This window comes from Actinomyces sp. Marseille-P3109 (genome assembly GCF_900323545.1).
In the GTDB taxonomy this organism is placed as follows: domain Bacteria; phylum Actinomycetota; class Actinomycetes; order Actinomycetales; family Actinomycetaceae; genus Actinomyces.
The window spans coordinates 922747-1038089 of record NZ_OOHN01000008.1 but is presented as its reverse complement, the minus strand read 5'-3'; the positions used below and the strand labels follow the sequence as shown (position 1 = coordinate 1038089).

The 115343-nt window shown below is 68.2% G+C and carries 89 protein-coding genes, 5 tRNA genes, 3 pseudogenes and 1 riboswitch (2 of these 98 only partly in view); of the genes and pseudogenes, 44 read left to right on the top strand and 53 right to left on the bottom strand.

From position 1 onward, the window contains the following. The 12 genes from BQ8008_RS04795 to BQ8008_RS04740 all read left to right on the top strand — a co-directional run. On the top strand, positions 1 to 530 hold the 3' portion of the coding sequence (locus tag BQ8008_RS04795) for an HAD family hydrolase (RefSeq protein ID WP_234415232.1). It extends 118 nt beyond the left edge of the window; only the last 530 of its 648 coding nucleotides appear in the window; its start codon lies beyond the left edge, outside the window; it ends in the stop codon at positions 528 to 530. 39 nt (positions 531 to 569) lie between these two features. Then, positions 570 to 1544 carry a methionyl-tRNA formyltransferase gene (fmt, locus tag BQ8008_RS04790; protein WP_108834675.1) on the top strand — a complete coding sequence of 325 codons (975 nt, stop codon included), beginning with the start codon at positions 570 to 572 and terminating at the stop codon, positions 1542 to 1544. Between the two features lie 206 nt (positions 1545 to 1750). Beyond that, positions 1751 to 3142 (top strand): RsmB/NOP family class I SAM-dependent RNA methyltransferase, encoded by a 1392-nt coding sequence (locus BQ8008_RS04785; protein ID WP_108833028.1) that lies wholly within the window; start codon positions 1751 to 1753, stop codon positions 3140 to 3142. A 40-nt stretch (positions 3143 to 3182) separates the two neighbouring features. Then, on the top strand, positions 3183 to 3851 hold the full coding sequence (rpe, locus tag BQ8008_RS04780; protein ID WP_199908020.1) for a ribulose-phosphate 3-epimerase: 669 nt from the start codon (positions 3183 to 3185) through the stop codon (positions 3849 to 3851). Between the two features lie 388 nt (positions 3852 to 4239). Then, positions 4240 to 6084 carry an ATP-binding protein gene (locus BQ8008_RS04775; protein WP_108833027.1) on the top strand — a complete coding sequence of 615 codons (1845 nt, stop codon included), beginning with the start codon at positions 4240 to 4242 and terminating at the stop codon, positions 6082 to 6084. A gap of 66 nt (positions 6085 to 6150) precedes the next feature. Next, a complete protein-coding gene (locus BQ8008_RS04770; RefSeq protein WP_108834671.1) occupies positions 6151 to 7719 on the top strand; it encodes an acyl-CoA carboxylase subunit beta in 1569 nt (522 codons plus the stop codon). 115 nt (positions 7720 to 7834) lie between these two features. Further along, positions 7835 to 17287 (top strand): type I polyketide synthase, encoded by a 9453-nt coding sequence (locus BQ8008_RS04765; RefSeq protein ID WP_108833026.1) that lies wholly within the window; start codon positions 7835 to 7837, stop codon positions 17285 to 17287. A 134-nt stretch (positions 17288 to 17421) separates the two neighbouring features. After that, the gene (gene acpS / locus BQ8008_RS04760; protein WP_108833025.1) at positions 17422 to 17955 is read left to right on the top strand and encodes a holo-ACP synthase AcpS; all 534 of its coding nucleotides are present in this window, start codon (positions 17422 to 17424) and stop codon (positions 17953 to 17955) included. 72 nt (positions 17956 to 18027) lie between these two features. Beyond that, the gene (gene putP, locus BQ8008_RS04755) at positions 18028 to 19521 is read left to right on the top strand and encodes a sodium/proline symporter PutP (RefSeq protein WP_108833024.1); all 1494 of its coding nucleotides are present in this window, start codon (positions 18028 to 18030) and stop codon (positions 19519 to 19521) included. A 27-nt stretch (positions 19522 to 19548) separates the two neighbouring features. Beyond that, positions 19549 to 20709, top strand: a complete 1161-nt coding sequence (locus tag BQ8008_RS04750) for a glycerate kinase (RefSeq protein WP_108833023.1) — start codon at positions 19549 to 19551, stop codon at positions 20707 to 20709. A 71-nt stretch (positions 20710 to 20780) separates the two neighbouring features. Next, a riboswitch (FMN riboswitch) is annotated at positions 20781 to 20931 on the top strand. 134 nt (positions 20932 to 21065) lie between these two features. Then, the gene (locus tag BQ8008_RS04745; RefSeq protein WP_108833022.1) at positions 21066 to 22028 is read left to right on the top strand and encodes an ABC transporter permease; all 963 of its coding nucleotides are present in this window, start codon (positions 21066 to 21068) and stop codon (positions 22026 to 22028) included. Positions 22029 to 22076: 48 nt separating this feature from the next. Then, the gene (locus tag BQ8008_RS04740; RefSeq protein ID WP_108833021.1) at positions 22077 to 23135 is read left to right on the top strand and encodes an ABC transporter substrate-binding protein; all 1059 of its coding nucleotides are present in this window, start codon (positions 22077 to 22079) and stop codon (positions 23133 to 23135) included. Between the two features lie 41 nt (positions 23136 to 23176). Here BQ8008_RS04740 and hisG read toward each other — a convergent pair whose 3' ends face one another. From hisG to BQ8008_RS04705, 7 genes are all read right to left on the bottom strand, one after another. Beyond that, positions 23177 to 24022: an ATP phosphoribosyltransferase gene (gene hisG / locus BQ8008_RS04735; RefSeq protein ID WP_108833020.1), complete on the bottom strand. Its 846-nt coding sequence runs from the start codon at positions 24020 to 24022 to the stop codon at positions 23177 to 23179. A gap of 57 nt (positions 24023 to 24079) precedes the next feature. Further along, positions 24080 to 24343 (bottom strand): phosphoribosyl-ATP diphosphatase, encoded by a 264-nt coding sequence (locus tag BQ8008_RS04730; protein ID WP_108833019.1) that lies wholly within the window; start codon positions 24341 to 24343, stop codon positions 24080 to 24082. A gap of 182 nt (positions 24344 to 24525) precedes the next feature. Further along, the gene (locus tag BQ8008_RS04725) at positions 24526 to 26208 is read right to left on the bottom strand and encodes a hypothetical protein (RefSeq protein ID WP_108833018.1); all 1683 of its coding nucleotides are present in this window, start codon (positions 26206 to 26208) and stop codon (positions 24526 to 24528) included. Then, positions 26205 to 26996: an ABC transporter ATP-binding protein gene (locus tag BQ8008_RS04720; protein ID WP_108833017.1), complete on the bottom strand. Its 792-nt coding sequence runs from the start codon at positions 26994 to 26996 to the stop codon at positions 26205 to 26207. The genes BQ8008_RS04725 and BQ8008_RS04720 overlap by 4 nt, the downstream gene beginning before the upstream one ends. Before the next feature lie 98 nt (positions 26997 to 27094). Continuing rightward, a complete protein-coding gene (locus BQ8008_RS04715) occupies positions 27095 to 27841 on the bottom strand; it encodes a response regulator (protein WP_108833016.1) in 747 nt (248 codons plus the stop codon). Beyond that, entirely contained in the window at positions 27838 to 29271 is a 1434-nt protein-coding gene (locus BQ8008_RS04710) for a sensor histidine kinase (RefSeq protein ID WP_108833015.1), read from the bottom strand. The genes BQ8008_RS04715 and BQ8008_RS04710 overlap by 4 nt, the downstream gene beginning before the upstream one ends. Then, positions 29264 to 30436 (bottom strand): DUF3866 family protein, encoded by a 1173-nt coding sequence (locus BQ8008_RS04705; RefSeq protein WP_108833014.1) that lies wholly within the window; start codon positions 30434 to 30436, stop codon positions 29264 to 29266. The genes BQ8008_RS04710 and BQ8008_RS04705 overlap by 8 nt, the downstream gene beginning before the upstream one ends. Positions 30437 to 30504: 68 nt before the next feature. Between BQ8008_RS04705 and BQ8008_RS04700 the strand changes: the two genes are divergently transcribed. The 7 genes from BQ8008_RS04700 to BQ8008_RS04670 all read left to right on the top strand — a co-directional run bounded on the left by BQ8008_RS04700 (position 30505) and on the right by BQ8008_RS04670 (position 38854). After that, positions 30505 to 31542 (top strand): helix-turn-helix transcriptional regulator, encoded by a 1038-nt coding sequence (locus BQ8008_RS04700; RefSeq protein WP_234415231.1) that lies wholly within the window; start codon positions 30505 to 30507, stop codon positions 31540 to 31542. A 2-nt stretch (positions 31543 to 31544) separates the two neighbouring features. Then, positions 31545 to 32576 carry a helix-turn-helix transcriptional regulator gene (locus BQ8008_RS04695; RefSeq protein ID WP_108833012.1) on the top strand — a complete coding sequence of 344 codons (1032 nt, stop codon included), beginning with the start codon at positions 31545 to 31547 and terminating at the stop codon, positions 32574 to 32576. 113 nt (positions 32577 to 32689) lie between these two features. Continuing rightward, positions 32690 to 32953: a Sec-independent protein translocase subunit TatA gene (gene tatA, locus BQ8008_RS04690; protein ID WP_108833011.1), complete on the top strand. Its 264-nt coding sequence runs from the start codon at positions 32690 to 32692 to the stop codon at positions 32951 to 32953. A gap of 45 nt (positions 32954 to 32998) precedes the next feature. Beyond that, entirely contained in the window at positions 32999 to 33820 is an 822-nt protein-coding gene (gene tatC, locus BQ8008_RS04685) for a twin-arginine translocase subunit TatC (RefSeq protein WP_108833010.1), read from the top strand. Between the two features lie 57 nt (positions 33821 to 33877). Further along, positions 33878 to 34849 carry a diacylglycerol/lipid kinase family protein gene (locus BQ8008_RS04680; protein ID WP_108833009.1) on the top strand — a complete coding sequence of 324 codons (972 nt, stop codon included), beginning with the start codon at positions 33878 to 33880 and terminating at the stop codon, positions 34847 to 34849. 21 nt (positions 34850 to 34870) lie between these two features. After that, entirely contained in the window at positions 34871 to 37825 is a 2955-nt protein-coding gene (locus tag BQ8008_RS04675) for a DEAD/DEAH box helicase (RefSeq protein ID WP_108833008.1), read from the top strand. A gap of 108 nt (positions 37826 to 37933) precedes the next feature. Continuing rightward, a complete protein-coding gene (locus tag BQ8008_RS04670) occupies positions 37934 to 38854 on the top strand; it encodes a DUF808 domain-containing protein (RefSeq protein ID WP_108833007.1) in 921 nt (306 codons plus the stop codon). A gap of 3 nt (positions 38855 to 38857) precedes the next feature. On the opposite strand, the gene BQ8008_RS04665 is transcribed toward BQ8008_RS04670, so the two are convergent. Both BQ8008_RS04665 and BQ8008_RS04660 read right to left on the bottom strand, forming a co-directional pair. Continuing rightward, positions 38858 to 39544 (bottom strand): response regulator transcription factor, encoded by a 687-nt coding sequence (locus BQ8008_RS04665; protein WP_108833006.1) that lies wholly within the window; start codon positions 39542 to 39544, stop codon positions 38858 to 38860. After that, the gene (locus BQ8008_RS04660) at positions 39541 to 40329 is read right to left on the bottom strand and encodes a sensor histidine kinase (protein WP_234415230.1); all 789 of its coding nucleotides are present in this window, start codon (positions 40327 to 40329) and stop codon (positions 39541 to 39543) included. The genes BQ8008_RS04665 and BQ8008_RS04660 overlap by 4 nt, the downstream gene beginning before the upstream one ends. A gap of 136 nt (positions 40330 to 40465) precedes the next feature. On the opposite strand from BQ8008_RS04660, the gene BQ8008_RS04655 reads away from it, so the two are divergent. The 4 genes from BQ8008_RS04655 to BQ8008_RS04640 all read left to right on the top strand — a co-directional run bounded on the left by BQ8008_RS04655 (position 40466) and on the right by BQ8008_RS04640 (position 45307). Then, the gene (locus BQ8008_RS04655; protein WP_108833004.1) at positions 40466 to 41197 is read left to right on the top strand and encodes an ABC transporter ATP-binding protein; all 732 of its coding nucleotides are present in this window, start codon (positions 40466 to 40468) and stop codon (positions 41195 to 41197) included. Next, positions 41194 to 42684 (top strand): FtsX-like permease family protein, encoded by a 1491-nt coding sequence (locus BQ8008_RS04650; RefSeq protein WP_108833003.1) that lies wholly within the window; start codon positions 41194 to 41196, stop codon positions 42682 to 42684. Before BQ8008_RS04655 ends, BQ8008_RS04650 begins: the two co-directional genes overlap by 4 nt. 137 nt (positions 42685 to 42821) lie before the next feature. Continuing rightward, the gene (lnt, locus tag BQ8008_RS04645) at positions 42822 to 44405 is read left to right on the top strand and encodes an apolipoprotein N-acyltransferase (RefSeq protein ID WP_108833002.1); all 1584 of its coding nucleotides are present in this window, start codon (positions 42822 to 42824) and stop codon (positions 44403 to 44405) included. A gap of 65 nt (positions 44406 to 44470) precedes the next feature. Further along, positions 44471 to 45307: a polyprenol monophosphomannose synthase gene (locus tag BQ8008_RS04640; RefSeq protein WP_108833001.1), complete on the top strand. Its 837-nt coding sequence runs from the start codon at positions 44471 to 44473 to the stop codon at positions 45305 to 45307. 97 nt (positions 45308 to 45404) lie between these two features. Here BQ8008_RS04640 and BQ8008_RS04635 read toward each other — a convergent pair whose 3' ends face one another. Further along, entirely contained in the window at positions 45405 to 45764 is a 360-nt protein-coding gene (locus BQ8008_RS04635) for an RNA polymerase-binding protein RbpA (RefSeq protein WP_108833000.1), read from the bottom strand. 277 nt (positions 45765 to 46041) lie between these two features. Between BQ8008_RS04635 and BQ8008_RS04630 the strand changes: the two genes are divergently transcribed. Continuing rightward, positions 46042 to 47163 (top strand): 6-phosphofructokinase, encoded by a 1122-nt coding sequence (locus BQ8008_RS04630; protein WP_108832999.1) that lies wholly within the window; start codon positions 46042 to 46044, stop codon positions 47161 to 47163. Between the two features lie 44 nt (positions 47164 to 47207). Here BQ8008_RS04630 and BQ8008_RS04625 read toward each other — a convergent pair whose 3' ends face one another. Both BQ8008_RS04625 and BQ8008_RS04620 read right to left on the bottom strand, forming a co-directional pair. Beyond that, positions 47208 to 48494, bottom strand: coding sequence for a GNAT family N-acetyltransferase (locus BQ8008_RS04625; RefSeq protein WP_108832998.1), 1287 nt, complete (start codon positions 48492 to 48494; stop codon positions 47208 to 47210). After that, complete coding sequence (locus tag BQ8008_RS04620) at positions 48481 to 50880, bottom strand: ATP-binding cassette domain-containing protein (RefSeq protein ID WP_108832997.1); 2400 nt, start codon at positions 50878 to 50880, stop codon at positions 48481 to 48483. Before BQ8008_RS04620 ends, BQ8008_RS04625 begins: the two co-directional genes overlap by 14 nt. 252 nt (positions 50881 to 51132) lie before the next feature. Between BQ8008_RS04620 and BQ8008_RS04615 the strand changes: the two genes are divergently transcribed. From BQ8008_RS04615 to BQ8008_RS04600, 4 genes are all read left to right on the top strand, one after another. Further along, positions 51133 to 52245: an ABC transporter permease gene (locus BQ8008_RS04615; protein WP_108832996.1), complete on the top strand. Its 1113-nt coding sequence runs from the start codon at positions 51133 to 51135 to the stop codon at positions 52243 to 52245. Continuing rightward, positions 52242 to 53000 (top strand): ABC transporter ATP-binding protein, encoded by a 759-nt coding sequence (locus tag BQ8008_RS04610; protein ID WP_234415229.1) that lies wholly within the window; start codon positions 52242 to 52244, stop codon positions 52998 to 53000. Before BQ8008_RS04615 ends, BQ8008_RS04610 begins: the two co-directional genes overlap by 4 nt. Positions 53001 to 53045: 45 nt before the next feature. Continuing rightward, positions 53046 to 53669 carry an SGNH/GDSL hydrolase family protein gene (locus BQ8008_RS04605; protein ID WP_108832995.1) on the top strand — a complete coding sequence of 208 codons (624 nt, stop codon included), beginning with the start codon at positions 53046 to 53048 and terminating at the stop codon, positions 53667 to 53669. 110 nt (positions 53670 to 53779) lie between these two features. Further along, positions 53780 to 54808, top strand: coding sequence for a LacI family DNA-binding transcriptional regulator (locus BQ8008_RS04600; protein ID WP_108832994.1), 1029 nt, complete (start codon positions 53780 to 53782; stop codon positions 54806 to 54808). Positions 54809 to 54896: 88 nt separating this feature from the next. On the opposite strand, the gene BQ8008_RS04595 is transcribed toward BQ8008_RS04600, so the two are convergent. From BQ8008_RS04595 to BQ8008_RS04580, 4 genes are all read right to left on the bottom strand, one after another. Then, on the bottom strand, positions 54897 to 56978 hold the full coding sequence (locus BQ8008_RS04595; RefSeq protein WP_199908019.1) for a PTS beta-glucoside transporter subunit IIBCA: 2082 nt from the start codon (positions 56976 to 56978) through the stop codon (positions 54897 to 54899). Between the two features lie 220 nt (positions 56979 to 57198). Then, a complete protein-coding gene (locus BQ8008_RS04590; protein WP_108832992.1) occupies positions 57199 to 58743 on the bottom strand; it encodes a glycoside hydrolase family 32 protein in 1545 nt (514 codons plus the stop codon). A gap of 109 nt (positions 58744 to 58852) precedes the next feature. Further along, positions 58853 to 59098, bottom strand: coding sequence for a hypothetical protein (locus BQ8008_RS04585; RefSeq protein ID WP_108832991.1), 246 nt, complete (start codon positions 59096 to 59098; stop codon positions 58853 to 58855). Continuing rightward, positions 59095 to 60333: an inorganic phosphate transporter gene (locus tag BQ8008_RS04580; protein ID WP_108832990.1), complete on the bottom strand. Its 1239-nt coding sequence runs from the start codon at positions 60331 to 60333 to the stop codon at positions 59095 to 59097. The genes BQ8008_RS04585 and BQ8008_RS04580 overlap by 4 nt, the downstream gene beginning before the upstream one ends. 306 nt (positions 60334 to 60639) lie before the next feature. On the opposite strand from BQ8008_RS04580, the gene BQ8008_RS04575 reads away from it, so the two are divergent. Beyond that, positions 60640 to 62241: an Hsp70 family protein gene (locus BQ8008_RS04575; RefSeq protein WP_108832989.1), complete on the top strand. Its 1602-nt coding sequence runs from the start codon at positions 60640 to 60642 to the stop codon at positions 62239 to 62241. A gap of 45 nt (positions 62242 to 62286) precedes the next feature. On the opposite strand, the gene BQ8008_RS04570 is transcribed toward BQ8008_RS04575, so the two are convergent. The 7 genes from BQ8008_RS04570 to gndA form a co-directional block, all read right to left on the bottom strand. After that, positions 62287 to 63246, bottom strand: coding sequence for an aldo/keto reductase (locus BQ8008_RS04570; protein ID WP_108832988.1), 960 nt, complete (start codon positions 63244 to 63246; stop codon positions 62287 to 62289). Between the two features lie 147 nt (positions 63247 to 63393). Continuing rightward, positions 63394 to 63921, bottom strand: coding sequence for a MerR family transcriptional regulator (locus BQ8008_RS04565; protein WP_108832987.1), 528 nt, complete (start codon positions 63919 to 63921; stop codon positions 63394 to 63396). A gap of 317 nt (positions 63922 to 64238) precedes the next feature. Further along, positions 64239 to 64712, bottom strand: a complete 474-nt coding sequence (locus tag BQ8008_RS04560; protein ID WP_108832986.1) for a hypothetical protein — start codon at positions 64710 to 64712, stop codon at positions 64239 to 64241. Positions 64713 to 64843: 131 nt separating this feature from the next. Then, a complete protein-coding gene (ftsR, locus tag BQ8008_RS04555) occupies positions 64844 to 65608 on the bottom strand; it encodes a transcriptional regulator FtsR (protein WP_199907934.1) in 765 nt (254 codons plus the stop codon). Next, on the bottom strand, positions 65605 to 66057 hold the full coding sequence (locus tag BQ8008_RS04550) for an FHA domain-containing protein (protein ID WP_108832984.1): 453 nt from the start codon (positions 66055 to 66057) through the stop codon (positions 65605 to 65607). Before BQ8008_RS04550 ends, ftsR begins: the two co-directional genes overlap by 4 nt. A 266-nt stretch (positions 66058 to 66323) precedes the next feature. Beyond that, on the bottom strand, positions 66324 to 69029 hold the full coding sequence (gene pepN / locus BQ8008_RS04545) for an aminopeptidase N (RefSeq protein ID WP_108832983.1): 2706 nt from the start codon (positions 69027 to 69029) through the stop codon (positions 66324 to 66326). 47 nt (positions 69030 to 69076) lie between these two features. Then, complete coding sequence (gene gndA / locus BQ8008_RS04540) at positions 69077 to 70552, bottom strand: NADP-dependent phosphogluconate dehydrogenase (protein ID WP_108832982.1); 1476 nt, start codon at positions 70550 to 70552, stop codon at positions 69077 to 69079. A 392-nt stretch (positions 70553 to 70944) separates the two neighbouring features. On the opposite strand from gndA, the gene zwf reads away from it, so the two are divergent. From zwf to BQ8008_RS04500, 8 genes are all read left to right on the top strand, one after another. Next, positions 70945 to 72528 (top strand): glucose-6-phosphate dehydrogenase, encoded by a 1584-nt coding sequence (zwf, locus tag BQ8008_RS04535; protein WP_108834667.1) that lies wholly within the window; start codon positions 70945 to 70947, stop codon positions 72526 to 72528. Then, entirely contained in the window at positions 72525 to 73493 is a 969-nt protein-coding gene (locus BQ8008_RS04530; RefSeq protein WP_108832981.1) for a glucose-6-phosphate dehydrogenase assembly protein OpcA, read from the top strand. Before zwf ends, BQ8008_RS04530 begins: the two co-directional genes overlap by 4 nt. Next, positions 73486 to 74280: a 6-phosphogluconolactonase gene (gene pgl, locus BQ8008_RS04525; RefSeq protein ID WP_108832980.1), complete on the top strand. Its 795-nt coding sequence runs from the start codon at positions 73486 to 73488 to the stop codon at positions 74278 to 74280. The genes BQ8008_RS04530 and pgl overlap by 8 nt, the downstream gene beginning before the upstream one ends. 81 nt (positions 74281 to 74361) lie before the next feature. Further along, entirely contained in the window at positions 74362 to 75414 is a 1053-nt protein-coding gene (locus BQ8008_RS04520) for an HNH endonuclease family protein (protein WP_108832979.1), read from the top strand. Between the two features lie 24 nt (positions 75415 to 75438). Then, a complete protein-coding gene (locus BQ8008_RS04515) occupies positions 75439 to 75876 on the top strand; it encodes an RNA-binding S4 domain-containing protein (RefSeq protein ID WP_108832978.1) in 438 nt (145 codons plus the stop codon). A gap of 95 nt (positions 75877 to 75971) precedes the next feature. Next, positions 75972 to 76048 (top strand) — tRNA-Pro (locus BQ8008_RS04510). 474 nt (positions 76049 to 76522) lie between these two features. Continuing rightward, the gene (locus tag BQ8008_RS04505; RefSeq protein ID WP_108832977.1) at positions 76523 to 77461 is read left to right on the top strand and encodes a CAP domain-containing protein; all 939 of its coding nucleotides are present in this window, start codon (positions 76523 to 76525) and stop codon (positions 77459 to 77461) included. A gap of 130 nt (positions 77462 to 77591) precedes the next feature. After that, complete coding sequence (locus BQ8008_RS04500) at positions 77592 to 78461, top strand: HAD-IIB family hydrolase (protein WP_108832976.1); 870 nt, start codon at positions 77592 to 77594, stop codon at positions 78459 to 78461. Positions 78462 to 78530: 69 nt separating this feature from the next. Here the strand turns inward: BQ8008_RS04500 and BQ8008_RS04495 are convergent, their stop codons facing one another. The 5 genes and pseudogenes from BQ8008_RS04495 to BQ8008_RS13970 form a co-directional block, all read right to left on the bottom strand. Then, positions 78531 to 78827, bottom strand: coding sequence for a rhodanese-like domain-containing protein (locus BQ8008_RS04495; RefSeq protein WP_108834665.1), 297 nt, complete (start codon positions 78825 to 78827; stop codon positions 78531 to 78533). 69 nt (positions 78828 to 78896) lie between these two features. Continuing rightward, positions 78897 to 79391 (bottom strand): annotated as a pseudogene (locus BQ8008_RS04490) (GNAT family N-acetyltransferase); the annotation flags it as partial. A gap of 31 nt (positions 79392 to 79422) precedes the next feature. Beyond that, positions 79423 to 81078, bottom strand: coding sequence for a glucose-6-phosphate isomerase (gene pgi, locus BQ8008_RS04485; protein WP_108832975.1), 1656 nt, complete (start codon positions 81076 to 81078; stop codon positions 79423 to 79425). Between the two features lie 118 nt (positions 81079 to 81196). Then, positions 81197 to 81535 carry a helix-turn-helix domain-containing protein gene (locus BQ8008_RS13630; RefSeq protein ID WP_234415228.1) on the bottom strand — a complete coding sequence of 113 codons (339 nt, stop codon included), beginning with the start codon at positions 81533 to 81535 and terminating at the stop codon, positions 81197 to 81199. A 183-nt stretch (positions 81536 to 81718) separates the two neighbouring features. After that, a pseudogene (locus BQ8008_RS13970) lies at positions 81719 to 81940 on the bottom strand (DUF6597 domain-containing transcriptional factor); the annotation flags it as partial. 143 nt (positions 81941 to 82083) lie between these two features. Here BQ8008_RS13970 and BQ8008_RS04475 point away from each other — a divergent pair. Continuing rightward, positions 82084 to 82596, top strand: coding sequence for a VOC family protein (locus tag BQ8008_RS04475; RefSeq protein WP_108832973.1), 513 nt, complete (start codon positions 82084 to 82086; stop codon positions 82594 to 82596). A 13-nt stretch (positions 82597 to 82609) separates the two neighbouring features. On the opposite strand, the gene der is transcribed toward BQ8008_RS04475, so the two are convergent. The 14 genes from der to rapZ all read right to left on the bottom strand — a co-directional run bounded on the left by der (position 82610) and on the right by rapZ (position 97588). Beyond that, entirely contained in the window at positions 82610 to 84769 is a 2160-nt protein-coding gene (gene der / locus BQ8008_RS04470; RefSeq protein ID WP_108832972.1) for a bifunctional cytidylate kinase/GTPase Der, read from the bottom strand. A gap of 129 nt (positions 84770 to 84898) precedes the next feature. Continuing rightward, positions 84899 to 86032 (bottom strand): prephenate dehydrogenase, encoded by a 1134-nt coding sequence (locus tag BQ8008_RS04465; RefSeq protein WP_442778216.1) that lies wholly within the window; start codon positions 86030 to 86032, stop codon positions 84899 to 84901. A 23-nt stretch (positions 86033 to 86055) separates the two neighbouring features. After that, positions 86056 to 87030, bottom strand: a complete 975-nt coding sequence (locus BQ8008_RS04460) for a pseudouridine synthase (protein ID WP_108832970.1) — start codon at positions 87028 to 87030, stop codon at positions 86056 to 86058. Further along, entirely contained in the window at positions 87027 to 87626 is a 600-nt protein-coding gene (gene scpB, locus BQ8008_RS04455; RefSeq protein WP_108832969.1) for an SMC-Scp complex subunit ScpB, read from the bottom strand. The genes BQ8008_RS04460 and scpB overlap by 4 nt, the downstream gene beginning before the upstream one ends. Next, entirely contained in the window at positions 87623 to 88471 is an 849-nt protein-coding gene (locus BQ8008_RS04450; RefSeq protein WP_108832968.1) for a segregation and condensation protein A, read from the bottom strand. Before BQ8008_RS04450 ends, scpB begins: the two co-directional genes overlap by 4 nt. Further along, positions 88461 to 89333: a ParA family protein gene (locus tag BQ8008_RS04445; protein WP_108832967.1), complete on the bottom strand. Its 873-nt coding sequence runs from the start codon at positions 89331 to 89333 to the stop codon at positions 88461 to 88463. The genes BQ8008_RS04450 and BQ8008_RS04445 overlap by 11 nt, the downstream gene beginning before the upstream one ends. Before the next feature lie 117 nt (positions 89334 to 89450). Then, on the bottom strand, positions 89451 to 90374 hold the full coding sequence (gene xerD, locus BQ8008_RS04440; RefSeq protein ID WP_108832966.1) for a site-specific tyrosine recombinase XerD: 924 nt from the start codon (positions 90372 to 90374) through the stop codon (positions 89451 to 89453). A 91-nt stretch (positions 90375 to 90465) separates the two neighbouring features. Further along, complete coding sequence (secG, locus tag BQ8008_RS04435; RefSeq protein WP_003784896.1) at positions 90466 to 90708, bottom strand: preprotein translocase subunit SecG; 243 nt, start codon at positions 90706 to 90708, stop codon at positions 90466 to 90468. Between the two features lie 230 nt (positions 90709 to 90938). Beyond that, positions 90939 to 91718 (bottom strand): triose-phosphate isomerase, encoded by a 780-nt coding sequence (gene tpiA, locus BQ8008_RS04430; RefSeq protein WP_108832965.1) that lies wholly within the window; start codon positions 91716 to 91718, stop codon positions 90939 to 90941. A gap of 15 nt (positions 91719 to 91733) precedes the next feature. Then, entirely contained in the window at positions 91734 to 92927 is a 1194-nt protein-coding gene (locus BQ8008_RS04425; protein WP_108832964.1) for a phosphoglycerate kinase, read from the bottom strand. 111 nt (positions 92928 to 93038) lie between these two features. Further along, a complete protein-coding gene (gap, locus tag BQ8008_RS04420) occupies positions 93039 to 94046 on the bottom strand; it encodes a type I glyceraldehyde-3-phosphate dehydrogenase (RefSeq protein ID WP_075376867.1) in 1008 nt (335 codons plus the stop codon). 248 nt (positions 94047 to 94294) lie between these two features. After that, on the bottom strand, positions 94295 to 95275 hold the full coding sequence (gene whiA / locus BQ8008_RS04415; RefSeq protein WP_108832963.1) for a DNA-binding protein WhiA: 981 nt from the start codon (positions 95273 to 95275) through the stop codon (positions 94295 to 94297). A gap of 333 nt (positions 95276 to 95608) precedes the next feature. Beyond that, positions 95609 to 96610 carry a gluconeogenesis factor YvcK family protein gene (locus BQ8008_RS04410; RefSeq protein ID WP_108832962.1) on the bottom strand — a complete coding sequence of 334 codons (1002 nt, stop codon included), beginning with the start codon at positions 96608 to 96610 and terminating at the stop codon, positions 95609 to 95611. 3 nt (positions 96611 to 96613) lie between these two features. Further along, complete coding sequence (gene rapZ / locus BQ8008_RS04405) at positions 96614 to 97588, bottom strand: RNase adapter RapZ (protein ID WP_108832961.1); 975 nt, start codon at positions 97586 to 97588, stop codon at positions 96614 to 96616. Positions 97589 to 97709: 121 nt separating this feature from the next. Between rapZ and purT the strand changes: the two genes are divergently transcribed. After that, on the top strand, positions 97710 to 98999 hold the full coding sequence (gene purT / locus BQ8008_RS04400) for a formate-dependent phosphoribosylglycinamide formyltransferase (RefSeq protein WP_108832960.1): 1290 nt from the start codon (positions 97710 to 97712) through the stop codon (positions 98997 to 98999). Between the two features lie 31 nt (positions 99000 to 99030). Here the strand turns inward: purT and BQ8008_RS04395 are convergent, their stop codons facing one another. The 6 genes and pseudogenes from BQ8008_RS04395 to uvrC form a co-directional block, all read right to left on the bottom strand. Next, entirely contained in the window at positions 99031 to 100482 is a 1452-nt protein-coding gene (locus BQ8008_RS04395) for a glycoside hydrolase family 1 protein (RefSeq protein ID WP_108832959.1), read from the bottom strand. A gap of 69 nt (positions 100483 to 100551) precedes the next feature. After that, a complete protein-coding gene (locus tag BQ8008_RS04390) occupies positions 100552 to 102402 on the bottom strand; it encodes a beta-glucoside-specific PTS transporter subunit IIABC (protein ID WP_108832958.1) in 1851 nt (616 codons plus the stop codon). 183 nt (positions 102403 to 102585) lie between these two features. Continuing rightward, positions 102586 to 102900 (bottom strand): PRD domain-containing protein, encoded by a 315-nt coding sequence (locus BQ8008_RS13625; protein WP_234415227.1) that lies wholly within the window; start codon positions 102898 to 102900, stop codon positions 102586 to 102588. 146 nt (positions 102901 to 103046) lie between these two features. Continuing rightward, positions 103047 to 103427: pseudogene (locus BQ8008_RS13620) on the bottom strand (CAT RNA binding domain-containing protein); the annotation flags it as partial. Positions 103428 to 103571: 144 nt separating this feature from the next. Beyond that, positions 103572 to 103784: a TOBE domain-containing protein gene (locus tag BQ8008_RS04380; RefSeq protein ID WP_108832957.1), complete on the bottom strand. Its 213-nt coding sequence runs from the start codon at positions 103782 to 103784 to the stop codon at positions 103572 to 103574. Positions 103785 to 103838: 54 nt separating this feature from the next. Continuing rightward, positions 103839 to 105995, bottom strand: coding sequence for an excinuclease ABC subunit UvrC (gene uvrC / locus BQ8008_RS04375; protein WP_108832956.1), 2157 nt, complete (start codon positions 105993 to 105995; stop codon positions 103839 to 103841). Between the two features lie 108 nt (positions 105996 to 106103). On the opposite strand from uvrC, the gene BQ8008_RS04370 reads away from it, so the two are divergent. Continuing rightward, positions 106104 to 106970, top strand: a complete 867-nt coding sequence (locus tag BQ8008_RS04370) for an HAD family hydrolase (RefSeq protein ID WP_108832955.1) — start codon at positions 106104 to 106106, stop codon at positions 106968 to 106970. A gap of 295 nt (positions 106971 to 107265) precedes the next feature. Here the strand turns inward: BQ8008_RS04370 and BQ8008_RS04365 are convergent. The 3 genes from BQ8008_RS04365 to BQ8008_RS04355 form a co-directional block, all read right to left on the bottom strand. After that, positions 107266 to 107340 (bottom strand) — tRNA-Val (locus BQ8008_RS04365). A gap of 1 nt (position 107341) precedes the next feature. Beyond that, a tRNA-Cys gene (locus tag BQ8008_RS04360) sits at positions 107342 to 107412 on the bottom strand. A gap of 37 nt (positions 107413 to 107449) precedes the next feature. After that, a tRNA-Gly gene (locus BQ8008_RS04355) sits at positions 107450 to 107522 on the bottom strand. Positions 107523 to 107672: 150 nt separating this feature from the next. On the opposite strand from BQ8008_RS04355, the gene BQ8008_RS04350 reads away from it, so the two are divergent. The 3 genes from BQ8008_RS04350 (at position 107673) to sigJ (ending at position 109899) form a co-directional block, all read left to right on the top strand. Continuing rightward, positions 107673 to 107745, top strand: a tRNA-Val gene (locus BQ8008_RS04350). A 166-nt stretch (positions 107746 to 107911) separates the two neighbouring features. Beyond that, positions 107912 to 109006, top strand: coding sequence for an NAD(P)/FAD-dependent oxidoreductase (locus BQ8008_RS04345; RefSeq protein WP_234415226.1), 1095 nt, complete (start codon positions 107912 to 107914; stop codon positions 109004 to 109006). Next, positions 109003 to 109899, top strand: a complete 897-nt coding sequence (gene sigJ, locus BQ8008_RS04340; protein ID WP_108832953.1) for an RNA polymerase sigma factor SigJ — start codon at positions 109003 to 109005, stop codon at positions 109897 to 109899. The genes BQ8008_RS04345 and sigJ overlap by 4 nt, the downstream gene beginning before the upstream one ends. Before the next feature lie 17 nt (positions 109900 to 109916). Here sigJ and BQ8008_RS04335 read toward each other — a convergent pair whose 3' ends face one another. Further along, positions 109917 to 111293: a UTP--glucose-1-phosphate uridylyltransferase gene (locus tag BQ8008_RS04335; RefSeq protein WP_108832952.1), complete on the bottom strand. Its 1377-nt coding sequence runs from the start codon at positions 111291 to 111293 to the stop codon at positions 109917 to 109919. Between the two features lie 212 nt (positions 111294 to 111505). Between BQ8008_RS04335 and BQ8008_RS04330 the strand changes: the two genes are divergently transcribed. Continuing rightward, on the top strand, positions 111506 to 114241 hold the full coding sequence (locus BQ8008_RS04330) for a DUF2339 domain-containing protein (RefSeq protein WP_108832951.1): 2736 nt from the start codon (positions 111506 to 111508) through the stop codon (positions 114239 to 114241). 36 nt (positions 114242 to 114277) lie between these two features. Here BQ8008_RS04330 and uvrA read toward each other — a convergent pair whose 3' ends face one another. Further along, positions 114278 to 115343 carry the end of an excinuclease ABC subunit UvrA gene (gene uvrA / locus BQ8008_RS04325; RefSeq protein WP_108834663.1) on the bottom strand. Its footprint extends 1781 nt past the window's final position, so the window shows 1066 of its 2847 coding nt (coding positions 1782-2847); its start codon lies beyond the right edge, outside the window; it ends in the stop codon at positions 114278 to 114280.

The following is a 115343-nucleotide window of genomic DNA, read 5'->3' as shown; positions in this document are numbered from 1 at the left end:
AGTTCGCGACCGACGGCGGGTTCCTCGCCTGGAACGAGCGGCTGGATCTGGGGCAGCCCTTCGAGCAGGTGCTCAGCGACTACGCTCGCACTCATCCCGACCGCCCCGACTGGACAGAAATCCTCTCCCTGTATCGCGAGCGCTTCCCCTCCTCACTGACCGGCCCCGTTCCCGGGATGGCGGCCCTGCTCAACGACCTGCTCGAGGCAGGAGTGCCGCTGTACGGCCTGACCAACTTCGATGCCGAGCCCTTCGAGCAGGCCCGACTCCTGGTGCCTCAGCTCGAGCGCTTCACCGGCATCGTGGTCTCCGGGCGCGAGCACCTGGCCAAGCCCGATGCCGCCATCTTCGAGCTGCTCCTTCAGCGCTACGGACTGCAGGCCCGCAGCACCCTGTTCGTTGACGACTCGGCCCCCAACATCCGAGCCGCGGGCGACCTCGGCCTGCGCACCCACCACTTCACCGGGGCGGGACGCCTGCGGGCCGAGCTCGTCGAGCTGGGTCTTCTTCCTGCGCCGCGCCAACGATGAACCCCGGCTTGTGCAACGCAGGGCCGTAGCATGGGGCTCATGCGTGTGCTGTTCGCCGGAACCCCCGAGGTAGCCCTCCCCACCCTGGAGGCCCTGATCGCCAGTGAGCACGACGTCGTCGGAGTGCTCACCCGCGCTGACGCCCGCAGGGGCCGCGGTCGCACACTGCACCCCTCACCGGTGGCCGCCGTGGCCCGCGAGGCCGGGCTCGACGTGCGAACCCCCTCCACCCTCAAGGGTGAGGCGGCCGACGAGGTGCGCACCTGGGTGCGTGAGCTCAAGGCGGACGTCGCCGTCGTGGTCGCCTACGGGCGCCTGGTTCCGGCCGACATGCTGGACGTGCCCGAGCACGGGTGGCTGAACCTCCACTTCTCCCTGCTGCCGGCATGGCGCGGAGCGGCCCCCGTCCAACGCGCGATCATCGCCGGAGAGGAGGTCACCGGGGCCTGCGTGTTCCGCCTCGAGGAGGGGCTCGACACCGGCCCCGTCTACGGCCGCATCACCGAGGCGATCGGTGCGAGCGACACCAGCGGCGACCTCCTGGAGCGCCTGGCGCGTGCTGGCGCCCCCCTGGTCCTCGACGTCCTGCGGCAGGTAGAGGAGGGAGCCGTCCAGCCCGAGCCGCAGGACGGGGCGCTGGCCACCTTGGCTCCGATGCTCTCCACCGCGGACGGGCGGGTCCGCTGGGAGGACCCGGCTCTGACGGTCGATCGTCGGATCCGGGGCGTGACTCCGGCCCCGGGGGCTCACACCAGCTACCTCGGCGCCAGGTTCCGCCTGGGACCGGTCACCCCCGTCCCCGAGGTGACGGATCTCCTGCCCGGTCAGGTGCGCGCCTCCAAGCGCGAGGTCCTCGTGGGGACCGGGGGCTGCGCGGTCCGCCTGGGGCGGGTGGCACCCGCAGGACGCAGCTGGATGCCCGCCGACGCCTGGGCCCGTGGAGCCCGCCCGGAAGTGGGCACCGTCCTGGGAGCTCCGGCCCCTGAGACCGGCGACAATGAGAGGCTGAGCTGATGGGCGAGCGATCGGCACGCCGGGGTGCACCAGGCGGTCACAGTGAGCGCCGCAGCGGCGGAGTCGGACGACGACACGGCGGCCGTAGCGTTCAAGGCGACCGAAAGAGCGGGCATGACCGAGGACGACGCACCCGCAAGCCGGACGGCGCACGGGCGAGTGCGCGCCCGCGTTCGCCTCAACGGCGGTCGGATCCGGCGCGCCGGGTGGCGCTGGAGGTACTCACCCGGGTGCGCCGGGACGACGCCTTCGCCAACCTCCTCCTGCCCGAGCTGCTGGACTCCGCCGACATGGACCGGCGTGACGCCGGATTCGCCACCGCCCTGACCTACGGAACTCTGCGCTTGCAGGGACGCTACGACGCCATGATCGCCACCTGCACGGACCGACCCCTGGAGCAGATCGATCCGGCCGTGCTCGATGTCCTGCGTCTGGGGGCCCACCAGCTCATGGGGATGCGCGTGGCCCAGCACGCCGCCGTGAGCACCACCGTGGACCTGGCGGCCGACTCCTGCGGGCGCGGCTCCGCCACCTTCGTCAACGCGATCATGCGCCGGCTCAGCGGTCAGGACCTGGAGGCGTGGCTGGTCCTTCTGGGCCGGGACGCCCCCGATGAGACGGTCGCCCTGGCCCGTACCCAGTCCCACCCCGAGTGGATCGTCAAGGCGCTGCGCCAGGCCCTGGTCAAGCACGGTCGCAGCGCCGAGGAGCTGGAGGCGCTCCTGGTCGCCGACAACGCCGACCCCGAGGTGACCCTGTGCGCCCGACCCGGTCTCATCTCCCCTGAGGCCCTGGCAAAGGCTGCCCGCAAGGCCGACCGGGTCCACGACGTCGAGCCCCGCCTGGGGCGAATCAGTCCTCTCGCCGTTGTCATGGACGGGGGAGACCCCGGCAGGATCGAGGCGATCCGAGACTCCCGTGCCGGGGTCGAGGACGAGGGCAGCCAACTGGTGGCGCTCATCGCCGCTGAGGCCCCGCTCGAGGGCCGCGACGAGCGCTGGCTCGACCTGTGCGCCGGTCCCGGGGGCAAGGCTGCGCTGCTGGCCGCGCGGGCCGCCCAGAAGGGCGCTCACCTGCTCGCCAACGAGGTGAGCCCTCACCGGGCCGATCTGGTGCGCTCCGCCCTGCGCGCAGTTCCACGCGACGTGGCCCGGGTGCGCTGCGGGGACGGACGAGGCATCGGGCGCGATGAAGCGGCAGCCTACGACCGGGTGCTGGTCGACGCGCCCTGCACGGGTCTCGGTTCGCTGCGTCGTCGGCCGGAGGCCCGGTGGCGCCGGAGGCCGCAGGACGTCACCGTCCTGGCCGAGCTTCAGCGCGAGTTGTTGGCCAGTGCGCTGCGCGCCGTGCGGCGCGGCGGAGTGGTGACCTACGTAACCTGCTCACCGCACGCCCTGGAGACGAGCCTCGTGGTGCGAGACGTCACCCGTCTCCTGCGGAGTGAGGGCCTGAACACGGAGATCCTGCACGCCGGGGACCTCGCCACCAGGCTGGCGCCCCAGCCGCCGGCCGGCGCCGAGCGCGAGATGCTCCAGCTCTGGCCCCACCTCGACGGAACCGATGCGATGTTCTGCGCCCTGCTGCGACGCACCAGCTAACACACGACGACACCATGAGCACATCATGAGGAGCATCCCGATGACGGCCATCCATCCCTCGATCCTCAACTGCGACATCGCCCACCTGGCCGACGAGCTCGACCGGGTCACAGGTACTGACGGTGCGGACGGGATCCACGTCGACGTCATGGACAACTACTTCGTGCCCAACCTGTCCTGGGGGCTGCCGGTGGTCGAGGCGGTGCTGGCCCACACCACGCTGCCCGTGGACGCCCATCTCATGATCCGCGACGCCGACCGCTGGGCCCCGGCCTACGCAGAGGCCGGCTGCCAGATCGTCACCCCCCACGCCGAGGCCACCACCGCCCCGGTGCGCCTGGCGCGCGAGCTTCACCGGCTCGGCGCCGGCGCAGGAATCGCGTTGAGGCCCGCCACCCCCCTGGGAGCCGTTGCCGGCGTCCTGGGGGAGTTCGACCTCCTCCTGCTCATGACCGTGGAACCGGGCTTCGGCGGCCAGTCCTTCATCGAGTCGATGCTGGCCAAGATCCGCCGTGCCCGCGAGCTGGTCGGGGCCGGGGGGCTCGACCTGCGTGTGCAGGTGGATGGTGGCATCACCGCTCAGACGATTGAGCGCGCAGCGGAGGCGGGAGCCGACGTCTTCGTCGCCGGCTCGGCGGTCTACCGGGCCGACGACGCCCTGGCCGCCGTCCGTGAGCTGCGCAAGGCGGCATCCTCCCACCGGCACTGAGATCTCGCTGATCGTCGATGCTCGACGACGATTGGCGCTCCGACCCACTTCTGAGAAAGGAGATGCTCATGAGGTAGATGTGACTAGCGGTGCAGCGAGATGTCGCACTCAGTAGGCCTTGTGGGAAACCTCAAAGACCTTCAAGTGGCGAAAGGTGCCTTTGCGAGGCACCCGTTATGCCGCAGCATTGCTGGGGTCTCGGTTGTTGCACCAACGCAACTCCCGGTCTTTGTGAGGTTTCCACAAATGGAATGTGGTGCTCTGACCACGTAACGTCGTCGTCTAGCGGATCTGTCGACCTGCGCTTGTAGGGAAGGCACGGATCCGCCACCCCGGCCCAAGGTAGGGCCCCGCCGCAAACCCCATCGTCCAGGCAAGGAGACTCTTGGTGACCCTCTCCCGCATCCTCATCGCCAACCGCGGTGAGATCGCACTGCGTATCGTGCGAACCGCCCGCGACCTCGGGGCGATGTCGATCCTCCCGTACACGCCTGAGGACCTGATGAGCCCGGCGGCCGAGCTCGCCGACGAGGCCTACGCGCTGCCCGAGGGCTCGTCCTACACCGACGCAGCCGCAGTCCTCGAGCTGGCCCGTGCCACCGGCGCCGACGCCGTCCACCCCGGTTACGGGTTCCTGTCCGAGAACGCCGATTTCGCCCGCTCGATCATCGAAGCCGGCATCACCTGGGTTGGTCCCTCGCCCGAGGCCATGGACTCCCTCGGCGACAAGATGAGCGCCCGCGCCACCGCTGAGCGGGCCAAGGTCGCCCCGGTACCCGGCATCACCGACTCGGTCACCGATGCCGATACCGTTATCAGCTTCGCCGCCACCCACGGCTACCCAGTCGCCCTCAAACGCACCGACGGCGGAGGCGGACGCGGTATCACCGTCCTGCACAATGACGACGAGGTCAGGTCCACCCCCGCCTTCGAGTCCGCGGCACTGGGCGGTGGCACCCTCATCCTGGAGCGCTTCGTCACCGCTGCGCGCCATATCGAGACCCAGTGCGCCCGCGACTCCCACGGTGGTTTCGCCGTTGTCTCCACCCGCGACTGCTCCCTGCAGCGACGCAACCAGAAGCTCCTTGAGGAGGCTCCGGCCCCCTTCCTGCCCGAGGGCGTCCACGACCGTCTCGTCGAGGCATCCCGCCGCCTCCTGGAGACGGTCGACTACGTCGGGGTGGCCACGTGCGAGTTCCTCCTGACCCCCGAGGGCGACCTGTGGTTCCTGGAGGTCAACCCCCGCCTTCAGGTGGAGCACTGCGTCTCCGAGGAGGTCACCGGCACCGACCTGGTCGAGGTCCAGCTGCGCATTGCCGAGGGCGGCCACCTCAGTGAGTTCAACGAGCCCCGCGGCCACAGCCTGGAGCTGCGCATCACCTGCGAGGACCCCTCCCGCAGCCTGGCTCCCTCCACCGGTGCCATCACGCGCCTGCGCTGGCCGGCCGGCCCCGGCATCCGCATCGAGTCCGGTGTCACCGAGGGCGACGTCGTCACCCCCATGTTCGACCCGATGCTCGCCAAGATCGTCGTCACCGGTTCCAACCGGGAGCAGGCCATCGCCCGCGCCCGGCGAGCCCTGCGCGAGACGGTCGTCGAAGGCGTCACCGTGTGCACGGCCCTGCACGCGGAGGTCCTGGAGCGCTCCGCCTTCACCACCCCGGACGAGGCCGGCCGCCTGACAGTGACCACACGGTGGATCGAGAACGAGGTGCTGCCTGACCTGGCCGAGGCCGCGTCGTCGCAGTCGGACGGCTCTCAAGCCGCCTGTGAGGCGGTCGCCAACCCGCGTACCCGTTCCAGCTACATCATCGAGCTCAACGGCCGGCGGATGCAGCTGACCCTGCCCGACGGGATCCTCGCCCCCACCAACCCGGCGCGCAGCTTCAGCCAGCGCAGCAACCGGGCCCAGCCGCTGCGTGGCCGCTCCGGTGGCGCCGCACGCTCACCCCGCGGCACCACCTCCGGTGACAACGAGGCCACCTTCTCCGAGCCCGGCGTCATCGCCGCCCCCATGCAGGCCATCGTCACCCGTATCTGCGTCGAGCCCGGCCAGCAGGTCTTCCAGGGCGATCTGCTCGTGGTCCTGGAGTCCATGAAGATGGAGAACTACGTCCACGCCCTGAGCGACGGGACCATCTCGGAGATCCCCGTCAGTGCCGGTCGCACCGTCTCCGCCGGTGATGTCCTGGTGCGCATGAGCACCCCCGAGAACGACTCTGAGGAGGCCTGAACCGTGAGCACCGACTCCAGCACTGGTGCCAGCACCGCAGCCGGAGCGCCGTCACAGGGCGCCACGATGGCGGACTCGCCCTCGACCTCGGCCTTCCGCCAGCGCATCGCCCGCGTCGACCGTGAGGCCGAGGAGCGCGCCGCCTCCCGGCAGCACGCCAAGGGCAAGCGCACCGCCCGGGAGCGCATCAACGACCTGCTCGACGACTCCACCTTCCTGGAGATCGGCCGCTACACCGGCTCCGGAGCGGGGGAGAAGGCCCGCCCCTCCGGCGTCGTGACCGGCTTCGGACAGATCGACGGCCGTCAGGTGGCCGTCTACTCCCAGGACTTCTCCGTCTCCGGAGGCGCCCTGGGCACCATCGAGGGGGACAAGATCGTCCGACTCCTGGACGATGCCCTGCGCCTGCGCATCCCCGTCATCGGGCTCATCGACTCCGGCGGCGCCAAGATCCAGGAGGGCGTGGGTGCCCTGCGTCAGTACGGGCGCATCTTCAACCGCACCTGCGCCGCCTCCGGCCTGGTCCCGCAGATCAGCGTCATCCTGGGTCCCTGCGCCGGCGGCGCCGTCTACAGCCCGGCGCTGACCGACTTCGTCATCGCCACCCGCCAGGCCTCCCACATGTTCGTCACCGGTCCCGACGTCGTGCGCGCCACAACCGGTGAGCAGATCAGCGCCGAGGACCTGGGCGGCGCACAGATCCACGGCTCGGTCTCCGGCGTCGTCCACTACGTGGCCGACGATGAGGAGGACGCCCTGGGGCAGGTGCGCAACTTCCTGGCCTATCTGCCCTCCTCTGCCGAGCTCGATGCTCCCATGTACGCCTACGACGACACCGACGCCCAGGCCGATGCCGAGGCCGCCCGCAGCGTCGGCGAGATCGTCCCGGCCTCCACCCGCCAGGCCTACGACGTCGTCGAGGTGGTCTCGGCGGTCGTCGACCACGGTGAGCTCGTCCAGGTTCAGGAGGAGTTCGCCGCCAACGTCGTGGTCGGCTTTGCCTGCTTCGAGGGCCACCCCGTGGGGATCGTCGCCAACCAGCCGCTGGTGGACGCCGGCACCCTGGATGTCGACGCCTCCGAGAAGCTCGCCCGCTTCGTGCGCTTCTGCGATGCCTTCGGGCTGCCGGTGGTCACCTTCGTCGACGTTCCCGGCTACCGGCCCGGCGCCGAGCAGGAGCACGCCGGCATCATCCGCCGCGGAGCAAAGGTCATCAACGCCTACGCCACCGCCACCGTGCCCCTGGTGACAATTGTCCTGCGCAAGGCCTACGGTGGCGCCTACATCGTCATGGGATCCAAGGCCATCGGCGCCGACCTCAACTTCTGCTGGCCGGGAGCCGAGATCGCCGTCCTGGGCGCCGCCGGCGCCGTCGGCATCATCCACCGCCGCGACCTGGCCAAGGTTCACGACGAGCAGGGCAAGGAGGCCGCCGCCGCCGAGCACGAGCGGCTCGTCGCCGAGTACACCGACGCCGTCATCAACCCGGACAAGGCCGTGGCCATCGGGGAGATCGACGCCGTCATCGCCCCCGAGGACACCCGCAGCGTCATCGTCGACTCACTGGCCGCGCTGCGCGCCAAGAACGACGCCCGCCCCGACTCGCCCAAGAAGCATGACAACATCCCCCTCTGAATCCCACTCCGACCCCGGCTTGCGGCCTGACGCCCCAGCCTCATCCGACCTCAGTTCTGGTACCCGTTCTGAGCTCTCCGACCACGCCGTCGCAACACCGAAGGACACCACTATCGTGCACACGACCTCGCAAGCCCCCAGCCCCGCGACCACGATCGCTGAGCGCCTGAGCGGAGGCGAGCCCTACATCATCACCTTCGGTGGCCAGGCCACCCCCTGGCGCCAGACGCTCGCCGACCTCGTCTCCTTGGACCAGGCGCTGGCCGACGACGTCGTGGCCGTGGACCGGGCCGTGTCCGAGCGCCTGGCTCCCGTGGCCACCGATCTGCTCACCGTGACCCCGCGCGGGTCAAGGCTCCTCGACGATGCGGCCGCGCCGGTCGTGCCCCAGCACCGCACCACCGCCGACGGTGCCGACGTCTCCGTGCCCGGCATTCTCATGGCCCAGCACGCCGCCCTGGCCTCGCTTCCGGCAGCCGGCATCAACACCGTCACCCACGCCCCGGTGGGCGCCATCGGCCACTCCCAGGGCGTCCTGGGAGTCAGCCTCCTCGAGGCCGTGCGGGCCTCGGACCGCGAGAGGATCATCGAGGTCCACGCCATCGCCCGCCTCATCGGCGCCGCGGCCACCCGCACCACCCGCCGCCTCGACCTGGGTACGGTGGGGGAGTCCACCCCCATGCTCTCGGTGCGCGGCGTGACCCGCAGCGTGCTCGACGCCGTCCTGGCCCGGGTCCCCGGCTCCGAGAGGATCTCCGTGGGGGTCACCAACGGGCTCCAGGCTCATATCCTCTCCGGGCGACCCGCCGACCTCGAGCGCGTCGTCACCGCCCTGGAGGCGGCCGCCGCCCGCAGCGCCAAGGCCCGCAAGAACCGCCGCCGCGGCGGCGCCGTCCTGGCCCCGGTCACCGAGTTCCTCACCACCTCGGTTCCCTTCCACACCCCGCTGCTGGCCAACGCCGTCGACGACGTCGCCGCCTGGGCGGCCGACTGCGGCCTGGATGGAAAGCTCGCCCGCGACCTGGCCACCGCCGTGCTCATCGACCCGGTCGACTGGCCCGGTCTGGTCACCGGCGCCCTGGGCATCGGCTCGGCCGAACCAGTGCGCACCGTCCTGGACCTGGGTCCGGGCAACGTGCTGGTCCGTCTCACCGAGGGCGTCGTGGCCGGCACCGGCACCACGGTCGTGCCCGCGGGGACTGCCAAGGCCATCGACGACCTCGACCGCGCCGGCGTCGCCCCGCAGCCCAGCGTCGACCGCTCCCGCTTCGCCCCGCGCATCACCCGCCTGCCCGACGGCCGCCTCACCCTGGACACGGCCTTCACCCGCCTGACCGGCCGCAGCGCCGTCCTCCTGGCCGGGATGACCCCCACCACCGTGGACCCCGCCATCGTGGCGGCGGCCGCCAACGCCGGCTACTGGGCCGAGCTCGCCGGTGGTGGGCAGACCACCCCCGCCGTCCTGGCCGAGAACCTCGAGGGCCTGGAGGAGGCGCTCGAGCCGGGCCGCACCGCGGCCTTCAACGCCATGTTCATGGACCGCTACCTGTGGAACCTGCACCTGGGTACCCAGCGTCTGCTGTCCAAGGCCCGCGCCGGCGGCGCCCCCATCGACGGCATCACCATCTCCGCAGGCATCCCTGAGCTCGACGAGGCCACCGCCCTGCTCGAGCGCCTCCACGCCGAGGGCTTCCCCTACATCGCCTTCAAGCCCGGCACCGTGGACCAGATCCGCCAGGTGCTGGCCATCGCGCGCGCCGTGCCCGACAGCCCCGTCATCATCCAGATCGAGGACGGACACGCCGGTGGCCACCACTCGTGGGAGGACCTGGACACCATGCTCCTGGCCACCTACGACGCCATCCGCGCCGTCACCAACGTCGTGCTCGTCGTCGGAGGCGGAATCGGTACGCCCACCCGTGCAGCCGACTACCTCACCGGCCGCTGGGCAGAGGCCTACGGCACGGCCGCCGCCCCCGTCGACGGCGTCATGATCGGCACCGCCGCCATGACCTGTCTGGAGGCCAAGACCAACGACGACGTCAAGCAGCTCCTCGTCGACACCCCCGGAATCCCCGAGGACTCCGGGGTCGAGGGCGGCTGGGTCGCCTCCGGGGAGTCCATCGGCGGTATGACCTCCGGCCTGTCCCACCTGCGTGCCGATCTCTACGAGATCGACAACTCCTCGGCCCGCGCCTCGCGCCTCATCCAGGAGCTCGCCGGTGACGAGGCCGCCATGGCCGCTCGCCGTCAGGAGATGATCGACGCCCTGGCCAGAACCGCCAAGCCCTACTTCGGCGACGTCGAGGAGATGACCTACCTCGAGTGGGCCACCCGTTATGCCGAGCTGTGCGTCGCCCCGCACGAGGGTCGCCCCGCCACCCGCGCCGACTGGGCCGACGAGGGCTGGTACGACCGCTTCATCGACCTGCTGCACCGCGTCGAGGCCCGCCTGAGCCGGGCGGACCACGGCGAGATCCCCACACTCTTCGCCGACTACGACGCCGTTATCGACTCCGACTCCGCCCTGGCCGCCCTGGCCGAGCGCTACCCGTCGGCTGCCTCCACCCTCGTGGAGCCCGTCGACGCCGCCTGGTTCGTCGACCTGTGCCGCAAGCACCCCAAGCCCGTGCCCTTCGTGCCCGTGGTCGACGCCGACATCCTGCGCTGGTGGGGCACCGACTCCCTGTGGCAGTCCCAGGACCCGCGCTACACCGCCGACCAGGTGCGCATCATCCCCGGTCCCGTGGCCGTCGCCGGCATCACCACCATCAACGAACCCGTCGGTGAGCTGCTGGGCCGCTTCGAGACCGCCGCCGTCGAGGCCCTCCACGACGCCGGCACCGGCGAGCAGGAGGCAGCCGGCCGCCTGGGCGCCGCCCCCGCCGTGGCCGACGGGGCGCTGGCCGCCCCTGTGGCCGACGCCAAGGAGCTCGTCCAGGTCGCCCCCCACGTCCTGTGGAACGGTCACCTGACCGTCAACCCGGCCATCGTCCTGGGTGACGACGCCTACAACGTCGTCGCCCGCCCGGACGTCGCCGAGGACGCCTACGACCTCGACATCCGCCTCGACACCCACTGGGATGGTACCCCCGGCGGCGACGACATCCACGCGGTGCGCCGTCTTGTGGTGCCGCTGCGGCTGGCCCGCGCCTGGGACGGTGCCGCCCCGCTGGTCGACCCCGAGCGCATCAGTGAGACGATGAACGACCTGCTGCGCGCCACCGCCGGTGTGGGAGCTGTGTCCATCACCGGTGACGACGTCGACCACCTGCCCGAGGTCCGCCCCGCGCAGGCCGGAGCCACGGACGCCCTGGGGCGTCCCGCCACCCAGCCGTTCGGCACCATCCACGGCTCCTTCACGCTGGCGAGCACCCTGGGTCACGACCACGCCTCGGTGACGGCCGACGCGCTGCCGGTGGACCTCTCGGCCGCCCCGTTCGTCCCCGACGCCCTCCTCGGCCCCTGCTGGCCGGTGGTCTACGCCGCCCTGGGCAGCGTCGTCGAGGACGGCATGCCGCTCATCGAGGGGCTGCTCGGTGCGGTCCACCTGGACCACACCATCGACCTGCACCTCACCCTCCACCAGCTCCAGGCGGCTGCGGCCACCACCAGCCCCACGATCAACGTCACCGGCTGGGTCGCTGCCCTGGAGGAGTCCAGTGCCGGCCGCGTCGTTGACGTGCGCCTGGAGCTGACCGACGCCGGCGACGGCACCCTCGTGGCACTGATGCGCGAGCGCTTCGCCATCCGCGGCCGTGCCTCGGGCAACGCCGTGCCCAGCGCACCCGAGCTCGCCGGTGGCACCGGACGCGAGACCGCCCCCGCCGCCCGCCGCATCCTGCGCCGTACCACCGTCACCGCGCCGGCGGACATGACGGCCTTCGCTCGGGTCACCGGCGACTTCAACCCGATCCACACCTCCTACAACGCCGCCCACGTGGCCGGCATGGACGCTCCGCTCGTCCACGGCATGTGGCTGTCGGCCACCGCGCAGCAGGTGGCGGCCTCCACCGCCGCCGACGGCTCCCGCCACGTCCTGGCCGGCTGGACCTACGTCATGACCGGACCGGTGGAGCTGGGCGACGACGTCGAGATCACCGTGGAGCGCACCGGCCTGGTGGTCGGCGGCGGCTACGTTCTGGAGGTCGTGTGCCGCATCAACGGCGAGGTCGTCTCCCGCGGCACCGCCGTGACGACGCCCGAACCAACCGCTTACGTCTACCCCGGCCAGGGCATCCAGACCCCCGGCATGGGCCTGGATGAGATGAGCTCCTCCAAGGCCGCCCGCGCGGTCTGGGAGCGGGCCGACGCCCACACCCGCGCCGAGCTGGGCTTCTCCGTCATCAACCTGGTGCGTGACAACCCCACCGAGATGACCGCCCGCGGCATCACCTACCGCCACCCCGAGGGCCTGCTCAACCTCACCCAGTTCACCCAGGTGGCCCTGGCCACCGTGGCCATGGCAACCACCGCGCGCCTGGCCGAGGCCGGTGCCCTGGTGGATAACGCCGCCTTCGCCGGCCACTCCCTGGGCGAGTACACGGCCCTGAGCGCCTACGGGCGCGTCATGCCCGTGGAGACGACGATCTCGATCGTCTTCCAGCGCGGCTCCACCATGCACTCACTGGTGCCCCGCGACGCCGACGGCGCCTCGAACTACCGCATGGGCGCCCTGCGCCCCAACCAGGCAGGGCTCAAGGCCGACGAGGTCGAGGCCTACGTGCAGTCGATCTCCCAGGAGACCGGCGAGTTCCTCCAGATCGTCAACCACAACCTGGCCGGGGTCCAGTACGCCGTGGCCGGCACGATCAAGGGCCTGGACGCCCTGGCCGCGGACGCCCGAGCCAAGGCCAAGGCCCGTGGGGGCAAGAACCCCTTCATGTTCGTGCCCGGCATCGATGTGCCCTTCCACTCCGAGGTGCTGCGCCCCGGTGTCCCGGAGTTCCGCGGCCGCCTGCTCGAGCTCGTCCCCGACGACCTGGACATCGAGCGCCTCGTGGGCCACTACGTGCCCAACCTCGTGGCCCGTCCGTTCGCGCTGACCCAGGACTTCGCTCGCTCGATCCTCGAGGTCGTGCCCTCCGAGCCCGTCAAGGAGATCCTGGCCGACTGGGACTCCTGGGCGAAGCGCCCCACCGAGCTGGCCCGCGTCCTGCTCGTCGAGCTCCTGGCCTGGCAGTTCGCCTCCCCGGTGCGCTGGATCGAGACCCAGGAGGTCCTGCTGGCCTCCCCGAACGAGGGCGGCCTGGGGATCGAGCGCATCATCGAGGTGGGCCTGGCAGGCTCGCCCACCCTGGCGAACCTGGCCACCAACACCCTGCGCCTGCCCCAGCACGCCGGGCGCCACGTCACCGTGCACAACGCGCGCCGCGACGAGGCCCGGGTCCTGGCCACCGACACCGACCCCGCCGTGGAGCTCACCGAGCCGGAGTTCGACGTCCCGGCCACGCAGGAGCCCGCCGCCGAGGCCGGCGCCCCTGCAGAGGCGGCTGCCGCCACGCCGTCCCCGGCCCCCGCGGCCGAGGCCGCACCCGCTCCTGCGGCTCCGGCCGCCGGCGGGCCGGTCGATGACCTGGCCTTCGGGGCGACCGACGCTCTGACGGTGCTGCTGGCCCACGCCTCGCGCATCCGCCCCGAGCAGATCGGCGCCACCGACACCACCGAGACGCTCACCAACGGGGTCTCCTCGCGCCGTAACCAGCTCCTCATGGACCTGGGAACCGAGCTCGAGCTCGCCTCCATCGACGGCGCCGCCGACGCCGACATGACCGCCCTGGCGGCCACGGTCGCCAAGGGCGCCCCCGGTTACAAGGCCTTCGGCCCCGTCCTCACCGAGGCCATCCGCGTGGGTCTGGGCCGTCTCCTGGGCCCCTCGGGCGTGCGCGCCTCACGGATCGCCGACCGCGTCACCGGCACCTGGGGCCTGGGACAGGGCTGGGTCTCCCATGTGACCGCCGCCCTGTTCCTGGGTACCCGTGAGGGCTCCTCGATGCGCGGCGAGGATCTGGCCTCCCTGGGGTCCTCGGCCCCGCTGACCAGTGCCGGCGCCGTCGACACGCTCATCGACGCCGCAGTTCAGGCCGTCGCCGCCGACCACGGCGTGGCCGTCTCCAAGCCGAGCGCCGGTGGCGCCGGCGGAGCGGTCGTCGACTCCGCCGCTCTGGACGCCTTCGCCCAGAGCGTCACCGGCGATGAGGGCGTTCTGGCCACCACGGCCCGCACCCTCCTGGACGCCCTGGGCCTGGCCGAGAAGGCCACTGTCCCAGCTGACGCCGACGACGAGGCCGCCCGAACCCGCGCCGCCCTGGCGGCCCTGGACGCCGAGCTCGGCGCCGGATGGGTCAAGTCCGTCACCCCGGCCTTCACCGCCGAGCGCGCCGTCCTCATCGACGACCGCTGGGCCACGGCCCGCGAGGACGTCGCCCGCCTCGGTTCCGGCGAGACCAACCTGGACGCCTCCCGCCACCTCCTGGCGCCCGAGCGCTTCGTGGGCCTGGGACAGGCGGTGGCCGACCACGCCACCTGGTGGGCGAAGCAGGTGAAGGGCTCCGAGCTGGCCGACGCCGCCGAGCGCGCCGCACTCCTGACCGGGATCGCGCAGGCAGCCCCGGAGGCGCCACGGGCCGGTGACCCCACGGTCCGCTGGTCCGAGGACGTCGCCGTCGTCACCGGTGTGGCCCCCGGGTCCATCGCCGCTGCCGTCGTCGGCGAGCTCTTGGCAGGAGGGGCCACCGTGGTGGCCACCAGCTCGCGCCTGACCCACGAGCGCCTGGAGTTCGCCACCACCCTCTACCGCGAGCACGCCGCGGCCGGCGCCAAGCTGTGGATGGTTCCCGCGAACCTGTCCTCCTACCGCGATGTCGACGCCCTGGCAGAGTGGATCGGCAATGACCAGGTGGTCACCTCCGGCGGCTCCACCAAGGTCGTCAAGGAGGCCCTGGTTCCCACCCTCCTGTTCCCCTTCGCCGCACCGCGCGTCTCCGGCACGCTGGCCGACGCCGGCCCCGCCGCGGAGTCCCAGACCCGTCTGCTGCTGTGGTCGGTGGAGCGCACCATCGCGGCCCTGAGCGCGATCGGCACCGACACCCACGTCGACCACCGCCTCCACGTGGTGCTGCCAGGTTCCCCGAACCGAGGCACCTTCGGCGGTGACGGCGCCTACGGCGAGGTCAAGTCCGCCCTGGACGCGATCGCCAACCGCTGGTCCTCCGAACGGGTCTGGGCCCAGCGCGTCACCCTGGCCCACCCGCGCATCGGCTGGGTCAGGGGGACCGGCCTCATGGGTGGCAACGACCCGCTCGTTGCCGCCGTCGAGGCCGCCGGGGTCCGCACCTGGGCCACCGAGGAGATCGCCTCCGAGCTGATCGACCTGTGCACCACCGAGGTGCGTACCCGCGCCGCTGAGGCTCCCGTGGACGCCGACCTCACCGGCGGGCTGGGTGACGACATCGACCTGGTGGCCCTGCGTGAGAGCGCCGCCGCCCAGGCGGCCGCACCCACCCAGGAGAGCGAGGCTCCGGCCGTCATCAAGGCCCTGCCCACCCCGGTGGTCCCGACCCAGCCCACCGCCCCCCAGTGGGGCGAGGTGAGCGCCGACCTCGATGACCTGGTCGTCATCATCTCCACCGGCGAGGTCTCCACCTGGGGCTCGGGCCGCACGCGCCGCGAGGCCGAGCTGGGCATGAGCGGCGGGGAGGACGTCGACCTGACCGCCGCCGGCGTCCTCGAGCTCGCCTGGGGCATGGGTTTGCTCACCTGGCAGGACAGCCCCAAGGCCGGCTGGTACGACACCGACGGCGAGCTGGTCGAGGAGTCCGACATCCTGGACCGTTACCGCGACGAGGTCGTGGCCCGCTGCGGTATCCGCGAGTTCGTTGACGACGGTGTCATCGCGCCGATCGCCGATGAGGAGGTCACCGTCTACCTCGACCGCGACATCACCCTGTCGGTTCCCGACGAGGCCACGGCCCGTACCATCGAGGTCTCCGACCCCGAGCACACGCTCGTGGTGCCCGACGCCGAGACCGGAGAGTGGACCGTCACCCGCCTGGCCGGCTCGCTGGCCCGGGTGCCGCGCCGTGCTGCCCTGTCGCGCACGGTCGGTGGCCAGTTCCCGCGCGACTTCGACCCGGAGCGCTGGGGCATCCCCGCCTCGATGACACAGGGCATGGACCCGATCGCCTCGTGGAACCTGGTCACCGCCGTCGACGCCTTCCTGTCGGCCGGCTTCACCCCGGCCGAGCTGCTCAAGGCCGTCCACCCCTCCGACGTGGCCTCCACGCAGGGAACCGGGTTCGGCGGTATGGAGTCGATGCGCAAGATGTTCGTCGGCCGGTTCCTGGGTGAGGAGCGTCCCAGCGACATCCTCCAGGAGGCCCTGCCCAACGTCGTGGCCGCCCACGTCATGCAGTCCTACATCGGCGGCTACGGCGCCATGGTCCAGCCGGTGAGCGCCTGCGCCACCGCGGCCGTCTCCATCGAGGAGGGCTGGGACAAGATCGCCCTGGGCAAGGCCGACGTCGTCGTTGCCGGCGCCATCGATGACATCTCGATCGAGTCCGTCGTCGGCTTCGGCAACATGAACGCCACCGCGGAGGCCGCGGCCATGCGGGCCAAGGGCATCTCCGACCGGCACTTCTCACGCGCTAACGACCGCCGTCGCGGCGGCTTCGTGGAGGCCGAGGGCGGCGGCACGGTGATCCTGGCCCGCGGATCGGTGGCGGCCCAGCTGGGCCTGCCGGTCGCCGGCGTGGTCGGTTTCGTCTCCTCCTACGCCGACGGCGCCCACACCTCGATCCCGGCTCCCGGCCTGGGGGCTCTGGCCGCAGGCCGCGGCGGGCGCAGTTCGCGCCTGGCCAAGGCCCTGGCCGCCCTGGGCGTGGAGGCCGACGACATCGCGCTGGTCTCCAAGCACGACACCTCCACCGGGGCCAACGACCCCAACGAGTCCGAGCTGCACACGCGCCTGGCTCGTGCCCTGGGACGCTCCGAGGGCAACTCACTGGTGGCGGTCTCACAGAAGACCATCACCGGTCACGCCAAGGGCGGTGCCGCGGTCTTCCAGGTCGCGGGCCTCACCGAGATCCTCGCCTCCGGCGTGGCTCCCGGTAACGCCTCCCTGGACGTCGTCGACGTCCCGCTGGCCAAGGACTCCTTCTGGGTGTGGCCACGTCGCCCCATCCGCCTGGCCGGTCGCGGCGGCGAGGACGGGCGCGTCCCCGGCGCCGGTCCGGTGCGTGCGGGACTGCTGACCTCGTTGGGCTTCGGGCACGTCTCGGGTCTCATCGCGATCGTGCACCCCGGCGCCTTCGAGGCCGCGCTGCGTCAGGCCGCGGGCCAGGAGGCGGTCGACGCCTGGCTGGCCTCCGCCAACGCCCGCCTGGCCGCAGGCACCCGGCGCCGTCGCGCCGGCATGATCGGTCGGGCTCCGCTGTTCGAGCCGGTTCAGGGCCGTCGCCTGGGCGAGGAGTCCAAGCAGCGCGACCCGCACGAGGTCGAGGCCGCCATGCTGCTCGACCCCGACGCGCGCCTGGGCGCCGACGGCGTCTACCACGCCGGCGAGTGAGTTCATCACGATAGCGGACAGGGCCGGTTCTACAGACGGTATCCAGCGTCTGTAGAACCGGCCCTGTTGTGCTCACGTGGAATTGTCAAAGGATGTGCGTCAATGATTCGTAAGTTTTACTTCATGAGGGTTCCATGACGACTGAGCCGCAGTTTCCGGACATGCCGAAGACTTCCGCCGGGGCAACCGTTCTGGCGGTGGGCACGGACCTGGTGCATATTCCGGACTTCGAGACCCAGCTCGATCAGCCCGGCACCGTCTTCGCGCAGCAGGCCTTTACTGCGCGTGAGCTCCGTGATACCCATCGTCGAGCACAAGAAAAGGGATCGCGTCCGGCACAGCACCTGGCGGCGAGGTGGGCGGCCAAGGAGGCCTTCATCAAGGCCTGGAGCCAGGCGCACGCACAGTACGCCGAAGGTCGCGGGCACAGTGCTTCTCCGGTTATCCTTGCCGAGGACGTCGACTGGCGTGAGATTGAGCTTGTCACCGATCGATGGGGACGGCCGTCCCTGCGTCTGAACGGCGCTATTGCCCACGGCGTTGAAAACAGTCTTGGACAGGAGGTATTGACCCCTGAGTGCTGGCCGGTTTCTCTGAGCCATGACGGCGACTATGCGGTCGCGATCGTGCTGCATGCGCAGTGGGACCGAGCCCATGCAAGAAAATAGCGGAGACCCTGGTTCTGTCGCGCGCAGCCGGCCGCGATATGTCTCGCCGCTGAATGATGTGAGGACACATGAATGACTGACGCTACCTATCAGGCGATCGCAATGATCGTCTACTTCGTGGCCATGCTCGCCATCGGAGGCTGGGCCTATCTGCGAACGGACAACTTCGACGACTACATGCTCGCCGACCGAGACCTCAATCCCTGGGTGGCGGCCCTGTCCGCCGGAGCCTCGGACATGTCGGGGTGGCTGCTCATGGGACTACCAGGTGCCCTGTACGCCAGCGGCCTGGTCGGGGGATGGATCGCCGTCGGCCTGACGATCGGGGCCCTGGCGAACTGGCTGCTCGTCGCCCCCCGCCTGCGCGCCTACACCGAGGTCGCCAACAACTCCATCACTGTCCCCAGCTTCCTGGACAACCGCCTGCACGACACCCGCCGGCTGCTGCGCTGGTCCAGCGGTCTCATCATCCTGGTCTACTTCACCTTCTACGTCTCCTCCGGCATGGTCGCCGGCGGACGGTTCTTCGAGTCCTCCTTCGGGATGGACTACCACCTGGGCATGGTCATCGTCGCCGCCATCACGGTGGTCTACACGCTCATCGGCGGGTTCCTGGCCGTGTCCTACACCGACTTCATCCAAGGACTCATGATGGTGGCCGCCCTGATCATGGTGCCCATCGCCGGGGTCATGCACGTCGGCGGACCGTCCAACCTGGTCAAGGCCGTCTCCGAGGTCGACCCCCACTACTGGGCCCTCTGGGGCCCGACGACGACGATCATCGGAGTCATCTCGGCTCTGGCCTGGGGCCTGGGCTACTTCGGCCAGCCGCACATCATCGTCCGCTTCATGGCCATCCGCAGGCCCAAGGAGGCTGTGGCCGGCTGTGTCATCGGGATCGGCTGGATGCTCTTCGCCGTCCTCGGCGCGGCCGGCACCGCAGTCGCCGGCGTGGCCGTCTACCAGCACGACAAGAGCAAGCTGGCGGACCCGGAGACCGTCTTCATCACGCTGGGAAAGCTGCTCTTCCACCCGCTGGTCGCCGGATTCATGCTGGCCGCCATCCTCGCCGCGATCATGTCGACGATCTCCTCCCAGCTGCTCGTCACCTCCTCGGCACTCATCGAGGACCTGTACGGCTCTATCGCCCGTACCCGGACCAACGAGATCAGCGGTAACCGGATGGTGCTCTACTCGCGCATGGCGGTCTTCGCGATCGCCCTGGTTGCGGCCGTCATGGCCTGGAACCCCAGCAAGACGATCCTCGACCTCGTGGCCTTCGCCTGGGCCGGTTTCGGGGCCTCCTTCGGGCCGACCGTCCTGCTGTCCCTGTACTGGAGGCGTCTGAGCGCCATGGGTGCCTTCGCCGGCATGATCACCGGTGCCGTCATCGTCATGGTCTGGGGGAACGTCTCCGGAGGGCCGGGTGACATCTTCGAGCTCTATGAGATCGTGCCGGGTTTCCTGGGCAACCTGGCCGTGGCCTGGGCCGTGTCTCGCACGAGCCGGCCCTCGGAGGAGATCTCCCAGGAGTTCGAGGCCGCCGTCACCGCCTCCCGTTCATAGCCGGGCGAGGCGGACCGTGCCGTGCCCATGAGGATCGTCGTCGCCCCCGACTCCTTCAAGGAGTCCATGACGGCTGTCCGAGCGGCCCGGGCCATGACGGCCGGAGCGCGAGACGCACTGCCGTCGTGCGTGGTGGACCAGGTCCCGGTCTCTGACGGCGGGGAGGGCTTCGCCGAGGCCGTCACCACGGCCTGGGGCTGCTCGTGGCAGGAGGTGACCACCGTCGACGCCCTGGGCCGCCCCCGGATGGCGGGTTTCGGGCTCGACGGCGATCGCGCCGTCATCGACCTGGCCTCCAGCGTGGGACTGGAGCACATCGCGCCGGGGGAGCGGGACGTCATGAGCTCCTCGACCACCGGGCTGGGCCGCGTCATCACCGCCTCGGTCGACGCCGGGGCCCGCTCACTGCTCATCGGACTGGGCGGATCGGCCTCCAACGACATGGGCCTGGGGATGCTTGTGGCGCTAGGAGCCAGGTGCCTTGACGAGCAGGGACACAAGGCGGAACCAATCCCCGCAGAGTTCTCTCGCATCCAGCGGATCGAGGTTGAGCCGGCTCGACGGCGGCTTGAGGGCGTGAGCATCACGGTGGCCGGTGACGTGACGAATCCGCTCACGGGTCCCCACGGTGCGGCTGCCGTCTTCGGCCCGCAAAAGGGACTGACCGGGCCGGCCATTGCACAGGTCGACGGTGAGATGACGCGCCTGGCCTGCGTCCTGGGCCTGAGCCAGTGGGTTTCCCATCCAGGCACCGGTGCGGCCGGCGGTGCAGCCTTCGCCCTGGCCGCCGTACTCGGGGCGGAGATCACCGCCGGCATCGACCAACTGACTCGGGTTGTAGGGCTGCGTGAACGACTGGAGTCAGCCGACCTGCTGATGACGGGCGAGGGGGCGCTGGACAGGCAGTCCTTGGACGGCAAGGCGGTCAGTGGAGTGCTCCACCTGGCCCGGGAGTGCGGTGTACCCTCCATGGTCTTCGCCGGACGGGTCAGGACCGATGCCCGGGCTCGACGTCGTCTGGCCGACCTGGGAGCCCAGGACATCATCCAGATCTCCGATTCTTCGGAGCCGTTGGAGACGTCTTTGCAGCGGGGCCCGGATCGTCTGCGCCGGGCGGTTGCGGACGCTGTGCGTCACTTTTCCGCCGGTGATGCCCACTCGAACCACGCTTCGAACGACATCCTGTGAGCGCGCACATAACCATTGAGAAGTGAAGGGTATCGCCGTAGGACCATCCGCGTTGTATGCTGACTGCCAGCAACGTGCTCCGGGGTCGGTGAAAGTCCGAACCGGCGGTAACAGTCCGCGACCCGCTCGTGCCCTGACTGCCTCACGCAGTCAGGAATTCAGCGGTTGAGCCGGTGGAACTCCGGCACCGACGGTGAAAGTCCGGATGGGAGGATGCACGTGGTGCCCAGCGGGGGAGACCCCGTACCGCAGAATGGCGGCCTCGGCTCCACGACCTCACAGGGTCGGTCGAGTGCCGGACTGCGCGGGCACCCAGCACGTGTGTGCGCCGATCGACGACGCACGGGCGGACCCCGGTGCAGTCCGGGGCACTCGTTCCCGGAAGGACCCGGGAGGAGACCGCCGTGTACAGCCCCAGCCCCGCCGGCAAGGTCACGCACGCCCAGTCGCTCCGTGCCGTCGCATCCAGCGATTCGTCTGAGCCCCCACCCTCTTCGTTGGCTTCCTCGTCCAGGCCGCCGGCCCAACGCCGACGTCGCATCCGCGCCGCCGAGCAGCACGGGCCCTGGCCGGCCATCGGTTTGGGCGCCGCTCTACTGATCATCTGGCAGGTTGCCACCACCTCCGGCTCCGTCCCCGAGATCTTCCTGCCCAGTCCTCTCGCCGTCGTCGAGCGCCTGTGGCTGAACCTGACCCAGGTGGGGCTGGGGTGGAAGGCCTGGGTAACGCTGCGCGAGGCTCTGCTCGGATGTCTTCTGGCCGCCGTCTTCGCCCTGCCCCTGGCCTGGGGGCTGTACCGCTGGCGGCTGTTCTCACGCGCCGTCCTGCCCTACGTCGCCGCGAGCCAGGCGGTTCCCGGCGTCGCCGTGGCTCCCCTGCTAGTCCTGTGGATCGGCTACGGAACCCTGCCGGTCGTGGTCCTGTGCGCCTTCATGGTCTTCTTCCCCATCACGATCACGGTGCTGCTGGGACTGCGCAGTCTGGACGCCGATGTCATGGACGCAGCCCGGCTCGACGGCGCCCACGGTCTGAGCATGCTCATCCACATGGAGCTTCCCATGGCCCTGCCCGCGATCTACACCGGGCTGCGCACCGGCTTCACGCTGTCAGTCACCGGCGCGGTCGTCGGCGAGCTCATCATGGGCGGCGAAGGCCTGGGGACAGTGCTCTCCACGCAGCAGAGCCGGGGTGATACCACCGGCGTGTTCGCCACGATCACCCTCCTGTGCGTCCTGGCCACCTCCATCCACTGGGAACTCCACGAGCTCGAGCGACGCAGCCGCACCGTGGACGCCCTACGCGGCAGGAACATTACCTGAGCACCTCGCAGTCCCAGCTCCTCACCTTCTGAAGAATTAGGAAACATCATGGCCCTCACCACCATTACTCGCACCGGCTTCTCCCACCCGGCTCTCTCGCGCCGCCACCTGCTGGCCGGCAGTCTGGCGCTGACCGGGACCGGCATGCTCGCCGCCTGCTCCTCGGGAACCGCCAGCCGCGCAGCCTCCGCCTCGGCCTCCGGAGGCGGCGGTGCACTGACCATCGGCCTGACCTACACACCGAACATCCAGTTCGCCCCCTTCTACATGGCCACGAAGGACGGTAAGTACGCCACGGGTGTGGAGCTACGCCACCACGGCGCGCAGGAGGGACTCTTCGACGCCCTTCAAAGCGGACAGGAGCAGCTGGTCGTCGCAGGTGCCGACGAGGCGGTAGTGGCCGTCTCCAACGGGAGCGACCTCGTCGTCGTCGGTGGCTACTACCAGTCCTACCCGGCCTGCCTCATCGTGCCCGAGGACTCCTCAATCAACACTCCGGCGGACCTGAAGGGCAAGACCGTCGGCACACCGGGACGCAAGGGGGAGACCTGGTACGCCCTCCAGCTGGCCATGGACACGGCCTCCCTGACCGAGTCCGACCTGACGATCCAGGACATCGGCTACACCCAGCAGGCGGCACTGGTCGGCGGCAAGGTCGACGCCGTCGTCGGCTTCTCCAACAACGACGCGATCCAGGTCGGTCAGTCCGGAACGGCCGTGCGCACTATTCAGGTCGCCGATCAGGTCCCTCTCATCGGAGTCTCACTGGTGACGAGCCACTCCGTGCTGGAGTCCCGTCGCCAGGATCTTCAGTCAGCGGTCAAGGCCTCGATCGAGGGGATGACGGCATTCGTCAAGGATCCCGACGCTGCGGTCGATGCGTCCAAGGAGCACGTGCAGGACCTGGTGGACGCCACTCAGGCAGCCCGCGCACGAGAGGTCGCCGTGGCCACCGGCAAGCTGGTCAGCGGTGACGGCTCTCATCCCATCGGCTCGGTGCGAGTCGATGACTTCACCCCGATGATCGAGTTCCTCTCCTCCCACAAGCTCCTGGGGGACACGAAGACGCCCCAGGCGGCCGATGTGTGCGTACCTCTGGGGCAGTAGCCATCAGAGGAGCAGCTCGAGGCGGCCGTCGGAATAGCCGGCTACAGTCGGCAGGCCAGCAGTGAGGACACGAGGATGGCGCGCGCCCCGACCTCGTAGAGCTCGTCCATGACCCGGTTCATGTCCACCCTCGGAACCATGGCGCGCACCGCCACCCAGTCGGGGTTCTGCAGCGGAGAGACGGTGGGGGACTCGATACCCGGAGTGAGGGCCGCCGCCAGGTGCAACTTGTTCATGGGGATGTCGTAGTCCACGAGCACGTAGGCGCGGGCGCGCAGCACCCCCTCCAGGCGACGCACGAGGGTGGCCAGTCCGGGCTCACCACGATACTGCTCGGTGGTGATGAGCACCGCCTCGCTGATGAGAATCGGGGCGCCGAAGGTCTCCAGACCTGCTGCTCGCAGCGTCGTGCCGGTCTCGACGACGTCGGCGATGAGGTCGGCCACGCCCAGCTGGACGGAGGACTCCACGGCGCCGTCGAGGTGAACGGTCTGGGCATCCACACCTTGGGAGGCCAGGTAGCTGCGCACCAGGACGTCGTAGGAGGTGGCCACGCGCCGCCCGGCGACATCGGCCAGGGAAGTCATCGTGCCCTTGGGAGCGGCGAAGCGGAAGGTGGAGCGGGCGAAGCCCAGGGGCAGGTGCTCGACGGCGTCGACCCCGGAGTCCAGCAGCAGGTCACGTCCGGTGATGCCTGCGTGCACGGTGCCCTGGCCGACGTACACGGCGATGTCGCGCGGACGCAGGAAGAACAGCTCGACGTCGTTGGCCTCGTCGACGAGCACGAGCTCGCGCCCCGTGCGGCGGGTGCGGTAGCCCGCCTCGGAGAGCATGGTGATGGCGGGCTCGGACAGCGAGCCCTTGTTGGGGACGGCGATACGCAGCACGGCGGTTCCTGATCTGTGGTGAGGAGGTCGAGTAGGAGGTGTGAGGGGATTCGAGGCTTACAGGTAGCGGTAGACGTCCTGGAGGCTGTAGCCCTTGGCGACCACCATGACCTGGACGTGGTAGAGCAGCTGGCTGATCTCCTCGCAGGCGGCCTCATCGGACTCGTGCTCGCAGGCCATCCAGGCCTCGGCGGCCTCCTCGACGAGCTTCTTGCCGATGAAGTGGACCCCGCGATCCAGCTCCTCCACCGTCCCGGAGCCCTCGGGTCGGGTGGCCGCCTTGTGCTGCAGCTCGGTGAAAAGGTCCTCGAAGGTCTTCATATCCCTAGGCTATCGGAAAGCGGACGGGCTACCGAGCGACCGTTGACCTACGTGGGACCCGAGCAGGTCCTCGGCGCTCACCGCCGTCGCCTCGGGCGGGATGGCTTCCCTCTTCAAGAGATACCCCGCCCGATGCGTCGGTACGGCTCTGTGGTCACTGGGATCGGTTGTCCCAGACCGGCTCAGTCCCGGATGGCGGCGCGCCTGGATCCAAGGACCGCGGCCCCTATCGCCACCGATCCGATGAGCAGACTGAGGACGACGATCGTCATCCAGCGCTCGGGGAACTGGTGGGCCACGGCGATCCAGCTCCAGGGGGCCAGCCGCCACAGCCAGGTGACCGCCAGGACGTCATTGCCGCCGATGAGCAGCCCCATGATCACCAGGATGACGTTGAGGACGATCGCCACGACGATCCGGGTGCTCAGAGCCACCGCCAGACTGACGGCCGCGATCATGAAGGCCACCGCGGGCATCACCATGAGCCCGTAGACGGGACCGGCCAGGCCCGGCAGGCTCGGATCGTTGCGGGTCAGAGTGTCACCGAGGACGGTCACGATCCAGGAGACGACCAGGACCGGGATGAGGAAGAAGCCACTCAGGACCGCAGCTGAGGCCAGGATGCCCCCGCCCCCTCGGCGGGTGATGAGCGTACGCCAGGCGGGCTGGAGGCGTCCCCACACCGTGATGCCGACGAGGGCCGCGGCAACCGGCGCTCCCATGAGCTCGAGGAAGCTCTGCCCGTACCCGGGTGGATACACGGTGTGGAGGACACCCAGGAAGGCGAGCAGCAGGGTCGCCAGGACCGCCCACACGATCCAGGGCAGGACGCCGGCCATCGCCAGGACGGCACTGCGCGGCCCGGGAGTACGGGCCATGCGGGTGGTGGGCGTAGCACGGAACTGCGCGGTACTCCGGGGCGGCGACGTCGGAGCCTGCGCCGAGGCCTGTACCGAGATGGTCTTCGGCTGAGCGTCGGTGGCCTGTCCACCGGGAAGCAAGCGTCTGAGCCCGACGACGAACCACGCCGAGGACTCAGCACCCCCAGATGTGCCGCCAAGAACGGACAGGCCGATGCCGGCCAACGTCAGGGCGGCCGTCAGCAGGAACCCGGGCAGGAGCGGGTAGCCCCACACCGGCGAGTCCGCCTCGAGCAGCACGCTGCTGCCGTGAACACCCAGCAGGGGCAACGGGACCCTGGCCGTCCAGGTCCACGGGAACATCCACCAGTCGCTCCGCTCGGCCTGGACCACGCCCACCACGGACCAGACGAAGCCGAGGACAGGGGCGATCCCGACGGCGATGACTCGCAGCACGCGGAAGGCTGCCATGCCCCAGGCGCAGGCCCCGGTGACGACGATCCACATGTAGGTGGCGAACAGCAGGTACCTGTCCCAGGGGCCCCAGCCGCTGCCAACGATCAGAGCGTGCCCCACCACCGGGGCGACCAGTGCCACCTGGCAGGCCAGCGCTGACAGGCTCAGCACTACGAGGCGGGCAGCCGCCACCCGGCGCGGCTCGACGGCGCGCCAGGCCGTCCCGCCCTGACGCCACCGCCGCTCACGCCACTGGGCCATCGCCCCGGTCAGCAGCCCCAGAGGTACCGCGAAGGCCCCGGCATACATATGCATCCACGCCAGAGCATTGCCGTTCCACTGCAGCTCTGTGACCACGCCCGAGGAGATCGAGGCGTTCGCCAGGATGATGGTGTGAACGGTGAAGATGAGCGTCGCCCCGATGACGCCCCAGGTGAAGGTGCGCCGACTGCGGGTGAGCTCGGCACGCACCAGGTCCCACAGGCTCACTCCCACTTCTGCCTTCCCCTGCACCTTCACCCGGGGCTGCGGCTGCACAACGGTGCTCATGCGCACACCTCCGTCCCGGTGCGGCGTCCGCCTCCGGTGACCGCCGCCAGGAACGCCTTCTCCATGGCCCGTTCGTCGTCGGCGTCGGCGAAGTCGGCCAGCGGCCCCTCGTAGACGAGGCGCCCGGTGGACAGGACCCCGATGTCGTCGCTCATGCGGGCGATCTCGCCGAGCTGATGACTGGAGACGATGACGGTGCGGCCCTCGTCGGCCAGGTTCCGCACGAGGTCGCGCAGCTCGATAATGCCCTGAGGATCCAGGCCATTCTGGGGCTCATCGAGGATGAGGACCTCCGGGTCGGTCAGAAGCGCCATGGCCAGCGACAGACGCACCTTCATGCCCGTGGAGAAGGAGCCGGCACGCTTCCGGCCGACTCCGGTCAGCCCTACACGCTCCAGGAGCGGGGTGATGGCCTGCGGGGAGGTGCCGGTCAGGCGGCAGTGGACGAGCAGGTTGCGCCGTGCTGACAACTGGGGGAAGAGGGCGGGGCCGTTAATGGAGGCGCCCACCCGGGCCAGGCTGTGACGGGAAAACGGAACGCCCTGGATCTCCACGCGGCCGGCGTCGGGTCTCAGCAGACCCAGGGCGATGTTGAAGGCGGTGGACTTGCCGGCGCCGTTGAGGCCGAGCAGCCCGTAGACACGGCCCGGGTAGGCCAACAGGTCCAGATCGGAGAGCACATGCTGGCGGCCGAAGGACTTCGAGACCCCCGTCAGTCTCAGCCCGGGGGTGATACCGGCGCCGTGGGTGGGGGAGGGGAGAGGTGATGCTGTTGCGGTGGCTGTCATGGCCCCATGCTCGTGCGCACCGGTACCTCGGCGGATCCCCACCAGGGATACGGCCGGTGGCCGTCACCGACGCCGTGTCTCCTCCCTGGGGAGGAGAACTACCGCGGCTGGACGAGTCCCGTGGTCAGGGCGTAGATGACGAGTTCGATCCGGTTGTGGCAGCCGGTCTTGCCCAGGATGGACTTGACGTGGGACTTGACCGTCGACTCGGCGACGTAGAGCCGCTCGCCGATCCGGGCGTTGCTCATACCCTGGCACACGAGGGCCAGGACGGCGTTCTCCCGTCCGGTTAAGGGCGCGTAGGGTCCCGACGGTGCCCCGACGACGGGCACGGCGCCATCAGTCGGTCTCGACGGCGAGGTTGGCGACTGCGGGGCACCAGATCCGGTACCTGCATCAAGGTGCGCCAGAACGGTGCCGGTGACGGCCGGGTCCAGCCAGGACCCGCCGCGGGCGACGATGCGGATCGCCTCCAGCAGCGTCATCGGCTCGGCGTCCTTGAGGAGGAAACCGTGAGCGCCGGCGCCCAGAGCCGCCAGGACGAGGTCGTCATCATCGAAGGTGGTCAGAACCAGGATCCGCAAGGCGGTGGTGGCCGGCGTGGTGCGCAGCTCACGAATGGCACTGACCCCGTCCAGGACCGGCATCCGCAGATCCATGAGCACCAGGTCGATTCCGCCTTGAGGATCACGAGCCCGGGCGGTGAGGCTATCGACTCCCTGGCGCCCGTTGACCGCTTCCAGCACAACCTCCATATCGGGTTGCGCGTCCACGAGAGCGCTGAAGGCGCTGACCAGCAGCGGCTGGTCGTCGACGACGGCGACCCTGATCGCACCGGGGGTCATCTGCAGTCTCCTGATCCTGTCTCGCCGGTCATCTCACCTGAGTGCCGGCCCGGGACCGTGGCGCTCGCGGGCAGCTCGAGCGGTGCCACCGGGAAGTCGACGTCGAGGGTGAAGAAGCTTCGGCCCTCGTCATCACGTTGGACGCCATGGGTCATGGTTCCGCCTACGAGCCTGAGACGCTCCTCCAGACCGATGAGTCCGCTGCCGCCGAAGGGCGAGTGCTCGAGGGCCTCGGACACCGGGTTGGCGACGCGAAGGTGGCAGGAGGCCGGGGCAGTGGCGGACGTGGCAGAGGAACTGTGGGAGATCATCAGGCCCACCTCGACCTGGCCGGAGCCGTGCCTGACGGCGTTGGTGAGGGCCTCCCCGACAAGCCGGACGAGGGTGAGGCGTTGTATCGCAGACCATCCCTCGTTGCAGCGCTCCAGCACTTCTGGCCCGGGCAGCACGGCGTTGATCCTGGCGCCCGATCCGCGGGTGGTCTCAATGAGGACCGGGATGGTGCGCAGGTCCGCCACAGGGGTGATCTCACCGGCGTCGGAGCGCAGGACTGAGACGAGCTGGCGCACGGAGATCAGGGAGGCGTCGGCCGTGTCGCGCACGGTGGTCAGGGTGCTGCGCAGCCGTTCCTCGCCGCCCAGGGCCAGGCCGGTGGCGGCCTGCACCTTGATCGTGGTGAGGCTGTGGCCCACGAGGTCGTGGAGCTCTCGGGCCAGGCTGAGGCGCTCGGCCGCAACCGCCTGGGCCGCGGCAATGCCGACGTCGCGGGCCTGGTTCTCGGCGACTCGGCGCCGGTAGGAGGCCAGCAGGTAGGTCAGGACAACGGCACCGACGAAGACCATGCTGGTGAGTGTTCTGACCAGAAGGATGGTCCCGTCCCAGCCGGAGCTCGTCGTCGGGTCGGCGCCGGATCCGTGAGCTCTGGAGTAGCTGGCGAGGGTGACCGGGTTGACCAGGGCACCCGCCAGTGCCAGCAGGAGCGCCGCGGTGCCCCAGCGCCGATCGGGCTCCCAGCGGGTGACGGTGTAGAGGCTGGTGATAGCCGTGGCGATGATCGGGTTGAGGCCGAGGTTGACCGGGGAGAGGGCCACGAGGATCGCGTAGGCCGCCAGCATGGTGTAGGTCGCAATGAAGGAGGCGCGCAGGAGGCGCAACCGGCCGAACTGCGTCAGCGCCAGCGCCAGACACAGGGCGAAGTCCGCGACGTAGACGGCGTAGGCGCCGAAGCGGAGGATGAAGGTGACCGATTCGAGGCCGAAGATGAGGAAGACGGCGCCCAGGGCCAGGTCCACGACTGGGACGGCGTATCGCGACCAGCGGCTTCCTCGCGTCGGTACGGTCCGGTGCCGTGCGCGCCAGTCGTAGGCCGCAGACAGGTTCGTCGCCAGTGGCAACACCGCTTCATCAACCGGTGCAGCTACGTCAGCCATTCACCGCCTCCGCATCCAGGATCCGGCGGACATGGCGACCGGCCGCCGCCGCGGCGATGAAGGCGGCCGTGTCCTCATCCAAGCCCCGCCGCATGGTGGACATCCTCACTCCGGTCTCCGCCTCGGCTGCGCGCAGCTGCTCCAGGAGCCCGTTGGAGGGAACCTCGACCAGCCGGTGCTGCGCGGCACCCGGCCGGGGCGCGCACAGGGCCTCGGCCTCCTGACGCACCTGCGCCCCCAACGGGCCCTCCAGGTCGGGGACGACGACGTCGGCCCCCGCCAGCGCGACCCGCCCGTAAGCCGTCATCGAGTGGTGGGAGACGCCCCGGTGGCGGGGACGGGCATCGGCCTGGGAGACGCGCAGGCAGGCCACCGGGCGCCCGCCCAGCGCGGCGATGGCGTTGACCGCGTCCCCGCAGGCCACTCCCGAGAACCCCCAGGGCGTCTCGGTGCCCAGGTTCCCGGGCCCCTGGATGACGATGGCGGCGTCGGCGTGCAGAACGTGCCGGGCCGCCAGGAGCGCGTTGTGGATGCTGACCGCCTCGATGTCACCGCCCCAGGCCTGTCCGGCCGTCACGGTCCCGGACAACCACCCGGCCTCACGCAGGGCGGCGACAACGCGTGAGTAGGCCAGGGGCAGGGCTCCGCCATCAGTCATGATGTAGACGATGCGCGGCTGCTCCTGATCGTCGGGGGAGCGCAGCCCGGCGAGCACGGCCGGCAGGCTCGAGTGCAGGTCGGCCACCACCACCGGCATCCCCCCCAGGTCGAGGCTGCCGATCGGCTGGGACAGCAGGCCGTGATGGTCGGTGCCCTGCTCGTCGACGCCGGTGACCATGACCTGGTCGGGCATGTAACGGGCCTTGACGAGGTGGCCCTCGCGCGGCGGGTCGGCGGGCAGAACGTCCAGGCGGGCACTGACCATGGCGTGCCCGCCCGTGCCAAGGGCCCGGTCGAGGGCTGAGACCTCCAGCCTCACCCGCTCCCCAGCGGCGGGAACCCCGGTGAGGGCCTCATAGGCGACCGCACGGACCCGCTGGCCGGGAGGCAGGCTGTGCGCGCCGCTTGGCGCCCCGATGATCTCCACGTCCAGCTCTGCGCACGAGCGCCCCTCGGGGCCCCATGCCGCCCTGGTCCCGCTCACTACGCCGTCGCGCCACATCATGGCGGCAGACTATCGGGGCACGCGCGCCACAAGCCGCATGCCGCCCGATTCTCCTAGGCTGGGGGACCGTGAGCCAGCAGACCCGCAGTACCGAGGAGCGCCTGGTGAGCCTCCTGCTCACCCTGCGCAACACCACCACCGGTCTGAGCGCAGAGGAGCTCATCGACAGCGTGCCGGGATACTCCTCAAGAAGTCCTGCCACTAACCCGGACTCGGCGCGCCGCAAGTTCGAGCGGGACAAGGACACGCTGCGCGAGCTCGGCATCGATGTGACCACCACCGGACGCCCCGAGGAGCCCCGCTACCGCATCGATGAGGGGGACTACGCCCTGCCCGCGCTGCACCTGAGCGCGGAGCAGGCCGCCTGCCTGAGCCTGGCCGCCTCCGCCTGGCGCGACGGCGACCTGCCCGCCACCGCCAGGAGGGCCCTGACCAAGCTGCGCGCCGTCAGCGAGGGACCGGTGGGAAGCAGCTCCGCAAGCCTGCCGGCTCTCACGGCGGACCTGTCCGGCGAGGAGATCCCCGAGGCGCTCGTCGCCGCGGTCGACGAGCGCCGCCTGGTCACCTTCGACTACGTCTCCGCCCGCTCGGGCAGCACCCGGGCCCGTACCGTCGAGCCCCACCACTTGCGCCTGAACGAGGGCGCCTGGTACCTCGACGCCGTCGAGCCCACCGGCACCCGCGACACGGACAGCACCACGGATCCAGAGGAACCGGAAGGAACCGCCACCAGGACGCTGACCTTCCGCCTGGCCCGCATTGCGGGGCCGGTGACCGTCCATGGGCACCCCGGGGCCTTCACCCGAATGCCCGCCAGCACCCCGCCCCGCCGGCGGGCACATCTCGCCGTGCTTCCGGGACGCGCCCTGGGGCTGCGTCTGGCCGGAGCCCACCTCGATCCGGTTCAGGCCTCGCAAGCAGACCTGCCCGCACACCTGGAGGGACACGACCTCATCGCCGTCGAGTACGAGGATCCCTTCTCCTTCGCCGGCACGGTGGCCGCCCTCGGGGACGCCGCAGTGGTCCTCACCCCGCCTTCCCTGCGCGAGGATGTCCTGGCCCACCTGCGAGGTGCTGCCGCGCTCACGGCACCGGAAGGGGAATGACGATGCCGCGCGTCTCCACATCCGACCAGCTCACACGGCTGCTCGCCCTGCCCGCCTGGGTCGCGGATAACCCCGGAGTGTCCATCCAGGAGGCCGCCAGGCACTTCGGCGTCACACCGGCCGTCATTGAGCGGGACGTCAACACGCTATGGGTCTCCGGCCTTCCCGGAGGCCTGCACGGGGACCTCGTGGACTTCGACGCCGCCGACTTCGATGCCGGGCGCCTGCGCCTGTCCGAGCCACTGGGACTGGACCGCCCGGTCGGCCTCACTCGGCAGGAGGCGATCTCTCTGCTCATGGCCCTCAAGGTCCTGGCCGATCTCCTCGCTGACGACGAGGCCTCCGCACCCGTGATCGCCTCCACCCGGCAGGCGGTCACCGACCTGCTCACCGCAGGCGCTTCCACCGACGACGCTGACACGCAGGCCGATTCGGAGGCCGGCCCTTCAACCGGCCTGGTCTCCGAGCATGCCGATCGTTCCGGCCATACGGCCCAGGTCCTGGCCTCCGTACGCTCCGCACTGCGGGACAGGCGCCGACTTCACCTGGCCTACGTCTCCGCCACCGACACTCCCTCCGAGCGAGACGTTGACCCCATCACCCTGAAAAGTGACGGATCACATATGACTCTCGTGGCCTGGTGCCTCAGCGCCAAGGCCGAGCGCAGTTTCCGGCTGGACCGGATCACGTCGATCGAGGTGCTCGACGTTCCTGCCGTCCGTCATCGCGCCTCACGCAGAAAGAACCAACCTCACATCGATCACTCCGTGGGGGACAAGCCCCGCGCCACACTGAGGCTGCGTCCGACAGGCCGCTGGCTCGTGGAGCAGATTCCCTGTGTCTCCCAGGAAGAGACTGCGGACGGCAGTCTCAGGATCGTTGTGGAGGGACGTGACCGGGCCTGGCTCATCGGGCTGATCCTCTCGGCCGGTCGGCACCTCATCACCGTCGAGCCCGCGGATCTCGCCCAGGACGCCGCAGCAACCGCCAAACAGGCCCTGACCTCATATGACATCAGTGCAGGAGGAGGCTGAGGGCGGATCCGTCCGCCTTAGGGAGAACCCGCAGGGCCCTCGTTCAGAGGCGCCCGCCAGGGAGGCTACACTCAGCCCGTATCGATTGCCCCCTATCCACAAGGAGCAGCGCCGTGAAGTTCACACCGACACACATTGTCGTTCTGCTTGTCCTCGTCCTGCTGATCTTCGGTTCCAGCAAGCTTCCTGACATCGCCCGCAGCGTGGGCCAGTCCATGAAGGTCTTCAAGAAGGAGGTCAAGGAGCTGCGCGACGAGGACGACGACAAGAAGCCCGCCGCCCAGATCCAGCAGCAGCCCCAGGAGGGCACTTACTACACCGAGCCCACCCAGTCCGGTCAGACCGCTCAGAACACCGAGGGCTCTTCCCAGAAGTGACGTCGTCCGGCGAGAGCCGGTGACCTGGAGACGAAGGAGGCCGTGGTGCCCAAGCTCCCTCGGATCAAGCGATCGAGGCGCAAGGACAACCCCGAGGCACGCATGTCCATCGGGGACCACCTGCGTGAGCTGCGCAACCGGCTCTTCATCTCGGCCCTGGGCGTCCTGGTCATGTCGGTTGTGGGCTATGTGCTCTACGATCAGGCCTTCTCCCTCATCACCCGACCGATCGATACCGCCAATGCCCGCGGCGCCAACCTCATCCTGAACTTCGACACGGTCCTGGCCTCTTTCGACATGAGGCTCAAGGTCTCCATCTGGCTCGGCGTCCTGTTCTCCGCGCCGCTGTGGATGTACGAGTTCTGGGCCTTCGTGGGGCCGGGCATGACCCGCAAGGAGAAGGTCTACACCTGGGTCTACGGCGTTGTGGGACTGCTGCTCTTCTCCGCCGGCGCCGCCTTGGGCATGTGGATCATGCCGCATGCAGTCGCCATTCTCACCAGCTTCATCCCCAGTGGACCCACCGGGGGCTTCATTAACGCGGGTGTCTACCTGGCCTTCGTCATGAGGCTGGTTCTCGTCTTCGGAATCGCCTTCCTCCTGCCCGAGCTCCTCGTCGCACTCAACATGCTGGGACTCATGAAGGGCGCCACGATGCTCAAGGGCTGGCGCTGGGCCGTTGTTGCCATCTTCACCTTCATGGCCTTCGCCAACCCGCTGCCGGACCCCTGGTCCATGATCTTCATGGCCCTTCCAGTGACCGGTCTGTACTTCCTGGCCTGCTTCATCTCGGTCCGGCATGACAAGCGGGTGGAGAAGAAGCGCGCCGAGCTCGACGCCGAGCTGGAGGCCGCCCTGGCCGAGTAGCGCCCGGCACCATCGGGCTCCATCGTTCTTCCCACTGCTTTCTTATCATTCTTCCTCATGCGCATCGCCCTGCTGTCCAATCCCTCCTCCGGACGCGGCCGTCATGCGGCCGCCGACGACGTCGCCCGCCAAGTCCTGAGCGAGGCCGGCCACGAGGTTCTCCACGTGCGCGGCAGTTCGTACGAGCAGGCGCGCCGTGCCGGCGGGGCCCTCCTGGGAGACGGACCGCACCGGAACGTTGAGGCGCTGGTCGTCGTCGGCGGAGACGGCATGGTGCACCTAGGAGTGGACATCGTCGCCACGACGGGCGTGCCGCTGGGCATCGTGGCCACCGGCACCGGTAACGACATCGCCAGGCACTTCGGCCTGCCCAGCAGGGATCCGGCCGCCTCCGCCCGCCTCATCGACCAGACGCTGTCCGGTGACGGCACGATCGCGGCAACCGACGCGATCTACGCCTCCCGCCCGGACGGAACCCTGCTCGCCCCGCAGCGTCGCTGGTCCCTGGCGGTGGTGAGTGCCGGACTGGACGCCGCTGTCAACGCCCGCGCCAACACCCTGACCTGGCCGGCCCACGAGGGACGCTATCTGCGCGCCCTCACGGCCGAGCTCACCGCGCTGGCGCCCTACGGCTACCGGGTCACCACCGACAACGGATCCTGGGAAGGGCCCGCGCTTCTGCTGGCGGTGGCCAACACCCGCTACATCGGCGGAGGCATGGACCTGGCGCCCGAGGCCGACTCCGCCGACGGCCTGCTGGAGGTCCTGCGCCTGGATCCCGTGAGCCGAGCCCACCTGGTTGCCCTGTTCCGTCGGCTCTCACAGGGCACGCACCTGACCGATCCGGCCGTCCACGTCGAGCGCAGTCGCAGCGTCATCATCGAGGCGCTGGACGAGCGCACCGGCCGTGACCGGGGTCTTCGCCCACCTCCGCACCCCTTCGCCGACGGCGAGCCGCTGGCAGAGCTGCCCTTGCGTCTTGAGGCCGTCCCCGACGCCGTGCGGCTGCTCCTGCCGGCTCAGGGTTGATCCGGCCCGTAGGGTGTCCCCATGAGCTCACCAGCCGAGCGCTATGCCGCATCTCGTCGTCGACAGGCCGCCGCCAGCAGTGAGCTCGCCCGCTTCGCCCGGGGCTACGACTTCCCGCTCGACCCCTTCCAGGAGGAGGCCTGCACCGCCGTCGAGAGAGGCGAGGGAGTCCTCGTCGCGGCTCCGACGGGCGCAGGCAAGACGGTGGTGGGGGAGTTCGCCGTCCACCTGGGCCTGGTCCGGGGCCTCAAGACCTTCTACACCACGCCGATCAAAGCACTGAGCAATCAGAAGTACCTGGACCTCGTGGCCCGCCACGGCGAGGAGAAGGTGGGGCTGCTCACCGGTGACATCTCGGTCAACCCCCATGCGGAGGTCGTGGTCATGACCACCGAGGTGCTGCGCAACATGCTCTACTCGGGCTCACGTGACCTGAATCGGCTGGGATTCGTGGTCATGGACGAGGTTCACTACCTCGCCGACCGCTTCCGCGGCCCGGTGTGGGAGGAGGTCATCATCCACCTGCCGGCCGAGGTCCAGGTGATCTCCCTGTCCGCCACGGTGTCCAACGCCGAGGAGTTCGGCGACTGGCTCGGCCAGGTGCGGGGCAGGACCGCCGTCGTCGTCTCCGAGGAGCGCCCCGTCCCGCTGACTCAGCACATGATGGTCGGACGCCGGCTCCTGCCCCTGTACTCCCGTCCTGTGGATGTCGCCGAGCCCGCTGAGTCCGATACGGCGCAGTCGGAGCAGCCACAGCGCTCAGATCAGTCTGTGCAGCCTCCGCTCAACCCCGAGCTGCTCAAGGCCGTCAAGCAGGCCCGCCGTGCGGCGGCGTCCGGGGGTGCCTCCAAGAACAGCTACCGCAGCCGCGGTGGCGGCTCCGCTCGGGACCAGCAGCCCTGGAAGCGCTCCGCGGGCGGGGGACGCGCTCCCCGCCGCGGCGAGGGCGGTGCCCGCACGGCGCGGCTGAAGCCTCCCTCGCGGCTGCAGGTCGTCAAGGCCCTGGGGGAGGCGAGACTGCTGCCCGCCATCGTCTTCGTCTTCTCCCGGGCAGGGTGCGAGCAGGCCGTCCACCAGGTGGTGAGCGCTGGGGTGGACCTGACCACCGAGGCGGAGGCGGCCCGCATCCGAAAGGTGATCGAGCGGCGCACCGCCGACATCCCGGCCGGCGACCTTGGGGTTCTGGGCTTCCACTTCTGGGTCCACGCCCTGGAGCGCGGTGTCGCAGCCCACCACGCGGGACTGCTGCCGGTGTTCAAGGAGACGGTCGAGGAGCTCTTCAGCGCGGGCCTGGTCAAGGTCGTCTACGCCACCGAGACCCTGGCGCTGGGCATCAACATGCCCGCGCGCACGGTGGTCCTGGAGTCGCTGCGCAAGTGGAACGGGTCGGCCCACGTCACCCTCAGCCCGGGGGAGTACACCCAGCTCACCGGTCGGGCAGGGCGCCGCGGTATCGACGTCGAAGGGCACGCCGTCGTCCTGGCCGCCGACGACGTCGAGCCCGCCACGGTGTCCTCGCTGGCCTCCCGGCGCACCTACCCTCTGGTCTCCGCCTTCCGTCCGACATACAACATGGCCGTGAACCTGCTCGAGCGCATGCCGCGGGCGCGGGCGCGTGAGGTGCTTGAGGAGTCCTTCGCCCAGTTCCAGGCCGACCGCGGCGTTGTGGAGCTGGCTGCCCAGGCGCGCCGCAAGCGACGCAGTCTGGAGGGCCTGGAGAAGGACATGACCTGCCGCCTGGGCGACTTCCGCGAGTACGCGGCCCTGCGCCAGACCATCGCCGACGCCGAGGCGGACCTGTCACGGGACAAGACCGCCGCACGCCGCAGTGAGACGGGGCGGACGATGAGCGCGTTGGGGCGCGGCGACGTGATCGTCTTCCGCAAGGGTAGGCGCCGCCGCCACGGCATCGTCCTGGAGGTCGGTGCGGACCGAACCGGGACACCCACCATCACGGTACTTGGGGAGGACTCGCGGGTCGTCGCCCTGACCCCGGACACGGCACCGGACGGCGTCATGCGCGTGGGCGCGCTGCGGGTGGCCGACTCCGTGGACCCTCACCGGCCCCGAGACCGGGACCGGCTCGTCCAGCGCCTGGTGGACGCCCTGCGCTCCGGGGACCTTGAGGACGGTACGAGGCGCACGCGTACCCGCTCCAGCCGTGCGCAGGCCCGCCGTGACAGCGCTATCGAGAACCTTGAGCGGCTGCGCCACGAGATGCGCTCCCACCCCTGTCACGGGTGCCCCGACCGGGAGGAGCACGCCCGGGTGGGTCGCAGGTGGTCGCGGGCCAAGGCCGAGGCCGAGCGCCTCCAGCGGCGCATCGAGACCCGTACCGGCACTATCGCCCGCCTCTTCGACGCCGTGTGCGAGGTGCTGCTCGAACTGGGCTATCTACGGCCGGTGGACCGGGGGCACCCGGAGCGCGAGCTGCGGGTCACCGGTGCCGGCAAGGTGCTGGCCCGGATCTACGCCGAGCGGGACCTGCTCATCGCCGAGTGCCTGCGCACGAGCATCTTTGAGAGCCTCAGTGCCAGCGAACTGGCCGGCGCGCTGAGCGCCTGCGTCTACGAGCCACGCCTGAGTGCGCAGTCGATCGGGCTGCCAGTGGCGCCCGGGTCCCGCCTCGGCCAGTGCCTGCGCGCACAGCTGGGGGTCTCGCACCGGATCCATGACCTGGAGTCCCTGGCCCGTATCGAGGCCTCCTCGGGGGCGGAGCCGGCTCTGGCCGGAGCCGTTCAGGCCTGGTGCGACGGCGCGCAGCTCGCGGACATCCTCGACGCCACTGAGCTGACGGCCGGGGACTTCGTGCGCTGGTGCAAGCAGCTGCTCGACGTCGTCGGTCAGATCGCCAGCCTCTCACCGCCGCCGGATGCCACCCCCGAGCAGGCCAGGGCGGTGACCAACCTGTCGATGCGGGCCGCAGAGGCCTCCCTGGATCTCAACCGGGGAGTGGTGAGCTGGTCGGCGGTGTGAGGCGTGCGCCCTCCATGCGTCCTCCGCTCATCTTCCAGCCGCCTCTGACAGGCCGCGACTAGTAGTCTCGTTCCGGCCGACACCTCGAACGACAGGACCCATGCCCCTATGTCTGGCTTCTTCGCCCTTCTCGATGACATCGCCACGCTCGCCAAGCTGACGCTGTCCACTGTTGACGACACGGCCTCGGCGGCCGTCAAGACCTCCGCGAAGGTGTCGGCGGCCGCCGTCGACGATGTCGCCACCACGCCCCAGTACGTCACCGGTATCACCCCGGACCGCGAGCTGCCGATCATCAAGCGGATCACGTTGGGCTCGCTTCGCAACAAGCTCCTCATCATCCTGCCGATCGGTCTGCTGCTGACGGCGGTAGCGCCTGCGCTCCTGCCGGTCGCGCTCGTCATCGGTGGCGCCTACCTGTGCTTCGAGGGCGGTGAGAAGGTCCTCGAGCGCTTCGGCTGCGGCTCGCACGCGCAGGAGGACACCGGACCGGTCGACGAGGACCAGATCGTCCGTCAGGCCACGACCACCGACTTCATCCTGTCCACCGAGATCATGCTGCTGGCCCTGGCCGAGGTGGAGGGGCAGTCCTCCATGCGGCGCATCATCGTCCTCGTCCTCATCGCCCTGCTCATCACCTTCGCCGTCTACGGCCTGGTCGCCGCCCTCATCAAGCTCGACGACGCCGGAGTGCACCTGGCCGGAAAGGGCCGCACGAGTGCTGTCCGGGCTCTCGGCCGTGCGATCGTGAAGTCAGCACCGGCGCTCTTCCGCAGCATCGGGTTCGTCGGCACCGTGGCGATGCTGTGGGTCGGTGGCCATATCCTGGCAGTGAACCTCGCCAAGTTCGGCCTCCACCCGTTGCACCATGCCATCGAGTGGGCCGAGGAGCTCATCCACAACCCGGTCCTGTCCTGGATCACCGGGACTGCCATGTCCTGCCTCATCGGGGCGGTCATCGGCACGGTGCTGGCCCTGGCCTGGCAGCCTGTGCACCACGCCCTGGCGCGCCGTCGAGCCACCCATTGAGGGCTACCGGCTGAGCCCATCACCGAGGAAGGCGAGGATGGCGCGCACCCGCCGGTTCTCCTCGGAGGGGTCCAGCCCCAGCTTGAGGAAGATCGCCGAGACGTGCTTGGCGACCGCTGCCCCCGACACAACCATCTGCGCCGAGATCTGACTGTTCGACAGCCCCCGAGCCATGAGCTCGAGGACCTCGAGCTCGCGCGGCGTCAGATCCGCCAGCCCTGAGCGAGAGCTGCGCACCACGGCCCGGGCCACCTCCGGGTCGGTCACCATGCCTCCGGCCAGGACCACTCGCAGGGAGCCCAGGAAGTCCGCGACCTCCGAGACCCTGTCCTTGAGCAGGTACCCCGTCCCACCGGCGTCTGCCGGGGCCTCGGAGGCGAGGAGCCGCTGGGCGTAGGTCGCCGACACGTACTGGCTGAGCACCATGATGGCCACGGCTGGGTGACGGCGCCGAATGTCCAGCGCGGCCTCCAGTCCGTCGTTCCTCATGGTCGGCGGCATGCGGACGTCCGTGATGACGGCATCGGGCAGGTGCCCCTGGCTGTCCAGGTGGTCGATGCGCTGGACGAGTGCCGGCGCGCTGCTCTCCCGGGCGACGACGTCGTAGCCCTGGCGCTCCAGCAGGCCCGCCAACCCCTCGCGCAGCAGGGCCGAGTCATCGGCGAGCACCAGTGAGGGGGCCATGGTCATCGCTCCTGCCCATCCGAGATGCCAGTGCTGCTCGCACTGTCCATGCCGTCTGAGCCGATGCCGCTCTCCCCGCGGGCCAGGAGCAGCGGCAGGTGCGCCGCGACCTGGGTCGGCCCACCTGGGGGACTGGACAGCATGAGCCCTCCGCCGAAGGCCGCGAGCCGCTCTCTCATCCCCGCCAGACCGTGACCCGGCCGGAGGTAGGCCCCGCCGGGCCCGGTGTCAACGACACAGACTCTCAGCTTGTCGTCCACGGTCAGCAGGATGGTGACCGCAGCACCGGGAGCGTGCTTGAGCGCGTTGGTCATCGCCTCCAGGGCGAAGAAGTAGGCCGCGGCGAGGACGCCCTCGGGCACCGTCGGCAGGGGGTGCGGACAGACGATCCTCACGGTCCGGCCGGTCTTGTCAACTCGATCCACCGCTTCTGTCAGGGCTGCTTCCAGACCGAGGTCGGTGAGCACCTGGGGGTGGATACCGCGCACCGTGGTGCGCAGCGACTCGAGCCCGCCGGCGATGGCCGCCTTGGCCTCGCCCAGAAGAGCGGCGAGTGCGGGATCCGCGGTGACAGCGGGGGAGAGCTGGGCCTCGCCAAGCTTCATGAGTCCGACGACGAGGCGCTGCTGAGCGCCGTCGTGCAGATCTCGCTCGATACGGCGGCGCTCAACCTCGTAGGCCGCGACGATCTCCCGACGGGAGGCCGTCAACTCGGCGATCCTCCGGGCGGCAACGGCCTCATGTGTGGATCTGGCCTTGCCGAGCCGTCGCGGAGAGAACCTGAGCTGCACGATCCCAAGGTACCGTGTCCCGTTCGCCAGAGGCGTCAGGCTGGGCACCAACTACCCGAGAGGTATACCCAGCACTACCTCATCAGCAGTGCGAGCACTATCGCGATCGCGTCGAGAAAACGATGAAATAAGAGCCATGAGCACACCACTGATCACCACCAGCGACATTGTCAAGCGCTTCGGTACGGTGACGGCTCTGGCCGGCCTGACTATCAACGTCTCCGCAGGTGAGAGCGTCGCGATCATGGGGCCCTCGGGCTCGGGCAAGTCGACCCTGCTGCACTGCCTGTCCGGAGTCCTCGTCCCGGACCAGGGGAGCGTAGGCTTCGGGGGCACCGAGATCTCCCGTCTCACTGATGCGCAGCGATCCCATCTGCGACTGCGCGAGCTGGGATTCGTCTTTCAGGACAGCCAGCTCATCCCCGAGCTGCCGGCTCGGGAGAACGTGGCCCTTCCGCTCATGCTTACCGGAACACCGACGCGTTCGGCACTGCGCGCCGCCGATGAGGTGCTCGCACGGCTCGGCCTGGCGGATCTCAGGGGGCGGCACCCTGCGCAGATGTCCGGCGGTCAGGCCCAGCGGGTTGCGATCGCCCGGGCGCTGGTGGGTAGTCCCCGTGCCATCTTCGCCGACGAGCCCTCCGGAGCACTGGACCAGGCAACCGGTCACGAGATGATGCAGCTGCTGACAGCGGCCGCCTCCATGGCCGGCGCGACGCTGGTCGTGGTGACTCACGACGTCAATGTTGCTCGCTGGTGCTCACGCCTTATCGAGATCCGTGACGGACTGGTCCACTCGGACCGCCGCCTGAACGCCAGCACAGCCCGTGGTTCCATGCAAGCCGCAGAGCCGGAGGTCGCCCGATGAGCACGTCGATGACCGCCTCGGTTCCCAGCTCTGCCGCTGTGCCTGCGACAGGCTCATCCCGCGTTGCGGTCTCCCGACCCGGTCCCGCGGTTCTCGCCCGCCTCACCGCGCGTCTGACCCGCGCACGTCTCACCTCCCACGAGGGGGAGACGCTGCTGTACCTGGCCAGCGTTTTGGCATACACCGTGGCCACCTGTGCAGCCCTGACCGTCGCCGGGGGTACCTGGATGCTCTACAGCCGTGGAACGCACCCGGAACGGGTTCCGGTATGGGAGGCCGCGGCCAAGAACGCGGGCTACGGCTTCGACTTCATGGCTTCGCAGTACCTCAGCATGTCCGTTCTGGCCTGCGCCATGCTGGTGCCAGCCATGGTGGGGCTGGCCTCCAGCGCCGCGGTCCTGGGGGCGCGCAGCCGTGAGAGGCGCCTGGCTGTTCTGCGCCTGATGGGCCTGTCCGGGGCCGACGTCACCCGAATGTCCCTGCTGGACGCCCTTGTCCAGTCGGTGGTAGGTGCAGTCATTGGCACCGCAGCCTACCTGGTCACCCTTCCCGCCTGGAGCAGCCTCACCGTCATGGGAACCCGGATCACTGCCAGTGAGATGGTGTTGCCGCTACGGTTCCTGGCCGCCGTCCTGGTGGGAGTCCTCGCGGTCGGCCAGGTCTCGGCATGGCGGGGGCTGCGCCAGGTGCGGATCTCCCCTCTGGGCGTCTCACGACGAACCAACGGACCGCGCGCCGGCGTCTGGCGCGTCATCGTGTTCCTCGTGACGCTGTTCGGTGCCCCACAGATCATCAGGTCGGTACCGCAGCAGTATCGTTTCATCATCGTGTGCGTCATGATCGTGGCACTCATTGCCGTCTTCGACCTGGCCGGGTCATGGTTCACGCAGCTGCTCTCCCGAGGGCTCGCCCGGCTACGCGGCCCGGTCATGCGTTGGACCGCTCGCCGGATCCAGGCAGCCCCCACCGTGACGTGGCACCGGGTCTCCGCCATGGGGCTGCTGGCCTTCATCGGTGGTTTCATGTCACTCATGCCACTGGGGCTGAGCGCCATGACGACGACGGAAGCCGATTCGGCCGAGTCCTTCGTTTACAGCATCCTGTGGGACGTTGACAAGGGGGCCGTCATCACCCTGGCCTTCGGGTTCGCCCTGACGGCCACCTCCATCCTCATCACCCAGGCCTCAGGAACCATCGAGCGCGCGGAGCAGTCCCGCAGCCTGCACCGCATGGGCGCCCCTGCAGGCTACGGCCTGCGCGTCATGTGGATGGAGGCCTACACACCGCTCCTCCTCGCCGTTCTGGGCGGTGCGGGTCTGGGCATCGTCATGGGCTCGCTCCTGATGGGGACTTCTCCGATGTCCGGTGCGTCTCCGCTGGTAGTCGGTGTCATCACCGTCGGTTTGGTGATCACGGGCCTCGCCCTGGGCGCCTGCCACCCGCTGTACCACCGGCTCCTGGGAACACAGGAGCGCCATAACGACTGACACTGCGTGAGTCCGGTTCCACACCACCGCTCACTGCTGCCTACCAGGCGAGACAACGTCGCATTGCCCGTATGCTTCATCGCGTGACAGTGCCCTCCTGGTCCACCCGTTGGTTTCGCCGATCAGTCCCCGCAGCCATGGCGCTGCTGGCGGGTCTGTCCACCTACACCGCTTTTCCTCCGATGAACCTATGGTGGTCGGCCCTCATCGGGGTCGGGGCGTTCATGCTGCTCATCCGCGGCCGTGGTTTCTGGGCGGGCGTCGGTCTGGGGCTGCTCTACGGCTTCGGCCTGTTCACTCCCCTGCTGCACTTCACGATGGTGGGCATGGGCAACCCGATCGGCTGGATCGCGCTGACGGTCTTCGAGTCGCTCTACCTGGCCGGTCTCGGCGGGGCCTGGGCCCTGGTGAGCCGCCTCCCACAGCTTGAGGGCGCCTCCGGCGGCCGGAACCTGCTGCGCCGGGTGCCCGCCGGCGCCCGGAGTGTTCTCGCCTTCGCGCTGTTGTGGTCGGGGGCCGAGGAGCTGCGATCCGTCTGGCCGCTGGGCGGTTTCCCTTTCGGGCGCTTGGCCTTCGCCATGGCCGACGCCCCGATCCTGCCGGCTGCGGCCTATGTCGGCAGTGCCGGGGTGGGGCTGCTGGTGGCGCTGGCCGCAGCATGCGCGGCCCACGCGGCTCGGTCCATCCATGAACGCCGCGCCGTCCCCGTAGTCGTCTCCGTGGTACTCGCCGCGGCTCTGCTTGTGGCACCGCGGCTGCTGCCGCTGGACGCGCGTGCCCAGAACGGCACTGTTCGCGTCGGAGCCGTCCAGGGCAACGTGGCCACCGACTTCGAGGACGCCTTCAACCGCGCCCTGGAGGTGACCGGTAACCACGCCGAGGCCACGAAAAAGCTGGCCGGCGACGTCGGCTCCGGAAACCTCGACATGGTCATCTGGCCGGAGAACTCCGCGGACCTGGATCCGCGCGACTACCCGGCCTCGGCGGCCATCGTCGATGAGGCCGCCCAGGCCGTCCAGGCGCCGGTGCTCGTGGGCGCCGTGCCCTTCGTCGACGACATCCGCTACAACGACGTCCTCGTGTGGAATCCCGGAGACGTCTCCGGGGAGACGACTCATGCCTACTACCGCAAGCACCTGCCCGTACCCTTCGCCGAATACATTCCCGCCCGTTCCCTCGTGCGACGCCTGACCACCCAGGTCGACCGTGTCGGCGTCGACATGCTGCCCGGCACCGGCCCCAGCACGCTGACGGTTCCCGCCGTTACTCAGGGCCGAGAGGTCACCTTCGCGATGGGGATCTGCTTCGAGGTCGCCTACGACGATGCCCTGCGCACCGGCGTCAAGCAGGGCGGGCAGGCCATCGTCATCCCGACGAACAACGCCTCCTTCCTCGACTCCGGCGAGGCCGCCCAGCAGCTGGCTCAGGGCCGTGTCCAGGCGGTGGTCCACGGTCGCAGCGTCATCCAGGCCTCCACCGTCGGCTACACGGCGATCATCAATCCCCATGGCGAGGTCGAGCAGGTGACCCGGCCCTACACGCAGGCGAGCCTCGTGGCTGACGTCCCGCTGCGCAGCTCCCAGACCGTCGCCGACCGGCTCGGCTTCGCCCCCGGCATCGTCATCCTCGTCGGAGCAGGTCTGCTGCTCAGCGCCGGTATCCTGGAACAGGTGCGCCTGCGCAGGAAGACGACGGCTCGGGTTCACCGGCGTCGACGCTGATCTCAGATACCCTCAGGGCGTCTCAGGTGGCCTCTGCGCCCCACACCCCAACCATGGAGAGAGAAGTGAAGGCACTCGTCGTCATCCCGACCTACAACGAGATCGAGTCCCTGCCCACGGCACTGGACCGGGTCCGCGAGCACACTCCCGAGGCGGACATTCTCGTCGTCGACGACGGTTCCCCCGACGGCACCGGTGACTACGCCGACACGCGCGCCGATGAGGACTCCCAGATCCACGTCCTGCACCGTTCGGAGAAGAACGGGTTGGGGCCGGCCTACCTCGCCGGATTCTCCTGGGCACTGGCGGCCGGCTACGAGCTCATCGTCGAGATGGATGCCGACGGCTCCCACCGGGCCGAGGACCTTGCCCTGCTCATCCAGCGCGCTGAGATGGCTGACGAGCCCGACCTCGTCATCGGGTCGCGATGGGTCTCCGGCGGCGCCACCGAGGGCTGGGACGCCAAGCGCGTGGCCCTGTCCAAGGCCGGCAACCTCTACATCAACGCCATGCTGGGACTGCGGGTCAAGGACGCGACCGCCGGTTTCCGGGTCTTCCGTGCCTCCATCCTGCGCCGTATGGACCTGAGCAAGGTCGAGGCCCTCGGCTACGGGTTCCAGGTCAACATGACCAAGCTCGTCGATGAGGTCGGGGGCCGTATCGTGGAGATGCCCATCACCTTCCTGGAACGGGAGGCCGGGCAGTCCAAGCTCTCCGGGGGGATCTTCACCGAGGAGCTGTCCCTGGTGACCCGCTGGGGCGTCGCCAAGCGCTCCGGCCAGCTGCTCGACGCCGCCAAGATCGCCGGAAGCCGCCTGCGTGCCGCTCGCGACAGGCGCCGCCGGACCGCGACCGGCTACCAGCGACGCCCGTCAGCGTCATCGCGCCAGAAACGCTCCTGACCTACATCACCTGGCGTCGTCCTCCAAGAAAGACATCGAAAGGGCCACCCACGAAGGGTGGCCCTTTCGATCTGGTCCACACGGGTCTTCAGGACGGTCAGCCGCTGACTCGCTCGCGGTAGACCTCGCCGCTGCGCAGCGCCTCAAGGCGCTCGTTGAGGAGAACCTCGAGCTCCTCGACCTTGCGGCGCTCCAGGAGCATGTCCCAGTGGGTGCGGGGGGTCTTCTTGGGCTCGTCGGGCTCGGGCTCTTCCTCACCGCGCCTGGCGGCGGGCTGCCCGCACTCGGGGCACTCCCACGTGGGGGGCACCTCGGCCTCAGTCGACATCGGGATCCTGGTCACGTGCGCCATCGGGCACTCGTAGCTGACGATCATCCGCTCAGCGAACTCGACGCCGTCCTCCGACTCCATCGACTTCGCGCCGATGGTCATGCCCCGCAGTGCGCGGTCTGCCATGCTTGTGGCCTCCTCGTGGCTCGTCTCTCGCCGGTGCCCCGTCCCTGGCGGCGCATGCGTCCCGCGCAGCTCAGGGCACCGATGCGTCAACACCGGAGGAGGGCGAATTGTTCCCACCGATCTCGACGCGATCCGGGTGACGATGATACCGGTTGTTAAAACAGGCGATGACGCTGGGCGGAGTCGATGGGGAATCGGCGGCGTCCTCGTGGTTCTCACCGCGGGCACCAGCGGGTACGGCGTGTAGGTCACGAGGAACCGCGGCATACTTGGCCCCATGGCTCAGCGCATCGGCATTCTCACAGCGGGCGGCGACGCCCCGGGACTCAACGCGGCGATTCGGGGATTCGGGAAGGCTGCGATCCAGCAGCACGGATGGGAGCTCATCGGCTTTCGTGACGGCATGCGAGGTCTGGCCGAGAACCGTTTCATCGAGCTGGACGCCGCCGCCCTGTCCGGAATCCTCACCACCGGCGGCACCATGCTGGGAACCAGCCGGGACAAGGTGCATCGCATGATGGTGGACGGCGAGCCGCGCGACATGGTGCCCACCATCGTGGAGAACTGCGAGAAGGACGGGATCGACACACTCGTGTGCCTCGGCGGGGGTGGGACCGCCAAGAACGCCAAGCGCCTCATGGACGCCGGCCTCAACGTCATCCACCTGCCCAAGACCATCGACAACGACATCGTCCACACCGATTCCTCCTTCGGCTTCGCCACGGCCCTGGAGATCGCCACGGAGGCCGTGGACCGGCTGCACTCGACGGCGCACTCCCACCACCGCATCATCCTCACCGAGATCATGGGGCACCGAGCCGGGTGGCTGGCCCTGGGAGCGGGGATCGCAGGCGGGGCTGATGTCATCCTGCTGCCCGAGATCCCGTACTCGGTGGACGCGATCGCGGACAAGATCGAGCGACGCCGATCCCACGGATCATCCTTCTCGGTGGTGGCCGTGGCCGAGGGTGCGCTATCGGTGACGGATCACGCAGAGCTGGAGCACGCCCGAGCCCTGGTCAAGGACGCTTCCAGCCCCGAGCGCAAGGCGATGGCCAAGCGGGGCGTCAAGCGCCTGGAGGCCTCCCACCGCGCCAACACCTTTACCCTGGCCGAGCAGCTGGAGAGCCTCACCGGCCTGGAGGCTCGCGTCCCCATCCTGGGGTACGTCCAGCGGGGCGGCTCGCCCTGCGGGGCCGACCGCCTGCTGGGCACGCGCCTGGGGGTGGCCGGCGCCAATGCGATCGCCGAGGGCAAGTACGGTGTCATGGTGGCCGACCGCGGCCACGGCACCGCACTGGTTCCCCTCAAGGATGTGGCCGGACATACCAAGTTCGTGCCGGCCGACCACGAGTGGATCCAGGCCGCACGCGCCGTGGGGACGGCACTGGGGGACTGAGAGCCCGGCCTGAGCAACGGGGCGGCTCGGTGGCCCCTCGTGCCTCAGCGGGGGAGGAGCGTCCCCGGGATCCAGGCGACCTCTCCCGGTTCCACACCGGCCGGGGCGTCGCCGGAGACGATGACGTCGGCGCGCTCCCAGGGTCGGTCCTTGGCGAAGAAGAGGCGCTCGCCTGCCATCCACCAGTGCCAGAAGCGCACTGACTCCTCGGCGTCGCCGTTGACGCCCTCCTCGATGTCGCGGATGATGCCGCGGCGCTCGGCCACGTCGTCTCCGGTCTGGACCCACACGTGCGCGTCGATGAGGCTGCTGACTGCGCCCAGGCCGGCTCCGGTTCCCTCGACGAGGACCAGGGGAGAGCCGGCTGGGATCCGGATGGAGCCCTCGCGCCCGTGCTCCCGCCACTTGTCCGGGACGAGATCGAGGCTGCCGGCCTGACGCAACTGGGTCAGGGTGTCGACGTACAGCTGGTCCCAGTCGTAGAGCGGCTCGTTCCAGATGAGGTCGTCAAGGTGGAAGGCTTGCGCACCGGGGACGGCCGTGGCCAGTGCTGTGGTGAGCGTGGTCTTGCCGGATCCACCACGCCCGTCGACGGCGATGATCGCCGGCCGTCCCTCCGGGGCTCCGACAAGGCTCAGCAGATGCGTGACGAGGTCGGCGATTGCGCTGACCTGCCACTGAGTGACCGCAGGCTCCTCCGGCTGAAGCTGGATGGGCTCGGTAGCGCCCACCTGCCGGAAGCGGCTGTTGCAGACGGGTTGCTGGTTGCTATGCATCGTGGGTCCTTTCAGGGACCGGCTCATGAGGGTCAGGTCGAGGAGCCGTCCGAGCTTCTCGCCGGCCTGCGGGATGGTCCCGACAGTGTTGAAACCATAGCGCTCATGCAGGTGAATCGAGGCCGTGTTGCCCGCCTCGATGAGAGCGATCATGGTGCGGTCCCCGGCCTCCCGCGAGGCCTCGATCAGTGCGGCCAGAAGCCTGGAACCGAGGCCATGCCCCTGAGCAGCTGGGCTCAGGTAGATCGAGTTCTCGACCGTGCGGGCGTAGCCCTCATAGGAGTGCCAGGGGCCGGCGACCGCGAAGCCGACGACGTCCTGCGGCTTGCCACTGACATGGGCAACGAGAGCCGTTCCGCGCTGGACCATGGGGGCAAGCCATGCCTCGGCCCCAGCAGAGTCCTGCTCGATGTTGGTCCAGATGGCCAGGGACTCCCGCACGGCGACATTGCGGATCTTGCGGATGGCCGAGGAGTCCGCCATGATCGCCGGGCGGATCCGGTAGGTCTGTACCGCTTCGGCGTGTCCATAGCCCTTTGTCTCACTCGGGGGCATCGTCATTCCCCTCGTCGACGTACTGGGCGAGGTATCGGCCCGTCAGAGTCGTTCGGTCCGCCACCATCTGCGCCGGCGTTCCGGCGAACACGATGCGACCGCCGTCATGGCCGGCTCCGGGGCCGAGGTCGATGATCCAGTCGGCGTTCGCCATGACGGCCTGATGGTGCTCGATGACGACGGCGCTGCGTCCAGAGTCCACGATCCTGTCCAGTAGCGCGAGCATGGCCTCGATATCAGCCGGGTGGAGTCCGACGGTCGGTTCATCGAGGACGATGACACGGCCTTCTTGCCCCAGGTGGACGGCGAGCTTGAGCCGCTGGCGCTCACCACCGGACAGGGTGGTCAGCGCCTGGCCGAGGCGGAGGTAGCCGAGCCCGACGTCCTCCATCCGTGCCAGGATTCTGGATGCTGCCGGCAGACGCGTCTCGCCCTGGGAGAAGAACTCCAGTGCCTCCTTGGCACTCATGTCCAGGACGTCGGCAATACTGCACCCGCCAAGACGGTAGGCGAGTACCTCGTCGTTGAACCGGCGCCCCTGACAGGCCTCGCAGCGGGACTGCACGGTCTCCATGAAGCCCAGCTGCGTCTCAATGGCTCCGGAGCCACCGCACACGGGGCAGGCGCCTTCTGAGTTGGCCGAGAAGTACGCCGGTTTGGCGCCCTTGTCTTTATTGGCTTTGGCGAAGGCCTTGCGAACGGGGTCAAGAACTCCGGTGTACGTCGCCGGATTCGAGCGCCGAGACCCCTTGATCGGGTTCTGGTCGATCGTCACCACGTCATCCGTGGGGGAGAGGTGGCCGTGGATGAGGCTCGATTTACCGGAACCGGCAACTCCTGTGATGACGGTGAGAACTCCGGTGGGAATATCGACGTCGACACCGCGAAGATTGTTCGTACTGGCGTTGCGAATCTCGATTTTTCCGGTGGGGGAGCGGTGAGTGCTCTTGATTCGAGGCCGGTCGGCCATATGGCGTCCGGTGAGAGTATCGGAGTCGCGCAGCTCCGCAACGGTTCCCTCGAAGCAGACCCGACCGCCCCGGCTGCCGGCTCCCGGCCCCAGATCCACCACGTGATCGGCGATCTGGATCGTCTCAGGTTTGTGCTCGATGACGAGCACCGTATTTCCCTTGTCCCGCAAGGACAGCAGTAGCTCGTTCGTGAGGTGGAGATCGTGCGGGTGCAGTCCGATGCTGGGCTCGTCGAAGACGTAGGTGACGTCGGTGAGGGCCGAGCCCAGGTGGCGCACGAGCTTGGTGCGCTGAGCCTCACCACCCGAGAGCGTCGAGGCCGAGCGGTCCAGTGAGAGGTACCCCAGTCCGATGGACACGAATGCGTCCAGCATTTCCTTCAGATTTTCAAGCAGGGGAGCAGCGTCGGTGAGAACACTCTGGAGATGAGTGATCCACTGCGCAAGATCAGAGATCTGCATGGCGCAGGCATCGGCAATGGACTTCCCGTCGATGAGGCAGGCGCGGGCCGGTTCGGCCAGCCGGGTCCCATCGCACTGCGGACAGGTCCCGAAGACAACAGCCCGTTCCACGAAGGCGCGAATATGGGGTTGCAGCGCCTCCGGCTCCTTGGAGAGCATCGACTTGCGGATTCTGGAGACGAGCCCCTCGTAGGTGATGTTGATGCCACCAACCTTGATCCTGGTCGGTTCCTTATAGAGCAGGTCATCGCGCTGCTTGGCCGTGAAGGTGGAGACCGGCTTGTCCGCCGGGAAGAAACCGGACTCGGTGAAGCTGCGCGCCTGCCAACCGCCCGCCGCGTAGCCGGGAGCGGTGATCGCGCCGTCTCGCAGGGATAGCGTCTCGTCGAGCACCTGCGTCAGGTCGATGTCGGAGACCCTGCCCATGCCTTCGCAGCGCGGGCACATCCCGCCCTGGACGGTGAACGTCTTGTGCTCAACGACCTTGCGGCCGTTGCGCTGCGTAGTGACCGCGCCGCCACCGGTGACCGATGGGACGTTGAAGGCGAAGGCCTGGGATGAGCCGATGTGCGGCCTGCCCATGGTGGAGAAAAGAACCCTCAGCAAGGCTCCGACGTCGCTGACGGTTCCCAGCGTGGAGCGCGGATTGGATCCCATGCGCTCCTGGTCCACGACGATCGCCGGTGTCAGTCCCTCCAAGCGGTCGACATCGGGACGCGCGCTGGCCTCCATGAATCCCTGGACGAAGGCCGGGTAGGTCTCGTTGATGAGACGGCGCGACTCGGCAGCGATCGTGGCGAAGACCAGTGAGCTCTTGCCGGAGCCCGACACTCCGGTGAACACCGTGAGCCTGCGCTTGGGGATCACGACGTCGACGCCTTGCAGGTTGTTCGCACGAGCTCCGGCGACCCGGATGACGTCATGGCTGTCAGCAGCAGTCTCTCCACCAGTCACAGGAACGATTGTGCCGGATGCCTCACATGATGGCGACGCCACTCAATCCCACCTATCGCCGATAATGCACATTATGTCATTCTCGCGGAGACGACATGCGCCCCGGGATCCCACACCTCCCCCTTCCCCATCTTCCTTCAGGCACGCCCACCGCGGGAACACGGCACGACCAGGCGCGCCACGCGTGCGCCGTGTACCCTTCCCAGAGCGCGCCGGCCGGCCCGCCTGCCGACTATTTCCTCAGGGAGCCCCATGTTCCTCGCGCTGCGCGAGATCCGCCACGAGCCCGTTCGTTTCGGACTCATCACGTCCATCATCGTACTAGTAGCGTACCTCACATTTTTCTTGGCGTCGCTGGCCGTCGGCCTGGCTCATCTCTACCGTGCCGGAATCGACGGCTGGAACTCGGCGAGCATCGCCATCACCGACGCCTCCAACGAGAACCTCTCCGCCTCACGGCTGAGTGACGAGCAGCTGAGCACCGCCAAGGACCTGGCCAAAGAGAACGGAACCACGGCATCGACCCTCATGAGCACCGCAGCTGTCGCACAGGCGCAGGGTGTCAAGGATGAGGACGGTGAGGCGTTGCGGGACGACGTCTTCGCCTTCGGCATCGATCTGGACGGAGGGCTCAGCCCGGCCGTGGCCAGCGGACGAGCGATCTCGGATCCCGGTAGGGAGGTCCTCGTGGACGACTCCCTGAAGGCTAAAGGGCTCGAAGTCGGGGACACGATCCGACTCCTGGGATCCGATCATGACTGGACGATCGTCGGCTTCACCCACGACACGACCTTCCAGTCGGCCCCGGTGGTCACTCTGGACGGACAGGCCCTGAGTCAGTACGGCCCCACCAGCCTGTCCCCCGCGGTCTCCGCCGTCGTGTTCAAGGCCGACCTCACCGGTGACGGCGCGGCCATGGAGTCGGCTCAGAAGGCGGGCCTGACGGTCCTCACCAGTGAGCAGCTTATCCAGACACTGCCCGGCTACTCGGCACAGGTCCTGACCTTCAGCCTCATGATCGGCTCATTGATCGTCATCGCCTCCACGGTGCTGGGCATCTTCGTCTACGTGCTCACCCTGCAGAAGAGGCCGGTGCTGGGGATCCTCAAGGCACGTGGCGTGCCCACGGGCTACCTCATTCGGTCCGGCTGCGCCCAGACGCTCATACTGTCGGTCGCCGGTATCGGCATCGGGCTGCTTCTGACGGTAGTGACCTCATTGGTCCTGCCCAGTGCTGTGCCCTTCAGGCTCTCCGGCCTCCTTGATCTTCTCATCGCTGCCGCCTTCGTCCTCGTATCGGTCATCGGCGGTCTCATCTCCGTGCGGGTCGTCTCCCGCATCGACCCCGTGGAGGCCATCTCATGACCACGTCGGAAACAGTCGCGACCACGGTCATGACCCTGGACTCAGTGACCCGGGACTACCGTCAGGGCGATGAGACCGTTCATGCGCTGCGCAGCACCGATCTCCAGCTGCGCGCCGGTGAGCTGGTCGGGATCCTGGGCCCGTCCGGTTCAGGAAAGTCCACGCTCCTGACCATCATGGGCGGCCTGCGCACCCCCTCCAGCGGCACCGTCACCATCTCGGGTGAGCCGTTCTCCGCCCTGCCGGAGAAGCGCCGGGCCGGGATCAGGCTCCGACGCATCGGTTTCGTTCTCCAGGCCTCCGGACTGGTTCCCTTTCTGAGGCTCAACGACCAGTTCGGCCTGCATGACCGAGTCACCCGCACGAAGAGCGACACTGACAGGCGGGACCATCTCCTGGACTCGCTCGGTATCTCTCAGCGAGCACACGCCTATCCCTCTGAGCTCTCCGGCGGTGAGCGCCAGCGCGCCGCCATCGCCGTTGCCCTGTACCACGACCCGGACATCATTCTCGCTGACGAGCCGACCGCCGCCCTGGACACCCGGCGTGCCCAGGACGTCGCCCATCTGCTGGCCGATCAGACCCACGAGCTGGGTAAGGCCACGGTCATGGTCACCCATGATGAACGCCTCCTTCCCGTCTGCGACCGGGTCCTGGTCATGCACGACGGCGTCCTGACTGAAAGGACGAAGCCGGTGGATGAGGCGGATGAGAAAGAGCCGGCTCGGGTGACCGGACCGGGCGAGTCGGCCTGAGTCTGCGCTGGCTCCTTCCGGCCTGGAGAACTACAGTCGTGAGGCGTGTCCACGATCCCGAACTCCGACCACTTCCCCACCGCCGTCTTCCTCGGCGACTCCGTGACCACCGGCTGGCAGGCGCTGAGCCACCCGCGTAACCGCTGGACCTCGCTGGTGTGCGAGCATCAGCGGTGGCGGGAGGTGAACCTGGCGGCGGACGGGCTTGGGTTCTTCGCTCGACGCGGTGGCCATCTGCCCGGTGGTCAGCGTTCGCCGTCGTGCCGGGACAGCACCTGGTTGGAGGCGGTCCTGCGCTGCGAGCCCGACGTCGTCACGATCAGCCTGGGTCTGAACGACGCCGCCTTCCTGCCCTCCCAGCGTGAGCTGGTCGAGCAGGCCATCGACCACGACCTCACCTTCATCTCCACCCGGCTGCGGGGCGTACCGGTCATCATTGCCCCGTACTTCCCCTCCCTGGAGATCGGGCCCCGCTTCCAGGCCATCCGCCGGCTCGTCCACGAGGAGGCCACTTCTTTGGGGCTGACCTCGACCGACGCCCTGACCGCGACGATCAGCGGCGACAAGGACCTGCTGGCCATCGACGGCATCCATCCCGACGACGCCGGCCACGCCCAGATGGCCCGCGCCATGATCTCCTTCTACGCTGAGATCCTGCCGAGCGCGTAACTCTTGACTCCACGTTTACGCAGGTCAGTTGGGTATTGACCCCCTCGAGGCATATGCTTGATGGCAGATCGCACCGACCGTGAACGACCAAGGAGCTCGAGGACCCACTAGTGGAGTCACACCGCGAACCCACACTGGCAGATGTTGCCCAGACTGCAGGCGTCTCGCTGACTACAGTCTCCCGCGTGCTCAACAACCGCGGCTACCTCTCCCAGGAGACACGGGAGCGGGTGGCCGAGGCGATCGCGCAGCTCAACTACCGCCCCAATCAGATCGCCCGGGCCCTGCACGGCAAGTCGACGCAGTCGATCGGGCTCATCGTCCCCACCGTTGCACTGCCCTTCTTCGGTGAGCTCACGGAGCATGTCGAGGACTTCCTGGCCGACCATGGGTACAGGACCTTCGTCTGCAACTCCATGGGCAAGGCCGAGCGAGAGCGCGAGTACCTCGATCTCCTGGTCTCCCACCGGGTGGACGGGATCATCTCCAGCGCCCACAACGACGGCCTGGCCGACTACAGCTCCATTCACCTGCCCATGGTCAGTGTCGACCGGGACCTCTCCACCACCGTTCCCAACGTCTGCTGCGACAACGAGGCCGGTGGACGTATCGCCGCCGAGCACTTGCTCAAGCGAGGGGCGCGTCGTCCCGCACTGCTGACGTCCCGCACCGGAACCCACAACCTGCGGGAGAAGGGATATCGTCAGGTGCTCCAGCAGGCCGATATCGAGCCGGTCGTCCTCACTGTCGAGTTCAACACGCCCGACGCCGAGCGCCCCGGTCTCATCCGTGAGCGTCTCGATCTTGTCTCCGGGGATATCGACGCGGTCTTCGCCACCGATGACCTCACCGCGGCGCAGGTGATCGAGTGGGCCTCCGAACGGGGTCTGAGGGTTCCCGATGACTTCAAGGTGGTCGGTTTTGACGGCACCGTCGCGATGCGCCGGGCTCTGCCGGCGCTGACCACCATCCAGCAGCCCATCGCCGAGCTGGCCCGCGCAGCCGTCGAACTGCTCATCGACCAGATCGGGGACGCCGCCTCAACCTCCCCGGACGATGACCACTCCGACCGCCCCAGCCAGGGCCCACGCGTTCCCTCCCCCATGGATGTCAGGCTTGTGCCCGGTCGCACCGCATAAAGAGCCGTCAGAAGGACCGTGAGGCCCCGACCTTTCACAAGGTCGGGGCCTCACGACACGTACCTGTCACAGAAGGCTGCTCGGCCTCTCAGGCCTTGGCCTCCACGACGTCCGTCTCAGTCCCCACCTTGGTGTCCGACTTGTCATCCTCAGGCTCGTCGGTCTTGCGGACCACATCGAACAGGGTGTCGCCCCGGTGAATCGTTCCAGAGCCCTGCTCCTGGATTCCCTCGTAGCTCTGGGCGTTGGAGACGACGATCGGAGTGACGGTCTGGTAGCCGGCGGCACCGACCGCGGCCCAGTCGACGTCCACGAGTGGCATGCCGCGCAGGACCTTGTCTCCGGCCTTGACCTTGGGACTGAAGTGCTTGCCCTCGAGCTGGACGGTGTCCATCCCGACGTGGATGAGCACCTCGACGCCGCTGGCGGCGCGCAGCCCGTAGGCGTGGCCGGTCGGGAAGGCCACGAGGACCTCGCCGTCAACCGGGGAGACGACCGGGCCCTCGGCGGGCGCGATGGCCATACCCGGGCCGAGCATCCCGGAGGCGAAGGTCTGGTCCTCCACCTCGGACAGCGGGATCGCGCGTCCCTGGATAGGGGCGGTCACGGTGAAGTCCTCGGTGGCCTCGTCGGGCAGCTCGACGGTCTCGGCGTGCTCGGCCATGGCCTCGGCCTCCAGGGCGGCCTCGTCGGCCTCGTCGGCCTCGTCACCGGCCAACGAGGCCTTGCCGCGGGTGGTTCCGTAGGCGAAGGCGGCGGCGAAGGCGGCGATGAAGACGATCACCTCGAGAATGAGGTACTTGACGATGTCGTCGGGGACGATCGACACGAAGCCGACGAAGCCGGCGGCGCCCAGAGCCTGGTTGTGGATGTCGAGCAGAGCGACCCCGGCGCCCCCGAGGGAGGCCACACCCATACCGATGAAGAAGGGCCAGCGCAGACGCAGGTTGACACCGAAGATGGCGGGCTCGGTGATGCCGACGATCGCGGAGACACCACCGGCACCGGCCAGACCCTTCATCTTGGAGTCCTTGGTCAGGAAGAAGACCGCCAGGGTCACCGCGCCCTGAGCGATGTTGGCCATGGAGGCGATCGGGAAGATGAAGGACCCGGGGCCACCGCCGCTCATCTGGGCGATGAGGGGCAGCTCCACCGCCGGGAAGGACTGGTGCAGACCGGTGACGACGATCGGCGAGTAGACCAGACCGAAGAGGAACCCGCCCACGGGGCCGGCGGTCGTGTAGAGCCAGCTCAGGCCGTTGGTGATGCCGTCGGAGAGCTCGCGCGCCAACGGACCGACGACGACGAAGGTGAGGAATCCGGTCACCAGGAGGGTGATGAGCGGGGTCAGCAGGAAGTCGGCCGTCCCGGACAGGCGTTTGTGGAGCCACTTCTCGATGTAGGCCAGCAGCCAGGAGACGCACAGGACGGGGATGACCATGGCCTGATAGCCGATCTTATCCACGGTCAGGCCGAAGAGGTGCCACACCTCGATGGATCCGGCCTCTCGAGCCGTCTCGATCTCGTAGGCGCTGGTCAGCTGGGTGGAGACCATGGCGGCCCCCATGGCTGCACCGAGATAGACGTTGCCGCCGAAGCGCTTGACGGCGGAGAAGCCGACAAGCACCGGGAGGAAGGCGAAGGCGGCCGAGGAGACGAGGTTGATGACGTCGTCGTAGTCCGCGAGCCACGAGAACCTGTCGACAAGGCCGTACGCACCAGTGGGGTTGTCCGGGGCAACGAATGAGGACGAGGTGAAGAAGTCCGCTGTGAGAACGTTGTGGATCGCCATCATGAGACCGCCGGCGACCAGAGCCGGCAGCAGAGGCACGAAGATGTCGGCGATCGCCTTGATGAAGCGGGAAAGAGGGTTGCCGCTCTTGGCGGCCTGCTCCTTGGCCTCGTCCTTGGAGACCTCCTTGACCCCTCCGGTGTGGATCATCTCGGAGAAGACGAGGTCAACGTCTCCCGGTCCGACGATGATCTGGAACATGCCGCCCGCGATGAAGGTGCCCTTGAGGTCAGGGTCCTTGTCGAGAGCCTTCTGATCGACCTTGTCCATGTCGTTGAGGACAAGGCGTAAACGCGTCGCACAGTGCGCGGCTGCATTGATGTTGTCGGCGCCACCGACGTACGTCAGGACGTCCTTCGCCACGCGGGCGTGGTCCATTGCCACCCGGGGTTCCTTTCTCGTGACGTGACCGCAACAGCTGGGAGGGCTGGGAAACCCACTGGTCGGGAACGTCGCTGACTCCCGGCGGCCACATCTGTGTCAATCGATGGTCACAGTACAGTGCGTCACAACCCCCTGCAACCGGAAAGAGCAGTCCCGGTCAATATCGTGCGCCAGGAACGACTTACCTCGATTTTTCTGTGCCGCTCCGGGAGTCTCACAGGCCCTCGGGGGTCGGTGTGAAAGTCCTGGCACTGCCGGAGGCCAGCACGAGCGAGCCGTCCACCATGAGCCGCGCCCCCGAGCTGCCGGAATCGACAAAGCTGCGCAGCGTGAAGACCACAGAGCCTTCACCGACGAAGACCTCGGTCAGTGAGCGGTCGTGAAGAACCTCCAGCACCGGGGCGCACCCCTCGGGCAGCGTCACCGTGCGTGCGTCGCCGTGCCGGGTGTAGCGCGAGGCGGAGCGATCCACCCGGAGCACTCCCCCGTCCAGCGTGATGTCCACGTGGGACTTGTCCGAGCCGATCCGAAGCCCCCACGCTCCGGAGGTGCGGCCCGGATCCGCCTCCAGACGCAGCTGCCAGCTACGGTGCCCTCGCAGCTCAGCAACATCGTGCAGGCCGTCCCCCGGCACCGGGCCCACCAGAGCCGGCTGCCCGGCGTCATGGGGCAGGTCGGTCGCGGGACGCTGGATGAGACGGCCGTCCTTCAGGCTCAGCCCACGAGGAGCACTGAGGGCATGGACCCACTGGCCGGTCTCGATGGAGGGCTGGTCGTCCTCGGACGCATTACCCGCCCAGGCGGTCAGCAGCACCGGCCCCGGCTCGGAGGGCCGACGCGCGAAGGTCTGCGGGGCGTAGAACTCGAAGCCGCGATCGACCTCGTGGAAGGTGCCGTCAGTGTCACGCAGCTCGGTGCCCACAAGGTGCCCCACCGTGTAGACGCAGGGGAAGATGTTCTCGAAGCCCTCCCGCTCCGGGGTGATGCCCTGGGGGCACCAGATGAGAACGTCCCAGTCCTCGCCGGTGGCCTCGTCGCGCACCCGCACCAGGCCGGGGCACTCCCACATGTAGCCGAACGAGTCGAAGGCGCCGCCCGCATCGGGGAAGCTCAGTTCTCCCTCCAGCTCCCAGGAGACCAGGTCGCGGGAGCGGTACAGGACCGCGGCACCGGTCTCGTTGGCGCGCTGGACGCCGAGGAGCATCCGGTACTCCCCCGATCGGTCGGGGTTCCGGAAGACCTGCGGGTCGCGGTAGTGCGCCGTGTAGCCCTTGGCATGGGCGGCAATGAGGGGGTTTCCGGGCCACTTGATGAAGTCGGTCAGGCCGTTGCTGGTGACCAGGCACTGGCTGGCGGTGCGCTCGTCGGTCACCGGGTCCTTGAGGTTGCCGGTGTAGAAGAGCTGGTAGGGGGCCTGGGCAGGAGCGCAGTCCAGCTCGTGGCCCTCCAGGACAATCGCGTTACCGGAGTAGGCGCCGGACAGATCGTAGGAGGAGTCCGGAACGATGGCCGGCTCGTGGTGGCGCCAGTGCAGCAGGTCCGTTGAGGAGGAGTGCCCCCAGTAGACCAACTTGCGGTCGGGATGGAACGGGCTGAACTGGTAGAAGGCGTGGTAGGTGCCGCCATCGACCAGGAGCCCGTTGGGGTCGTTGAGTCGTCCCACCGGCGGGACGACGTGGAAACGCGGGTAGTCGGGGTCATCGGCCGCACCGGAAGTAGCAATCGCATCCAGGGCCAGGCCCTTGAGGTCCTCAGTCACGGTCGGATGTTAGCAGGACCACTCCCATGTGCTGGGCCGAGGCGCAGCCCATGATCGTTGCATCATCAGCGCAAGACCAATGGATGGACAGAAAGCGATGAGTAGGTGGTCAGTGGAAGTACGGGATGATGAGCCACAGGCCGAACAGCGCGATCATGGCGGCGATGATGATGAAGATGCCGGCCAGGACCTGAGCCAGGCGCACGCCCTCGACCTGACCGATCTCGTGCTTGGCATGCACGGTGGCCAGCATGCGCGCAGCCAGCGAGCAGATGGTGAGGATGAAGGCGGTGCCCAGCACCGTCACCGCGGTCACCAGCCCCAAAGAGCCCCAGTCGATCGTCATGCCAGTCATGCCATGGATCCCGTCGTCATCCTCCGGACACTGTCCTGCTCCGCCGGGCCGTTGACGATCTCTGAACGCACCTCTTCAAGCGAGCGCGGTTCACGCCCCAGCTCGGGGTCCCGCTTGGCGACGACGACCTCGGAGGCGTCGTTGACGTTGGAGAAGTCCACGCGGTTGTGACCGGCCTGCCGAATGATCGCGAGCGTTCCCAGAACGAGCAGGCAGACGACGGCGAGAGTGCCGGGAACTCCTCCCTTGACCGCGACGTAGGACGTGGCCGCGCCCACCAGACCTGAGCACGGGAGTGTCACCAGCCAGGCGACTCCCATCTTGCCGGCTGTTCCCCAGGACACCTTGGTGCCCCGGCCGATGCCCGAGCCCAGGATGGAGCCGGTACAGATATGGGTGGTAGACAGGGCGAAGCCCAGGTGCGAGGAGGCCAGGATCGCCACCGTCGAGGCGGTCTCGGAGGCGAAGCCCTGCGGGGCCTCGACGTGCACCAGCCCACGTCCCATGGTGCGCATGATGCGCCAGCCGCCGGAGTAGGTTCCCAGGCCGATGGCAATCCCCGCCGCGGCGATAACCCACCAGTGAGGTCCGGTTCCAGCCTCCTGGTAGCCACCGGCCACGAGCGCGAGGGTGATGACCCCCATGGTCTTCTGGCCGTCGGAGGTCCCGTGGGACAGGGCCACCAGGGAGGCTGTCACTCGCTGGCTGTTGCGGAAGAGCCTCTGCGAGTACGGGTTGTTGGGCTGAGCGATGCGGTAGGCGAGCGCTGTGGCCAGCGCCGCCGCCAGCCCAGCCACCCCCGGAGCGATAACCGCTGGAAGGATGATCTTGGAGATCACCGTCCCCCAGTGGACGCCCTGCACTCCGGCCGCCACGACGACGGCACCGATGAGCCCTCCGAACAGGGCGTGCGACGACGACGACGGCAGTCCGAAGAGCCAGGTGGCCAGGTTCCACAGGATGGCGCCGGCCAAACCCGCGAAGATCATGGCCGGCGCCTTTTGGATCACTGCGTCGTCGAACATCCCGTGAGAGATGGTCTTGGAGACCTCCGTCGACAGGCAGGCGCCGATCACGTTGAGCACGGCGGCGACCAGAACCGCTCGCCTGGGCGTGAAGGCTCCTGTCGCCACCGACGTCGCCATGGCGTTGGACGAGTCGTGGAAACCGTTGGTGAAGTCGAAGACGAGAGCCGTCACGACGACAACGATCACGAGGAAGAGAATGGTGCTCATACCGTTCCCGATGGGAGATTGAGTGACCCTCTCTGCCGCCCTGGTGGACGGACGCGGAGGTCCGGGCTGCGTGAGCGCACCCCACCAGTATTGTTACCCGCTCATCGCCCCGCTGCCTAACCGATGACCTGCGCTCTCCCCAGTGGCACTGAGCACCTTCCGCACACGCGATACTCGCGAGCCGGCAACACGGCCTTTCGTCCCAACCTGGGGGCAGTGCCCCTGAGCCGATTGTCACGTCGCACAAGGACTCTCAACGCGGCGGCATTCCCCGGAAAGAAGAGCTCGTCACGATAAGGTCACCGCATGGCAGCGGACACCACGAACAGCCTGGACAGCATCCACAGCGGGACCCTTCCCGGAACGAGCGCCGACACCGAGTCGATAACGGACATCGACCTGGGGATCGACCTGGGAACGACCCGTACCGTCGTCGCACGTGCCGATCGAGGCAACTACCCGGTTCTCAGCTTCGCCGACGAGCACGGCGACGAGCACGACTTCATCCCATCGCTGACGGCGCTCCGCGACGGTGAGCTCGTCCACGGCTTCGCGGCGAGACAGGCTGCTCACCAGGGCGCACCGTTGCTGCGCAGCCTCAAACGGGTCCTGGCCTCCCCCACGCTGACAGCCTCCACCCCGGTGAGCCTGGGTGATCAGGACTTCTCGGTCTTGGAGGTTCTCACAAGCTACCTGCACCACCTACGAGCTGAGTTGTCGAACCAGGAGGTTGACATCAGTCGTGCCCGGGCGGTCGTCGCCGTGCCCGCCCACGCCTACGGGGCCCAGCGGCTGCTGACACTCAAGGCCTTCCAGGCAGCCGGTTTCTGCGTCGCCGCGATGCTCAACGAGCCCAGTGCCGCCGGTTTCGAGTACACGCACCGCAAAGCGACAACCGTCTCCTCCAAGCGCACCCGGGTCCTGGTCTACGATCTGGGAGGAGGCACCTTCGACACCTCGCTGGTCGATGTCGTCGGGACCTCGCACGAGGTCCTGGCCTCTCACGGCCTGGGCGACCTGGGCGGCGATGACGTTGACCTACTCATGGCGACGATGGCGCTGGACAAGGCCGGTATCGCGGAGGAGGACCTCTCCCCCTCCGATCTCGATGAGCTGCTGGACCAGTGCCGGGATGCCAAGGAGCACCTGACCCCCCAGAGCCGCCGGGTACTCATCGTCCTACGAGGCCAGGACATCGTCCTGCCCGTGTCCGACCTGTACCAGGCCTGCACGCCGCTCATCGATCGCTCCCTGGCCACGATGGCTCCACTGGTCGGCAGGCTCGACGACGGCAGCCCGGACCTGACCGACATCGCGGGCGTCTACCTGGTCGGCGGCGCCTCCGGTCTTCCGCTGGTTCCTCGTCTCCTGCGCGAGCGCTTCGGCCGCCGGGTCCACCGCTCCCCCTACCCCGGAGCATCCACTGCCATCGGCCTGGCGATCGCGGCGGACCGCACCAGTGACTACGACCTGACCGACCGGCTCTCGCGCGGGTTCGGCGTCTTCCGTGAGGCCGACGGCGGCCACAGGCTCACCTTCGATGCGATCCTCAGCCCGGAGTCCGTGCAGGCCTCCCCCGGTGGCCGGGAGGGCACGGTCCTGACCCGCGAGTACGACGCCGCCCACAACATCGGCTGGTACCGCTTCGTGGAATGCGCCGACGTGGACGACTCCGGTGAACCACGAGGCGAGATCGCCCCTTACCAGGACATCGTCTTCCCCTTCGAGGCGTCCCTGCGGGACGTGGACGATCAGGAGCTGCGTACCTATTCCGTGGAGCGGCGAGACCACGGCCCACGGATCCAGGAGCACTACCGCATCGATGAGGCCGGTCTGGTACGGGTGACCATCACCGACCTCACCGACGGGTACAGCCGCCGCTACGTCCTGGGCCGGCGCACCGAGTAGTTTCGCTCGGGCCGCAATCGGCCAGGACACGGCAAGGCCGTGCGGTCAGGAGCGCGCGGCATCGGAGACCCGGGTGAGAGCCCGGGTCTCCTCGTCGCTGAGCTCCAGACTCATTGCGTCCACGATCGGCCTCAACTGGGTCAGGTTGCGCGCTGAAGCCAGCGGTGCGGTGACGCCGGGCCGGTCACGCAGCCAGGCCAGCGCCACAGCGGCCGGCTCCACCCCATGGGCCTCAGCGACCCGGGCAACGACGTCAACGACGTCGTAGCACTCCGGACGCCGGTAGTCAGCGACCATACCGGCGCGATCACCGTCAATGACGTCACCCCTGCGGTACTTCCCCGTGAGGAACCCGGCAGCCAGGGCGAAGTACGGCATGAGCCCCATGCCGAGCTCAGCCGCCACCTGTCCCCGATTGCCGGAACCCTCGACGTCGTCGCGGTGGAGAAGGTTGTAGTGAGGCTGCAGGACGATGGGGCGGGCGTAACCGCGGGCGTCGGCGATGGAGAACCACTGCCGGATGCGCTCCGGCGTGTAGTTGGACAGTCCTACGTAACGGATCCTGCTGGACTGCCGGGCCTCCTCGAAAGCTGTCACGGTCTCCTCGAGCGGGGTGGACGCGTCGTCGAAGTGGGCGTAGTAGATGTCGATGACGTTGGTGCGCAGCCGATTCAGAGACTCCTCCAGGGCCAGGCGGATGTTGCCTGCGCTCAGGCCGGGCCGGTCGGGCTTGGTGGAGACCTTCGTCGCCAGCACGATGCGATCCCGTACGGGCCGCGAGGCCAGCCAGTCTCCGATGACGGTCTCCGACTCTCCTCCGACGTTGCCCGGCGCCCAGTAGGAGTACCCGTCAGCGGTGTCGATGAGGTTCCCGCCGGCATCCAGGTAGGAGTCGAGCACCTCGAAGGAGGTGGCGTCGTCCGCCGTCCAGCCGAAGACGTTGCCTCCCAGCCCAATGGGACTGATCTGGAGATCGGCGAGCGTGCGGGTCGGTACTGGAGTCATGTTCCCTCCTGATGTCTGTGCAGCGTCAGAACACCACGTTGTCCTGTGATCATGCGGCTATCAGGTTCAGAGTACGCGTGAGGCTGGAACCGTCAGGGCGGTCCCAGCCTCGACGAGCACGGCCTCTTCCGGCATTCGTTCAGGAACTCAGATGGCCTGCTGCCGTTTAGCCGCACGGCGCTTGGCCAGCTCGTCCTCAACGAGAGGCGTCCCGAGCGCCTGAGCGTGGTCGACCGGCAGGTCGGCCAGTGCGCCCTCGACCTCGTGCCACACCCGTCCCACCGCGATACCGAAAACACCCTGGCCGCCGGCGACAAGGTCCACGACCTCATCGGCGGAGGTGCACTCGTAGACCGAGGCACCGTCGCTCATCAGGGTAATGGAGGCCAGGTCCTCTACCCCGCGCGCGTGCAGGGCGCTGACCGCCGTGCGGATCTGCTGCAGGGAAACCCCGGTGTCCAGAAGCCGCTTGACGACCTTGAGGACCAGGATGTCGCGGAACGAGTAGAGGCGCTGGGAGCCCGAGCCCTTGGCGCTACGGATCGAGGGCTCAACGAGGCCCGTACGGGCCCAGTAGTCGAGCTGACGATAGGTGATGCCTGCGGCACGGCAGGCCACCGGACCTCGGTAACCCGAGTCGGCGTCGAGCTGAGGAAGCGGGTCGCCGAACAGCATGCCCTGAGTACGCTGAGGCCTTGCTATCGCGCTGGCTTCATTCATGCTCACGGGCTGCTCCTGTCGCCGGAAGGGAACGCGCCTGAAGATGGCGCGGCGGCTCGCTTCGTGCGGCCACGACTCCACGATAGGGCCAGTTGAGGCGATGCTCAACGAAGGGCACACCCCGTATCGATGTGCCGTCAAGCATGAATCTCCAGGTGAGGTCGAGCATTCCCGCCCAAACGGCAGCTATTCCCCGTCATAACGCCATGACGACAGCTGCCAGCCAGCGAGTAGTCGTGCCACAGATCACAACTTCAGTCACACGAGTCACATCAGTCCCGCGTGTCGCCGGTGAGGTCATTGGTCGCCGACAGGCCTCTCCGCCACTGCTCGAGCTGTTCGGCTCCGTGGTCGTCACTGAGATCGACGGCCCTCAGCCGTGTCAGTGAGCTGCTGGCGTGCACCGGGAGCCGGTGGTAACCACTCAGGAGAAGCCCCTCCCCCGGAGTGCAGGGAACCGCCGTCACCTTGTCCGTATGAGCAGAGGATTCCACAACGATCCTGGCAACGATGCGTGCGTCATCGTCGACGTCGAGCTCGGTGCGCCCGATACGCCCGCCCAGGATCTCGATGACGTCGTCAAGAAGCCTGGGCCAGGACGGCGACCGATCCGAGCCATGCGCGTGGAGAACCAGCCCTTCGTGCGCAGTGACCGGAATCGCCAGCATCGCCGGTCCTCCGTCCTCCACGAGGACAGCGACCAGGCCGTCATCAGGATTGGTGGACCTGACACCCACCAACTGCATCAATGGCACGTTCCAACCCTACGGGGAGGCGCACGCCCCTGTCCCAGGAACGCGTCTGCGGCGGGCGCTGACTTTCGTCGGCACGGCCCGCCACATCGGAGACCGGCTCCGGCGTCCGCCGTCAGGGGCTGTCAGTCCAGAGCCTCGACGGCGCGGCGCAGCAGGATCGTGTGCAGGTCGGCGACGAGCTCGGCCAGCTCTCGAGCCGTCTCCTCGCCGGCGGTGCGGGACCGGGAGCGACGCGGAGCCACGGCCTGGTCGATCGTGTCCGCCTCACGCTCGGCGGAGGCCCGTACCGCACGCAGGTTGCGCAGCGGGACGCCCTTGCGGGTGATCTCCATGGCCAGGCGCACGGTCCTCAGGTTCTGCTGGCTGTAGCGTCCCCGAACGTCAGGGCTGATGAGCCCGACGGCGACGAGCTCCTCGATCTGAGACTCGCTGGCCCCTGAATGCGTCAGGAGCGCCTCCAGGTCCATGGGCCCGTCGTCGACGATCTGCCCGTCGCGGGCGACCACCCGGGCGACCGGCTGAGGGGCGGGGGCCTCAGTGTCAGCGTCCAGGCTGGCCAGACGGTCGCGAATGACGTGCAGGGGGAGGTACTCGTCGCGCTGCACCGCCAAGGCGTAGCGCAGACGCTCCAGATCCGCCTGCGAGTAGCGGCGGTAGCCGTTACCGACACGATGGGGACTGATGAGCCCCTCTCCCTCGAGGTAACGGACCTTGGAGATCGACAGCGCCGGGAACTCCACCTTGAGGAGATCCACGACCTGCCCGATCTTCATCACCGGCTCACGGGAGATGCCGCGGGGCCAACTGCCACCGGCCGGGCGCTCGGACGCCTCAAGCAAGGAGGAGGGGGCGGCTCGCTTCTTGCTTCGTGCAGTTGCTGCGCTCACCGAGACGCGGCTCCGCCCTGGGGGCCGGGGTGGTAGGTCATCCGGTACTTGCCGATCTGAACCTCGTCACCGGGGCGCAGAGCCACCTGCTCCACGCGCGTGCGGTTGACATAGGTGCCGTTGAGTGAACCGGAGTCACGCACTCCGTAGCCCCCGTCGGGCAGGGAGGAGAAGACGGCATGCTTCCTGGAGACGGTGACGTCATCGAGGAAGATGTCGGCACGCGGATGGCGGCCCACGGTTGTCTCGGCGGCGTCCAGTAGGAACCGCGCACCAGTGGTCGGCCCGTGATGGACGAGGAGAAGCGCTGTTCCCGACGGTAGGGCAGCGATCGCGGCAGCGTCTTGCTGGCTCAGCCCCACCACCGGGGAGTCGACTGAGTCGACAACATCAGCAACCCCGAAGGTCTGGGTGGAGGAGGGATCCGGCTCGATCGGACTGCTCGACATTATTCCTGCCCCTCGGTTCGTTGCGGCGCCCGGTGCGCCGCCTCAAGCACCACCATACCGTTCGTTGCACCGACGTCGAGTCAACCTCACGACGTGGCTCGCCTCGAATGGCGAGAAGTCTACCCGGCGTCCGCCCTCAGCCAACTCCGTGAGGTGATCAGCAGCACCGCTGGAGGGTCTCAGAAGGGTGACGGCGCTTCACTGATGTTGCTCAGGCTAGGACAAAGGTCTCAGTCATGGTCTCAGCCGTGGCCTCGATCAGGCAGTCAGTGGCTTGGGCCTTGGAGACGCGCCGAGGACATGCGACGAGCGGCGAGGGCTCGGTGAAGGTCGTCGAGACTCTTGAGGACGAGCCGCCGCAGAGCCCGCGGAGCCTTGGGGTGGGAGGAGAGCCAGTCCTCGACTGCCCGGGCGTCGGCCTCGCCCCCGCACACGGGGAACAGCCCCGTCACCAGCCGGGTGGCGATCTCCTGCCCGCGACCGGACCAGATTCCTTCGAGCTCCTGGAGGTAGCGGATGGTGAACGAGGCTGTCAGCTCACGGTGCGCGTCGACGGCGAAGCCGGCGATGAGGGCATCGACATGGTCATTGCTCAGAGCCGTGTCAGTCAGGAGCCGATCGAACACCTCTGCCTTAAGCTCAGGGAGTGGCAGCGAGCTGGAGGCCCTCAGGTGGTGGGTGATGCCGCTGGCTGTCGGATCCGCCTTCCGTTGGGCGTCGAGCTCACCGGGACGGACGGCGTCCAGCCGTGCCATGGCCGTCAGCGCCCGCCATTTCAGGTCGGCGTCCAGCTCCAGGCCGGGCAGACCGCCGTCCAAGAGTCGGCGGATTCGGATGACGGCCTGTGCTTTCGGCTCCTCACCGAGCAACCCCGCCTGTCCCGCGGCCTCCAGCCAGGCGCGGGTGCGCACGAGCTGGGAGTCCGATCCTGGAGCAGCGGCACGAAGCCTGCCCCAGCCGCCGTGTCCGGAGACGGGTTCGGAGGCCTCCGGGGTCTCCAGGTCATCTGCGACGAGCCGGTCCAGGACCAGCCGCCGTGCACTCGGCCCGGTGTACCGGCAGGCGGCGCGCAGTGCTTGGTTCAGCAGCGTGGACAGGGTGCCCGGCTCGGTGTCGTCGTCGGCATGCGCCAGGACGGTCTCCACGAACAGTGGTGCACCGATTCTTGCGTCTCGCAGAAGGTTGTGCAGCATCGACCAGGCCAGGGCTCGGGCCATGGGGTCGCGGACCGCCCCGAGTGAGGCTGTCAGACGCGACAAGGAGGCGTCGTCGGGACGCACGACGGCGTAGGTGAGGTCCTCGTCGTTGACCAGGACGACGTCGGGGGCGGGCAGCCCCACCGCCTCGGTGATCTCGAGCTGCTCGACCTCCAGGGTGGCCGGCAGCCGGTGGGTACGCACCAGCGCGTCGCTGTCGTCGAAGGAGTACAGGCCGACGACGAGCGTGTGCGGACGCAGCACCGGCTCGCCGGTGGCCAGGTCGGTGCCCTCCTGGCGGAGAGTCAGCGACACGATCCTCCCCTCGTTGACGACCAGCTCGTCGCTGATGACGGAGGGGCCCGCGGTATGGAGCCAGGCTCGAGCCCAGTCGTGCATGTCGCGGCCCGAGACCTGCGAGAGCACCTCCAGGAAGTCCTCCAGAGTGGCGTTACCGTAGGCCCGGCGCTCGAAGAGCCTGCCTGAGGCCTCGAGGAAGGCCTCCTGGCCCACGTAAGCGACGAGCTGCTTGAGAACGGCGGCGCCCTTGGCGTAGGTGATGCCGTCGAAGGCCTGGCGAGCGGCCTCGACGTCGTCGACCCGCGCCACGATGGGGTGGGTGGTGGCCGATCGGGAGTCCTCCAGGTAGGCCCAGGCCTTGCGGGTGGAGGCAAAGCTCACCCACGCCTCCGTGTATCCGGCCGCCTCGGCCTCGGCCCAGGTGCCCTGGTGGTCGGCGAAGGACTCCTTGAGCCAGGTGTCCTCCCACCAGGTCGGGGTGACGAGGCAACCGAACCACATGTGGCACATCTCGTGGAGGATGGTGTTGGCCCGCCCCGCCCTCTGGGAGCGGGTGACCGCCCCGCGGAAGAGGTAGAGGTCCTCATTGAAGGTGATACAGCCGGGGTTCTCCATGGCGCCCAGGTTGTACTCGGGGACGAGCACGCTGTCGTAGGAGTCCCAGGGGAAGCCGTAGCCATAGGCGCCGTCGTAGAGGTCCAGGCCTGCGCGGGTGACGTCGAGGAGCTCGGCGGCGTCGAGGTGGTCGGCCAGGCTGGCCCGACACGACCAGGACAGTGGAATCGTCAGGTCCTGGCGACTCGGGGAGCTCCACCGGCCCGTCACCCGGTGCCAGGGGCCGGCGGCCAGCGCGGTGAGGTAGCTGGGCAGAGGCATGGAGGTGGCGAAGGACGTCACCTCATAGCCGCTGCCGGTGCCGGCCGAGGCGCTCGAGCTGCCCGCCGTCGGCCGCGTGTTGGACATGACCGTCCAGCCGCGCGGGTGGGTGACCTCCAGCGAGAACCGTGTCTTGAGGTCCGGCTGCTCCATGATCGGCCAGGCGCGACGCGCGTCGGAAGGCTCGAAGTGGGTGTAGAGGTAGGTGGCGCCGTCAACCGGGTCGTGGAAGCGGTGCAGTCCCTGGCCCGAGTTGGAGTACAGGCCACGTGCCCGGACCTCCACCGTGTGCTCGCCCGGCTCGAGGTCGGGCAGAGCGATGCGGGCTCCGTCCCAGGTCACCGGGACCAGTTCACCGTCGATACTGAGCGAGTCGACCGCGTGCCCCACGAAGTCCACCCACAGGCCCTCAGCGGGCTGCCTGATGAGCAGGTGCATCAGGCAGCGGACGCTGAAGGTCGTCTCGTGAGGGTCGATGGCCGTGGTGACGTCGATCGCCACATGGCTGGTGGGCACCTGGCACACCGAGGCCCGCCAGGCGGCCTCCTCGTGGCGCAGGTTCGTGGGGCTGTCCGAGCGAGCGGGCGCGGTAGTCGCCATGTGCGGTGATCTAGCGGCAGACGGGGCGGGCGACGGAGCGTTCGGCCTCAGCTCCACTTCTCCTCGGTGCGCTCGGGCGTGGCCCACAGCGTGTGGTAGACGCCCTCGACGTCGTCGGTGCGGTGGTAGGTGTGCGATCCGAAGAAGTCGCGCTGCCCCTGGATGAGGGCTGCAGGCAGGCGCGATGAGCGCAGCTGGTCGACGTAGGCCAGGGAGGAGGCGAAGGCCGGGGCCGGAACACCGGTGGTGGCGGAGGTGGCCACGACCTGGCGCCAGGCGGGTAGCACCGTGGCCAGGGACGAGGCGAAGACCGGCGCCGTCAGGAGGCTGGGCAGGTTCGGGTTCTCGTCGTAGGCGCGGGTGATGTCGTCCAGGAACCGGGCTCGAATGATGCAGCCGCCTCGCCAGATACGAGCCATGGCCCCCAGGTCGATGTTCCAGCCGAACTGGACCGAGGCGGTGGCGATCTCGTCGAAGCCCTGGGCGTAGGCGGCGATCTTGGAGCCGTAGAGGGCCTGCCTGACGGCGTCGACGAAGGCACGCCGTTCCTCGGAGCCGTCCAGGGTCGGGGCCGAGGTTCCCGGGGCGATGTCGGCGGCCTGGACGGCGGCTCGCGCCGCGCTGGCCGAGGAGACGGCTCGAGCGAAGGTGGCCTCGGCGATCGCGGGTACGGCCACTCCCAGCTCAAGGGCCGTCTGGGTGGTCCACACCCCGGTGCCCTTCTGTCCTGCTGCGTCCACGACGATGTCGACGAACGGGCCACCGGTTGCGGCGTCGGTGTGGGAGAGGACCTCGGTGGTGATGTCGATGAGGTAGGAGTCGAGCTCGGAGTCCTTCCAGGAGCGGAAGACCTCGGCGATCTCGGGAACTGTGAACCCACCGACGTGGCGCAGCAGGTCGTAGGCCTCGGCGATGAGCTGCATGTCGGCGTACTCGATGCCGTTGTGCACCATCTTGACGAAGTGGCCGGCGCCGTCGGGACCCACGTGGGTGCAGCAGGGAACGCCGTCGACGTGGGCGGAGATGGACTCCAGCATCGGCCCCAGGCGCTTGTAGGACTCGGCGGTACCTCCGGGCATGATCGAGGGGCCGTTGAGCGCCCCCTCCTCGCCGCCGGAGACACCCATGCCCACGAAGTGCAGGCCGCGCTCGCGCAGGGACTCCTCGCGGCGCCGGGTGTCGGTGTAGAAGGTGTTTCCGGCGTCGACGATGATGTCGCCGGGCTCCATGAGGGCGGCGAGCTCGTCGATGACCGCCTCGGTGGCGGCGCCGGCCTGGACCATGATGATGGCCACACGGGGAGTGCGCAGGGAGGCCACGAAGTCCTTGAGGTCGGCCGCCGGCACGAAGTCGCCCTCGGAGCCGTAGCGCTCGATCAGCCTCTCGGTACGGGCGAACGTGCGGTTGTGGACGGCGACCGCGTGCCCGTGGCGAGCCAGGTTGCGGGCGAGATTCGCCCCCATCACCCCCAACCCGAAGACACCGAGGTCAGCCGTGGCTGGTGCGGGGGTGAAACTGCTCATGAAGGTCCTTTCCTGTGCAACAGGACGATGAGGGTGGGTAGGGGTCCTGCGAGTCCAAGAGTGATACCGGACGATGACAACACCGGTGCGATGGAGAGCTGAGTCCGGCCCCCGACGGGCACTCGGCGTCACCCGCCGACACTGCGACCCTACCGCGTCCTGCACTCGGGCACGAGGATCGTCCATGGTTCGGGTGCTCCTCCGACATAGTGCAACGGCTCACGGTGGGCCTGTCTCTCCCAGGTGAGTTGCCAGTAGACGCGTTACATTGACATTAGGCTCGTACGACACCCTCGGTGTCCTGCGGCAGCCCCGACCAGACCATTGTGATCTGCGGACGCCAGTCTGATCCGCTCTGAATCCACCGTTTGTCGATCCTCAGAAAGGCCGACGTGTCCAGCTCCGACTCTGCGACGCCGTTGCCGCTGTCACGGCCCGCGCGAGCAGCCAACCCGCTTCTCGACGCCCGCGATCTACGCCTTCCGCGTATCGCCGACCCCTGCGTACTGGTGATGTTCGGCATTACCGGTGACCTCGCGCGGCACAAGCTCCTGCCCGCCGTCTACGACCTGGCCAACCGCGGTCTGCTCTCACCCAGCTTCTCCCTGGTGGGAGTCGGCCGACGCTCCTGGTCCGACGACGACCTGCGCGACTATGTGGAGAAGGCCGCACGCGCCGGCGCCCGCACTCCGTGGCGCCCCGCGATCTGGGAGCAGCTGGCAGCGGGGATGCGCTTCGTCGAGTTCAGTTCCTTCGAGGACGACACCGCCTACGAGCAGCTCACCCGGGTCGTGGACGACCTCGACGCCACCCGTGGCACCCGTGGCAACCGAGCCTTCTACCTATCGATCCCTCCGGGATGGTTCCCGGCCGTCACCGAGCGGATCGCTCGTTCCGGACTCGTGGAGGAGTCGGCCGACTCCTGGCGGCGCGTGGTCATCGAGAAGCCCTTCGGCCACGACCGCACCAGCGCCCGCGAGCTCGACGCCCTGGTGGGCCGGATCGTGCGCCCCGACGACGTCTTCCGGGTCGACCACTACCTGGGCAAGGAGACGGTGCAGAACATCCTGGCGCTACGATTCGCCAACACGATGTTCGAGCCGCTGTGGAACCAGCGCTACGTGGACCACGTCCAGATCACCATGGCTGAGGACATCGGTATCGGAACCAGGGCGGGCTACTACGACACCATCGGCTCGGCGCGCGATGTCATCCAGAACCACCTGCTCCAGCTCCTGGCACTGACTGCCATGGAGGAACCCACCAGCATGGACGCGGCCTCAGTGCGTCTGGAGAAGGAGAAGGTGCTCGACTGCGTGCGCCTGGAGCGCGACGGCGTCCTGGACCTGGACATGACCACGGCCCGCGGCCGTTACGACGCCGGCTTCCAGGGGGGTCTGCCCGTGCGGGGCTACCTGGAGGAGGACGGCGTCGCCTCCGACTCTCGCACCGAGACCTTCGCCGCGCTGCGCCTGGAGATCACCAACCGCCGCTGGGCCGGCGTGCCCTTCTACCTGCGGGCCGGCAAGCGACTCGCCCGCAGGGTGACCGAGGTGGCGGTCGTCTTCAAGAACCCCCCGTTCCTGCCCTTCGCGTCGGCGGCCACCACCGCCGTGGGGGCCAACACGATCGTGCTACGGATCCAGCCCGACGAGGGCATCACGCTTCGCCTGGCCTCCAAGGTACCCGGCACCCAGATGGAGCTGCGCGACGTCTCCATGGAGTTCGGATACGGCGCCACCTTCAACGAGGAGTCCCCGGAGGCCTACGAGCGCCTCATCCTCGACGCCCTCCTGGGTGACGCCCCGCTGTTCCCCCACCAGCGCGAGGTCGACCTGTCCTGGCGCATCCTGGATCCCGTCATCGAGCACTGGACCTCCGGTGGGAGTCCCGAGGGCTACCGACCCGGCTCCTGGGGGCCGGCCAGTGCGCACGAACTCCTTGCCCACGACGGCCGCACCTGGAGGCGCTCATGATCACCACCCTGACAGCGACGACCACCTCCCGGATCGTCTCCCGGCTCCTGGAGCACGAGGGCACCTCGGGCTCGTCCAGAGTCCTGACGCTCGTCATCTCCACGGACGAGGAGGGGTTGGAGGAGGCGCTGTGCGCGGCCCACGGAGCCAGCCGGGACCACCCGAGCCGGATCATCGCCGTCGTCAAGCCGCCCATGGACGACGCCGACCGCGCAACACCGCGCAGCCGTGACGGGCACGTCTCGGCTCAGGCCGGTGGGCACCTGGACGCCGAGATCCGCGTCGGCCACGACGCCGGCGCCGGTGAGACGCTGGTCCTGCGCCCCTGGGACGAGGCGGCCCTGCACACCGACACGCTGGTCGTGCCCTTTCTTCTGCCCGAGGCCCCGGTGGTCGTGTGGTGGCCGACGACGGTCCCGGAGATCCCCTCCCGGGACCCGTTGGGCCGCCTGGGAAGCACCCGGATCACCAATACGCCCGCACAGGACCACCCCGCCAAGGCACTGCGGGCGCTGGCTCCGGTGAGTGTGCGCGGAGACATCGACCTGGCCTGGACCCGGATCACCCTGTGGCGCGCCATGGTGGCCTCCACCCTGGACCCGATCCTGCGCTCGGGCGGGCTGCGTGAGGTGGTCGTGGCCGGCGAGCCTCGGAACTCCTCCCTGTCCCTCATGATCGCCTGGCTGCGGCTGCGTCTGGACGAGCCTGTGACGCGAGTCGACGAGGAGGGGGTCAAGGGCATCTCGTCCATCACCGCCAGGACTGCTGACGGCGACGTCGTCATCGCCCGCCACGACTTGGAGAAGGTGACGATCACTCGCCCCGGAGCTCCCGAGCCGCAGGCGGTGACCATGGCCCGCCGCGAGCCCGTGAGCACGCTGAACGAGGAACTGCGCCGTCTTACCCCCGACCTCGTTTACCAGGAGGTTCTGGCCACATTGCTTGAGGAGCCCACGAATGACTGACGACACCGCTGACGGTCAGGCGCTCACCGAGATCCAGATGGGTGCGGCTGCGGTTCCTGCACCGACCGTCGTCGTGGCACCGACGCTGACCGATGCCGCCGGGCGGGCCTGCGAGGACACGGTGCGGATCCTGGCCGAGGCAGCTGCCGAGCGAGGGGTCGCCCACCTGGCACTGACCGGGGGCTCCGGCGGGGTGGCGCTGGCCGAGTCGCTGGCCCCGCTCCTCGCCGCTCAGCCCGAGCCGGTGCGCCGTGGCATCCACCTGTGGTTCGGCGACGAGCGCTTCGTGCCTGCGGGTGACCCGGAGCGCAACGATCTGCTGGCCGCACCGCTCATTGCCGCCGGCGTACCGGAGTCTCAGGTGCACCGCCTCGCCGCTCCGGATGAGGTCAGCGGGCTGGACGAGGCCACGGCGCGCATGGTCCACGAGCTCGAGGAGGCGGGCCTGGCCGGTCGCGGCTTCGACGTCGTCCACGTGGGACTGGGCCCCGACGCCCATGTCTGCTCACTCTTCCCGGGGCACCCGGCAGCGCTCGCGGTGGGAGTCCCCGCTGTGGCGGTACGCAGCTCGCCCAAACCTCCTGCCCAGCGCTACTCCCTGACCTTCGAGGTCCTGCAGCGCGCTCACCAGATCATGGTGGTGGCCGGCGGCGCAGGGAAGGCGGAGGCGGTGCGCCTGGGACTGGGCGCCCCTGACGTCGTCCGGGCACCCGCTTCGTGCTGCCGGGGTCGGATGACCACCTGGTACCTGGATGAGTCGGCTGCCGCGAGCCACAGCGGCGTCTGACGTCCCAGGTCCTCTGGTTCCTGTGGGTCAAGCCGATGCGAAGAGGTCCTTCGTGTCGGTGCGGGCGGCTACCTTTGGCTCATGAGCTTCCCCAGCCGGTTCCTGACGCGCCTCAGTGTGATTGGCGCGCTCGGCATGTGGGGCGTGGCGACGGTGCCGCCCGTCCACGCCGCCGTCTCCCACGAGACGACCGAGGATTCTGCGACCGCTGAGCTCACCGCCCTCCACCAGGCGCCATGGGACCAGCGCGGAGACTTCATCCTGTCCTCCCAGGGCGCCCTCGAGACCCTGGCGTCTCTGCCCGACGACGCCCCCGCCACACAGTCCTGGAGCGAGGGAGGCTCCCGCACCGGCTGGTTCGGCGAGGCCTGGACAGACGTCGACGGTGACGGCTGTGACACCCGCAATGAGATCCTGGCCCGAGACCTGACGGACACCGACTTCTCCCGAGCCGAGGGCGTACAGAACCGTGAGGAGGGGCGTGGCCGAGGCGCGGGGGTGTGTCCCGACGCCACTGTCTGGTCGGGCACGCTCCAGGACTCGTACACGGGTAGGACGATCACCTTCACGCGCGGTCAGGACACCTCTGCCGCCGTCCAGATCGACCACGTGGTGCCGCTGAACTACCTCTACGCGCACGGAGCCTGGCAGTGGGATGAGCGCACCAGGCTGCTGGTGGCCAACGACCCGCTGAACCTGATCGCCGTTGACGGTGAGGCCAATCAGGCCAAGGGTGCCTGTGGCCCTGCGAGCTGCCCAGTCGGATCCACAGACACCGGTAGCTGGAGACCCACCGGCCCCGGCGGCTGGTGGCCCTCCAACTCCTCCTACCGCTGCACTTACGCACGTCGATTCGTCTCCGTGGCCGGCGCCTACCAGCTCGGTCTGCCCCGAACTGACAGGGAGGCGCTGCGCTCCGCCCTGACCGACTGCCTGGCCGGTGGAGACGGGGCGGGCTCCCTTCCTGAGCAGGCCGCCCGCACCATCAAGGAGATGGGCTCCGCCGTATGGCGCACCCCCGTCTACTCGGCGCTGGCAGCGCTCGGGGCCCTCGTGCTGGGATGGGGGCTGATCGTGCGTGGACGCGCCCTGGGGCGTCGGACACGGCGACGTCGGGGCAGGGCACGTCGCTGAGACTCCTCCGTCTAGGATGCTTCCATGGCAGCTCGTTCTCAGCCTGCTCCCCGAGGCGTCAGCGACCCGAACGGACCGACGTCGGCTCGCATCGACGTCTGGTTGTGGAGCGTCCGGCAGATCAAGTCCCGTTCAGCCGCCACGAGCGCCTGCAAGGCGGGGCACGTGCGTATCAACGGGGAGACCGCCAAGCCGGCCCAGCACGTCTACGTGGGAGACGAGGTCCGCTACCGCGTTGACGGCTTCGACCGGTTGCTGACCGTCACCCGGATCCTCACCAAGCGGGTAGGGGCCCCGCTTGCCCGCACAGCGTACGTCGACTCCTCACCTCCTCGGCCCTCTCCCCTGGACGCGCCGGCGGCCATCACCCGGGATCGAGGCGCTGGGCGCCCCACCAAGAAGGAGAGACGTCAGCTCGACGCCCTCATGGGAGGAGGTCGGCATCAGGACGACCGTCACTGACGAGGTGAGCGGGCTCACCACTGACAGATTTCTGAAGGAGCCGCCCCATGGGTTAGGGTTCTACTCGTTGCGAGCGGCGGTTTGCCGCGAGTCAACGGGCTGTGGCGCAGTTTGGTAGCGCACTTGACTGGGGGTCAAGGGGTCGTGGGTTCAAATCCCGCCAGCCCGACCAATACGAGGATCCGCACCGAAAGCTGGTGCGGATTTTTTATTTGCCGATACACTTTTGCAGCAAGGCTGCTTCGTTTTCCCAGCCACTTCCGCATCAATACTTGTCACACCCGCAACTCCCATAACAACCATGGGGTATATTTATTCCTATTCCTTCTTTTGGAATCTTCTTCCAAGTTAGTTGCACTCAAGTAAACGCTGCAATGACGGCACTTTCCTCGCCTCCCGACCTTTCGCACCTACTTCTTGCTGACATAACACCACGAAAGTAGGGCGGCCACTCTCATGCCCCCAATTCAGCCGGACGCCAAATTCGGTCAGAAAAGTCACAGGCCAATAACATGCGATGCGCTCGGGACTGTGGTTGAGTGAATGCCGACATCAAGGATGGCTCACAGCATCCTGCTCACCGGTTCATAACCGGTTGCTGCAAATCCGACTGTGTTCTCGCGTCCCCGATCAGAGAGAACGACACATGAACATCAAGCGCGTCATTGCCGCAACTGCGCTCGCCGTCGTGCCACTGACGGTGCCCTCGCCCGCTCTGGCGGCCCCGGCTACTGCCCACGGCGCCGAGGCCGCTGCGGTAGCGGTTCCGGCTCAGGTCTCCCAGCAGGGGGCCACCTACGCGGACACCGTCCTGACCAAGGTCAACGAGCTGCGCGCCAGCCTGGGACTCCAGCCCGTCACCCGCTACCAGGAGCTCGACGTCGTCGCTCAGGAGTGGTCCGAGCACCAGGCCAGCACCAGCACCATGGAGCACCGCCCCGACTTCACCTCCGCCTATCCGTCGGGCTGGACCACGGGCTCTGAGAACGTGGCTTGGCGTACCGACGGTGGTGACGTCGGCGCACTGATCTTCGACCAGTGGCTCAACTCTCCTGGCCACTACCAGAACATGGTCAACCGGGATGTCAACTCCATCGGCATCGGTTTTGCCCAGACCTCGGACGGTCGGTGGTACGCCACCCAGAACTTCGCCGCTTACAACCCCAGCAACACGCCGCTGACGCCCACAACCACGAGCAACACGCCTCCGTCGACCAGCAACATCCCTCCGACGACGGACACCACCGTTTCCGCTCCGGCGCCGACTCCCTCGGAGACGCCGTCGGCGCCCGCTACCGAGACGACTTCTCCTACCACCCAGACCGCTCCCCCGGCCACCGAGACCGCCATCAGTGAGGCCACGCCGATCCCGTCGGCTCCGGCTACCACGGTGACCACGAAGACCACCACGAGCACCGGTACGCCGGCCAAGCCGTCCTCGACGCCTGCGGTCGCCGCTTCGGGTCGCACACCGACGAAGCACGCTCTGGCCACCACTGGTCCCAGCATCGCCGTCGCCGTCGTCGCGGCCGGTCTGCTCGGCACCGGAGCCTTCCTCGTCATGCGTCGCCGCCAGGCCAGCTGACTGAGCTGGGGTTTCAGGAATACGAGCCATCTCTGTGACGGGCGCCTGTTCTCCTTCGTGGAGAACAGGCTCCCGTCGTTGCCGCCCTGTCCTGCCCACATCACGGTGCCAACCTTGAGAAGATGATCGTGTGAAGCGTCTTCCTCTTGAACCAGAGCTCCTTGAACCACTGCCCACCGAGATTGATCTCCGCCTTGTCGTCTCGGACATGGACGGCACCCTCATCGACGGCAACGGGCAGGTTCCTGTCGGTCTGGTCGAGGCAGCGGCGGACATGCGCAGTACCGGGGTCATCTTCGCTCCGGCCTCGGGCAGGCAGCTGGCGAACCTCCGCGCGGTCCTGGGACCGGCCGTCGACGGCTCACCGCTCATCGCTGAGAACGGATCCCTCGTGGTCCTCGGCAGCGAGGAGATCCACTCCGACACCATCTGCGCCGAGGACACCGCGGCCGCCATCACCACTACGCGAGATCTTGCAAGAGCCGGCTACGACGTCGGCGCCGTCGTCGCGTGCAAGCACCGCGCCTACATCGAGCGGTCCGACCCTGCTTTCCTGGCCCAGGCCAAGCTGTACTACGAGGCGTTGGAGATCGTTGACGACCTCACGACCATCCCCCTGGATGAGGTGCTCAAGGTCGCGGTCTTCGACTTCGACGACGTCGAGGACGGCAGCTCGCAGGCGCTGACCGCGGCGGTGCCGCGTGTCCAGACCGTCGTCTCCGGGATGCACTGGACGGACATGATGTCCCCGCAGGCCTCGAAGGGGCGGGCCCTGGCGGCGCTCCAGGCCAGGTTCGGGATCCTTCCGGAGCAGACGGCCGTCTTCGGGGACTACCTCAACGATCTGGACCTCTACGACCACGCGGACCTGGGCTTCGCCATGCGCAATGCCCACCCCGGCATCCAGGCGGCGGCCGCCTATACGGCACCGGCCAACACCGAGGACGGCGTGCTGCGCACGGTCGAGGAGCTGCTTCGGCGCTCACGGCATCGGAACTGAAACTGTGACGGTCTCGAACCCGAGAGTCCGAGACCGTCACAGGGGCGCCTCAGCGCGTTGACTGTCGGGCTACTGGCTCAGCCAGGCCTTCATGCCGCCAGTGACATTGACCAGCTCGCCGGTGTAGCCGGCCGCGGTCAAGGCCTCGATCGCTTTGGCGGATCGCACGCCGCCGGCACAGATGACTACAGTGGGTCTGGCCGGATCGAGCTCGCTCATCCGGTCGATCACCTGTCCCAGCGGTATGTTGACCGAGCCGGAGATTGCCGCTTGCGCTACCTCGTCGGGCTCGCGCACATCGAGAACAACAAGGTCCTCCTTCGCCTCGAGCCGTCCGCGCAGCTCGTCGACGCCGACATCCTTCATCATGTCCTCCTTAAGGGTTGCGTATTGTCGCCGGAAAGAATCGGCTGCTGATGGTCCTACCGGCTCAACCAGCTCGGTGACGTAACAGAGCATCCGGCTGCCGCCGTCGGGCTCCACGTTCGAGAAGCCGTGCCGCTCATAGAACCGTCGTGCCTCACTATCGACCTCATCGACGCCGATGCGCATCTCAAGCGCACACCGTCGTCTCATCTGTTCCAGCGCCTCCAGGAGCAACCGGGAACCGATGCCATGGTTGCGCAGCTCCGGCCGCACATAGAGCTCCTCGAGCTCAGCGACTGGCCCGTCGCCATAAGGGGTGGGACGCAAGGTCAGGTACGCGAATCCCACTGCTCGTGGGTTGTCAGCGCTGCTGTCCTCGGCCAACAGCACCAGGACGTCCTGACGTTCCAGCATCGTATGGAACCCGGAGGCGAGGTCCTGCGCCGAGGGCGTCGGGGCATCGAACTCAGTGTTGAAGTCGAACAGCAGACGACCAGCACATGGCGCATCCGCCGCACCTGCCACACGCACGTGGACATGCTGAGCGTCTTCGTGCGGGCCCATCGAGACTGAGTCGCCGTCGTTCCACATCGGGCTAACGACGCAGACTGCGGTAGCGGGTGATGAGGCCCCGGGTGGAGGCGTCCTGCCCTGCGAGAGCCCCCTCGTCCCCCTGGACGGCGGGGGCGATCTCCAGGGCCAGCTTCTTGCCGAGTTCCACGCCCCACTGGTCGAAGGAGTCGATGCCCCACACGATGCCCTGGGTGAAGGTGATGTGCTCGTAGAGGGCAATGAGCTCCCCGACGACTGCGGGCGTCAGGGCCGGGGCGAGGATCGACGTCGTCGGCCTGTTGCCGGCGAAGACTCGAGCCGGGACGATCTCCTCGGGGGTGCCCTCAGCGCGCACCTCCGCAGCGTTCTTGCCGAAGGCGAGTGCCGCGGTCTGGGCCAGGTAGTTGGACAGGAACAGCTCGTGGACGTCCACTCCCCCGTCCTTGATGGGGTGGGTGGGGTTGGCCACGGCGATGAAGTCCGCGGGGATGAGCTGGGTGCCCTGGTGGATGAGCTGGTAGAAGGCGTGCTGGCCGTTAGTGCCCGGCTCGCCCCAGAAAACCTCACCGGTCTCAGTGGTCACGGGACTGCCGTCCCAGCGCACGGACTTGCCGTTGGACTCCATGGTGAGCTGCTGGAGGTAGGCGGCGAAGCGGTGCAGGTACTGGGCGTAGGGCAGGACGGCGTGGGAGCCGGCCTTGAAGAAGTTGACATACCAGACGTTGAGCAGGCCCATGAGCATGGGGACGTTCTCGGCCGGGGCCTTGGTGGCGAAGTGCTCGTCGACGGTGCGGAAGCCGGAGAGGAAGTCGGCGAAGTTCTCCGGGCCGATGGCCACGGCCAGGACCGTACCGACGGCGGAGTCAACCGAGTAACGCCCGCCCACCCAGTTCCAGAAGCCGAAGGCGTTGGCCGGGTCGATGCCGAACTCGGCGACCTTGTCCAGGGCGGTGGACACCGCTACGAAGTGCTTGGCGATGGCGCCGTCGGTCTCGATGCCCTTGTCCTTCAGGGCGGCCAGGAACCAGTCGCGGGCCATGCGGGCGTTGGTGAGGGTCTCCAGAGTGGTGAAGGTCTTGGAGGCGATGATGAACAGGGTCGTCTCCGGGTCGAGGTCGGCGACCTTCTCCGCGCAGTCGGTGGGATCGATGTTGGAGATGAAGCGGCACTGAAGCCCCTTATGCACGTAGGGCTTGAGGGCCTCATAGACCATGACGGGGCCGAGGTCGGAGCCGCCGATGCCGATGTTGACCACCGTCTTGATGGGCTTGCCGGTGATGCCTGTCCACTCCCCCGAGCGCACGCGGCGGGCGAAGGCGTAGATCTTCTCCAGGACCTCGTGGACGTCGTCAACGACGTCCTGCCCGTCCACGGTCAGGGAATCGTTTGCGGAGCGGCGCAGGGCGGTGTGGAGGACGGCGCGGTCCTCGGTGATGTTGATGTGCTCGCCGGCGTACATGGCGTCGCGGCGGCCCGGGACGTCCACCTGCACGGCGAGCTCGGCCAGGGCGTCGCGGACGTCGTCGGTCAGCAGGTTCTTGGACAGGTCGACGTAGAGGTCCCCCAGCTCGTAGGAGAACCGCTCGGCGCGCTCGGGATCGTCGGCGAACCAGGCGCGCAGGTCCGGAGTCATGGAGTCGTGCAGCTCGGTGAGGCGCTTCCAGGCGGGCGTGGTGGTGGGGTCAACCGGATTCAGCATGGCTACAGTCTATGGGCGTCACAGCCGCGCGCCACTGTCCGGCGCCAATCGTTCTCAGGATTGCGGGGTCCTGTTGGTTTCTGACGGCTGCGCGACTCTCCTCCGAGGCCCGAGCCCGCTACCGGTCACTGAGAGCCTGACGATCGCTGATGGTCTGCTGCCGGTACAGGCTCGGTGAGAAGCCCAGGACTTGCCGGAAGTCGGCAGTCAGGTGGGCGTGGTCCGCGTAGTCGAGCTCGGCGGCCACATACGCAACGGTGACAGACGGATCCTCCCGGAGCCGCTGCGCCGCTTCCTGGAGCCGGTAGCGTCTGATCACTGCGAGTGGTGGCAGACCGATGTACTTCTCACAGAGGCGTTGCAGGCTTCGGATGGACAGATCGAGACGTCTCGCCAACTGATCGACACGCAGAATGCTTCTGTCGGAGGCGACGACGTCCTCCATCTTGTTGGCCATGAGAGCCATCGCTGGTGGCGGCCCAGTATGCTGCGCCACCCAGGCGGCCAGTGCGCTGGCGGCACGCTGGCCACCCGTCGTCGTGCTCGGGTCCGCCATAGCGCCGGCGACGGCGGCGTTCAGATCAGGGTCCTCGAGCGGCCGATGGGAATTCCGAATCAGGGACGGGGAGCACAGTGCGCCGGCCCCCGCCGGTCGTAGAAGGGCTCCGACAGCCCAGCCCCGACCTTCCAGCTCGCGATAGGAGATGCTCGTCGTCGGGCCGTGCAAGGTGATCCCATCCGGCTCGACAACGAGGTTACAAGCGGGGAACGGGAGAACCTCCTGCCGGTCCCGTTGTCCTGCGGGCAGGTCCCAGCGCGGGATCCAGATCCAACGGACGCGGTCGGCCAGTGCCTCGGACACAGGTTCCCGGTGAAAGGTCGGAAGCCTGGAGGGATAGAGAATCCCCCGTTGATCAGCGGTCGTCCTGGGCACGTCTCCTCACCGTTCCGAATCTGTCGCGGATCTTCAAGCGGAGGCACCTCACCGTTCCTACAGTCGTTGACATGAGTACACGCAACGTATCCGGAGCCACTGGTCAGTACACGACTCACGGGACTCCGCACGGATTCACCAGTATCACACCGTTTCTGGCCATCGACGGCGCCGACCGGGCGCTTCGGTTCTATCGAGACGTCTTCGGGGCGCGCATTGTGGACAGTGTCGAGATCGAGGGGGCGGTCGTCCACGCGGAGCTCGACTTCGGTCACGGCAGGGTCCAGATCGGTGAGCCGTCCGCCCTGTCCGGTCTGGTTGCGACCCCGTCAGAGGACCGGGTCTGCTACTCGATCGGCCTGTACTGCCCGGACGTCGACGCCGTCGTCGAGCGGGCCACTGCCGCCGGAGCAACCTTACTGGAACCGCCTGACACCTTCGTGTCCGGGGACAGGTTCGCCTCCATCCGCGACCCCTTCGGCGTGCGGTGGGCAGTCATGACCCGGGTCGAGGATCTGTCCGAGGAGGAGAGCACCGCGCGTGTAGCGGCATGGGCCAAGGAGCAGGACGCGGCCGGTAGCTGAGCCCGTCCAGGGCTCAGCGCCGCCGGCGCTTCTCGCGAACACGAACCCCGATCTGGATGGGGGTGCCGGTGAAGCCGAACTCCTCGCGCAGGCGACGCTCGATGAAGCGCCGGTATCCGGCGTCGAGGAAGCCAGTGGTGAAGATGACGATCCGGGGCGGGGCCACCTGCACCTGGGTGGCGAAGAGGATACGGGGCTGCTTGCCGCCGCGCACCGGGTGCGGGGTGGCCGACTGCAGCTGGCCCAGGAAGCCGTTGAGGCGCCCTGTGGGCACGCGCGTGGTCCAGCCCTCCAGGGCGGCGTCGAGGGCGCGTACGAGCCGGTTGGTGTGCCAGCCCGTCCGGGCGGCCAGATTGATGTGAGGAGCCCAAGAGACGTGGGCCAGGTCGTGCTCGACCTCCCACAAGAGCATCTTCTGACGCTCCTCGTCCACCAGGTCCCACTTGTTGTTGACCAGGACCAGGGCACGGCCTGCGTCAACGACCTGCTGGACGACGCGCACGTCCTGCTCGCTGATCGGCTCGGAGGCGTCCAGGAGGACGACGGCGACCTCGGCCTTGTCGATGGCGCCCTGCGTGCGCAGGACCGCGTAGTAGTCGGCGCCCCGCGACTGCTTGACGCGCCGGCGGATCCCGGCGGTATCGACGAAGACCCACTGGCGCCCGTCAAGCTCAATGATCTCGTCGACCGGGTCCCGGGTGGTGCCGGCGGTCTCGTTGACGACGACGCGTTCCCTGCCCGCGATGGAGTTCAGCAGAGAGGACTTGCCGACATTGGGCCGCCCCACGAGGGCAACCCGGTGCAGGTCCCCCTCGGGTGCGGCGGTGGCCACGGAGGATACCTCCGGGAGGATCTCCATGACGGCGTCGAGGACCTCACCACTGCCCCGGCCGTGCAGGGCGGAGACCGGGAAGGGCTCACCCAGGCCCAGGTTCCACAGGGCGGCGGCGTCCCCCTCCTGTGCCGGGGAGTCGACCTTGTTGGCGGCCAGGACCACGGGCTTGCCGCTGCGGCGCAGCATCCGCACCACGCGGGCGTCGGTCTCGGTGATACCGACCTGGGCATCGACGACCAGTAGGACGGCGTCGGCCATCTCGACGGCGACCTCGGCCTGGGTGGCCACGGCGGCGTCGAGGCCGGCCACGTCCACCTCCCAGCCGCCGGTGTCGACGATGGTGAAGCGGCGCCCGGCCCACTCCGCCGGGTAGGAGACCCGGTCACGGGTGACGCCGGGGGTGTCCTGGACGACAGCCTCGCGGCGGCCCAGAACCCGGTTGACGAGTGTCGACTTACCCACGTTGGGCCGGCCGACGACGGCCAGCACCGGCAGCCCGGCCTCGGTGCGGTCACCGGTTGGAAGCTCCCCGTGGGCCTCCAGAAGAGCGAGGTCCTCCTCATCGAGCTCATAGTCACCCAGGCCCTCACGCATGGCCTGCGCCCTCAGGTCCTCCTCCGCGTCGCGCAGGGCGGCGGAATCGGCGGCCTCCTCCACCAGGTCCAGGACCCGCTCGACGGACTGCTCCAGGGTCATCTCCGAGGTGTCCACCAGGGTGACGCCCTCGGGCGCGGTGAGGAACTGGGAGACCGTGGAGTCGTCGCGGTCGCGGCGCACGACCTGGTCGCGCAGGGCGGCGGCGTCGACCTGCTTGCCGGCGGCCTCCAGGTCTCCGGCGCGCCGCGCCAGACGGGCCTCCTCTGAGGCGGTCACGAGCAGGCGGGCGTCGGCGTCGGGGGCGATGACGGTGGTGATGTCGCGCCCTTCGGCCACGATGCCGGCTCCCCCTGAGAAGGACCCGACGTGACCGGTGGCCTCGAAGCGGATGATCTCGCGCTGGCGGCGGGCCAGCTCGGCGCGCACCTCGAGGTTGGTGGCGACCTTCGAGACGATCGTGGCGATGTGCGGGTCACGGATCGCGGTCGACACATCGGCGCCGTCCACGGTGAAGGCGGGGTGGTCGGGGTCCAGGCCCATGTGCAGGGGCATGGCGGCAACGGCCTCGGCCACGGCGGCCTCATCGGCCAGGTCGACGTCCTCATGCTCGCACCACCAGGCCGCAGCCCGGTACATGGCACCGGTGTCGAGGTAGGCCAGCCCGAGCGTGGCGGCCACCCGCCGCGAGACGGTGGACTTGCCCGATCCGCTCGGCCCGTCGATCGCGACGACGATTCCCATGGTGTCCTCCAGCTGGGTCCGATTCCTGTCAACAACTGCGCCAAGCGTCCCACACTCCGGCGCGATACCGCGGATCAGGCCCCCATGAGTACTGACACAGGGACCTTCCACGAACAGATTGAACTGGTTTCAGCCCGCGACGACGCGCCAGCCCTTGGCATCCAGTGCCTCCTCCAGCCCCTGGGCAGCCGCCGGTAGGACGCAGATGAGCGCAATGCCGGCCCTCTGTCCGGCCGAGTGCTCCAGGGAGAAGTCCTCGATGTTGATACCGGCGGCGCCGACGTCGGAGAAGAGCCGACCGAGCTCGCCGGCGGCGTCGGGCACGAGGACCTGGACCTCGGCGTAGCGGCGCGGCGCCCCACCGTGTTTTCCGGGGATGCGGGCCCGTCCGGCGTTTCCCCTGGCCATGACGTCGGTGATCGCTCCGACGGCGCCCGGGGCGATGGCTTGGGCAGCTCCCGGAGCCGTGTACTCGGGACTGTCCGGCTTGCAGGCGGCCGCCTCGATGCCCTCGATCAACGCGCTGAGGTCATCACTGATCTGGCGCAGCAGATCGGCCACGGGCCCGGCGTTGCCCACGATGATCGCCGACCACAAGCGCGGATCCGAGGCCGCGATCCGGGTGACGTCGCGAAGTCCCTGACCCGACAGGGCCAGGGCGCTCTCCCCCAGCTCCTCCAGGCGGGCGGCCACCAGGGAGGCGACGAGCTGGGGCATGTGGGACACGGCGGCGACGGCGGCGTCGTGCTCGGACGCTCCCATGCGCACCGGGGTGGCGCCCACGTCGACCGCCAGGTTCCTGATGACCAGCTCCGCCTCGGGATCCGAGTCTTGGCCGACGACCACCCAGGGACGTCCGGCGAAGAGGTCGGAGTCGGCGGCGCCGGCACCCGAGCGCTCGCGGCCCGCCATCGGGTGGGAGCCGACGTACCTGCGCACCTGCGCTCCCGCCCGGGCCCGAACCTCCGCGACGATCCGCTCCTTGACGGAGGCCACGTCGGTGACCACGGCATGGGGATGAGCGGTCAGCTGCGCGACGACGACGTCGGCGGTCACGTCGGGTGGGGTGGCCACGACGACGATCTGCGGCTCCGGGCTGTGCTTGTCGTGGGGCGTTCCCGCCCCCATGTCACGGGCCAGGGCCAGGGACGTGGGCGAGGTGTCGGAGAGCTGGACCTCGACGTCCGCTACCCGCAGCGCCAGGGCCAGAGACGTTCCCAGGAGCCCGGTACCGACGATGAGGACCGGTCCACGTGTGGACATCGACGCCCGAGGCTGAGACTCGGTCACAGCCCGACCTCCTGCTGGAGTGCCGCGATCTCCTCACTGCTCAGGGCTCGGGTCTCACCGGGGCGCAGGTTGCCCAGCCGCAGCGGTCCCAGCCGGGTGCGCGCCAGGCGCGTCACCGGGTGGCCGACGGCGTCCAGCATGCGCCGCACGATGCGGTTCTTGCCCGAGTGGAGGGTGATCTCAATGATGGAGCCCCGCGGACCGGAGTCCTTGACGGTGACCCGGTCCGCGCGGGCCTCGCCGTCCTCGAGCTCGATGCCGCGCCGCAGCTTGCGCGGCACCCAGGGCTCGACCTGGCCCTCGACAATGGCGACGTAGGTCTTGGTGATCTCGAAGCTGGGGTGCATGAGCCGATGGGAGAGCTCACCATCGTTGGACAGCAGGAGCAGCCCCTCGGTCTCGGTGTCCAGGCGGCCGACGTGCACCAGACGCAGCGAGCCGGGCAGCTCGGGGTGCTGGGCCAGGTAGTCGTGCCCGTACCGGGCCACGGTCGGACGTCCCTCGGGATCCTCCATGGTGGTGACGACGCCGGCCGGCTTGTGGAGCATGAGGGTGAGGAGCTCGGGGTTGGTGAGGATCCGGCTGCCGTCGACGCGGATCTCCTGAGTCAGCGGATCCACCCTGACGCCCGGCTCGGTGACGGTGACGCCGTCGACGCTGACGCGACCGTCGGCGATGAGCTGCTCGCACGCCCGGCGTGAGGCGACTCCGGCATGGGCGAGGACCTTCTGCAGGCGCTGGCCGGAGGCGACGTGCGGGTCGTCCTGGCCGCCCTTGGAGGCACGCTCGCGCATCGCGAGCAGACGGGACTCCTCGTCCTCGTCGATGGCCTCGGCGTCGAAGGCGGCCAGGTCGGCGGCGTCGATAGCCTCGTCCAGCTCCTCGAGGTCGTCCTCGTCGTAGAACTCCTCGCCGCCGAAGTCGCTGTAGGGAACTGGACCGGTTCTGCTGTGGCGGTTCCTCGGGGTCATGGGTTCCTCCTTACGGCCGTCTCCTCGGCCTGCTCGACGATCTCTCCCAGCGCCTCGACGCGAGGCAGGTACGGGGCCAGGGGCGGCAGCTCGTCCAGGGAGTTGATTCCCAGGTACTCCAGGAACTCTCCCGTGGTCCGGTACAGGATCGCACCGGAGGTCTCAGCCCCGGCCTCCTCGATGAGGCCGCGGGCGTGCAGGGTACGCATGACGCCGTCGACGTTGACGCCGCGGATCATCGCGACGCGTCCACGGGTGACCGGTTGCCGGTAGGCGACGACGGCGAGGGTCTCCAGGGCGGCCTGGCTCAGGCGCGCCGTGGCCCCGCCGATGACGAACTGCTCGACGAGGTCGGCGTGCTCGGGCACGGAGGCGAAGCGCCACCCGCCGGCCGCCCGCCGCAGGAGGAACCCATGGGGACGGCTGCCGGGAGTCTCTCCCCGATACTCGGCGGCCAGGTCATCGAGCAGCTCCTCGGCCGCTCGCTCATCGAGGCCGAGGGCCTCAGCGATCGCGGAGGTGGTCACCGGTTCGTCGGCAACGATGAGGATCGCCTCGGCGGCGCTGCGCAACTGGGGCTCGGCGACATCGTTCATGCGAATTCCTCCTCGAGCTCGGTCAGGTCTTCGGAGGCCATCATGCTGGTCAGATCATCCTGCCCGGCGCACCAGGTCACGGTGATCTCGCCCATGGCCTCAATCTGGTCCAGTTCGGCGCTGCCCTGCCGATGGAGGATGAGCAGAGCCAGGAACCGGGCGACGACGACTGCCGTGCGCTCGGCGTCCTCGATGATCTGGGCGAAGGTCAGGGTCCCGTGGCGGCGCAGCCTTAGCGCGATGAGACTCAGCTGCTCGCCGACCGGCACTCGCTCGTGAAGGTGGACGGTCTGGACACCCGGATCCCCGGGGCGGGTGAAGGCGCCGACCGCCAGGCGAGTGAGGTCCTCAGGGGTGATGGTGGCCACGAGCCTGGGCAGGAGGGCCGCCAGGTGCGGCTCCAGCGCCACGATCCGGGGATGGCTACGTGCGGAGATCTCCGCCCGGTGGCGGAAGGCGGCTGCCGCCTCCTTGAAGGCCCGGTACTGCAGGAGTCGGGCGAAGAGCAGGTCTCTGGCCTCGAGCAGCTCGAGGTCGGGCTCCTCGTCGTCCTCGTCGTGGGGCAGAAGCCGGTGGGCCTTGAGGGCCAGGAGGGTGGAGGCCACCACGATGAACTCCGAAGCGCGCCCCAGGTCCCAGTCGGAGCGCATGTGGGCGATGAAGTCGTCGGTCACCTCCGCCAGCGCAAGCTCGGTGACGTCGAGCCGCTTACGGGCGATGAGACTCAGGAGCAGGTCGAAAGGCCCCTCGAACTGAGGCAGGGTGACACTGAAGCCGGGGAGACGAGGCGGATCCTGCGTACCCGGCCCCGAATCGGTCTCCTGGACCTCCAGCTCAGGCGACATCGCCGCGGGCGATGACCTCGCGGGCCAGCCTGCGGTAGGCCTCCGCGCCGGGGTGGGAGGGCGCATAACTGGTGATCGGCTCGTTGGCCACGGAGGCATCCGGGAACTTGATCGTGCGTCGGATGCGCGTGTCGAAGAGCTGCTCACCGAAGGCCTGCTCCAAACGCTCGAGCACCTCTCGCGAGTGCAGGGTGCGGGAGTCCACCATGGTGGCCAGAATACCGTCGATCTCCAGGGTGGCGTTGAGACGGTCCTTGACCCGCTCGACGGTCTCGACCAGGAGCGCCACGCCTCGCAGTGCGAAGAACTCGGTCTCCAGCGGGATGATGACGCCGTGGGAGGCGGTCAGGGCGTTGATGGTGAGCAGCCCGAGCGAGGGCTGGCAGTCCACGAGGATGACGTCGTACTCGTCCAGGACGGGACGCAGCACCCGCTTGAGGGCCTGTTCACGGGCTACCTCGTTGACGAGCTGGACCTCGGCGGCCGACAGGTCGATGTTCGCCGGAACGATGTCCAGGCCCGGCGCTGTTGTCTCGTGGATGATGGTGCGGATGTCTGGGCGGCTGGCGACGAGCAGGTCGTAGATCGTGGAGTCGAGCTCGTGGGCATTGATCCCCAGGCCCGCGGAGGCGGCCCCCTGCGGGTCGAAGTCGACGATGAGGACCTTGCGCCCCAGCTCGGCCAGCGCCGCACCGAGGTTGATCGTCGTCGTCGTCTTACCGACGCCGCCCTTCTGGTTGCACATGGAGATGACCCGAGCGGGTCCGTGCGACTCCAGCGGCGCGGGAACGGGGAAGTCCTTCTCCTCGCTCTCTTCGGTGCCGGGGTTGTCGATCAGGCCTGGCTGGATGGAGTCATTCACGTTCTCCAGCCTAGTCGAAAGCCGACCGACCTCGCCCAGTTCAGACGGGACACGCCCGAGAACATCCCGCTTTCAGGCCGGCCCCGGCCCTCATCCAGGCTTCACTCATCGCAGCGCTCAGGCCAGCGCGCGCGGATGACTGGTGGCGTAGACCTCCCGCAGGTGGTCGACGGTGACCTTCGTGTAGATCTGCGTCGTGGTGACGGAGGCGTGCCCGAGCATCTCCTGGACGACACGCACATCCGCACCTCCGGCCAGCAGGTGGGTGGCGAAGGAGTGGCGCAGGGTGTGGGGCGAGATGTGGCGCTCGTCGGAGGTGCTAGTCCCGGCGAGTCCGGCCCGTTCAGCGGCCTGCTGCAGGACGGCCCAGGCGCTCTGCCGGCTCAGGGGCCGTCCCAGGGTGTTGAGGAAGACCTGCGGTACTCCCCTGCCCTTCTCCGCCAGGACCGGCCGGCCTCGTACCAGGTAGGCATCCAGCGCCTCCCAGGCGTAGGTCCCCATGGGGACCACACGCTCCTTGCGGCCCTTGCCGAACAGTCGCAGCAGCCGGGAGTCGGCATAGAGGTCGTCGACGACGAGCCCGACCGCCTCGGAGATGCGGGCGCCGGTGGCGTAGAGGACCTCGAGCAGTGCCCGGTCGCGCAGGCTCACTGGAGAGTCGTCGATCCCTGCGGCCTCCAGCAGGCAGCGGACCTCCTCGATGCTCAGCGCCTTGGGCAGCCGCCTGCCGGGCTGGGGCGGACGCACCGTGGCCGAGGGGTCCTGCGAGGTAGTGCCCTCGGCCAGCAGGAACTTGTGCCAGCCGCGTACGGCCGTCACGCTTCTGGAGGCTGACGACGAGGCCAGCGGGCGCGCGCCGTCAGCTCCGGTGCGCAGCACCTCGAGGAAGCCGGCCACGTCGTTGCGGCTCACCTCCTGCGGGGCCGCGATACCGCTGCTTCTCAGGTAACGCAGGTAGCGGCTGAGGTCGCGCTCGTAGGCGCTCAGGGTGTGAGGGCTCAGTCCGCGCTCGACACGCAGATGAGCGAGGTAGCCGCGCAGCGCCAGAGCCAGAGCGTCGCCGCGCGGGTCATGGGCGGTTCCGACGGCCGGAGCCGTCGACTTCGAGGTGCTCGTCGGGACCAGCCGGCACTCAACCGAGCTTGGCGACCAGACCGAGCCCGACGATCGTGATCGTCCAGGTGATGGCCACGGCCACGGTGATGCGGTCGAGGTTGCGCTCGGCCACGCCGGAGGACCCCGCTGAGGAGGAGATACCGCCGCCGAACATGTCCGACAGACCGCCTCCCTTGCCCTTGTGCAGGAGGATCGACATGATGAGGAAGAAGCTCGAGAGGACGAGCAGCACCTGAAGGACGATACGCACCACGTTCACGCCGCGTTCCCTTCGTCGTTGATTTCGTCTTGCTGTGGGGGCGGCACGCTCCGGTTACGGTCCGGCACGGTTGTCGACGGGCTCTGCACCCCCACCTGTCCGCTTGGCAGTCTACCTGCAACGCACCGGGTCCCGGACACCTCGTGGTGTGAGGTGTCCGGGACCCGGACAATGAGCGTTGGAGCCGGTGAGGAACCGATGAGTCCGGTTCCTTCGCGGCTCAGAGCTGATCAGGCGTAGAAGCCGGCCATGGCGGCGAAGGAGTCGGCCTTGAGGGAGGCTCCACCCACCAGGGCGCCGTCGACGTCGGGCTGGGCCATGAGCTCCTTGATGTTGTCTGGCTTGGCAGAGCCGCCGTAGAGGATGCGAGTGGCGTCGGCGGTGGCGTCGCCGTAGTCGGCGCGCAGGGCCTCACGGATTGCTCCGCACACCTCCTGGGCGTCCTCAGCGGTGGCGGTCTCACCGGTGCCGATGGCCCAGATGGGCTCGTAGGCGATGACGATCTTGGCGACGTCCTCGCCGCTCCACCCCTCCAGGGCGGCGCGAATCTGTCCCAGGACGAACTCGACGTGAGTACCGGCCTTGCGGATCTCGAGGGCCTCACCGCAGCACAGGATGGGGGTCATGCCTGCGTCGAGCACCTTGCGGGCCTTGGCACCCACGAGGGCGTCGGACTCGCCGTGGTACTCACGGCGCTCGGAGTGGCCCACGACCACGTAGCTGACGCCGAGCTTGGTGAGCATCTCGGTGGAGATCTCACCGGTGTAGGCGCCGTTGTCATGGGTGGAGACGTCCTGGGCGCCGTACTTGATGCTCAGGGAGTCGGCGTCGACGACGGTCTGCACGGTGCGGATGTCCGTGAAGGGCGGGATCACGACGACCTCGCACTTGGCGTAGTCGTGGTCGCGGTCCTTGAGCTCCATGGCCAGGCCCTGGACGAGGTGGTTGGCCTCGAGGTGGTCGAGGTTCATCTTCCAGTTGCCCGCCATGAGCGGGGTGCGGTTGCTCATCTACGTTGCCTTCCTTCAGTTTTCGAGCACTGCGATACCCGGCAGGGTCTTGCCCTCGAGGAGCTCGAGGGAGGCGCCGCCGCCGGTGGAGATGTGGGAGAACGTGTCCTCGTCGAAGCCGAGCGTGCGCACGGCCGCGGCGGAGTCGCCACCACCGATGACGGAGAAGGCGTCGGACTCGGAGATCGCCTTGGCCACGGCCTTGGTGCCCTCGGCGAAGGCCGGGAACTCGAAGACGCCCATGGGGCCGTTCCACACCACGGTCTTGGAGGTGGCGATGGCGTCGGCGAAGAGCCCTCGCGTCTCAGGGCCGATGTCCAGACCCATCTGGTCGGCGGGCAGCTCGCTGGAGGGAACGACGGTGGCCGGGGCGTCCGCGGCGAAGGTGGGAGCCACGACGGTGTCGATGGGCAGAAGGAGCTCGACGCCGTTGGCCTTGGCGGTCTCCAGGTAACCCTTGACGGTGTCGATCTGGTCCTTCTCCAGCAGGGAGGTGCCCACCTCGTAGCCCTGTGCGGCCAGGAAGGTGTAGGCCATGCCGCCACCGATGAGGAGGCGGTCGGCCTTGCCCAGCAGGTTGGAGATGACGCCGAGCTTGTCGGAGACCTTGGAGCCGCCGAGCACCACGGTGTAGGGGCGCTCGGGGTCATTGACGGCGCGGCCCAGGGACTCGATCTCCTTGAGCACCAGGAGGCCGGCGGCCGAGGGCAGGAGCTTGGCGACGTCGTAGACGGAGGCCTGCTTGCGGTGCACGACGCCGAAGCCATCGGAGACGAAGACGTCGGCCAGGGCGGCGAGCTCGGCGGCGAAGGCCTCACGCTCGGCATCGTCCTTGGAGGTCTCGGCGGCGTTGAAGCGCACGTTCTCCAGCAGAACGATCTCACCGTCGCCGACGGTGGCGACAGCGGCCTTGGCGGACTCGCCGACGGTGTCCTCGGCGAGGGTCACCTTGGCGCCGGTGACCTCGGCGAGACGCTTGGCGACGGGGGCCAGGGAGTAGTCGGGGTTGACCTGCCCCTTGGGGCGACCCAGGTGGGCGGTAACGATTACCTTCGCACCGGCGTCGAGCAGGGTGCGCAGGGTGGGCAGAGCGGCCTGGATGCGGCCGTCGTCAGTGATGTTCTTGTCGGCGTCCAGCGGCACATTGAAGTCGGAGCGGACCAGGACTCGCTTGCCCTTGAGGTCGCCCAGGGACTCGATGGTCTTCATAAAGCCTCTCATCGGTTGTGGGTGATGGTGTGGGATCTGACGGACGGCGCCCGCGCACGCATAGCGTGGCGCGGGCGCCGTCTTCTAGAGAGTCATGCTCTCGGTCTGGTCTCAGGCGAGCTTGGAGCCGACCAGGGAGGTCAGGCGGACCAGGGCGTTGGAGTAGCCCCACTCGTTGTCGTACCAGGAGAGGACCTTGACGAGGTTACCGATGACCTTGGTCTCGGTGGCGTCGAAGATCGAGGTGTGCGGGTTGCCCACGATGTCGGTGGAGACGATCGGGTCCTCGGTGTACTCGAGAACACCCTTGAGCTCGCCCTCGGCGGCGGCCTTGACGGCGGCCTTGACGGCGTCGACGGAGACCTCCTTCTCGGCGATGAAGGTCAGGTCGGTCAGCGAACCGGTCGGGGTGGGGACGCGCACGGCCAGTCCGTCGAACTTGCCCTTGAGGGCGGGCAGGACGAGGGCCACGGCCTGAGCGGCACCGGTCTTGGTGGGGATCATGTTCAGCGCGGCGGCGCGAGCACGGCGCAGGTCGCTGTGCGGGGCGTCGAGGACGCGCTGGTCACCCGTGTAGGAGTGGATGGTGGTCATGATGCCGCGCTCGATGCCGAAGTTCTCGTGGAGAACCTTGGCCAGGGGGGCGAGGCAGTTGGTGGTGCACGAGGCGTTGGACACGATGTTCATCGTGGCGTTGTCGTAGTCGCCCTCGTTGACACCCATGACGAAGGTGCCGTCGACGTTCTTGGCGGGAGCGGAGATGACGACCTTCTTGGCACCACCGTCGAGGTGGGCCTTGGCCTTCTCGCCGTCGGTGAAGAAGCCGGTGGACTCCACGACGACCTCAACGCCCAGGTCGCCCCAGGGCAGGTCGGCGGGGTTGCGCTGCGCGAGCACCTTGATGTGCTTGCCGTTGACGGTGATGCCATCCTCGTCGTAGGAGACCTCGCCGTTGAACCGACCGAGGATCGAGTCGTACTTGAGCAGGTGGGCCAGGGTCTTGTTGTCCGTCAGGTCGTTGACGGCGACAACCTCGATGTCGGCGCCCTGCTCGAGGGCGGCGCGGAAGAAGTTGCGGCCGATCCGGCCGAAGCCGTTAATTCCAACGCGGGTGGTCACTTTGTGTCCTCCTAGTGCGCCGGTTGCGGCGCACGGTTGCTGGGCTCTTCTCACACATGGCGTGTGCTCCGGAACATCTTCAGAATGAGATCCGATTCAGTTCCGGCACGGCTGAGTCTAGTCACACTGGGCAGCCGCTGGGAGTCGCCGACCACGCCACGGGCGAACACTGTGACGCATGAACCAGCCTCCACGGCGTCTATGACCATCGATTGTCCCCCGGGCCGGGACCGAGGTCCTATCTGTCCTCAGGGCTCGAGCATCTCCTGGGTGAGAACCGACTCGGTGTCGGGGATCCCCAGCTCGTGCGCATGCTTGTCCGCCATGGCCAGTAGCCGACGGATGCGACCGGCGACGGCGTCCTTGGTCAGCTGCGGGTCGGAGAGCTGCCCGAGCTCCTCCAAGGAGGCCTGCTTGTGGGCGATGCGCAGGCGGCCGGCCTGGAGCAGGTGGGCCGGGACATCGTCCCCCAGGATCTCGAAGGCTCGCTCGACCCGAGCCCCCGAGGCCACGGCAGCACGCGCGGAGCGGCGCAGGTTCGCGTCGTCGAAGTTGGCCAGGCGGTTGGCCGTGCCCCTCGACTCGCGCCGGGAGCGTCGTTCGGCCCACACCTTGAAGGCCTCAGGCGCCCCCATCCTCTCCAGGAGCACGCCGATGGCCTCTCCGTCACGTACGACGACGCGATCGGCCCCGCGCACCTCTCGGGCCTTGGCTGAAATATCGAACCGTCTCGCCGCCCCCACAAGGGCAAGCGCCGCCTCGGACCCGGGGCAGGTGACTTCCAGGGACGACGAGCGACCTGGCTCAGTCAGGGATCCGCGGGCGAGGAAGGCTCCACGCCAGGCGGCAGCAGCGGCGTTGCGTCCGCCCTGGACGACCGCGACTGGCATCCCGCGCACGGGCCGGCCCCGGTCGTCCACCAGTCCGGAGAGGCGAGCGAGGTCCTTGCCGCGCTTGGTCACGCGCAGCACGTAGCGCGATCCCCGATGCAGGGAACCGCCCTGGACCACCATGACCTCGGGCTCCATCCCGTAGAGCTCCTTGAGGTGCTGGTGCAGTCGTCGCACTGCCCCGCCGTGGTCGAGCTCGGCCTCGACGACGATGTGACCCGAGACGATGTGCAGCCCTCCGGCAAAGCGCAGCATCGCGGAGACCTCCGCCCGCCGTTGGGCGGCGTTCTCGGTGACAACGAGCGCGAGCTCATCCTTGACGGTGACCGTCAGCGACATGGGTGGGCTCCTCGTGCTCGGGGGTCGTAGTCGGTGTGGATGGAAACGGGCGGAGTATGGATACTGCTGGCGTCACTCAGGTGAAACCGGTGTTCCGCTCGAAAGGGCATGAGTCGGGCAGCGACCGGGGCAGATGAGACAACATAGCAACATGGTGCGGCGCCCGAAGGCGCATCTAGGAAAATTCTTAGCAGTGCCACCCTGCGGCGGGCTGGGCGGGGACGCAAGGAATTATGAACGATGGCGAGCAGCAGGATTCTTCAATGAGTCCATTATCACGATCCACGGGGATCCACCGGGACGTGCCGCGGTCCGGCCGAACTGCCGGTTGCATCAGGTCTGAATCTCGTCGGTGACGTCCCCCAGCGCGCCCTCGAAAGCGTCTCGGAAGGCGGCTGCCAGGCGCAGTGGATCATGGTGGCACAGGGCCTCACCGGTGCGTACCTGCCGCAGGACGACGATGGCCCCCATGGCTGAGGCCACCGACTCAAGGTCGTCGACGTCCTCAACGGTCGAGGGATCGGCCAGGACGACGTCCAGGCGCAGGTCGGGCGCGTACTGCCTCAGGACCCGCAGGTGGTCGGCACTGGTCATGCCGTCGGTCTCACCCCGCTGGGCGGAGAGGTTGAGGACCACGACCTTGCGGGCGGAGGTACTCACCAGAGCCTGGCGCATGGAGGGAAGAATGAGGTGCGGAAGCACCGAGGTGTACCAGGAGCCCGGCCCCAGGACCACCCAGTCCGCCTCGTCGATGGCGCGTAGCGCCTCGGGGTGGGCATCGGCGTCCTCCGGCACGACGCCCACGTTCTCCAGACGTCCTCGGGCAGAGGCTACTGCCACCTGTCCGCTGACTCTGCGGCTGGTTCCCCCCGAGACGATGTCCGCCTCGATGACCAGGGGTGAGGAGGACATCGGCACGACTCGCCCGTGGATCGTCAGCAGGCGCCCCACCCAGTCGAGCCCGGCGACGTCGTCCCCAAGCAGCTGCCACAGGGACAGGATGAGAAGGTTCCCCAAGGCGTGGTTGTCGAGCTCGCCCTGGCCCTCGAAGCGGTGCTGGAGTACGTCACGCCAGGTCAGGCCCCATTCGGAGTCATCGCACAGGGACGCCAGCGCCATCCGCAGGTCTCCCGGCGGCAGGCAGCCGAACTCCCGGCGCAGACGCCCGGAGGAGCCTCCGTCGTCGGCGACGGTGACGACGGCGGTGAGCCGGTGACTGATATGCCTCAGAGCCCGGAGCGTGGCGGACAGGCCGTGGCCTCCTCCCAGGGCGACGACGGCGGGCCCTTCCTCACCGCGACGGGGCCAGCCCGCCACGTCGATCGTCGTTCCCACTGTCTACTCCCGTCCAAGGTCACGATGCTGGACGACGACCTCGAAACCCGCTCGCCGCAGTCTGGCCCCGAGCCTCTCCGCCGACGCCACGGAACGGTGCTTGCCGCCGGTGCAGCCCACAGCCAGGGTAACGTGAGGCTTGAGCTCGTCAACATATTGCGGAAGTGCAGGAACAAGCAGGTCCGCGTAGCCGTCAACGAAGGCGGCCGCGCCCTTCTGAGCGAAGACGTAGTCGGCCACCGCAGCGTCCCGGCCAGTGAGGTGGCGCAGCTCGGAGACCCAGTAGGGGTTGGGGATGAAGCGCACGTCCAGGACGTGGTCGGCGTCCAGCGGGATGCCGTACTTGAAGCCGAAGGACATGACGTTGATCCGAAGGGCCAGATCCGACTCGTGGGCCACGAGCTCGCGCACCCTCCGGGCCAGGTCGTGGACGGAGTAGTTGGAGGTGTCGATGACGATGTCGGCGACGCCCCTCAAGCCCCCCAGGAGGGTGCGTTCGTGCTCGATACCGTCCAGGACGGAGCCGTTGCCCTGCAACGGGTGGGGACGGCGCGAGGACTCGAAGCGCCGGACCAGGACCGCGTCGGAGGCGTCCAGGAAGATGAGACGCACGTCGGTGCCGTTGTCGCGGACCTTGCGCAGGTAGTCCATGAAGTGGGAGAAGAACTCGCGGCTGCGCACGTCGACGACCGCCGCCAGCCGGTGGACACCGGCGCCGACCGTGGTCATCATGCCGGACAGGGCGGGCAGCAGCTGGGGCGGTAGGTTGTCCACGACGTACCAGTCGAGGTCCTCCAGGGCGTTGGCCGCGCGCGAGCGCCCGGCCCCGGACATTCCCGTGACGATGATCATCTCGGGCCGCTCGGCGGGCGGCACCGGCGGAGTGGCCTCGTCGAGGGCGGGGATCTCGATGGGAACGGTGTCCTGGAGCCGCTTGCGCTTGCCGGAGGAGGGCTGGGGGCGGCGCTCGTCATGCATGGCCCAAGCATCGCACGTCCGGGTATGCCTGCCCGTCGCCGACGCCGGATTACCGGTAGCGTTTCACCGTTGCCCGTACTCGTTGTCGCCGGTTCACGGCATCCGCACCTCAGGAGGCCCCATGAGCTCCTCGCCCAGTTCCGACCAGAGTGCCCGTCCCTCCCCCAATATGTTCCAGCAGACTCCCGCTCCGCGGCCCGATGCCCCGGTCCTGGGCACGGCCTGGACCAGCAGCGCCACGAAGGTGGCGCTGCTGGGTGCCGGAGAGATCGGCAAGGAGGTGACGATTGCGCTGAGTCGCCTGGGCGTGGAGGTCACGGCCATCGACCGCTACGACGGGGCTCCGGCCCAGCAGGTGGCCCATAACGCCCTGACGGTGGATATGAGTGACCCTGAGGCACTCACCGCGGCCATCCGCTCCAGCGGCGCCACCATCGTGGTCCCGGAGATCGAGGCGCTGGCGACCGACGCGCTAGTGGCCCTGGAGCAGGCCGGTGAGGTCCGGGTGGTGCCGACGGCCCGTGCGACGCGGCTGACAATGAACCGTGAGGGTATCCGTCGCCTGGCGGCCGAAGAGCTGGGCCTGCCGACCAGCCCTTATGCTTTCGCCTCGTCCCTGGAGGAGCTGGCGGCCGGCGCCCAGCAGGTGGGCTTCCCCTGCGTGGTCAAGCCGGTCATGTCGTCGTCGGGCCACGGTCAGTCCGTGGTACGCGGTCCGGAGGACCTGGAGGCGGCCTGGCGCTACGCGGCCGCCGACGGGCGCGTGGACCGTGGGCGGGTCATTGTGGAGGGATTCGTCCGATTCGATACCGAGATCACCTTGCTCACGGTGAGATGGCGCCATCCACGTACCGGGGAGACGGTCACGAGCTTCTGCGAGCCGATCGGTCACCGTCAGGTGGACGGCGACTACGTGGAGTCCTGGCAGCCGCAGCAACTGAGTCCGGCGGCCCTGGAGAGGGCCCAGCAGGTGGCCCGGTCAATCACGGCCGCGCTGGGCGGCTGGGGCCTGTTCGGCGTGGAGCTGTTCATCCGCGGCGAGCAGGTCCTGTTCTCCGAGGTCTCCCCGCGCCCTCACGACACGGGGCTGGTGACCCTGGCCAGTCAGCGCCTGAGCGAGTTCGAGCTCCACGCCCGGGCCCTGCTGGGCCTGCCGGTGGACACCTCGCTGCACTCCCCTGGCGCCTCGGTGACCATCAAGGCCTCCGGCGACTCGGTGCCCGGTGAGGGCGTGAGCTTCGCGGGCATTGACGAGGCGCTCATGCAGGACGGCGTGGACCTGCGGCTGTTCGGCAAGCCCGAGGCCCACCCGGGTCGGCGCCTGGGCGTCGTCGTGGCCTATGCCGACGACGCCTCGATCGCCGGTGACCGGGCTCGGGCCGCGGCCCGGGCGATCCGTCCCAGCGTCTGAGTCGGATCGCCCGGGCGGGGGTTGCCAGGCGTCAGTTCTGCACCGGAGGCGCGAGCGCGGCCCCGTTGGAGGCGATGACGTCGCGGTACCAGTCGAAGGACTTCTTGCGGTGGCGGGCCAGGGTGCCGTTGCCGTCATCGTCGCGGTCCACGTAGATGAATCCGTAGCGCTTGGACATCTGGGCGGTGGAGGCCGAGACCAGGTCGATGCAGCCCCAGGAGGTGTACCCCAGGACCTGGACGCCGTCGGCGATGGCCTCGGCGACCTGGACCAGGTGGTCGTTCATGTAGGCGATGCGGTAGTCGTCCTCGACGGTGGGGCCGTCACTTCCCTCCACGAGGATGTCCTTGGCCCCCAGGCCGTTCTCGACGATGAACAGGGGCTTGCCCCAGCGGTCCCAGTAGTCGTTCAGGATGGTGCGCAGGCCCGCCGGGTCGATCTGCCAGCCCCACTCGGAGGCCTCGAGAGTGGGGTTGGGAACCCCACCCATGAGGTTGCCCTCGCCGGCCTCGGCCGACTGGGTGACGGTCTCGCACACAGACATGTAGTAGGAGAAGGACACGAAGTCGACGGTGTGCTCCCGCAGCAGCGCGCGGTCCTCCTCAGTGACCTCCAGCTCGATGCCCTTGTCCCGCAGGGTACGCAGCAGGTAGCCGGGGTACTCGCCGCGCACATGGAGGTCCCCGAAGGCGTAGTTGGCGCGCTCGGCCTGCTTGGCGGCCCACACGTCACGGGGATCGGGGGTGAGCGGGTAGGTGGGTACGGCCAGGATCATGCAGCCGACCTGGATGTTGGGGTTGATCTCGTGGGCGATCTTCGTGGCGGCCGCGGAGGCGACGAGCTCGTGGTGGATGGCCTGGTAGAGGTCCTGCTCGCTGAGCTCGGCCTTGGGGGTGGCGATACCTCCGGACAGGAAGGGCTCGTGGAGCACCGAGTTGATCTCGTTGAAGGTGAGCCAGTACCTCACCCGCTCGCCGTAGCGCTCGAACAGGGTGCGGGCGTAGCGCTCGAAGAAGCCGATGAGGCGGCGGTCGGTCCAACCGTCATAGGTACGGGCCAGGTGCAGTGGGGGCTCGTAGTGGCTGATGGTGACCAGCGGCTCGATCCCGTGCTTCTCGAGCTCGTCGAGAACCCGGTCGTAGAAGGCCAGCCCCTCCTCGTTGGGCTCGGTCTCATCACCGAGCGGGAAGATCCGACTCCAGGCGATGGAGAAGCGGAAGACCTTGAAGCCCATCTCCGCGAACAGGGCGATGTCCTCGGCGTAGCGGTGGTAGAAGTCGATCGCCTCGAGCTTGAGGTTGTCCGGCGTGGGGGCCTGGGTGGGCGGAGCCATGATGCCTCGGGGCATGACGTCCTGGACGGACAGGCCCTTACCGCCCTCGTCGTAGGCGCCCTCGATCTGGTTGGCGGCGGTGGCACCGCCCCACAGGAAGCCATCGGGGAAGCGCAGAGTGCTCTCGGGAGTAGTGGACGTGGCGGCCATAGGTGATCTCCTGTGTCTTTGCTCGGTTGCTAGTCGTTGGGGAAGGTGGTGATCGGGTGGGTGATCGGTTCAGCGGTCGATCTCAACCACGGTGCTGCTGGTCGTCACCTCGCCGTCAACGATCGGCACGACGGCGCCCAGTGAGGCGGTGTTGGTGACGACGAGGATCGTGGTGGGGTCGTAGCCGGCATCACGAACGGCTTTGAGATCCACGTCTACCAGAGGCTCGCCGCGCACGACTCGCTCACCGGCACTCACGTTGGGGGTGAATCCCTCGCCCTTGAGATTGACGGTGTCCAGGCCGACGTGGATGAGGACCTCGACGCCGTCGTCGGTCTTGATGCCGTAGGCGTGGCCGGACTCCATGGCGGTGACGACGGTGCCCGATGCCGGCGCGACGACGTGACCGTCGGAGGGAACGATGCCGACGCCGTTGCCGAGGGCGCCGGAGGAGAAGACCGGGTCGGCGACGTTCTCCAACGGCATGGCGGATCCGCTCATCGGTGCGGTGAGCGCAGTGGTGGGCTCGGCGTCGTTATCCGAGGAGGCGGCCGGGGAGGATTCCTCCTCGACCGGGTCCTTAAACCCAACGAAGAGGGTGAGGGCCAGGGAGACGACGACGGCGACCGCCATGCCGATGAAGACCAGGACGAGGTTTCCGTGGTCGATCAGCGCAGGGATACCAATGAGGGAGGGGAAGACGAAGGAGGTGGAGGCACCGTTTCCTGCTGCGACGATGACGCCACCCACGGCACCGCCGATGCAGCCGTAGAGGAAGGGACGTTTGAGAGGCAGGTTGACACCGTAGATCCCGGGTTCGGTGATGCCGGCCAGGAACCCGGACAGCGAGGCAGGTCCGGCCAGCTCCCGCATCTTCTTGCTGCGCGTACGGATCATGACACCGAGGGTCGCGGCCGCCTGGGCCAGAACGGCGGGGAAGATCGGTCCCACCATGAGGGAGAAGCCCGGGTCGTTGTACTGGGCGAGCATGACCGGCACCAGTCCCCAGTGCACGCCGAACATGACAAACACCTGCCAGAAGGCGCCCATGACGGCCCCCGCCACCCAGGGCGCGTGCTCGAAAAGCGCGTTCATCAATGAGGCGATGACGTTCGACGCCGCGGTCGTCACCGGGCCGACGGTGATAAGGGTCAGGGGAACCATGATGAGCAGCACGAGCAACGGAACTGAGAAGTTGCGGATGGATGAGGGAAGGATCGTGGTCAGCCAGCTCTGTAGATGGGACTGGAACCATACGGCCACAATGATCGGAACGAGAGAGGACGTATAGGACGCCATGACCACCGGGATACCGAAGAAGGTGACCGGACTGCCGGCGTCGTTGAGGGCGACGATCTCGGGATACACCAGGGCTCCGGCCAGGGCGACGGCCGTCATTTCGTTGGCCTTGAAATAACGCGCTGAGGTGATGGCCAGCAGGATCGGCAGGAAGTACAGAGCCGAGTCGCCTGCGGCGTTGAGGATCGTATGGGTGGTGGAGTCCTCCTTCAACCATCCCAGCGTGGTTGTCAGGGTGAGGAAGGCCTTGATCAGTCCCGCTCCTGCGAGCGTCCATACCACCGGGTTGATGAGGGCCGAGACCATCTTGATGAACCGGTCGAACAGACTGCCGTCGTTTCCGGTCGGTTCATCGTCACTGCCAGTCAGGTCGGTGAGCCTGCCCAGCTCCTCGTGGAGCAGTGGTACATCGTTACCGATGACCACCTGGTACTGGCCTCCGGCCTGCACCACGGTGACGACGCCATCGAGTGCTTTAACAGCCTCGGTCGAGGCCTTGGACTCGTCCTTGAGAACGAATCGCATGCGGGTTGCGCAGTGTGTCATGGAGGAGATGTTCTCCTCGCCTCCGATATTATTCAGCAGCTGCGGCGCCAGCGCCGCATAGTCGACCTTCGCCATTGATGTCCTCCTGAGTGAGTGACCGCTTCCGGGGAACAAAAAAGACCCGAGACAATGGCAGCGCTTTAACGCTGACGTGTCTCAGGTCTTGCCCCGGACGGGTCACAATCCTGTGAATCCCTCAACGGATTCTGTGACGAATGATATGAACGATCAGATCAGCGAACAAGGCAGCGTTCTGTGTTACGCGTCACTTCGGATAGTCCGAGGGAGGGAGGAGATCAACCGGGCGATGTGCAGGGCGAGATAGGCAGTCTCGTCCTCGGTGACGGCGACGCCCAGGCGGATCTCCATCAGGTCCCGGATGCGCAGAGCCACCCGGTAGGAGTCAGGGGCGGAGCTGCGCAGAGCCTGGGCCACCAGGGAGGCGGTGCCGTCCTCGATCTGTACCGCGGTGCGTGCGCGCACCAGGAAGTAGCGCAGGTGGACCGCGAAGCGAGCGGCGTTGACGGAGTCCGGGTCGAACGCCTCCCCGTAGGTCTTCTCCAGCAGCTCCATGACCTGACCGATGAGTCGCGACTGCTCGCCTGCAGCCTGAGCCGAGGGGGCGCCAATGGCGGCGGTGAAGAGGTGAAGGGGGTGAAGAGGTGAAGGGCCAGGGCCACGGCTTCTCCACCCGGTAGCTGGATCTCCTGCGCGGCGTTGAGCTCCGCAACCATGGCCTCGGCCAGCCGCAGCTCCTCGGGGTGCAGATGGGCGACCTCGGCGCGCAGCGGATAGTCCATGGTCAGCCCTTGGCGGACCCGCTCCATGGCCTGGTTGACGTGATCGACGACGGCAATGACGCTCGAGGAGGGAACATCCGCTCCCAGCTCCCGGGCAGCTTTGCGGAAGACGCGTTCGGCGAGTGCCAGGCGCTCCAGCGGGATCCCGGCGATGACCTCCGCCACCGACCGGGCGTTGTCGGCCGGGATGTAGCGGCGGGAGATGAGGGAGGTGTCGACGTCCTGGCCGCGCTTGCGCTGGAAAACGAGACCTCTACCGGTCAGGATCGCCTCGCGCCCGATCTCGTCGCGCGCCAGCACGACGTTGTTGTTGAGCACCCGCAGTATCTCCACGAACCGATTGTGCCACGGGCCATCCGGCTCCCGGGTGGGGAACGACGACGGCCCATGGCACGGGGACCGGCGCCGGGCTCGGCTCAGGTATTCGGCCCGTTGAGACCTGTCTCAGTCCTGGAGGCCCAGCATGACGGAGGACGCCTTGACGACGGCAACCGCCTTCTTACCCTCTGCCAGCTCGAGCTCCTCGATAGCCGCGTTGGTGATGGAGGAGGTGATGATGACGCCGGGAGCGATCTCGATCTTGACGACGCCGTTGACGGCCCCCTTCTCAATGGAGACGACAGTGCCGGGCAGCTGGTTGCGTGCAGAGATCTTCATACAAGCTTCCTTTCGAGTCGATGACTGCTCAGTCCAGCACGTTGTGAAATCACACTACTGTTCATTATCTGGACTGTTGAGGTGAGCCAAAATACTACCCGCCAGAGCCGGCCCAATGCCCTTGACACGGGTGATGTCGTCCACATCAGCTTGCCGGATGCGTTTGACGGAGCCGAACTCCCGTAGGAGGGCAGCCTGGCGGGCTGGTCCCAGACCGGGGATACCGTCAAGAACGGAGCGGGTCATGCCGGCCGAGCGCTTCCTACGGTGGTGGGTGATGGCGAAGCGATGGGACTCGTCGCGCAGGTGCTGAAGCAGGTAGAGCGCCGGGGAGGTGCGCGGGAGAACGACGGGGAACTCCTCCCCGGGAACCCACACCTCCTCCAGGCGCTTGGCCAGTCCGATGAGCGGTACGTCGATACCGAGTTCATCGAGGACGGTGCGGGCGGCGTTGACCTGCGGCAGGCCGCCGTCGACGACGACGAGTCCGGGGGCGTAGGAGAAGCGCCGGGCCCGCCCGGTCTCAGGGTCGATGGGTCCAGAAGCGACGGCAACGCCCTCGGCGTCCTCGATCTCCTCGGCTACTCGAGCTGCTTCCTCCCCCTGGCCCCGCTCGGCGATGAGTCGTTTGAACCGCCGGGTGAGGACCTCGTGCATGGCGGCGGTGTCGTCGGCGGTACCGGTACCGTCCTGGCCGCGAACGGTGAAGCGGCGGTAGTCGGACTTGCGGGGCGCACCGTCCTCGAAGACCACCATGGAGCCGACCTGGTAGGTCCCCTGAGTGTGGGAGATGTCGTAGCACTCGATGCGCAAGGGTGCCTCGGGAAGATCGATGGCCTCGGCGAGCTCGTCAAGAGCGAGCGTGCGTTGGGTGAGATCTCCGGCTCGGCGAGTCTTGTGCAGGCGCAGGGCCTCGGCGGCGTTCTTGCGCACCGTGTCCATGAGAGCGGCCTTGTCACCGCGCCGCGGAACGCGCAGGTCGACCTTTCCTCCACGCAGTCCGCTCAGCCAGGCGCGTACCGTGGCGGCATTGCTGGGCATCTCAGGGACCAGGATCTCTCGGGGCACCGCGGTGGTGGCCGCGTGGGCGACGTCGTCGACGCTGGTGGCAGCCGACTCGCCGTTGCGCCTCGAGGAGTCGCCGCTGGAGCCGTTCGGTCCGCTACGGGGCTGCGGGCTGGAGGGCGCGCGGTCGCTCACACCGACGGAAGTGGTGGTGCCCGAGGAGGTGGGGGCTCCGCTCTGGTGGACGGCCCCGTCGTCGGCCGGATCGAGGAGGGAGGCGTAGACCTGCTCGAGAAGACGCTCGATGAGCTCGGCGTCTCCGGCGTCGTCAATGAGGTCCACGACCCAGCCGCGCTGCCCACGCACCCGGCCGCCGCGCACGTGAAAGACCTGGACCGCGGCCTCGAGCTCGTCGCGGACCAGGGCGAAGACGTCGGCGTCGGTGGCGTCGGGCAGGACGACGGCGTTGCCCTCGATGACCTTGCGCAGCGCGGCGGCATCGTCCCGCAGGCGTGCGGCCTTCTCGAAGTCGAGGGCGGCGGCGGCCGCCTTCATCTCGGACTCAACCTGCCGCAGGTAGGGGCCGGTCCGGCCGGCCATGAAGGCGCAGAAGTCCTCAGCCAGCACCCGGTGGTCCTCCGGGCTGATGCGCCCCACGCATGGCGCCGAGCACTTGTCGATGTAGCCCAGCAAACAGGGGCGCCCCGAGGCCTGGGCGCGGCGGAAGACACCGGTCGAGCAGGAACGCACCGGGAAGACGCGCAGCAGCTGGTCGACGGTCTCGCGGATGGACCAGGCCTGGACGAAGGGGCCGAAGTAGCGGGTGGCGGGCTTGCGGGCCCCGCGGACCACCTGGACCCGGGGGTAGGTCTCCCCCATCGTCACCGCCAGGTAGGGGTAGGACTTGTCGTCCTTGTACATGACGTTGAAGCGGGGGTTGAACTCCTTGATCCAGGAGTACTCCAGGGCCAAGGACTCCACCTCGGTGGATACCACCGTCCACTCCACGGCGCAGGCGGTGGTCACCATCTTCTGGGTGCGCGGGTGCAAGGCGGCGAGGTCCTGGAAGTAGCTGGACAGGCGCTGACGCAGATTCTTGGCCTTGCCGACGTAGACGACGCGACCCTGCCCGTCCAGGAACCGGTAGACGCCCGGAGACGTGGGGATCTCGCCCGGGGCGGGACGGTACGTCGAGGGGTCGGCCATGCCCGCTAGGGTAGACGCCAACCATCTTTGTCCACGACACGCCCCGAGGCCATGCCGGTCGAGCCGAGCGCGCCGCCCGTGGCTGAGGCGTTCGCGAAGAGGCGTCCTATGAGCAGCGCAGTCGTCCCCACCACCGGTATCCGCACAGTGTTCCTTGACGTTGATGGAACGCTCGTCACGTATGAGAACGTCCTGCCGGACTCCGCGGCCTGGGCGATCAGAGAGGCCAGAAGAGCCGGCCACCGGGTCTACGCGTGCACGGGGCGCTCCCGCGCAGAGATGCCGGAGGCGATCTGGGCGATCGGGTTGGACGGGATGATCGGCGGGAACGGCGCCTACGTGGAGGACGACGGCGAGGTCCTCCTGGACCAGCACCTGTCGGCTGCCCAGTGCGAGCAGGCGGTGTCGTGGCTCAGGCGTCGAGGCCTGGAGCCCTATCTGGAGACGAACTCGGGCCTGTACGCCTCTCCCGCATTTCGTGACGCGGCCAGGCCAGCGATCCGTGCCTACCCCATTAGCAAGGGTGCGGCTGGCGCCAGCAGCATGGAGGTCGACGGCGTCTTGCCGGGCATGGTCTTCACTGACGAGTTGGTAGGCGATGACGTCAACAAGATCAGCTTTCTGCTGGCCTCTCCTGAGGACGATCTGGCGGCGGCTCGTCGCGAGCTCCCTGACCTGGTCGTCGGCTCCTGGGGTGGCAGTGGCCACGAGCCGCTCTTCGGGGACGTGAGCTGCACGGGCGTATCCAAACGGCACGCCATTGATGCGCTACTGACCCACCGTGGCGCTGCCCGGCGGGATGCGGTGGCTTTCGGTGATGCGGCCGTCGACGTCGAGATGCTGGAGTACTGCGGGACGGGGGTGGCGATGGGTAACGGCTCGCCGGCGGTCAAGGAAGCAGCCGACCTGGTGACCGACGACGTCGAGGCCGACGGCCTGGCCAAGGCCTTTGAGCGCCTGGGACTGACCGGGTAAACAGCCACCACTGTGTTGTCTCATGACTTCTGAGGGGTTCGGGCGGCATGGCGTCTGAGGCTTAAGTGGGGTGGGTTGCCCGGGGTGGGAGTCGCTGTTCGTCTTACCGGAAAACCCCACCCTCGTGCAGTAGCCGGCCTGAAGGGGTCCCGGCAGGAAGCGGCCCGCTGATCGAGCACCACCAGGAGCCAAGCCGGCGCCACGGGGAGCCAGGCGGGCAGCGCCGGGAGTCAGAAGTGAGGCCGGGTGTCCAGATCTGTGACAAAGGCCCGGAGCGGCATGCTCCGGGCCCGTCTGGTGGGCGATACTGGGATCGAACCAGTGACCTCTTCCGTGTCAGGGAAGCGCGCTCCCGCTGCGCCAATCGCCCGAGGTGGGTACCGGATTCGAACCGGTGTAAACGGCTTTGCAGGCCGGTGCCTAACCTCTCGGCCAACCCACCATGAGAATGCTGGGGCTGGGCGCTCCCGGCTCCTCGGAGCGGATGACGGGACTCGAACCCGCGACCCTCACCTTGGCAAGGTGATGCTCTACCAACTGAGCCACATCCGCGTAGTAACCAACGGCTCGTCCGAACCGCTCGGTGCTGGAAAACCATAGCATCACGGTCGCGCCGACAGGCAAACAGCACCGCGGTGATTCACCTCACCGAGCCGGCATTTGCCCCGGGGGTACTGGGCTGGCTAAGGTTAGCGCCGCATCGGGCGATTGGCTCAGGGGTTAGAGCGCCTCGTTCACACCGAGGAGGTCACTGGTTCGATTCCAGTATCGCCCACCGCAGTATCCTGGCACCAGGTTGACGGTACCCGCCCCATGGGCGGGTACTTTCGCATCACCCCGCTCAGCAGCAGACGCGCACCCAGAATCGGCCCCTCAATATGGATGCCGTCACAGTCTCTGCTCGACCGTCACGATTCGGTGCGCCGATGTGTCTGATGGGTATGAGTCCAACGCATCGCACCACCATCGTCATCATCGGGGCCGGGTACGCCGGGATCATGGCAGCCAACCGGATCGCTTCTCACCCAAAGGCCACCGCCCTTACACGTGTTCGCCTCATCAGTGCCTCGGCGCACCTTGTCGAGCGCATTCGTCTTCATGAGGCTCTTCGCGCGGAGGAAGACCCGATCCGGCCCTTGTCCGAGCTGCTCAACCCGACCGTCGACGTTGTCATCGGCCGCGCGACGAGCATCGATCGCAAACGGGGTGTCGTCCATCTTTCCGACGGCGATCCCATTCCCTTCGATCAGGTCGTCTTGGCGACCGGCAGCACCAGCCGAGCACCTGCTGGAGCCCTGCCGATCTCCGGAATCGCCGATCTGCAGCCGCTTCGAGATGAACTTGTCGGCTCTTCGCACACGCGCATTCGCGTCGTCGGAGGTGGTCTCACCGGGATCGAGACCGCCGCGGAACTTGCTGAGCAAGGATTCGATGTTGAGATCGTCGACTCCGGCACCGTTGGCTCCCACCTCGGCGTACGAGCCCGCAAGCAGGCCTCTCGCCAACTGCGTCAGCTGGGCTGCACGGTGACCGACAACCATATGTGCCAGCCCGAGCCCGGCATGCTCACCATATGGACCGCAGGTTTTGCACCGGTCACTGTTCCGTGCGATCCACCAGTATCGACCTCTTCCGACGGGCGCATCGTGGTCAACAGGTTCCTGCGTTCCCCCGACGACCCCAGGATCACCGCGGTCGGCGACTGCGCGGCACCTCCGGCCCCACACCTGCGCCCCAGCTGCGCCTCAGCCCTGTCTCTGGGAGCCGTCGCCGCTGACATCCTCATCTCCGACGTACTGAAGACCCCACCACCGTCCAACACGGGGGTCGGTTATGTCATGCGCTGCGTCTCGCTGGGACGCAACCGCGGCCTCGTCGAGCACGTAAATCCGGACGACGTTCCCAACGGTCCTGTCCTGACAGGGAGAATGGCCCGGCGAGTCAAGGACTGGGTCATGGACCACACCACTCAGTGGTTGATCGAAGAGGCCCAGCGCTCCGGCTCGTACCGCATCGTGAGAGGACCAGCCGAATGAGTACCTCCGAACAGCCCCCATACCCAGACAACGGATCCGACCACGATTTCGAGGAGCACCGTGCCGTGCTGTTCACTCTGGCCTACGGCATGCTCGGCAGCGCGGCAGAGGCCGAGGACATCGTGCAGGAGACGTGGCTGCGCCGCCAACGCGTCGAGGAACCGGTGCGGCACGAGCGCGCACTGCTGTGCCGCATCGCCACATGCCTGGCACTCAACGCGCTGCGCTCCGAGGCCAACCGGAAGGAGTCCTACCTGGGACCGTGGCTTCCCGAGCCGGTCGCCACCGAGGCAGATCTGGCCGACGACCTGATCCTGGCGGAGACGGTCTCTCAGGCGACGCTCATGGTACTGGAGACCCTCTCCCCCGCCGAACGCGCAGCATTCCTCCTGGTAGAGGTCTTCTCCCTGTCGTCGGCGGAGACCGGTCGCATCATCGATGCATCCGACGCCGCCGTGCGCCAGCTGGTGCACCGTGCGCGCACCCGGCTGCAAGAAGGACGAGCACACCGACGCGCCAGCCCCTCTCCCGAGCTGTGGACCGAGCTGACCAGCGCCATTCGCTCGGGAGACCTGGCGGCCACCGTACGACTGCTGGCTCCCGACGCCGTACTCGTGTCCGACGGTGGAGGCCGAGCCTCGGCGGCACGCCGTCCCGTCCGAGGCGCGGAGTCCGTGGCTCGCTTCCTTATCGGCGTCGCCGCGAAGACGCCGCAGTTCGATGTGGCACCGGCGTGGATCAACGGGGAGCTCGCAGCCGTGGTCAGCATTTCCGAGAACGTAGAGTTCGTGGTCTTCCTGGTTGCTTCCGAGGCTGGTGTTCAGCAGGTTCTCATCGTCCGCAACCCCGACAAGCTCATGCGCATCAACAAGCCAGTGAGACTGTCCCGCTGACCTCGTTGCGATCCATCTCAGATCCGGGCGCCGTCGGCGATCTTTCCGGGAGATCCCTCCTGGCTCACGAGCGCCTCACCGGTGGCGACGACGCCGGAACCGAAGGTCCAGTCACCCTCCACAGTTAGTGACTCAGCATGGCGGATGGAGGGCACACCACCCGGGAACCGGGTTTCGAAGTCCTGGATCTTCTTGTAGAAGCGCGGGTCGAGACTCACGGTGCAGGCCCGCTCCGGGACCATCTGCAGCAGGCCGTCGTCGTCAACCTCGTAGACGTCCGAACGCACCAGCAGCAGGTCGTTGGTGGTCTTGACCGGCAGGAAGCGGGAACGGGGCACCTCAATGGCGGTCGCCCCCTCGAAGGCCTCCACCGCCGCCCCCATGGCGGTTTCCAGCTGGATGACCGGGGTCGACGAGGAGTCGGCGGGATCAACCGTTTTGCTGTTCTTGATGAGCGGCAGCCCGAGGATCCCGCCCCGCTCGGCCAGGGTGTCGCGCAGAACCTTGAGGTCGAACCACAGGTTGTTGGTGTGGAAGAAGGGGTGGCGGAACTGGTCGGTGAAGTAGTGCATCTGGTCCTCCGGCGTCTGGGCCGTGTCGCGCAGGATGATGCGTCCGTCGCTCTTTCGCACCGCTAGGTGCCCACCCTTGACGTCAGCCGGCGTACGCCGACACATCTCCGGCGCGTAGGGGGCGCCCGAGGCTGCGAACCAGCCCGCGATCCTCGCCGACGGTGCTGCCCCGAGGTTGTCGGAGTTGGCGGTCATGGCGTACCGGTACCCCTTGTCCAGCAGCGCGTCCAGCAGTCCGGAGGCCAGCAGAGCGGTGTAGATGTCGCCATGTCCCGGCGGGCACCACTCGAGCTCGGGGTCGGCCTCCCACTCCACGGGAGTCAGATCGTCAGCGCGGAGCTTGGGCTCACGGTTCTGCAGGAAGTCCAGAGGCAGGCCATCGACCTGGATCTCGGGATGCCCGGCCAGTGCCTCAAGGGAGTCCTCCCGGGTGCGGAAGGAGTTCATGAGGATGAGCGGCAGAGTCACTCCGTAGCGGCGACGGGCTGCCGTCACCTGGTCGACCAGCAGGTCGAGGAAGGTCTTGCCGTCACGCACCGGCAGGAGGGACTTGGCGCGGTCCAAGCCCATCGAGGTTCCCAGGCCGCCGTTGAGCCGGATGAGGACCGTCTTGCTCAGCGCCTCTCGAGCCTCCTCCTCACTGACCTCGACGTCGAAGAGGGAGTCGATCTGCGTGAGTGGCTCAATGGTCTCCTCGGGGATGAGCCCCGTGGCTCCAGCCTCCAAGGACTGGTAGTAGTGCGTGAAGACCGTGATGGCCTCCTCGGCGACGCCCGCGTCGCGCATTTTGTGCTGGGCAGCAGTGAGTCCGTTCTCGCTCATGACATGTAGCCTAACCCAGCCTGACCGTTCTTGGGGCAGTTTGTTCGACTCTGTTCGTTTGCTCGACAGTGGGCAGTCCCTCGCAGGTTCAGCAGGTTATCCACAGGGGAGTTTTTTCCCTTTGCCGACGTCGGTGTCTCCCCTATTCTCGTTTGAACCGATCGAGTGACGAGCTGCTTGCCTTCGGGCACCGAGCAACTAGGAGAACCGTCATGTCCATCCCACCCAACGTGGGTCCTAATGTCGCGCTACTCCTGCAGAGGCTGGACCTCATCGAGAAGAAGGTCGACTGGGTCGCGCAACGTGTCAGCTGGCTGACTTATAGCGCCGCCCCGACGTCGGCAGAAGGCGAGCAGCTCCCAGCAGATGGAAGCATTCCTCAGGCTTCCCTGTCGGAGGCTGCTGAGAGCTTCGTGGCCATCGACGATGATGCCGCTGAGCCGTTATCCACCGACGGCTCAACCATGGCGAAGCCAACGCCACCGGTGAGCACCCCTGCGCCGGGATCCGACGCCGAGACTTCTTATGAGATGCTCGACGGGCCTTTTGCTGAGACCGTCGAGGACGGGACCTCGCAGGACGAAGAAGCCGCCCGGCCCGCTCCGGCCCAGGCCTCTGCCTCTCACCGCGAGCCCAGCGCCGAGGAGCCTGTGGTCCGGCGCCACGAGGCAGCCGGCCATGTGCAGTCCGAGCACGACTCCGAGTCCTGGACCAGCCCCGGATCAACCGGCTACGCAGCCGCCCCGTCCAACAGGGGCGGCGCCAGTGAACCGAATCAAGGGCTGGTGGCTGACACGAGTCACGTGCATGCCACCGATGCCGGAGAGCTTCCCAGCTGGGCGCGCAGAGCGACGCAGGAGGGCAACCTCGGGCGCTATCTGCTCTCCGGCGCCGCCGCGGTACTTGTCCTATCCGCAGGCGTCAGCCTCCTGGCTCTCGTGTGGAACTCCATTCCCGACCCGGTCAAGATCCTGACTCTCGCCCTGATCGCGGTGGCAATGACGACCGCCGGTGCTCGCCTGGGAATCAGCCGGCCCCGTTACCGCGTCGCTGCGGCGACCATCACGGGAACCGGCGGCGGACTCGGATTCGTCTCCATCGTTGGGGCCGTCCTTCTGGACGGGATGCTCAGCCCAGAGCCCGCTCTGGTCCTCATGGCCTGCTGGGGACTGGTGCTCCTCGTTGTATCCCACCTGACGCGGGTGCTGTTCACCGCGGTCGTCTCCACCATCGGCGCCCTGATGACCATCGGCTTCGCGTTCAGCCACGTGACTCATCAGCCGAGCACAGCGATCGTGACGTGGCTGATGATCAGCGTCTACGTCGCAGTCCTGGCTCTGACCTGCGCAACCCTGTCGCGGGGTACGGAGCGGATGAGGTTGGCTGCCTGGTACCCGACGACATCAGTGGTGGCAACGGTGGCGGCGCTTGTCTTCGCTCCGATCAGCCCGATGCTGCGCGTCTCCTCCGTCGGCGGCACCGGTATCGTTCTGGCCCTGTGCCTGCTGCTGGTCAGCCAGATGATGCACGCCGGCAGGCGACTGTGGAGCATCGGTATCAAGGCTGCAGGCTGGGACTGGGGCCTGGCTGCCCTGGTCCTTCTGATCGCGTACTCAAACCTGCTGACGAAGCAGATGAGCCTTGATCTGGCACATTCCACTGTCATCGCGACCTTCATCCTTCAGCTCCTGCTGCTGGCTGGAGCCGCGCTCGCGGTTCTCGCGCCTCGCAGTCCGGACCGGTGGCGCAGCGCCATGGCAATCGGACACGAGGTGTCGATCTTCCCCATCGCACTCGTCGGGATGACGATCATCAACGATCCCCGGGTGTATCTCTTCGTCGTCGTCACCGCGATGCTCTGCTTGCTCCCCGCGATCGTGGATGGGCGAGTGGAGCCGGCTCCGATCCTGGCCCTCCTCGGTACCGCACCGATCCTCACACTTCCTGCAACTGCGTACTCCCGAGGCGAGATCCTGTCCCTCATTGGCTCCGTTGCGATATCCGTGCTCATGGTGGTCGTGACTGAGGGGCTCGGCGATCGAGTCGCGCGAAGCACGCCGGCCCCCGCAGCGAGTGCTGCGCCGTCACGCACACAGCCTCGGGTACTGGCCCTGCGGCTGGCACTGGCCGCAATCGTCTTCAACCTCTCAGTTCTCACTCCGACACTGGCAAGCGGTCTTGTGGACGATCATTCCCAGAGTGCCCGGGCGGCCCTCCACATGGTTACAGGTCTGATCCTGATCGCATTCATCGCCCTGGGGGCCTTCTCCAGCCGGGCCACGCCTCTTCTAGTGCTCAGCGGTCAGTGCCGGGGATCCCGTTACCGGGTGGGCCCGCAGGGCGAAGCTCTGCCTGACCCACACAGCTCGTTGGTTGGGGCGCCGGCACCGTCCTGGATCGTCTCGGGGCTTGTCACCGTCACAGCCATCGTGACGCTGTCGTGGGCTGAGGACCTGACCTCCTCAACCTGGACGGTGGTCCTGGTTGCTGTCGCCCTGGGGCTGGGTGCGACCGCCACATGGCTCCTGATTCCATGGGGACGACGCGCGGAGGTGTGCCTGAGCCTTGCGATCGGAGACTCCTTGCTCATGTGGTTCTCGGTCATCGTGGCCACCGGCATCGGACCGGGCTCGGTGCTCGTGTCGGTGCTGGTGCTGCTGACCGGCGGAGCCTGCATCGTCTTCGGGTTCAAGGCGCGCCTGACGATCCTGCGCCACTATGGACTCACCTTGGTGCTCCTGTCCGTGCTCAAGCTCGCCGGCATCGACATGGCCTCGCAGAACTCGATCGTTCGAGTCGTCTCGCTCGCGGCCGCAGGCATCGTCTGCTTCGTCCTCTCACTGCTCTACAACCGCTACGCCCAGGAGCAGCGTCGTGAGCACGGCGACGGCGCTGAGAGCGCTGAAGGGCCCTCAGAAGGCCGGGGAACAGCGGGCCACTGTCCTTGAGCCACCCGCCTGAGCCTGATCCGTGCGGACAGAGCGTTAGCGGCGGGCGGACTCAAGCATCGGCGCCAGGAACTGCCCGGTGTAGGACGCCTCCGTGGCCGCGACCTTCTCCGGCGTTCCGGTGACGACGACGGTTCCTCCGCCCTTGCCGCCCTCGGGCCCCATATCGATGACCCAGTCGGAGTTGGCGATGACGTCCAGGTTGTGCTCGATGACCACCACGGAGTTGCCCTTGTCCACCAGCCCCTGGAGCACTCCGAGCAGCTTGCGGATGTCCTCGAAGTGCAAGCCGGTGGTCGGCTCATCGAGGACATAGATGGTCCTGCCGGTGGAACGACGCTGGAGCTCGGTGGCGAGCTTGACGCGCTGGGCCTCACCACCGGAGAGCGTGGTGGCCGACTGCCCCAGCCGCACGTATCCCAGCCCCACCTCGACCAGGGTATTGAGGTGGCGGGAGATGACCGAGGAGGCCGAGAAGAAATCCGCGGCCTGGTGGATGGTCATGTCCAGGACATCGGCAACCGTCTTGTCCTTGTAGCGGATCTCCAGGGTCTCCCGGTTGTATCGGGCGCCGTGGCAGACCTCGCAGGGCACGTAGACGTCGGGCAGGAAGTTCATCTCGATCTTGAGCGTGCCGTCTCCCTTGCAGGACTCGCAGCGCCCGCCCTTGACGTTGAAGGAGAAGCGCCCAGGCCCGTATCCGCGGACCTTCGACTCGGGCACGGCTGCGAAGATCTTGCGGATGTGGTCCCATACCCCGGTGTAGGTGGCGGGATTGGACCTGGGGGTGCGCCCGATCGGCGACTGGTCGACGTGGACGACCTTGTCGAGGTGGTCGACTCCTCGGACCGTCTTATGCCTTCCGGGCACGCCACGCGCACGATTGAGCCGGTTGGCGAGCACCTGGTAGAGGATGGAGTTGACCAGGGAGGACTTGCCCGAGCCGGACACACCCGTCACGGCGGTCAGCACGCCGAGTGGGAAGGAAACGGTGACGTCCTTGAGGTTGTTCTCCCGGGCGCCGACGACGGTGACCTCGCGGTTCTTGTCCCGCTTGCGCCGCTCGCTGGGGATCTCGATCTGGCGCCGCCTGGCCAGGTAG

What these genes read in the sequence shown, in the direction of transcription:
- fmt (WP_108834675.1), top strand. Translation starts at nt 570, where the DNA reads ATGCGTGTGCTGTTCGCCGGAACCCCCGAGGTAGCCCTCCCCACCCTG.
- rpe (WP_199908020.1), top strand. Translation starts at nt 3,183, where the DNA reads ATGACGGCCATCCATCCCTCGATCCTCAACTGCGACATCGCCCACCTG.
- BQ8008_RS04770 (WP_108834671.1), top strand. Translation starts at nt 6,151, where the DNA reads ATGGCGGACTCGCCCTCGACCTCGGCCTTCCGCCAGCGCATCGCCCGC.
- acpS (WP_108833025.1), top strand. Translation starts at nt 17,422, where the DNA reads ATGACGACTGAGCCGCAGTTTCCGGACATGCCGAAGACTTCCGCCGGG.
- putP (WP_108833024.1), top strand. Translation starts at nt 18,028, where the DNA reads ATGACTGACGCTACCTATCAGGCGATCGCAATGATCGTCTACTTCGTG.
- BQ8008_RS04750 (WP_108833023.1), top strand. Translation starts at nt 19,549, where the DNA reads ATGAGGATCGTCGTCGCCCCCGACTCCTTCAAGGAGTCCATGACGGCT.
- BQ8008_RS04740 (WP_108833021.1), top strand. Translation starts at nt 22,077, where the DNA reads ATGGCCCTCACCACCATTACTCGCACCGGCTTCTCCCACCCGGCTCTC.
- BQ8008_RS04730 (WP_108833019.1), bottom strand. Translation starts at nt 24,343, where the DNA reads ATGAAGACCTTCGAGGACCTTTTCACCGAGCTGCAGCACAAGGCGGCC.
- BQ8008_RS04725 (WP_108833018.1), bottom strand. Translation starts at nt 26,208, where the DNA reads ATGAGCACCGTTGTGCAGCCGCAGCCCCGGGTGAAGGTGCAGGGGAAG.
- BQ8008_RS04720 (WP_108833017.1), bottom strand. Translation starts at nt 26,996, where the DNA reads ATGACAGCCACCGCAACAGCATCACCTCTCCCCTCCCCCACCCACGGC.
- BQ8008_RS04715 (WP_108833016.1), bottom strand. Translation starts at nt 27,841, where the DNA reads ATGACCCCCGGTGCGATCAGGGTCGCCGTCGTCGACGACCAGCCGCTG.
- BQ8008_RS04710 (WP_108833015.1), bottom strand. Translation starts at nt 29,271, where the DNA reads ATGGCTGACGTAGCTGCACCGGTTGATGAAGCGGTGTTGCCACTGGCG.
- BQ8008_RS04705 (WP_108833014.1), bottom strand. Translation starts at nt 30,436, where the DNA reads ATGATGTGGCGCGACGGCGTAGTGAGCGGGACCAGGGCGGCATGGGGC.
- BQ8008_RS04695 (WP_108833012.1), top strand. Translation starts at nt 31,545, where the DNA reads ATGCCGCGCGTCTCCACATCCGACCAGCTCACACGGCTGCTCGCCCTG.
- BQ8008_RS04680 (WP_108833009.1), top strand. Translation starts at nt 33,878, where the DNA reads ATGCGCATCGCCCTGCTGTCCAATCCCTCCTCCGGACGCGGCCGTCAT.
- BQ8008_RS04675 (WP_108833008.1), top strand. Translation starts at nt 34,871, where the DNA reads ATGAGCTCACCAGCCGAGCGCTATGCCGCATCTCGTCGTCGACAGGCC.
- BQ8008_RS04670 (WP_108833007.1), top strand. Translation starts at nt 37,934, where the DNA reads ATGTCTGGCTTCTTCGCCCTTCTCGATGACATCGCCACGCTCGCCAAG.
- BQ8008_RS04665 (WP_108833006.1), bottom strand. Translation starts at nt 39,544, where the DNA reads ATGACCATGGCCCCCTCACTGGTGCTCGCCGATGACTCGGCCCTGCTG.
- BQ8008_RS04655 (WP_108833004.1), top strand. Translation starts at nt 40,466, where the DNA reads ATGAGCACACCACTGATCACCACCAGCGACATTGTCAAGCGCTTCGGT.
- BQ8008_RS04650 (WP_108833003.1), top strand. Translation starts at nt 41,194, where the DNA reads ATGAGCACGTCGATGACCGCCTCGGTTCCCAGCTCTGCCGCTGTGCCT.
- lnt (WP_108833002.1), top strand. Translation starts at nt 42,822, where the DNA reads ATGGCGCTGCTGGCGGGTCTGTCCACCTACACCGCTTTTCCTCCGATG.
- BQ8008_RS04635 (WP_108833000.1), bottom strand. Translation starts at nt 45,764, where the DNA reads ATGGCAGACCGCGCACTGCGGGGCATGACCATCGGCGCGAAGTCGATG.
- BQ8008_RS04630 (WP_108832999.1), top strand. Translation starts at nt 46,042, where the DNA reads ATGGCTCAGCGCATCGGCATTCTCACAGCGGGCGGCGACGCCCCGGGA.
- BQ8008_RS04625 (WP_108832998.1), bottom strand. Translation starts at nt 48,494, where the DNA reads ATGCCCCCGAGTGAGACAAAGGGCTATGGACACGCCGAAGCGGTACAG.
- BQ8008_RS04615 (WP_108832996.1), top strand. Translation starts at nt 51,133, where the DNA reads ATGTTCCTCGCGCTGCGCGAGATCCGCCACGAGCCCGTTCGTTTCGGA.
- BQ8008_RS04610 (WP_234415229.1), top strand. Translation starts at nt 52,242, where the DNA reads ATGACCACGTCGGAAACAGTCGCGACCACGGTCATGACCCTGGACTCA.
- BQ8008_RS04595 (WP_199908019.1), bottom strand. Translation starts at nt 56,978, where the DNA reads ATGGACCACGCCCGCGTGGCGAAGGACGTCCTGACGTACGTCGGTGGC.
- BQ8008_RS04585 (WP_108832991.1), bottom strand. Translation starts at nt 59,098, where the DNA reads ATGACTGGCATGACGATCGACTGGGGCTCTTTGGGGCTGGTGACCGCG.
- BQ8008_RS04580 (WP_108832990.1), bottom strand. Translation starts at nt 60,333, where the DNA reads ATGAGCACCATTCTCTTCCTCGTGATCGTTGTCGTCGTGACGGCTCTC.
- BQ8008_RS04575 (WP_108832989.1), top strand. Translation starts at nt 60,640, where the DNA reads ATGGCAGCGGACACCACGAACAGCCTGGACAGCATCCACAGCGGGACC.
- BQ8008_RS04570 (WP_108832988.1), bottom strand. Translation starts at nt 63,246, where the DNA reads ATGACTCCAGTACCGACCCGCACGCTCGCCGATCTCCAGATCAGTCCC.
- BQ8008_RS04565 (WP_108832987.1), bottom strand. Translation starts at nt 63,921, where the DNA reads ATGCTGTTCGGCGACCCGCTTCCTCAGCTCGACGCCGACTCGGGTTAC.
- BQ8008_RS04560 (WP_108832986.1), bottom strand. Translation starts at nt 64,712, where the DNA reads ATGCAGTTGGTGGGTGTCAGGTCCACCAATCCTGATGACGGCCTGGTC.
- BQ8008_RS04550 (WP_108832984.1), bottom strand. Translation starts at nt 66,057, where the DNA reads ATGTCGAGCAGTCCGATCGAGCCGGATCCCTCCTCCACCCAGACCTTC.
- pepN (WP_108832983.1), bottom strand. Translation starts at nt 69,029, where the DNA reads ATGGCGACTACCGCGCCCGCTCGCTCGGACAGCCCCACGAACCTGCGC.
- gndA (WP_108832982.1), bottom strand. Translation starts at nt 70,552, where the DNA reads ATGAGCAGTTTCACCCCCGCACCAGCCACGGCTGACCTCGGTGTCTTC.
- BQ8008_RS04530 (WP_108832981.1), top strand. Translation starts at nt 72,525, where the DNA reads ATGATCACCACCCTGACAGCGACGACCACCTCCCGGATCGTCTCCCGG.
- pgl (WP_108832980.1), top strand. Translation starts at nt 73,486, where the DNA reads ATGACTGACGACACCGCTGACGGTCAGGCGCTCACCGAGATCCAGATG.
- BQ8008_RS04520 (WP_108832979.1), top strand. Translation starts at nt 74,362, where the DNA reads ATGAGCTTCCCCAGCCGGTTCCTGACGCGCCTCAGTGTGATTGGCGCG.
- BQ8008_RS04515 (WP_108832978.1), top strand. Translation starts at nt 75,439, where the DNA reads ATGGCAGCTCGTTCTCAGCCTGCTCCCCGAGGCGTCAGCGACCCGAAC.
- BQ8008_RS04505 (WP_108832977.1), top strand. Translation starts at nt 76,523, where the DNA reads ATGAACATCAAGCGCGTCATTGCCGCAACTGCGCTCGCCGTCGTGCCA.
- BQ8008_RS04495 (WP_108834665.1), bottom strand. Translation starts at nt 78,827, where the DNA reads ATGAAGGATGTCGGCGTCGACGAGCTGCGCGGACGGCTCGAGGCGAAG.
- pgi (WP_108832975.1), bottom strand. Translation starts at nt 81,078, where the DNA reads ATGCTGAATCCGGTTGACCCCACCACCACGCCCGCCTGGAAGCGCCTC.
- BQ8008_RS13630 (WP_234415228.1), bottom strand. Translation starts at nt 81,535, where the DNA reads ATGGCCAACAAGATGGAGGACGTCGTCGCCTCCGACAGAAGCATTCTG.
- BQ8008_RS04475 (WP_108832973.1), top strand. Translation starts at nt 82,084, where the DNA reads ATGAGTACACGCAACGTATCCGGAGCCACTGGTCAGTACACGACTCAC.
- der (WP_108832972.1), bottom strand. Translation starts at nt 84,769, where the DNA reads ATGGGAATCGTCGTCGCGATCGACGGGCCGAGCGGATCGGGCAAGTCC.
- BQ8008_RS04465 (WP_442778216.1), bottom strand. Translation starts at nt 86,032, where the DNA reads ATGTCCACACGTGGACCGGTCCTCATCGTCGGTACCGGGCTCCTGGGA.
- BQ8008_RS04460 (WP_108832970.1), bottom strand. Translation starts at nt 87,030, where the DNA reads ATGACCCCGAGGAACCGCCACAGCAGAACCGGTCCAGTTCCCTACAGC.
- scpB (WP_108832969.1), bottom strand. Translation starts at nt 87,626, where the DNA reads ATGAACGATGTCGCCGAGCCCCAGTTGCGCAGCGCCGCCGAGGCGATC.
- BQ8008_RS04450 (WP_108832968.1), bottom strand. Translation starts at nt 88,471, where the DNA reads ATGTCGCCTGAGCTGGAGGTCCAGGAGACCGATTCGGGGCCGGGTACG.
- tpiA (WP_108832965.1), bottom strand. Translation starts at nt 91,718, where the DNA reads ATGAGCAACCGCACCCCGCTCATGGCGGGCAACTGGAAGATGAACCTC.
- BQ8008_RS04425 (WP_108832964.1), bottom strand. Translation starts at nt 92,927, where the DNA reads ATGAAGACCATCGAGTCCCTGGGCGACCTCAAGGGCAAGCGAGTCCTG.
- whiA (WP_108832963.1), bottom strand. Translation starts at nt 95,275, where the DNA reads ATGTCGCTGACGGTCACCGTCAAGGATGAGCTCGCGCTCGTTGTCACC.
- rapZ (WP_108832961.1), bottom strand. Translation starts at nt 97,588, where the DNA reads ATGCATGACGAGCGCCGCCCCCAGCCCTCCTCCGGCAAGCGCAAGCGG.
- purT (WP_108832960.1), top strand. Translation starts at nt 97,710, where the DNA reads ATGAGCTCCTCGCCCAGTTCCGACCAGAGTGCCCGTCCCTCCCCCAAT.
- BQ8008_RS04395 (WP_108832959.1), bottom strand. Translation starts at nt 100,482, where the DNA reads ATGGCCGCCACGTCCACTACTCCCGAGAGCACTCTGCGCTTCCCCGAT.
- BQ8008_RS04390 (WP_108832958.1), bottom strand. Translation starts at nt 102,402, where the DNA reads ATGGCGAAGGTCGACTATGCGGCGCTGGCGCCGCAGCTGCTGAATAAT.
- BQ8008_RS13625 (WP_234415227.1), bottom strand. Translation starts at nt 102,900, where the DNA reads ATGGAGCTGCTGGAGAAGACCTACGGGGAGGCGTTCGACCCGGACTCC.
- BQ8008_RS04380 (WP_108832957.1), bottom strand. Translation starts at nt 103,784, where the DNA reads ATGAAGATCTCTGCACGCAACCAGCTGCCCGGCACTGTCGTCTCCATT.
- uvrC (WP_108832956.1), bottom strand. Translation starts at nt 105,995, where the DNA reads ATGGCCGACCCCTCGACGTACCGTCCCGCCCCGGGCGAGATCCCCACG.
- BQ8008_RS04370 (WP_108832955.1), top strand. Translation starts at nt 106,104, where the DNA reads ATGAGCAGCGCAGTCGTCCCCACCACCGGTATCCGCACAGTGTTCCTT.
- BQ8008_RS04345 (WP_234415226.1), top strand. Translation starts at nt 107,912, where the DNA reads ATGAGTCCAACGCATCGCACCACCATCGTCATCATCGGGGCCGGGTAC.
- sigJ (WP_108832953.1), top strand. Translation starts at nt 109,003, where the DNA reads ATGAGTACCTCCGAACAGCCCCCATACCCAGACAACGGATCCGACCAC.
- BQ8008_RS04335 (WP_108832952.1), bottom strand. Translation starts at nt 111,293, where the DNA reads ATGAGCGAGAACGGACTCACTGCTGCCCAGCACAAAATGCGCGACGCG.
- BQ8008_RS04330 (WP_108832951.1), top strand. Translation starts at nt 111,506, where the DNA reads ATGTCCATCCCACCCAACGTGGGTCCTAATGTCGCGCTACTCCTGCAG.